This is a genomic window from Paenibacillus sp. NPDC058898, from assembly GCF_049316025.1.
Classification (GTDB): Bacteria; Bacillota; Bacilli; order Paenibacillales; family Paenibacillaceae; genus Paenibacillus_AQ.
In genome coordinates, this window is record NZ_JBMOSM010000007.1 from 1 (window position 1) to 115,343 (window position 115,343).

At 43.8% G+C, this 115,343-nt stretch carries 114 protein-coding genes, 2 pseudogenes and 1 other annotated feature; of the genes and pseudogenes, 28 read left to right on the forward strand and 88 right to left on the reverse strand.

Going from position 1 to position 115,343, the window contains the following annotated elements:
- Nucleotides 1-275 precede the first annotated feature (275 nt).
- The 5 genes from ACOZB4_RS19090 to ACOZB4_RS19110 all read right to left on the reverse strand — a co-directional run bounded on the left by ACOZB4_RS19090 (nucleotide 276) and on the right by ACOZB4_RS19110 (nucleotide 6,236).
- Nucleotides 276-806, reverse strand: coding sequence for a ClbS/DfsB family four-helix bundle protein (locus ACOZB4_RS19090; protein ID WP_379405148.1), 531 nt, complete (start codon nucleotides 804-806; stop codon nucleotides 276-278).
- Nucleotides 807-882: 76 nt separating this feature from the next.
- Nucleotides 883-2,343 carry an MFS transporter gene (locus ACOZB4_RS19095; RefSeq protein ID WP_379405146.1) on the reverse strand — a complete coding sequence of 487 codons (1,461 nt, stop codon included), beginning with the start codon at nucleotides 2,341-2,343 and terminating at the stop codon, nucleotides 883-885.
- 270 nt (nucleotides 2,344-2,613) lie between these two features.
- Nucleotides 2,614-3,654: a helix-turn-helix transcriptional regulator gene (locus tag ACOZB4_RS19100; RefSeq protein WP_379405144.1), complete on the reverse strand. Its 1,041-nt coding sequence runs from the start codon at nucleotides 3,652-3,654 to the stop codon at nucleotides 2,614-2,616.
- A gap of 67 nt (nucleotides 3,655-3,721) precedes the next feature.
- The gene (gene thrS / locus ACOZB4_RS19105) at nucleotides 3,722-5,638 is read right to left on the reverse strand and encodes a threonine--tRNA ligase (RefSeq protein ID WP_379405143.1); all 1,917 of its coding nucleotides are present in this window, start codon (nucleotides 5,636-5,638) and stop codon (nucleotides 3,722-3,724) included.
- A 451-nt stretch (nucleotides 5,639-6,089) separates the two neighbouring features.
- Nucleotides 6,090-6,236, reverse strand: coding sequence for a hypothetical protein (locus ACOZB4_RS19110; protein ID WP_179090733.1), 147 nt, complete (start codon nucleotides 6,234-6,236; stop codon nucleotides 6,090-6,092).
- Nucleotides 6,237-6,501: 265 nt separating this feature from the next.
- On the opposite strand from ACOZB4_RS19110, the gene ACOZB4_RS19115 reads away from it, so the two are divergent.
- Nucleotides 6,502-7,194: a YetF domain-containing protein gene (locus tag ACOZB4_RS19115; protein ID WP_379405141.1), complete on the forward strand. Its 693-nt coding sequence runs from the start codon at nucleotides 6,502-6,504 to the stop codon at nucleotides 7,192-7,194.
- Between the two features lie 312 nt (nucleotides 7,195-7,506).
- Here the strand turns inward: ACOZB4_RS19115 and ACOZB4_RS19120 are convergent, their stop codons facing one another.
- Both ACOZB4_RS19120 and ACOZB4_RS19125 read right to left on the reverse strand, forming a co-directional pair.
- On the reverse strand, nucleotides 7,507-8,286 hold the full coding sequence (locus tag ACOZB4_RS19120) for a GNAT family N-acetyltransferase (protein ID WP_379405139.1): 780 nt from the start codon (nucleotides 8,284-8,286) through the stop codon (nucleotides 7,507-7,509).
- Between the two features lie 17 nt (nucleotides 8,287-8,303).
- Complete coding sequence (locus ACOZB4_RS19125; RefSeq protein ID WP_379405137.1) at nucleotides 8,304-9,476, reverse strand: GNAT family N-acetyltransferase; 1,173 nt, start codon at nucleotides 9,474-9,476, stop codon at nucleotides 8,304-8,306.
- Between the two features lie 306 nt (nucleotides 9,477-9,782).
- Here ACOZB4_RS19125 and ACOZB4_RS19130 point away from each other — a divergent pair, with 306 nt between their 5' ends.
- A complete protein-coding gene (locus tag ACOZB4_RS19130; RefSeq protein WP_379405135.1) occupies nucleotides 9,783-10,322 on the forward strand; it encodes an NADPH-dependent FMN reductase in 540 nt (179 codons plus the stop codon).
- Nucleotides 10,323-10,463: 141 nt separating this feature from the next.
- Here ACOZB4_RS19130 and ACOZB4_RS19135 read toward each other — a convergent pair whose 3' ends face one another.
- Nucleotides 10,464-11,153: an ArsR/SmtB family transcription factor gene (locus tag ACOZB4_RS19135; protein ID WP_379405133.1), complete on the reverse strand. Its 690-nt coding sequence runs from the start codon at nucleotides 11,151-11,153 to the stop codon at nucleotides 10,464-10,466.
- A gap of 100 nt (nucleotides 11,154-11,253) precedes the next feature.
- Between ACOZB4_RS19135 and ACOZB4_RS19140 the strand changes: the two genes are divergently transcribed.
- On the forward strand, nucleotides 11,254-11,874 hold the full coding sequence (locus ACOZB4_RS19140; RefSeq protein ID WP_379405132.1) for a flavin reductase family protein: 621 nt from the start codon (nucleotides 11,254-11,256) through the stop codon (nucleotides 11,872-11,874).
- A 255-nt stretch (nucleotides 11,875-12,129) separates the two neighbouring features.
- Here ACOZB4_RS19140 and ACOZB4_RS19145 read toward each other — a convergent pair whose 3' ends face one another.
- From ACOZB4_RS19145 to ACOZB4_RS19155, 3 genes are all read right to left on the reverse strand, one after another.
- Entirely contained in the window at nucleotides 12,130-13,329 is a 1,200-nt protein-coding gene (locus ACOZB4_RS19145; protein WP_379405130.1) for a DUF4179 domain-containing protein, read from the reverse strand.
- The gene (locus tag ACOZB4_RS19150; RefSeq protein WP_339293284.1) at nucleotides 13,295-13,888 is read right to left on the reverse strand and encodes an RNA polymerase sigma factor; all 594 of its coding nucleotides are present in this window, start codon (nucleotides 13,886-13,888) and stop codon (nucleotides 13,295-13,297) included. Before ACOZB4_RS19150 ends, ACOZB4_RS19145 begins: the two co-directional genes overlap by 35 nt.
- A gap of 158 nt (nucleotides 13,889-14,046) precedes the next feature.
- The gene (locus ACOZB4_RS19155; protein WP_379405127.1) at nucleotides 14,047-14,916 is read right to left on the reverse strand and encodes a LysR family transcriptional regulator; all 870 of its coding nucleotides are present in this window, start codon (nucleotides 14,914-14,916) and stop codon (nucleotides 14,047-14,049) included.
- Between the two features lie 127 nt (nucleotides 14,917-15,043).
- On the opposite strand from ACOZB4_RS19155, the gene ACOZB4_RS19160 reads away from it, so the two are divergent.
- On the forward strand, nucleotides 15,044-15,967 hold the full coding sequence (locus ACOZB4_RS19160; protein WP_379405125.1) for a DMT family transporter: 924 nt from the start codon (nucleotides 15,044-15,046) through the stop codon (nucleotides 15,965-15,967).
- Nucleotides 15,968-16,231: 264 nt separating this feature from the next.
- Entirely contained in the window at nucleotides 16,232-17,056 is an 825-nt protein-coding gene (locus tag ACOZB4_RS19165; protein ID WP_379405123.1) for a TerC family protein, read from the forward strand.
- Nucleotides 17,057-17,168: 112 nt separating this feature from the next.
- Here ACOZB4_RS19165 and ACOZB4_RS19170 read toward each other — a convergent pair whose 3' ends face one another.
- From ACOZB4_RS19170 to ACOZB4_RS19185, 4 genes are all read right to left on the reverse strand, one after another.
- Nucleotides 17,169-18,905 (reverse strand): ABC transporter ATP-binding protein, encoded by a 1,737-nt coding sequence (locus ACOZB4_RS19170; RefSeq protein WP_379405121.1) that lies wholly within the window; start codon nucleotides 18,903-18,905, stop codon nucleotides 17,169-17,171.
- A gap of 238 nt (nucleotides 18,906-19,143) precedes the next feature.
- The gene (locus ACOZB4_RS19175; RefSeq protein ID WP_379405119.1) at nucleotides 19,144-20,055 is read right to left on the reverse strand and encodes an NAD(P)/FAD-dependent oxidoreductase; all 912 of its coding nucleotides are present in this window, start codon (nucleotides 20,053-20,055) and stop codon (nucleotides 19,144-19,146) included.
- Between the two features lie 185 nt (nucleotides 20,056-20,240).
- The gene (locus tag ACOZB4_RS19180; protein ID WP_379405117.1) at nucleotides 20,241-21,224 is read right to left on the reverse strand and encodes a phosphotransferase family protein; all 984 of its coding nucleotides are present in this window, start codon (nucleotides 21,222-21,224) and stop codon (nucleotides 20,241-20,243) included.
- A gap of 327 nt (nucleotides 21,225-21,551) precedes the next feature.
- Nucleotides 21,552-22,061, reverse strand: coding sequence for an AraC family transcriptional regulator (locus ACOZB4_RS19185; RefSeq protein WP_379405115.1), 510 nt, complete (start codon nucleotides 22,059-22,061; stop codon nucleotides 21,552-21,554).
- Nucleotides 22,062-22,297: 236 nt separating this feature from the next.
- Between ACOZB4_RS19185 and ACOZB4_RS19190 the strand changes: the two genes are divergently transcribed.
- Nucleotides 22,298-23,554: a cytochrome P450 gene (locus ACOZB4_RS19190; RefSeq protein ID WP_379405113.1), complete on the forward strand. Its 1,257-nt coding sequence runs from the start codon at nucleotides 22,298-22,300 to the stop codon at nucleotides 23,552-23,554.
- A gap of 102 nt (nucleotides 23,555-23,656) precedes the next feature.
- On the opposite strand, the gene ACOZB4_RS19195 is transcribed toward ACOZB4_RS19190, so the two are convergent.
- The gene (locus tag ACOZB4_RS19195; protein WP_379405111.1) at nucleotides 23,657-24,067 is read right to left on the reverse strand and encodes a hypothetical protein; all 411 of its coding nucleotides are present in this window, start codon (nucleotides 24,065-24,067) and stop codon (nucleotides 23,657-23,659) included.
- 14 nt (nucleotides 24,068-24,081) lie between these two features.
- The gene (locus tag ACOZB4_RS19200; RefSeq protein ID WP_379405109.1) at nucleotides 24,082-24,672 is read right to left on the reverse strand and encodes a TetR/AcrR family transcriptional regulator; all 591 of its coding nucleotides are present in this window, start codon (nucleotides 24,670-24,672) and stop codon (nucleotides 24,082-24,084) included.
- A 252-nt stretch (nucleotides 24,673-24,924) separates the two neighbouring features.
- On the opposite strand from ACOZB4_RS19200, the gene ACOZB4_RS19205 reads away from it, so the two are divergent.
- Nucleotides 24,925-25,842 carry an aldo/keto reductase gene (locus tag ACOZB4_RS19205; protein WP_076326090.1) on the forward strand — a complete coding sequence of 306 codons (918 nt, stop codon included), beginning with the start codon at nucleotides 24,925-24,927 and terminating at the stop codon, nucleotides 25,840-25,842.
- Nucleotides 25,843-25,891: 49 nt separating this feature from the next.
- Here the strand turns inward: ACOZB4_RS19205 and ACOZB4_RS19210 are convergent, their stop codons facing one another.
- Nucleotides 25,892-27,223, reverse strand: a complete 1,332-nt coding sequence (locus ACOZB4_RS19210) for an MFS transporter (protein ID WP_379405106.1) — start codon at nucleotides 27,221-27,223, stop codon at nucleotides 25,892-25,894.
- 146 nt (nucleotides 27,224-27,369) lie between these two features.
- Entirely contained in the window at nucleotides 27,370-29,019 is a 1,650-nt protein-coding gene (locus ACOZB4_RS19215; protein ID WP_379405104.1) for an FAD-binding dehydrogenase, read from the reverse strand.
- Nucleotides 29,020-29,456: 437 nt separating this feature from the next.
- On the opposite strand from ACOZB4_RS19215, the gene ACOZB4_RS19220 reads away from it, so the two are divergent.
- Both ACOZB4_RS19220 and ACOZB4_RS19225 read left to right on the forward strand, forming a co-directional pair.
- Nucleotides 29,457-30,128: an ANTAR domain-containing response regulator gene (locus ACOZB4_RS19220; protein WP_379405102.1), complete on the forward strand. Its 672-nt coding sequence runs from the start codon at nucleotides 29,457-29,459 to the stop codon at nucleotides 30,126-30,128.
- On the forward strand, nucleotides 30,125-31,195 hold the full coding sequence (locus ACOZB4_RS19225) for an anthranilate phosphoribosyltransferase (protein ID WP_379405100.1): 1,071 nt from the start codon (nucleotides 30,125-30,127) through the stop codon (nucleotides 31,193-31,195). The genes ACOZB4_RS19220 and ACOZB4_RS19225 overlap by 4 nt, the downstream gene beginning before the upstream one ends.
- A gap of 52 nt (nucleotides 31,196-31,247) precedes the next feature.
- Here the strand turns inward: ACOZB4_RS19225 and ACOZB4_RS19230 are convergent, their stop codons facing one another.
- From ACOZB4_RS19230 to ACOZB4_RS19245, 4 genes are all read right to left on the reverse strand, one after another.
- Nucleotides 31,248-31,367 (reverse strand): YjcZ family sporulation protein, encoded by a 120-nt coding sequence (locus ACOZB4_RS19230; protein WP_256720830.1) that lies wholly within the window; start codon nucleotides 31,365-31,367, stop codon nucleotides 31,248-31,250.
- Nucleotides 31,368-31,499: 132 nt separating this feature from the next.
- Nucleotides 31,500-32,291: a hypothetical protein gene (locus tag ACOZB4_RS19235; protein WP_379405097.1), complete on the reverse strand. Its 792-nt coding sequence runs from the start codon at nucleotides 32,289-32,291 to the stop codon at nucleotides 31,500-31,502.
- Between the two features lie 117 nt (nucleotides 32,292-32,408).
- On the reverse strand, nucleotides 32,409-33,374 hold the full coding sequence (locus tag ACOZB4_RS19240; RefSeq protein ID WP_379405095.1) for a hypothetical protein: 966 nt from the start codon (nucleotides 33,372-33,374) through the stop codon (nucleotides 32,409-32,411).
- Nucleotides 33,335-33,895 (reverse strand): RNA polymerase sigma factor, encoded by a 561-nt coding sequence (locus ACOZB4_RS19245; RefSeq protein ID WP_379405093.1) that lies wholly within the window; start codon nucleotides 33,893-33,895, stop codon nucleotides 33,335-33,337. Before ACOZB4_RS19245 ends, ACOZB4_RS19240 begins: the two co-directional genes overlap by 40 nt.
- Nucleotides 33,896-34,252: 357 nt before the next feature.
- On the opposite strand from ACOZB4_RS19245, the gene ACOZB4_RS19250 reads away from it, so the two are divergent.
- The gene (locus tag ACOZB4_RS19250; protein ID WP_379405091.1) at nucleotides 34,253-34,690 is read left to right on the forward strand and encodes an SgcJ/EcaC family oxidoreductase; all 438 of its coding nucleotides are present in this window, start codon (nucleotides 34,253-34,255) and stop codon (nucleotides 34,688-34,690) included.
- A 186-nt stretch (nucleotides 34,691-34,876) separates the two neighbouring features.
- Here ACOZB4_RS19250 and ACOZB4_RS19255 read toward each other — a convergent pair whose 3' ends face one another.
- Both ACOZB4_RS19255 and ACOZB4_RS19260 read right to left on the reverse strand, forming a co-directional pair.
- A complete protein-coding gene (locus ACOZB4_RS19255) occupies nucleotides 34,877-35,413 on the reverse strand; it encodes a GNAT family N-acetyltransferase (RefSeq protein ID WP_379405089.1) in 537 nt (178 codons plus the stop codon).
- Between the two features lie 274 nt (nucleotides 35,414-35,687).
- On the reverse strand, nucleotides 35,688-36,281 hold the full coding sequence (locus tag ACOZB4_RS19260; RefSeq protein WP_379405087.1) for a DJ-1/PfpI family protein: 594 nt from the start codon (nucleotides 36,279-36,281) through the stop codon (nucleotides 35,688-35,690).
- A gap of 270 nt (nucleotides 36,282-36,551) precedes the next feature.
- On the opposite strand from ACOZB4_RS19260, the gene ACOZB4_RS19265 reads away from it, so the two are divergent.
- Complete coding sequence (locus tag ACOZB4_RS19265) at nucleotides 36,552-37,064, forward strand: DUF3231 family protein (protein ID WP_379405085.1); 513 nt, start codon at nucleotides 36,552-36,554, stop codon at nucleotides 37,062-37,064.
- Nucleotides 37,065-37,406: 342 nt separating this feature from the next.
- Here the strand turns inward: ACOZB4_RS19265 and ACOZB4_RS19270 are convergent, their stop codons facing one another.
- Complete coding sequence (locus tag ACOZB4_RS19270) at nucleotides 37,407-38,375, reverse strand: DMT family transporter (protein WP_379405083.1); 969 nt, start codon at nucleotides 38,373-38,375, stop codon at nucleotides 37,407-37,409.
- A 122-nt stretch (nucleotides 38,376-38,497) separates the two neighbouring features.
- Here ACOZB4_RS19270 and ACOZB4_RS19275 point away from each other — a divergent pair, with 122 nt between their 5' ends.
- On the forward strand, nucleotides 38,498-38,929 hold the full coding sequence (locus ACOZB4_RS19275) for a GntR family transcriptional regulator (RefSeq protein WP_379405081.1): 432 nt from the start codon (nucleotides 38,498-38,500) through the stop codon (nucleotides 38,927-38,929).
- A gap of 46 nt (nucleotides 38,930-38,975) precedes the next feature.
- Nucleotides 38,976-39,833 (forward strand): PLP-dependent aminotransferase family protein, encoded by an 858-nt coding sequence (locus ACOZB4_RS19280; RefSeq protein ID WP_422759630.1) that lies wholly within the window; start codon nucleotides 38,976-38,978, stop codon nucleotides 39,831-39,833.
- Nucleotides 39,834-39,947: 114 nt separating this feature from the next.
- On the opposite strand, the gene ACOZB4_RS19285 is transcribed toward ACOZB4_RS19280, so the two are convergent.
- From ACOZB4_RS19285 to ACOZB4_RS19350, 14 genes are all read right to left on the reverse strand, one after another.
- Nucleotides 39,948-40,595 (reverse strand): FMN-dependent NADH-azoreductase, encoded by a 648-nt coding sequence (locus tag ACOZB4_RS19285; protein ID WP_379405079.1) that lies wholly within the window; start codon nucleotides 40,593-40,595, stop codon nucleotides 39,948-39,950.
- A 246-nt stretch (nucleotides 40,596-40,841) separates the two neighbouring features.
- Entirely contained in the window at nucleotides 40,842-41,969 is a 1,128-nt protein-coding gene (gene hisC, locus ACOZB4_RS19290) for a histidinol-phosphate transaminase (RefSeq protein WP_379405077.1), read from the reverse strand.
- 215 nt (nucleotides 41,970-42,184) lie between these two features.
- A complete protein-coding gene (locus ACOZB4_RS19295) occupies nucleotides 42,185-43,771 on the reverse strand; it encodes an alkaline phosphatase family protein (RefSeq protein ID WP_379405075.1) in 1,587 nt (528 codons plus the stop codon).
- A 138-nt stretch (nucleotides 43,772-43,909) separates the two neighbouring features.
- Nucleotides 43,910-45,133, reverse strand: coding sequence for an MFS transporter (locus ACOZB4_RS19300; protein WP_379405073.1), 1,224 nt, complete (start codon nucleotides 45,131-45,133; stop codon nucleotides 43,910-43,912).
- 26 nt (nucleotides 45,134-45,159) lie between these two features.
- Nucleotides 45,160-45,573 carry a hypothetical protein gene (locus ACOZB4_RS19305; protein ID WP_379405071.1) on the reverse strand — a complete coding sequence of 138 codons (414 nt, stop codon included), beginning with the start codon at nucleotides 45,571-45,573 and terminating at the stop codon, nucleotides 45,160-45,162.
- 110 nt (nucleotides 45,574-45,683) lie between these two features.
- A complete protein-coding gene (locus ACOZB4_RS19310; RefSeq protein WP_379405069.1) occupies nucleotides 45,684-48,191 on the reverse strand; it encodes a WG repeat-containing protein in 2,508 nt (835 codons plus the stop codon).
- A gap of 176 nt (nucleotides 48,192-48,367) precedes the next feature.
- A complete protein-coding gene (locus ACOZB4_RS19315) occupies nucleotides 48,368-48,829 on the reverse strand; it encodes a DUF2269 family protein (RefSeq protein WP_379405067.1) in 462 nt (153 codons plus the stop codon).
- Entirely contained in the window at nucleotides 48,826-49,452 is a 627-nt protein-coding gene (locus ACOZB4_RS19320; protein ID WP_379405065.1) for a TetR/AcrR family transcriptional regulator, read from the reverse strand. The genes ACOZB4_RS19315 and ACOZB4_RS19320 overlap by 4 nt, the downstream gene beginning before the upstream one ends.
- Nucleotides 49,453-49,478: 26 nt before the next feature.
- Nucleotides 49,479-49,931, reverse strand: a complete 453-nt coding sequence (locus ACOZB4_RS19325; protein WP_379405063.1) for a DoxX family protein — start codon at nucleotides 49,929-49,931, stop codon at nucleotides 49,479-49,481.
- Between the two features lie 185 nt (nucleotides 49,932-50,116).
- On the reverse strand, nucleotides 50,117-51,364 hold the full coding sequence (locus tag ACOZB4_RS19330; RefSeq protein ID WP_379405061.1) for an MDR family MFS transporter: 1,248 nt from the start codon (nucleotides 51,362-51,364) through the stop codon (nucleotides 50,117-50,119).
- 342 nt (nucleotides 51,365-51,706) lie between these two features.
- Nucleotides 51,707-52,111 (reverse strand): NUDIX hydrolase, encoded by a 405-nt coding sequence (locus ACOZB4_RS19335; RefSeq protein ID WP_098743647.1) that lies wholly within the window; start codon nucleotides 52,109-52,111, stop codon nucleotides 51,707-51,709.
- A complete protein-coding gene (locus ACOZB4_RS19340) occupies nucleotides 52,108-52,602 on the reverse strand; it encodes a DMT family transporter (RefSeq protein WP_379405059.1) in 495 nt (164 codons plus the stop codon). Before ACOZB4_RS19340 ends, ACOZB4_RS19335 begins: the two co-directional genes overlap by 4 nt.
- Nucleotides 52,603-52,641: 39 nt before the next feature.
- On the reverse strand, nucleotides 52,642-53,343 hold the full coding sequence (locus ACOZB4_RS19345; RefSeq protein ID WP_098743642.1) for a Crp/Fnr family transcriptional regulator: 702 nt from the start codon (nucleotides 53,341-53,343) through the stop codon (nucleotides 52,642-52,644).
- 51 nt (nucleotides 53,344-53,394) lie between these two features.
- Nucleotides 53,395-53,820 carry a DMT family transporter gene (locus tag ACOZB4_RS19350; RefSeq protein ID WP_071224242.1) on the reverse strand — a complete coding sequence of 142 codons (426 nt, stop codon included), beginning with the start codon at nucleotides 53,818-53,820 and terminating at the stop codon, nucleotides 53,395-53,397.
- 355 nt (nucleotides 53,821-54,175) lie between these two features.
- On the opposite strand from ACOZB4_RS19350, the gene ACOZB4_RS19355 reads away from it, so the two are divergent.
- Entirely contained in the window at nucleotides 54,176-55,039 is an 864-nt protein-coding gene (locus ACOZB4_RS19355; RefSeq protein ID WP_379405056.1) for a pentapeptide repeat-containing protein, read from the forward strand.
- 140 nt (nucleotides 55,040-55,179) lie between these two features.
- Here the strand turns inward: ACOZB4_RS19355 and ACOZB4_RS19360 are convergent, their stop codons facing one another.
- From ACOZB4_RS19360 to ACOZB4_RS19375, 4 genes are all read right to left on the reverse strand, one after another.
- A complete protein-coding gene (locus ACOZB4_RS19360; protein ID WP_379405054.1) occupies nucleotides 55,180-56,868 on the reverse strand; it encodes a glutamine--tRNA ligase/YqeY domain fusion protein in 1,689 nt (562 codons plus the stop codon).
- A 78-nt stretch (nucleotides 56,869-56,946) separates the two neighbouring features.
- Nucleotides 56,947-57,205, reverse strand: a binding site (T-box leader).
- Between the two features lie 87 nt (nucleotides 57,206-57,292).
- The gene (infC, locus tag ACOZB4_RS19365; protein WP_379405052.1) at nucleotides 57,293-57,781 is read right to left on the reverse strand and encodes a translation initiation factor IF-3; all 489 of its coding nucleotides are present in this window, start codon (nucleotides 57,779-57,781) and stop codon (nucleotides 57,293-57,295) included.
- Between the two features lie 41 nt (nucleotides 57,782-57,822).
- Entirely contained in the window at nucleotides 57,823-58,587 is a 765-nt protein-coding gene (locus ACOZB4_RS19370; protein ID WP_379405050.1) for a metallophosphoesterase family protein, read from the reverse strand.
- Between the two features lie 236 nt (nucleotides 58,588-58,823).
- Nucleotides 58,824-59,267: a GNAT family N-acetyltransferase gene (locus ACOZB4_RS19375; RefSeq protein ID WP_379405048.1), complete on the reverse strand. Its 444-nt coding sequence runs from the start codon at nucleotides 59,265-59,267 to the stop codon at nucleotides 58,824-58,826.
- A gap of 282 nt (nucleotides 59,268-59,549) precedes the next feature.
- On the opposite strand from ACOZB4_RS19375, the gene ACOZB4_RS19380 reads away from it, so the two are divergent.
- Nucleotides 59,550-61,496 (forward strand): GTP-binding protein, encoded by a 1,947-nt coding sequence (locus ACOZB4_RS19380; RefSeq protein ID WP_379405046.1) that lies wholly within the window; start codon nucleotides 59,550-59,552, stop codon nucleotides 61,494-61,496.
- Nucleotides 61,497-61,721: 225 nt separating this feature from the next.
- Entirely contained in the window at nucleotides 61,722-62,591 is an 870-nt protein-coding gene (locus ACOZB4_RS19385; RefSeq protein WP_379405044.1) for a cation diffusion facilitator family transporter, read from the forward strand.
- Nucleotides 62,592-62,679: 88 nt separating this feature from the next.
- Here the strand turns inward: ACOZB4_RS19385 and ACOZB4_RS19390 are convergent, their stop codons facing one another.
- Together ACOZB4_RS19390 and ACOZB4_RS19395 are read right to left on the reverse strand one after the other, a co-directional pair.
- Nucleotides 62,680-63,447, reverse strand: coding sequence for an inositol monophosphatase family protein (locus tag ACOZB4_RS19390; RefSeq protein ID WP_379405611.1), 768 nt, complete (start codon nucleotides 63,445-63,447; stop codon nucleotides 62,680-62,682).
- A gap of 184 nt (nucleotides 63,448-63,631) precedes the next feature.
- On the reverse strand, nucleotides 63,632-64,486 hold the full coding sequence (locus ACOZB4_RS19395) for an MBL fold metallo-hydrolase (RefSeq protein ID WP_379405042.1): 855 nt from the start codon (nucleotides 64,484-64,486) through the stop codon (nucleotides 63,632-63,634).
- A gap of 447 nt (nucleotides 64,487-64,933) precedes the next feature.
- Between ACOZB4_RS19395 and ACOZB4_RS19400 the strand changes: the two genes are divergently transcribed.
- Genes ACOZB4_RS19400 through ACOZB4_RS19420 form a run of 5 tightly spaced genes read left to right on the forward strand, consistent with a single transcriptional unit; the run spans nucleotide 64,934 to nucleotide 69,395 of the window.
- The gene (locus ACOZB4_RS19400) at nucleotides 64,934-66,361 is read left to right on the forward strand and encodes a PQQ-dependent sugar dehydrogenase (protein WP_379405040.1); all 1,428 of its coding nucleotides are present in this window, start codon (nucleotides 64,934-64,936) and stop codon (nucleotides 66,359-66,361) included.
- Nucleotides 66,362-66,390: 29 nt separating this feature from the next.
- On the forward strand, nucleotides 66,391-67,197 hold the full coding sequence (locus ACOZB4_RS19405; protein ID WP_422759603.1) for an ATP-binding cassette domain-containing protein: 807 nt from the start codon (nucleotides 66,391-66,393) through the stop codon (nucleotides 67,195-67,197).
- On the forward strand, nucleotides 67,197-68,054 hold the full coding sequence (locus ACOZB4_RS19410) for an ATP-binding cassette domain-containing protein (RefSeq protein ID WP_379405036.1): 858 nt from the start codon (nucleotides 67,197-67,199) through the stop codon (nucleotides 68,052-68,054). Before ACOZB4_RS19405 ends, ACOZB4_RS19410 begins: the two co-directional genes overlap by 1 nt.
- Before the next feature lies 1 nt (nucleotide 68,055).
- Complete coding sequence (locus ACOZB4_RS19415; protein WP_379405034.1) at nucleotides 68,056-68,820, forward strand: energy-coupling factor transporter transmembrane component T family protein; 765 nt, start codon at nucleotides 68,056-68,058, stop codon at nucleotides 68,818-68,820.
- Nucleotides 68,821-68,825: 5 nt separating this feature from the next.
- Complete coding sequence (locus ACOZB4_RS19420) at nucleotides 68,826-69,395, forward strand: hypothetical protein (protein WP_379405032.1); 570 nt, start codon at nucleotides 68,826-68,828, stop codon at nucleotides 69,393-69,395.
- An 84-nt stretch (nucleotides 69,396-69,479) separates the two neighbouring features.
- Here ACOZB4_RS19420 and ACOZB4_RS19425 read toward each other — a convergent pair whose 3' ends face one another.
- From ACOZB4_RS19425 to ACOZB4_RS19450, 6 genes are all read right to left on the reverse strand, one after another.
- Entirely contained in the window at nucleotides 69,480-70,361 is an 882-nt protein-coding gene (locus ACOZB4_RS19425) for a GNAT family N-acetyltransferase (RefSeq protein WP_379405030.1), read from the reverse strand.
- Between the two features lie 144 nt (nucleotides 70,362-70,505).
- Entirely contained in the window at nucleotides 70,506-71,258 is a 753-nt protein-coding gene (locus ACOZB4_RS19430) for a hypothetical protein (RefSeq protein ID WP_379405028.1), read from the reverse strand.
- Between the two features lie 1,195 nt (nucleotides 71,259-72,453).
- Nucleotides 72,454-72,888 (reverse strand): GNAT family N-acetyltransferase, encoded by a 435-nt coding sequence (locus ACOZB4_RS19435; RefSeq protein ID WP_379405026.1) that lies wholly within the window; start codon nucleotides 72,886-72,888, stop codon nucleotides 72,454-72,456.
- Nucleotides 72,889-72,995: 107 nt separating this feature from the next.
- Nucleotides 72,996-73,181 carry a hypothetical protein gene (locus ACOZB4_RS19440; protein ID WP_379405024.1) on the reverse strand — a complete coding sequence of 62 codons (186 nt, stop codon included), beginning with the start codon at nucleotides 73,179-73,181 and terminating at the stop codon, nucleotides 72,996-72,998.
- Nucleotides 73,182-73,863: 682 nt separating this feature from the next.
- Entirely contained in the window at nucleotides 73,864-74,193 is a 330-nt protein-coding gene (locus tag ACOZB4_RS19445) for a hypothetical protein (protein ID WP_379405022.1), read from the reverse strand.
- A gap of 33 nt (nucleotides 74,194-74,226) precedes the next feature.
- Nucleotides 74,227-74,412, reverse strand: coding sequence for an aspartyl-phosphate phosphatase Spo0E family protein (locus ACOZB4_RS19450; protein WP_379405020.1), 186 nt, complete (start codon nucleotides 74,410-74,412; stop codon nucleotides 74,227-74,229).
- A 162-nt stretch (nucleotides 74,413-74,574) separates the two neighbouring features.
- On the opposite strand from ACOZB4_RS19450, the gene ACOZB4_RS19455 reads away from it, so the two are divergent.
- The gene (locus ACOZB4_RS19455) at nucleotides 74,575-74,826 is read left to right on the forward strand and encodes a helix-turn-helix domain-containing protein (RefSeq protein WP_098743596.1); all 252 of its coding nucleotides are present in this window, start codon (nucleotides 74,575-74,577) and stop codon (nucleotides 74,824-74,826) included.
- Between the two features lie 260 nt (nucleotides 74,827-75,086).
- Here ACOZB4_RS19455 and ACOZB4_RS19460 read toward each other — a convergent pair whose 3' ends face one another.
- The 7 genes from ACOZB4_RS19460 to ACOZB4_RS19490 all read right to left on the reverse strand — a co-directional run bounded on the left by ACOZB4_RS19460 (nucleotide 75,087) and on the right by ACOZB4_RS19490 (nucleotide 82,938).
- A complete protein-coding gene (locus tag ACOZB4_RS19460) occupies nucleotides 75,087-75,428 on the reverse strand; it encodes a hypothetical protein (protein ID WP_379405018.1) in 342 nt (113 codons plus the stop codon).
- Nucleotides 75,425-75,574: a hypothetical protein gene (locus ACOZB4_RS19465; RefSeq protein ID WP_422759604.1), complete on the reverse strand. Its 150-nt coding sequence runs from the start codon at nucleotides 75,572-75,574 to the stop codon at nucleotides 75,425-75,427. Before ACOZB4_RS19465 ends, ACOZB4_RS19460 begins: the two co-directional genes overlap by 4 nt.
- A gap of 976 nt (nucleotides 75,575-76,550) precedes the next feature.
- A complete protein-coding gene (locus ACOZB4_RS19470; protein ID WP_379405017.1) occupies nucleotides 76,551-78,101 on the reverse strand; it encodes a hydantoinase/oxoprolinase N-terminal domain-containing protein in 1,551 nt (516 codons plus the stop codon).
- Nucleotides 78,094-79,197, reverse strand: a complete 1,104-nt coding sequence (locus ACOZB4_RS19475) for a DUF917 domain-containing protein (RefSeq protein WP_379405015.1) — start codon at nucleotides 79,195-79,197, stop codon at nucleotides 78,094-78,096. The genes ACOZB4_RS19470 and ACOZB4_RS19475 overlap by 8 nt, the downstream gene beginning before the upstream one ends.
- Nucleotides 79,198-79,200: 3 nt before the next feature.
- A complete protein-coding gene (locus ACOZB4_RS19480) occupies nucleotides 79,201-80,463 on the reverse strand; it encodes a cytosine permease (protein WP_379405012.1) in 1,263 nt (420 codons plus the stop codon).
- 130 nt (nucleotides 80,464-80,593) lie between these two features.
- Nucleotides 80,594-82,126 (reverse strand): PucR family transcriptional regulator, encoded by a 1,533-nt coding sequence (locus tag ACOZB4_RS19485; protein ID WP_379405010.1) that lies wholly within the window; start codon nucleotides 82,124-82,126, stop codon nucleotides 80,594-80,596.
- Nucleotides 82,127-82,644: 518 nt separating this feature from the next.
- Nucleotides 82,645-82,938, reverse strand: a complete 294-nt coding sequence (locus tag ACOZB4_RS19490; protein ID WP_379405008.1) for a helix-hairpin-helix domain-containing protein — start codon at nucleotides 82,936-82,938, stop codon at nucleotides 82,645-82,647.
- A 467-nt stretch (nucleotides 82,939-83,405) separates the two neighbouring features.
- Here ACOZB4_RS19490 and ACOZB4_RS19495 point away from each other — a divergent pair, with 467 nt between their 5' ends.
- Together ACOZB4_RS19495 and ACOZB4_RS19500 are read left to right on the forward strand one after the other, a co-directional pair.
- Complete coding sequence (locus ACOZB4_RS19495; protein ID WP_379405006.1) at nucleotides 83,406-84,248, forward strand: sialate O-acetylesterase; 843 nt, start codon at nucleotides 83,406-83,408, stop codon at nucleotides 84,246-84,248.
- A complete protein-coding gene (locus ACOZB4_RS19500) occupies nucleotides 84,245-84,784 on the forward strand; it encodes a PadR family transcriptional regulator (RefSeq protein ID WP_379405004.1) in 540 nt (179 codons plus the stop codon). Before ACOZB4_RS19495 ends, ACOZB4_RS19500 begins: the two co-directional genes overlap by 4 nt.
- A gap of 385 nt (nucleotides 84,785-85,169) precedes the next feature.
- Here ACOZB4_RS19500 and ACOZB4_RS19505 read toward each other — a convergent pair whose 3' ends face one another.
- The 12 genes from ACOZB4_RS19505 to ACOZB4_RS19560 all read right to left on the reverse strand — a co-directional run bounded on the left by ACOZB4_RS19505 (nucleotide 85,170) and on the right by ACOZB4_RS19560 (nucleotide 96,202).
- The gene (locus ACOZB4_RS19505) at nucleotides 85,170-85,622 is read right to left on the reverse strand and encodes a VOC family protein (protein ID WP_213644862.1); all 453 of its coding nucleotides are present in this window, start codon (nucleotides 85,620-85,622) and stop codon (nucleotides 85,170-85,172) included.
- 416 nt (nucleotides 85,623-86,038) lie between these two features.
- Nucleotides 86,039-86,299, reverse strand: coding sequence for a CPCC family cysteine-rich protein (locus ACOZB4_RS19510; protein WP_379405002.1), 261 nt, complete (start codon nucleotides 86,297-86,299; stop codon nucleotides 86,039-86,041).
- Between the two features lie 246 nt (nucleotides 86,300-86,545).
- Nucleotides 86,546-87,004 carry a GyrI-like domain-containing protein gene (locus ACOZB4_RS19515; RefSeq protein WP_379405000.1) on the reverse strand — a complete coding sequence of 153 codons (459 nt, stop codon included), beginning with the start codon at nucleotides 87,002-87,004 and terminating at the stop codon, nucleotides 86,546-86,548.
- A 236-nt stretch (nucleotides 87,005-87,240) separates the two neighbouring features.
- Entirely contained in the window at nucleotides 87,241-88,128 is an 888-nt protein-coding gene (locus ACOZB4_RS19520) for a toll/interleukin-1 receptor domain-containing protein (RefSeq protein ID WP_379404998.1), read from the reverse strand.
- Nucleotides 88,129-88,334: 206 nt separating this feature from the next.
- On the reverse strand, nucleotides 88,335-88,907 hold the full coding sequence (locus ACOZB4_RS19525) for a class I SAM-dependent methyltransferase (protein ID WP_379404996.1): 573 nt from the start codon (nucleotides 88,905-88,907) through the stop codon (nucleotides 88,335-88,337).
- A 521-nt stretch (nucleotides 88,908-89,428) separates the two neighbouring features.
- Nucleotides 89,429-89,938, reverse strand: a complete 510-nt coding sequence (locus ACOZB4_RS19530) for an AAA family ATPase (RefSeq protein ID WP_379404994.1) — start codon at nucleotides 89,936-89,938, stop codon at nucleotides 89,429-89,431.
- Nucleotides 89,939-90,191: 253 nt separating this feature from the next.
- The gene (locus ACOZB4_RS19535) at nucleotides 90,192-90,755 is read right to left on the reverse strand and encodes a CHAP domain-containing protein (RefSeq protein WP_379404992.1); all 564 of its coding nucleotides are present in this window, start codon (nucleotides 90,753-90,755) and stop codon (nucleotides 90,192-90,194) included.
- Between the two features lie 483 nt (nucleotides 90,756-91,238).
- Nucleotides 91,239-91,403, reverse strand: a complete 165-nt coding sequence (locus ACOZB4_RS19540; protein ID WP_379404990.1) for a hypothetical protein — start codon at nucleotides 91,401-91,403, stop codon at nucleotides 91,239-91,241.
- Nucleotides 91,404-91,502: 99 nt separating this feature from the next.
- Nucleotides 91,503-92,339: a carbohydrate ABC transporter permease gene (locus ACOZB4_RS19545; protein WP_076326400.1), complete on the reverse strand. Its 837-nt coding sequence runs from the start codon at nucleotides 92,337-92,339 to the stop codon at nucleotides 91,503-91,505.
- A 17-nt stretch (nucleotides 92,340-92,356) separates the two neighbouring features.
- A complete protein-coding gene (locus ACOZB4_RS19550) occupies nucleotides 92,357-93,295 on the reverse strand; it encodes a carbohydrate ABC transporter permease (RefSeq protein ID WP_379404987.1) in 939 nt (312 codons plus the stop codon).
- A 73-nt stretch (nucleotides 93,296-93,368) separates the two neighbouring features.
- On the reverse strand, nucleotides 93,369-94,670 hold the full coding sequence (locus tag ACOZB4_RS19555; protein ID WP_379404985.1) for an ABC transporter substrate-binding protein: 1,302 nt from the start codon (nucleotides 94,668-94,670) through the stop codon (nucleotides 93,369-93,371).
- Nucleotides 94,671-95,077: 407 nt separating this feature from the next.
- Nucleotides 95,078-96,202, reverse strand: coding sequence for a GntR family transcriptional regulator (locus ACOZB4_RS19560; RefSeq protein WP_076326636.1), 1,125 nt, complete (start codon nucleotides 96,200-96,202; stop codon nucleotides 95,078-95,080).
- A 103-nt stretch (nucleotides 96,203-96,305) separates the two neighbouring features.
- Between ACOZB4_RS19560 and ACOZB4_RS19565 the strand changes: the two are divergent.
- Nucleotides 96,306-96,443, forward strand: a pseudogene (locus ACOZB4_RS19565) (transposase); the annotation flags it as partial.
- A 204-nt stretch (nucleotides 96,444-96,647) separates the two neighbouring features.
- Here ACOZB4_RS19565 and ACOZB4_RS19570 read toward each other — a convergent pair.
- From ACOZB4_RS19570 to ACOZB4_RS19580, 3 genes are all read right to left on the reverse strand, one after another.
- A complete protein-coding gene (locus tag ACOZB4_RS19570) occupies nucleotides 96,648-97,142 on the reverse strand; it encodes a GNAT family N-acetyltransferase (protein WP_379404982.1) in 495 nt (164 codons plus the stop codon).
- Between the two features lie 273 nt (nucleotides 97,143-97,415).
- Nucleotides 97,416-97,886 (reverse strand): NUDIX hydrolase, encoded by a 471-nt coding sequence (locus ACOZB4_RS19575; protein ID WP_379404980.1) that lies wholly within the window; start codon nucleotides 97,884-97,886, stop codon nucleotides 97,416-97,418.
- Between the two features lie 165 nt (nucleotides 97,887-98,051).
- Entirely contained in the window at nucleotides 98,052-98,648 is a 597-nt protein-coding gene (locus ACOZB4_RS19580) for a hypothetical protein (RefSeq protein ID WP_379404978.1), read from the reverse strand.
- A gap of 368 nt (nucleotides 98,649-99,016) precedes the next feature.
- Between ACOZB4_RS19580 and ACOZB4_RS19585 the strand changes: the two genes are divergently transcribed.
- Nucleotides 99,017-99,370 carry an IS110 family transposase gene (locus ACOZB4_RS19585; RefSeq protein ID WP_379404976.1) on the forward strand — a complete coding sequence of 118 codons (354 nt, stop codon included), beginning with the start codon at nucleotides 99,017-99,019 and terminating at the stop codon, nucleotides 99,368-99,370.
- A gap of 505 nt (nucleotides 99,371-99,875) precedes the next feature.
- Nucleotides 99,876-100,223 carry a transposase gene (locus tag ACOZB4_RS19590; RefSeq protein WP_379404974.1) on the forward strand — a complete coding sequence of 116 codons (348 nt, stop codon included), beginning with the start codon at nucleotides 99,876-99,878 and terminating at the stop codon, nucleotides 100,221-100,223.
- A 322-nt stretch (nucleotides 100,224-100,545) separates the two neighbouring features.
- Here the strand turns inward: ACOZB4_RS19590 and ACOZB4_RS19595 are convergent, their stop codons facing one another.
- The 3 genes from ACOZB4_RS19595 to ACOZB4_RS19605 form a co-directional block, all read right to left on the reverse strand.
- A complete protein-coding gene (locus tag ACOZB4_RS19595) occupies nucleotides 100,546-101,472 on the reverse strand; it encodes a hypothetical protein (RefSeq protein ID WP_379404972.1) in 927 nt (308 codons plus the stop codon).
- Nucleotides 101,473-101,762: 290 nt separating this feature from the next.
- A complete protein-coding gene (locus tag ACOZB4_RS19600) occupies nucleotides 101,763-102,455 on the reverse strand; it encodes a hypothetical protein (protein WP_379404970.1) in 693 nt (230 codons plus the stop codon).
- A gap of 170 nt (nucleotides 102,456-102,625) precedes the next feature.
- On the reverse strand, nucleotides 102,626-102,847 hold the full coding sequence (locus tag ACOZB4_RS19605) for a helix-turn-helix domain-containing protein (RefSeq protein ID WP_014282638.1): 222 nt from the start codon (nucleotides 102,845-102,847) through the stop codon (nucleotides 102,626-102,628).
- 153 nt (nucleotides 102,848-103,000) lie between these two features.
- On the opposite strand from ACOZB4_RS19605, the gene ACOZB4_RS19610 reads away from it, so the two are divergent.
- Entirely contained in the window at nucleotides 103,001-103,288 is a 288-nt protein-coding gene (locus tag ACOZB4_RS19610) for a hypothetical protein (protein ID WP_379404968.1), read from the forward strand.
- A 195-nt stretch (nucleotides 103,289-103,483) separates the two neighbouring features.
- Here the strand turns inward: ACOZB4_RS19610 and ACOZB4_RS19615 are convergent, their stop codons facing one another.
- The 11 genes and pseudogenes from ACOZB4_RS19615 to ACOZB4_RS19665 all read right to left on the reverse strand — a co-directional run.
- Nucleotides 103,484-104,398 carry a hypothetical protein gene (locus ACOZB4_RS19615; RefSeq protein ID WP_379404966.1) on the reverse strand — a complete coding sequence of 305 codons (915 nt, stop codon included), beginning with the start codon at nucleotides 104,396-104,398 and terminating at the stop codon, nucleotides 103,484-103,486.
- 189 nt (nucleotides 104,399-104,587) lie between these two features.
- Nucleotides 104,588-105,481, reverse strand: a complete 894-nt coding sequence (locus ACOZB4_RS19620) for a GIY-YIG nuclease family protein (RefSeq protein ID WP_379404964.1) — start codon at nucleotides 105,479-105,481, stop codon at nucleotides 104,588-104,590.
- A gap of 182 nt (nucleotides 105,482-105,663) precedes the next feature.
- Nucleotides 105,664-106,392: an FRG domain-containing protein gene (locus ACOZB4_RS19625; RefSeq protein ID WP_379404962.1), complete on the reverse strand. Its 729-nt coding sequence runs from the start codon at nucleotides 106,390-106,392 to the stop codon at nucleotides 105,664-105,666.
- Between the two features lie 251 nt (nucleotides 106,393-106,643).
- Nucleotides 106,644-107,072 carry a GNAT family N-acetyltransferase gene (locus tag ACOZB4_RS19630; protein WP_379404960.1) on the reverse strand — a complete coding sequence of 143 codons (429 nt, stop codon included), beginning with the start codon at nucleotides 107,070-107,072 and terminating at the stop codon, nucleotides 106,644-106,646.
- 215 nt (nucleotides 107,073-107,287) lie between these two features.
- Nucleotides 107,288-107,983 (reverse strand): hypothetical protein, encoded by a 696-nt coding sequence (locus ACOZB4_RS19635; RefSeq protein WP_379404958.1) that lies wholly within the window; start codon nucleotides 107,981-107,983, stop codon nucleotides 107,288-107,290.
- Between the two features lie 308 nt (nucleotides 107,984-108,291).
- The gene (locus tag ACOZB4_RS19640; RefSeq protein ID WP_379404956.1) at nucleotides 108,292-109,311 is read right to left on the reverse strand and encodes a hypothetical protein; all 1,020 of its coding nucleotides are present in this window, start codon (nucleotides 109,309-109,311) and stop codon (nucleotides 108,292-108,294) included.
- A gap of 290 nt (nucleotides 109,312-109,601) precedes the next feature.
- Nucleotides 109,602-110,474, reverse strand: a complete 873-nt coding sequence (locus tag ACOZB4_RS19645) for a GNAT family N-acetyltransferase (protein ID WP_379404954.1) — start codon at nucleotides 110,472-110,474, stop codon at nucleotides 109,602-109,604.
- 310 nt (nucleotides 110,475-110,784) lie between these two features.
- Entirely contained in the window at nucleotides 110,785-112,566 is a 1,782-nt protein-coding gene (locus ACOZB4_RS19650; protein WP_379404952.1) for a hypothetical protein, read from the reverse strand.
- A gap of 267 nt (nucleotides 112,567-112,833) precedes the next feature.
- Nucleotides 112,834-113,604 (reverse strand): hypothetical protein, encoded by a 771-nt coding sequence (locus ACOZB4_RS19655; protein WP_379404950.1) that lies wholly within the window; start codon nucleotides 113,602-113,604, stop codon nucleotides 112,834-112,836.
- A 261-nt stretch (nucleotides 113,605-113,865) separates the two neighbouring features.
- Nucleotides 113,866-114,297, reverse strand: a complete 432-nt coding sequence (locus tag ACOZB4_RS19660) for a hypothetical protein (RefSeq protein WP_379404948.1) — start codon at nucleotides 114,295-114,297, stop codon at nucleotides 113,866-113,868.
- Nucleotides 114,298-114,747: 450 nt separating this feature from the next.
- A pseudogene (locus ACOZB4_RS19665) lies at nucleotides 114,748-114,831 on the reverse strand (integrase); the annotation flags it as partial.
- Nucleotides 114,832-115,343 lie beyond the last annotated feature (512 nt).

Genomic DNA, 115,343 nt, shown 5'->3' on the forward strand with positions numbered 1-115,343 from the left:
GCCGTGCAGATTGCTTACTTTTTTAGACGCAGAGAAACCGTTCTTTGGTAAAATGGAGGTGCTACCCAAACCATTTACGAAAGGAACGGTTTCTTTTGTACATTCAATAAACCATGGACCAACTCGATCTGATCAAACAGAAACTATAGCGGTGTGGGAATAACATCCTGAGCACCGCCATAGCTTTATTTGACACACTTTCTGTTTATGAGAGCCGTACATCAAGCAACTAGATCTAAATGGGACGACCTCTCATGTCTGCCGAGCGATATAGTCTAACCGTCGTACTTCTTCCACTTTCTGATTTTGGTTCTGAAGCTTTTGAACGGTGCGACGGAATTGATATGCAGCCATTTCCACATCGGCCAGTTGGCACTGGTTACCGTCCACTTGCGAACACCCGAATGAAATAACTCTTCCTCACTCAGTTGGTTGATCCATTCACACCATTCTTCTATCCTCTGCTTCAACAACGAACGTAATTCTTCCAAAGAATGTGCACCATACGTATGATAGAATTGCTGATACAACGCCCCCAATTGATTCCATTTATAGTCAGGGGTTGGCGTCGTAACTTCTTTACCCGCAAGTTCATCCTTCTCCCAGCTCATCACCAGCGTTAGCCATCCGAGCTGATAGGCGATCATCTCTTGGGGTGTTCTGTCCACTTCGCCTATACGCAGATTCCTTTTATCCTCTGGAACATCATCAAATTCTTGGTCAAAAAGCTTGTACGTTTTTTGAATTTCAGTGATTAAAGCTTCTTTGCTCTGGTACGTTTGCAACGGTACCCTCTCCTTCATCATCTACATGCTCCACCCACTTAACAGGGGCATCCAAATTATACCATGCCCTGAGGCCATGTATGGTGATGAAAATCATCTAGGTTCTCTCAACCCGGTAGCGCTTTAAACCTAAGCAAATAGAAGCCATGAAAGCTAATAATCCACTAGCTCCAGCAGTGATCGAGAAGGCTCTTACATAATCCGCCAGGCTTGCATCTGAGAGGGACAGCCCAAGCGAGTGAGTGAACAAAATGCTTATAAATGCAACGCCAAATACATTAGCCAGATACATCATGGTGGTGAACAAACCCGAGCCTGTTCCTGCTGATGCCGCTGGTACACTGCTAAGAATCATATTCGCAAGCGGCGTTGTCGCCATACCCAGACCTATTCCATACAACGATAGAATAAGGATATTATGGATATGAAACAAATGATTGGGATCCATATTCAGTGATACTACAAGCAGGAGTATGCTAATGCCCATAATTAGCGCGCCTGACCTTAATACAGTGTTCCCCCATCGATTGACCATCCGGGATGACAGCAACGAGGTAACAAACAATCCCAAACCCAGGGGCAGAAAGACCAAGCTTGTTGTCTTCAGATTGAAATGCAATCCTGTTTGCAGAAAGTAATTCAATATGAAGAAAAATGAGAACATGCTGAGGTAAATCATCATCTCCGTGAAGACTCCCCGACGAAAAGAACGTATTCGAAAAATGGAAAGATCCATGAGCGGCGGTGTATCCTGCTCCTTTCCCTTCCGTTTCTGCAAAACAATAAAGGCAAGGAGAATCAGAATCGATAACAGTACGCATCCCCATGTCCATGATGGCCATCCCTGTTTTTGCCCCACCGTGAGTGGATAAATCAGCAAGAATAACCCGAACATGAGCAGCAATGTCCCAATCCAATCAATGCTTTGCTTTCCGGGTCCTCGGGACTCAGGGACGATCGGCAGGCCTGTAATCACAAGGAGGCCAAAAGGCACATTAAACCAAAATACCAATCGCCAGCCAAGCCCAAACCAGTTCCAATCCACCAAAACTCCGCCAAGGATTAAACCAAGCGTGAATCCTGTCCCGATCACCGCTCCGTAGATTGCAAAAACCAACCCTTTTTCGCTCGGAGGAAAGGTTCGCTGGATTATGGATAGGACCTGTGGTTGAATCATCGCCGCCGATAACCCCTGGATGACGCGCACGTTAATGAGTAGAAGTGGACTTGAAACGAATCCCCCGAAAACACTCATCACCGTAAAACCCAAAACCCCAATGCGCAGCATTCGTTTTCTGCCATACATGTCACCCAGCCTTCCGCCCAAGATCAAGGCCACAGCAAGACCTAATGAATACCCTGAGAAAATAAGCTGTGCCTCGGCAAAACTGGCGTGCAGGCTGTCTTGCATATTAGGAAGTGCAACCTGCATCATATAATTGTTCAGAGAGATCAGAAGAGTCGGAAGCAGGATCAGAATAAGAGCGACCCAGCGGCGTGGATCAGCTGGCTGGACTACCTGTTGTGCTGTCATATCCGTTATAGCGATTTTATTCATGAGTTTCCCTCTCTTCCATTTTCATGAGCTGCGTCCGCATTTTAAAGCAAATGCCACCCTCCCATTGAGCGGATTCGCATAAAGATCACTATCGATTTCATAGACTTGGCGTATCAATTCAACCAATTGATAATCATTATCATCGATGATGGCCTTTTGATCTACCTGCCAAGGTATTTTCTTTCCTTGTAGAGGGAGTCAGGATCTACAAAAAAAGGACTCCAAACATGACAAACATGTTTAGAATCCTTTTTCTTCTTCGTATTTATTTTAAGGGCTTGACGTACGGCTGTGACCTATAGCTTTCAGATATTCTCCCGGATTACAGCCATAATACTTGCGGAAGGTAGTCGCGAAATTGCTGGCATTGCTGTAGCCGACAGATACGGCCGTTTCTCCGACATTATAGCCTTCCGTTTCCATGTACCAGATGGCCTTCTCCATTCTTTGCTTGCGCACAAGTTCGAAAATCGTGATGCCGAATCGTTCGCGGAACCCCTTTTTCAATTTGAATTCATTCAGTCCAACTTTTCTTGCTAACTGTTGAATCGATAGCGGCTGTTCAAAATGATGGATGACTAATTGTCTGGCTTGCTCCAACTTGGACAGATCGTCACGGCTTAGAAAACGGTTGCCGCCCACCGTCTCATGTCCTTCAACCTCCGCAAACAATGCGATGAGCTCCATCGCCTTGCTCTCCATGTACAACCGTTTCATCGTACCGTTATAACTGCAGTTCATCATATCCGATACGCATTTATGGATAGCAGGCGTGTTCGGATATTCGTTGATTTGCCCTTTATGCCGATGCAGCCATGATTCCATCCTGTGTTTCTCGGTGATGTCTCCAGCATAATGAAGCAGCTCTTGGGGGGACAAACGAATCTCAAGCATATGCTGCCTAATGCCAGCCTTCTTCTCTTCATATACCAGCTCATCCTCAAAAAAGAGAACGTTGCCTGTCATCTTCTCCGTGAAGCTTTCCCTTCCATTCCACTCACAATAAATTTCGCCGTTCAAACAGTAGCTTAACTCAAACAGCTGGCATGCTTCCTGAATGTGAAGCTTCATATCTTGTGTGAAGGTAATATCCGTCACTACGATCTCCATGCCTGAACGAATCCGTGTCCTCCTGATGCTTCCCTGTCCCACCGCTGGTGGTACGGAGATATGCTCCTGCCATTCGCTAAACTGGGAAGATCCCTGAACGAGATCTGTGAACTGATCAAAAAGGCTATGAACCTCGGCATTCACGATATTTAAAGTCAATGGTGACACCTTCTTATCCCTGTAATCTTGCGTTAGCTGCATTGTACGCCCCAAGCCTCTTGAAGACAACCTATTGTCATTCAACAGAAATTAGAAACAGGGTTTGATCTTAGGATTCATATCCTCTGGACTCGATCTCTTTCCGAAGCCTTGCGATCACATCATCTAGGGCACTCTCACCAAGTTCGCCCTCGCCCCGTTTACGGACCGATACGTGATCGGAGTTCATTTCCTTCTCGCCAAGAACCAGCGTGTAAGGCGTTTTCAACAGACCCGCTTCACGGATTTTATAACCCAGCTTTTCATTTCTTACATCGACATTCACCCGAATTCCAGCATTCTCCAGACGTTTCTTCACCTTTAACGAGTAATCGATATAGTGATCTGACACCGGAATGATCATAACCTGTACGGGAGAGAGCCACATCGGGAAAGCCCCACCGTAATGCTCTGTAAGAATCCCGATAAATCGCTCGATGGATCCAAATACCGCCCGGTGAATAACAACCGGCCGATGCTTCTGGTTATCCTCTCCGATATACGAAAGATCGAATTTTTCAGGGAATTGAAAATCCAGTTGGATGGTACCGCATTGCCAGCTTCGCTTTAAGGAATCCAAGATATGAAAATCGATTTTTGGTCCATAAAACGCGCCATCCCCTTCATTAATTCGGTACGGCAGCCCTAGTTGATCCAACACCTGCTGGAGCGATGACTCCGCCTGCTCCCACAATTCTTCAGAGCCCATAGAATCTTCAGGTCTTGTCGATAACTCGATTGTATAATCAAAGCCAAAAATTTGATAAACCTGGCTGATAAAATTAATAACCTGCTTGATTTCTTCCTGGATCTGATCTGGTCTTACAAAAATATGCGCATCATCCTGACAAAACGTGCGCACCCGCATCATGCCGTTAAGCGCGCCTGAGAATTCATGGCGGTGCACCTGACCAAATTCGGAAATACGAATGGGCAGCTCTCTGTAGGAGTGCAGCGAATTTTTGTAGACTAACATATGCCCTGGACAGTTCATCGGCTTCAGCGCATACTCCGTCTCGTCCACTTGTGTGAAATACATATTGTCTTTGTAATGATCCCAATGACCGGACATTTCCCACAGCCGCTTGTTCATCATCAGCGGCGTGCGCACTTCATCATAATCGCTATGGAATTGAAGTTCTCTTGCAAATTGCTCCAGCTCATTGCGGATGATCATCCCGTTTGGCAAAAAGAAAGGCATGCCGGGCGCTTCCTCTGAGAACATAAAGAGCCCGAGCTCTTTTCCCAGCTTCCGATGATCCCGTTTCTTGGCCTCTTCCAGCAGCAATAGATGCTCCTCGAGCTGCGACTTCTTTGGAAACGCCGTTCCGTATATTCGTTGCAGCATTTTATTGTCCGAGTTCCCTCGCCAATAAGCACCCGCCACACTCATTAATTTGAATGCCTTGATTCTGCCCGTTGAAGGAAGATGCGGCCCCCTGCACAAATCAATGAATTCCCCCTGCTCATACACCGAAATGACCTCGTCCGCCGGCAATTCACGGATCAGCTCCATCTTGTATGGGTCATCTTTGAAAATACGTTCGGCCTCCTGACGACCAACCTCCCTGCGAATAATCGGCAGGTCTTCCTGAACGATCTTCTGCATTTCTCGCTCAATGGCAATCAAATCATCGGTTGTAATCGAATGCCCCAGATCCATATCGTAATAAAAACCATCCTCAATGACCGGTCCTACCCCAAAATGGACGGACTTCCTGCCATAGATCCGTTTAACGGCCTGGGTCATCAGATGAGCCGCGCTGTGCCGATACACGTATAGTCCATCCTCTGAATCCAGCGTTATAATACTTACTTCCGCATCTTGACACAGCTCATAATCCAAATCCACGAGTTTCCCATTCACTTTGGCTGCAACAGCCTGTTTCTTTAGACCTGAATGAATGGATTCCGCGATGCGGCTCATCGTCGTTTGTGCGGGATACTCCTTTTGGCTTCCGTCCGGCAGCGTTACTACATTTGACATTGTTATCCCTCCATCAAATTTTGTTTGAACGCAAAAAAGCACTCGATCCCTAAGGGACGAGTGCGTTCAGCTCGTGGTTCCACCCTAATTTGATCGAAAGTTGCATTCGCTCATACGGCCAGCGTGCTCTTTTCGATCCTCATTCAGACATCCGATAACGGGGATGACTCGGTGTTTTCTAGTTCCATATCTCGATAGTCAAATGACCGATCAGGGTTCAAAAACACAGCTACAAAGGGGTAATTCAAGAAGCAAGCACGGAGGAAGCTTTCACCAATCGCTTCCCTCTCTGGGCAGGTCGTTTCAAGAATCATGTCTTTGATGGTTGCTGATAGTAAAGTACTATAAGTCAGTTTTTTCTAATTGTCAAACAGAATCTGACTGACAGATCCATGTAATATGGATAACTTTCAGTCTCTCAATACATCCCATGTCAGCATCTCTACCATGATCACTTTTCTTCATTGTTCATAGATATTTTAATCAGATATCCAACACCTAAACCGACCAGAACTCCTGGAAACGCACTTCCCAGCGCTAAACCAATACCCGCCCCGATGATGACGCAAGCGTAAATAATGACATCTCCCTTATTCATTCCGTCCATCTCCCTCTGTATGTATTTATGACATAGATCGTAATTTTCTATCACAAAATACATCTTACAAGATGACGTCGCGTCACTTTCAAGGGGTTAACGTAAAAAGTAAGGTTTTAAGGCGATCGCGGATGGAGTATCGTAATTTGGTTTCCGGGTCTGACCACCACCCTCGAAGTAAACGGTTAAATCTCCCTTGTTTCTGCTTGAAGCCAACACGTTTAATATCTTAGCATATTATATTGCCATTCAAGGAGGCTGACCCATGGACATGTATATGGATTTAGGGGTTAAACTGGTCATCAGCTTTTTTGGGTTATGGATAATCACTTTTGTTACGGGGAGAAAAACCATCAGCCAGCTTACACCGCTAGATTTCTTGTCTTCCTTAATTCTGAGTGAAATTGTCGGGGCAAGCCTCTACGATGATAAGGTAACCATATATCATTTGTTATTCGCTCTTGCGCTCTGGACGACGATGTCTTACCTCTTCGAGAAGGCAACCACCCGCTTTGTTAAGTTCGGATATTTAACGGAAGGCCGGGCGGTCCTTCTGATCGACAACGGAAAGCTCAACCAAAAATTGCTGAACAAATACGATATGGAATATAAACAACTGTTATCCATACTGAGACGACAAAGCATTTTCTCGTTAACTGAAGTCAAATACGCCATTCTGGAAACGGACGGATCGCTGTCCGTCATGCGCAAACCCGAGTACGAGCCGCCTACGGCCCAGGATATGGGCATGAAAGCCAAGGCGGACACCTTTACGGTAACGGTCATCGACAAGGGAAAGCTGCTCGAGGAATCGATGCTGGGCAGACCCATTGATCATAGCGAGATCAAATCGAAAGCCCGGGAACAAGGTTATGACTCCTTGGAGGAGATCGCTTACGCGGAATATGGAGATGACGGGAGGCTTTATGTTTATTCTAAAAGGGAGGTTCTGGAATGATCTTATATAGGTTATCCCACTTTGATTTTGCATGAGGCCTTCCTGTCTCTTCTCCAGATTTTCTGATTCCGTTTCGCCCCTTAGGCTACCCGCAAGCACACGGTGCGTCGTTTCAAAAAACAGGTTGTAACGCCCCCTTGAATCGGTAGTGGGAAAACAGTTTTGTTTCGGGTCGGTTCCGCTAGAAGCCCCTCGTTATACCGGATATCGACCATTTAAAGCAACTACAAAATAAGGCCAACCAGCTGTTTCTGGTTGACCTAATCATACGAAAGAAGCCTGATTGGTCAGGCTTCTTTTCCTTGCTTCTAACTACAAAGCGAATTCAACGATGTACTGTTTGCACACCGTAACATATCCCAGGGACTGATATAACCGGATCGCGTTTACGTTCTTCTCCAGCACATTCAGATACACATGGGGAGTGATTGCACGCCCCTTACGGGTCAATTCAGCGCATACCTTTTTGCCGTACCCCTGTCTTCTCCACGCAGCATCCGTGCCAATATTCCCAAGCTCAACATAATCATCGCTATAGATATGGAATCCGCCGACAGCGATGAGCTCCTGATCCTGAACAACCCCATAGAAGGGGTTTTGAAGCTCTTCCTTTGCAAAAGCTATCGTATTGAATTCCACCATTTTCGACTCGATCATATCATAGTATGAAGGGTCTAAACGAAACACCTCGTCATCTCCTGACGGCATATCTTCAAGGTGCCGATGCTTCATGAGTAGGATGCCTGCGGAAGGTTTCATCACATCAGTCTCAAGATTAAGAACCTCCCATTCATCCTCACTCACGATAAAGCTCCCTAGTTCCCCATCGGGTAATTCCAGATCTCGTTTCATTCGGGACAGCACGGACTGAAATCGAAATGATGTCTGAAGAGGATACACCGAAAAGGCATAGAAAGGCAACCCTTTCAGAAAAGCCGTAACACCCAGCAGCTCTCCATGTTCTGAGAACTGCCCATAATGAACGGTCTGATTCTTCCGACACGTAAGGTAGGAATAATATAAGAAATGCTGTTCCCTGTTGATCGTATCCAAGAGGCTCCCCAGCTCTTCAGGCAAAAGTCTGCGAATCACCAAGTCTTCTCCCTTTCTCAAAAGAAATCCATGAGGTAGGTTTGACCGACGGGAATCATCGACTCCAATTGTGTTACAGCCTTGGGATTTCCGGATAGCCGGTGAATGGCATGCAGCTCCCGTGGTCTTTTGTATCCCGCAAACAGCGCCGACAACGTCTGAATATCGGTCGACAAATCAGCCTGCTCCCCATGATCGGACGGAAGCTCCGACAGCTCCGCTTTCCCCTCTTGATTAACCGACAGACTCCATCGGCCTGCATTCCAAGGCGCAGCGGAATCTTCCACCTCGATAGTCATCACGGCTTCCCGATGCTCTTCAAAAGTGTACTGCTCCACAAAGGATTTCAAATCGACGATGCGGGCCATGAAGTATGGGACCACTTCCTGGGTAACGCGTGGATCCGGCAGCATAAATGGCAGCTGATCATCTCCACGCACCATCGTCATCGTAACCTGCTCAATCCTGGAATCATGGTTTCCAAAAAAGGTCCAGAGTGCGCTTCGGGCTTCTTCATTCAGGTATACAAATTCGTCGCACACGAGATCTTTGTCTTTGAGCTCATATAACGCGTAGCCCGTCGGTTTGCCCTCAGCTGAATAATAAACAACGCTGTGACTGTCCCCCTGCAGCACGAATCTTGTCCACCAAGTGTCATCCCGCACAAGCGTACCGTTATAACGGCTGGCATAGGCTTGATACATGCCGTCCAGTGTTGGAATATCGGTTACGCCTCTTACAATGCGGCCAGGCACTTCCACCTTACGTGGGAATTTAGATACCGGAATGATGTACTTTTTAAATTCCGCGTAAAGTTCCCAGCCAAATTTACGATAGAACGGGATCGAAAACGGATGCAGGAAGGAAAGGGTCTGGCCTTTGCCCTTCATCTCTTGCAATGCATGCTTGAGCAAGGTGGATACATGCCCCTGTCTGCGGTTCTCGGGCCAGGTTGCCACACCGGCAATACCGCCCATATCGAAAAGGTTTCCATGCATATAAACTTGCAGCGGGATGATGGTCAGTTTCGCTTGCAGCTCTTCTCCGTCAAAAATCCCCCAGAAGCGTTCAGGTTCAAAATGCTTTTGATTGGACTCTCGCTGCTCCGGTGTCAGTGTATATTGAAAGGCATATTCGGATAATTTTGTGCTGATCTCAAACTCGTCGGACCTTAATTGTCTAAGTTCCATACTTGCTTCACCTCACCAATCTTTATATGTACTTTTGCTGTTGAATTACCATTTTTCTTGACACAGAAATTTTGTTCCAGGGCATTAAGATCAGTATAACATTGCTGCTGCCTCTAGGGATACAAAATACCGTCAGAGTCAGGCACAGATCCAACCGTACTTTGGATACAAAAAAACTCAATATACCCCACAAACTTTTTGTAAGCTACTTGACAAAGTTAACCCCCTGAGATTATGATTAGCTCATGCAAAATAACAAACACATCGAGATAAAAATAAATTCAAAATAATCAGGAGGTAACAACAATGTCCAAATTGAATATCGGTATCATTTTAGGCAGCACACGTCAAGGCCGTTTGAGCCCACAAGTAGGTGAATGGGTTAAGCGTATCGCCGATGAGCGCGGAGATGCAAACTACGAAATCGTTGACATCGCTGATTACAAGCTTCCGCTTTTGGGCGAGGCTGATGCTACAGAGCAAGCAACCGCTTGGAACAATAAGCTGAATACTCTTGACGGCTTTGTATTCATCGTACAAGAATACAACCACAGTATTTCTGCCTCTTTGAAAAATGCACTCGATTTTGCTCGTGAGCCATGGAACAATAAAGCTGCAGGTATCGTAAGTTATGGTTCTGTTGGCGGCGCTCGTGCTGCCGAACATCTGCGTGGAATTCTGGGTGAATTGTCCGTAGCGGATGTCCGTGTACACCCAGCACTTTCGTTATTCACTGATTTCGAGAATGGCTCTGTGTTCAAACCAGCTGATCTTCATCTCGTCAACCTGAATGGCATGCTTGACCAAGTGCTTGCATGGAGCGGAGCATTGAAAACACTGCGCTAATCTCTAATTCAAGGACTGTCCCCTTCATCTTCCGATGAGGTGAGGGCAGTCCTTTTTATTTTTTTGCATCCATATTTCTGCATCCATAAATGTATCTGCATCGTCGATCTGCACCATTAGTCCTATACCTAAACCCCGTTCCTACTCCATATCAATATGGAATGTTTCTTTTAACCCCTCTTTGCCTTCAGGCGTAATTTGTATGGCTCTTGTTCTTGGAACGCGTTGTATCCAATGTAACTCGAGTAATCTTTCGAGCAGGGCATGGCCCAATGCTCCGGCCAGGTGATGGCGTCTTTCACTCCAATCCAGGCATCGATGTGTGAAAGAGCGGCGTTGGCGCTTAACACGACTCAGATCAATCTGAAATTCCTTGAAGAAGTTCTCCCCTTTTTCTGTAACCATATATTGATCTTCCACTTCGGATATGACCCCGGCGCTGAGCAGCGAATTCGTCAATTGGATTCCCAAATTCCCCGCAAGATGATCGTAGCAAGTCCTGGCCTGACGTATGGCTTCAGTCTCCGAGGCTTGGTTTAATGATCTTATTTCGACAGGAGGCGTTATGGATAGAAGTGTCTCCATGACCTGGGCAACCTCTTGATCCTGTATTCCGTAATAACGATGTCTTCCCTGTTGTTCGACGGTGACCAGATTCGCCGCTACCATTTTCGATAAATGGAAGCTGGCCGTTTGCGGTTTGATTTTTGCCATGTACGCCAGCTCGCTTGCCGGGTGATAGCGCCCATCCAATAAGACGGTTAATATGGCCGCTCTCGATGCCTCACTAACGAGTGATGCTACCAAGGCTGCATTTGGATTCGCATACATCTACATCCCTCCTCATGTAATCCACATTTCGATGAGCATCGAATCTTTTCTATTTTACAATGATTTTGGATAGAACAGATCATTTGGGAGGAATCTTTTTATGAAGGAAATTACTGGCATGATCGGCACGGACATCATTAAACCGAAAATTCTTTACTATGGAACTCCGGTTATTTTACTCAATACGCTAAATGAAGATGATACCGTAAATATTAGTCCCATATCCTCTTCATGGGCGCTCGGGGAATACATTATTTTAGGAATCGGACTCGGGGGTAAAGCGATTGAGAACTTGGAAAGGCATCCTGAATGTGTCATCAACATTCCCGACCCTTCCATATGGGAAAATGTTGAGCAGTTAGCCCCTCATACCGGAAAATATCCAGTTCCTGATGATAAGGCAAAGAACGGTTTTACATATGAAAAAGATAAATATGCGGTATGTGGGTTAACGCCTGCGGATTCTGTCACCGTAAAGCCAACTCGCATTATGGAGTGTCCCATTCAAATCGAGGCTACCGTGAAAAACATTCGGATTCCCGACTATTCTTCCATGTTTGCCATGGTCGAAACACAGGCGATCCATGTACACGCCCATAACAATATCATCTTGAATGAACATCACATTGATCCCGCCAAATGGAGTCCGCTAATCTATAATTTTCGGCATTATTATGGCCTTGGCAATCCGTTAGGCAAAACATTTCGGGCCGAAACTTAAGCCAGCGTGATGATGAATGAAGGGGCCGTCCCAAAAGTAGATTTAGTTGCTTGACGTACGACTCTCATAAACAGAAAGTGTGTCAGATAAAGGTAAGCAATCTGCACGGCGTAGCGGAGAGGACGAATCGATTCCGGACAAGCGACAGCGATGAGAGGAACGATTCGTACATGGAGCGTCTTCTAACAGCAAGAAGGGGGCCTCCCGCAAGATCTAAGATCTTTTGGGACACCCCCCTTATACTTACACTCGTTGTTATGGTTGAACCGGAATGGTCATTTCCAGATCCTTCAGATATGTTTTATCCCCGTGGCTGTCCTTCCCTTGACCGACAACGCTCCAATCCTTGTTATTTACGGTCAGGGTAAACGGCTTAATCGTTATGGATTTCGGAGTTCCGTTTACAGGACTGAACAATTGATCGATATGATATTCAGTCTCGGGCTTGCTGTTAAAGTAATCAAACTTTCGAGGATTCAGCACATTCCCTTGATCATCCACAAGTTCGTAATATACCATGCTGGCGCTATAATCGCCTGTTTGCTCTGCAGAAGCCGGCACCTCGCCTTTACTATCCAGAACCAGGCGGGTCGATACCGGTGAAATATCCAATTGCTTGACAGTATAACTGAATTGTCCATCCGATTTCGTAGCCTGCTCCGGCTTCACGACAACCGATTTATTAGTGACGTTCACAGGGACCTTGAATTCAAAGGTTTCATTCACTTGAGTTACGTTGGCCTGAATGGTCAGCTCGAATTGATCAGGCAAATTCAAACCCTTGGTAAGCTCAACGATATAGGCATTGTCCAGTTGAGGATAGTCTCCGAAGTTGCCCTCACCCATCGCCACTTCTTGTCCGTCTACCAGAATTCGCGGCATTTCGATATAGCCTTTTTCCTGATCTTCCTTAGCAACTGTCCTCGACTTAACATACTCGCTATCGGGATTACTGATGAATTTAGCATCTTCGCTAAAATACGGAGAAGCTGTACTCGGTAAATCCACTCCCTCGCGCTCCAGTATAAAGGACAACCGGGTTCCATCATATAGAAGGTCAGCTACCTTCAACGTCACGCCATCGTGAGTTACGCTCAAATTAGGTTCGGATAGAATCCCTTGCTCTATAGCGGCTTTAACTGCATCTTCGCTGGTTCCTTCGAATAACACGCCGAGCACTGGGATTTGCTTCAAGGTTGCTGCCATGACCGGCGATACAAATCCTGACCCGATTACGCTTCCTCCCAGCACAGCTGCTGCGGATGCAACGAGTATTGTTCTTTTTAAAACATTCGGTCTTCGTTTGGATGATGTTCTTGTCCTTGTCATTTCACGTTCTCCAATCCTGTTCATAATTTGATAGCTCATGCTATTCTTCGGTAAAGTCGATTCACGAATCATTTCTTCTAGTGCATTCATTTCAGCGAATTCCGTTTGTTTCGGCGATTGTCCCACGTGCCACCTCTCCTTTTTGGCTTATTCGGTCCATCAGTTTATGTCGTAACCGTTCATACTTCTTTCGTATCGTTGCTGATTTGATTCCCATAATGTCGCTGATTTCCTCAAAGGTATACTGTTCAACCGCCTTCAGCAGCAGTATGTGTCGTTCTTCTGCTGTCAGGTAGGCTAACAACTCGTACACAACCGGCTCGTGCTGAGATATTTGCATAACCGGCTGCTGTTCCTTGCAATGCTCGATCAGGTTAAGAAAGCGGCTCTGCTTCTTTTTAATATTGATCAAATGATGATAGGCCATTTTATACAACCAGGCGGAGAAAGACACTTGTCTCTTGTACTGATGAAGATGTTCATAGGCACGAATAAAAATCTCTTGTACCGCATCTTCGGTCTCCGCATGATTTTTAAGAATATAGTAGCAGTACGTGTACATCTGCCGCTCAAACTGGATGATGATCGCTTGGTATGCTTGTTTGTCTCCTGCTTTGACTTGTTCTACAACCGCTTCAATGGCTTCTCTCTTTCCTTCCGCTTCCCCGGGGATGGTTGGCTGCAAGCGAGCTCACCTCCTTCTTTGTTTACCTATATAACAATCCCAACAAGCGATTTTGTGACACGAATTGTTTTATGTAGTGAAATAACATGAACGAAGCTCTTGCCTTGTAATAGAGCCTAGATGCTGGGTATGAGTTTCATTTAGCGTCCGTTTAGCAGCTACAGCTTGGGATAACTCTTAACATAATTCAAGAATCGCTTCGTAGCTGGAGATATTTCCCGCATGGAGTTTACGGCAATGCCGAGCGATCTGAAGCTCTTCTCCTTCAATTCAATCAACCGTATATTTCGCTGCTGCCCTCGCAGCACAAGTTCAGGAAGAATGCTAATGCCAAGGCCTTTCTCCACCATGGCCATAATGGCATAATCGTCACCAAGTGTATATTTGATATCCGGCTTGATCCGGGCCTTCTCCAGCAGCCGGTTCACATCATAATCGGAACCTTGGCTGGGCATAATAAACGGTTCATTCTCAATCTGGGATAATGTAATAGAGTCCTCCGAACTGAGCGGATGTTCCATTGGCAGCAATACAAGCATTGGGTCTTGGTGCAGGAGAATCGCATCGAATATATCCGAAGTTGGAAGTGACAGGAAGCCGCAATCAATCTTGCCCTCCGCGATCCAATCCTCAATTTCCCGGTAATCTCCTTCAACCAATCGAATGTCGATATGGGGATAATCCCGCTGGAAATCCTGAATAATCCCCGGTAGCCAGTGAACACCGACACTCGTAAAGGTACCGATATGAATGGTACCCAGCTCGATACCATGAATGGAAGCCACCTGCTGCTCCAAATGTTCGTTCCACTTCAGGATTTCACGTATCGTCTTCAGAATCTCCTCGCCATTGGTCGTCAGCTTCGCTCCTGAACGATTCCGTATCAGCAATGAGAAACCAAATTCATCTTCCAGGCTGTTGATCATGTGACTGACACCGGACTGTGTAAATCCCATAACTTCGGCGGCTTTGGTTAAGCTGCCGAGCTCGACGACCTTCAATAATACTTTGAATTTATTTATACTCATGGGAAATCCTCCTGATCATTTCATACATGAATTTTACTCATATTTATTATTAGAAACATTCGTTTTACTTGTTTATTGTACGTGAGTATACTGATTTTGTTCAATCACTAGAAGGAGGAAAAAGAACTTGAAACCGCTGAAGGCCGATCTTATGATTTTGTTCATCACCATTTGTTGGGGCTCGTCCTATCTTTTTATGAAAGTGGGACTGGATTCGCTAGGAGAGTTTAATTTGATAGCCCTACGCTTCGGATTGGCCTTTATACTCGCAGGAGTGATTTTCTTCCCCCGCTTGCGCCAGGTTAACGTAAAGACGATTCGGTATGCCATGCTCCTAGGCTTTATATTATTTATCATGTTCACCGCGCTTACCTTCGGTCTGAAGACCACGACAACATCCAATGCCGGATTTCTGGTCAGTTTAACGGTGGTGTTTGTCCCTTTATTACATACGTTTCTATTTAAGAAAAAAATAGAGAACAAAGTGATTGTCAGTATTTTGCTAGCCTTAACCGGCATTGCGCTGTTGACCATCCAGCTTCCTTTTACATTTAAGATCGGTGATCTGTTCTGCATAGCGGCGGCATTATGTTATGCGCTTCATATTAATATGGTAAGCACTGTCTCGCAGAAGGTCGATACGCTAAGCCTCGGCATCCTGCAGCTTGGGTTCACGGGATTGTATGCGTACATCTCGTCTCTACTCTTTGAAACTCCAGTATGGCCAAGCACGACCCACTCATGGATTGCCGTCCTTGTTCTTAGCGTTGTATGCACCGCGGTCGGGTTCATCTTCCAGACGATCGCCCAAAAATATACCACGGCTACCCGGACGGGACTTGTGTTCTCCCTGGAACCTGTATTCGCGGCACTGGTCGGATTCTGGTTTGCTCACGAGATCATGAATTCCAATCAATATTGGGGTGCTGTCCTTGTGTTCCTTAGCGTGGTTTTATCAAGCGTTAATGTAAAAGCGAGGAGACGCTCTACCATTAAGAATAGACCATTCCGATGGAGTCGTATTCTGCTGAATTCAAGTAAAAAAGCTTGACTTATGCCCCAAAAATTTATATCTTTATATCACGGCTTAACTGATGACGAGATCAGTTATGCAGGAACGTGATTAAAGGGGAGTAGCTGACACAACAAAGTCGTCATTACGGGAAAGTTCCCCGGCTTTGTTGGCAACGATACGTTGTTTGCGAGACCTTTACCACACTCTGTGGTGAAGGTCTCTTTTGGATTATAAAGGGCCTTCACCTGCCGGTGGAGGTCTTTTTGTGCCTTCAATACTACAAAACTAGGAGGAACTGGTATGGAGCTTTTGTTGGAGTATGGATGGGTACTGTTGGTGCTCATCGCACTGGAAGGGTTGCTTGCAGCAGATAATGCGCTGGTCCTTGCCATTATGGTAAAACATTTACCCGAGGAACAGCGTAAAAAGGCTTTATTTTACGGGTTGCTCGGAGCGTTTGTCTTCCGCATCGGATCACTGTTCTTAATCTCGTTCCTGGTGGACGTATGGCAGGTACAAGCCATTGGCGCACTTTATCTTCTCTACATTTCGATCAATCACACATTGAAACACGTGATCAAAGGCAAGAAACCGACGGAAGAAGCCAAGCCGAAACCGGACAAACCCAAGAAGCAATCCGGCTTCTGGATGACCGTCTTCAAAGTGGAAGTTGCAGACATCGCATTTGCCGTAGACTCGATACTTGCAGCCGTAGCGCTGGCTGTGGCACTGCCTCCAAGCGGTCTGGCGAACATCGGCGGCTTGGACGGAGGTCAATTTATCGTCATCTTCCTGGGAGGATTCATTGGTCTGATCATCATGCGTTTCGCGGCATCCTACTTCGTGAAGCTGCTGCAGCAGCGCCCCGGACTTGAAGTGGCGGCATTCCTCATTGTCGGTTGGGTTGGGGTCAAACTTGCAGTCATCACCCTTGCGCATCCCGATGTTGCCCTTATCGACCATCACTTCCCGGAGAGCACGATCTGGAAGGCATCCTTCTATATTGTGCTTGTGCTGATTGCCGTTTTCGGATGGTTTAGTTCATCGAAAGAGAAGGTACAAGACGAGGACAATGCAATCAAGGAAGTGGAAGATCAGCAGCCTGGAAAAACACTTCAAGGGTAAATCCTGTTTCGGATGAAACAGGACAACATAATCCATAAATCGATCCAACAATAGGAAAAGGGCGATTTGCTGACCGGTGCATAAACCGATCACAAATCGCCTTTCTTCCTGCTTATATGGTTAATTGCATATTATATAAATTGGCATAAGCGCCTTGACGAGCAATTAATTCATCATGCGTGCCCTGTTCTTCAATTCCGTCCTCGGATAAAACGACGATTCGCTGTGCATTCCGTACCGTTGTCAGGCGGTGAGCGATGACAAGCGTTGTGCGGTTATTACTCAACCGTTCCAGCGAATCCTGGACAGCTCTCTCGCTTTCATTATCCAGAGAACTGGTCGCTTCATCAAAAATGAGGATCGGCGGATTCTTCAGGAACACGCGTGCAATGCTGAGCCGCTGCTTCTGTCCTCCGGATAGCTTGACGCCACGCTGCCCAATATCCGTATCATAACCGTCCGGCAGTGCCATGATGAAATCATGGGCATTCGCTCTTTTTGCAGCTTCGATGATTTCCTCCTCGCTGGCCTCCATATTGCCATACCGGATATTATCGAAGACGGTTCCCGCAAACAAATATACATCCTGCTGGACAATCCCAATATTCCTTCTTAACGAGTGCTGCGTAATATCCCGGATATCGCGTCCATCCAGCATAATGCGTCCTTCACTCACTTCATAAAAACGCGGAATCAACGAACACAATGTCGTCTTGCCGACGCCGGAAGGACCTACCAATGCCACATACTCGCCGGGCTCGATGTCCAGCGATACATGTTTCAGCACATATTCATAGTTATCTTTGTATTTGAAGCTGACGTTCTGAAATGTGATATTCCCCTGAACCTGCGTGATCGAAGCAGCATCAACGGAATCTTCAATATCCGGCTCTACCTCCAAAATCTCCATGAACCGGTCGAATCCCGTGATCCCCTCCTGATAGAGCCTAGCGAAATTAACCAGCCGCTGGATCGGTTCGATGAGAATGCCGATGCACAAGAAAAAGGTCAGCAAATCCGCCAGTTCCAGCGAGGCATCCACGATGGCGGCTCCGCCAAACACAATGACCGCGATGGTAATGAGTTGGGTAAACCCGACCAACCCTTCGTGAAAGTAGGTTTCACTCTTATACCCTTCCCTTCTGCTGTCAACGAACCGCCCGTTAGCGTAGGCGAATTTCTTCCTCTCCACATGTTCGTTCGTAAACGACTTCACCACGCGGATACCCGATAGAGAATCCTCCACCTGTGCGTTGATATCCCCGATCCGATCCTTGCTTACCCGCAGCGCCACATTCATCTTCTTATTAAAATAAAAAGCAAACACAGCCATGACCGGCAGAAAGAGAAACACGATGAGGGTAAGCTTCACGTCAATATACATTAAGATGATGAATGCGCCGAGGAACTTCAGAACGGAAATGAGGATATCTTCGGGTCCATGGTGGTACAATTCGGTTAGCGATAGAATGTCATTGGTGGTGCGGGTCATGAGCTGCCCGGTTTTGTTCTCATCGTAGAACCCAAAAGACAGCTTCTGAAAATGGTCAAACAGCTCCCGTCTCATGTCACTCTCCATATAAGCCCCCATCATATGTCCTTTGTAAGAAATGAACATATCGCAGAAGGTGTGGATGAGGACCATGGCCAGCATGACGGCACCCACCCCATAGATTTGGTTCAGCGGGTTCGGGGAGTTCCCTTCCAACACGTTAATGGTGATATATCGTATACAGAGCGGAAGCATGAGTGTAATGGCCGAGACCACAAAAGCGCATGCCAAGTCTGCAAATAATAACCCCAGATACGGTTTATAATAAGACAAAAATTTCTTGGTTCGAGAATTCAAATCGATCTCCTCCATAATGTCGGAGGGTTAAATGTTCATATCCCTCCAGACTTGATTCATGATGTAGTCCATCGTTTTTCTCATTCCAAACACCCTTCCTTTTACTTGATAACTCCATCATACCCAAAAACAGTACCACCCCGGAGTGTAAGAATCATTTATAATCAAATAATCCCCTAATGGCATAAAAAAAGACAGGCATAGATAAAACCAAGCCTGCCTGTCGTTTATTCAAGTTTTAACGATTCCAACGTTCGTTAAGCAGTTCTCCGTTGATGGCTACCGCAGCCAAGGCCCCCATCGAAGCGGCGGCAATGGCTTGATACATTTCGGTGGCTGCATCACCGGCACTGTAGACGCCTGGCACGCTCGTTTTTCCGAAGGCATTAATGACCACGCTTCCGGCTTCATTGATATCACAGCCGATGGCGGCCGGCAATTCAGAGCCGGAGACCAGCTTCGGCGCAAAAAAGATGCCCGTGCAAGGAATGCTCTCTCCATCCTCCAGCACGACTTGCTGTACCATCCCTTCATTCGACTCAATGCGATGAATTGGGGAGCTGAATACGGGGATGTTATGCTCCTTCAATTCTTGGCGCTGTTCATCTGTCAGTTCATCCGGTCCATTGGTACAGATTGTATAACGATCACTCCAACCTGCAATGACTTTGGCCATATGCGCTGCAGCCTCACCCTTGGCAATCACGACAAGCGGCTGATCCCGCAGTTCCCATCCATCGCAATATGGGCAGACGAAGGCGCTTTTCCCATATACGTCTGCCAATCCGTTAATATCCAAGGGGCTATCTTTCTTTCCGACGGCAAAGAGCAGCTTTTTACTGCGGTATACCGTCCCCTGTCCTGTCGTAATTTGAAAATCACCATCGACACCTGCGACCGAAGCGGCGGTATCCTCTACAAAACTAACAGAAGGATAAACGCTAATCTGTTCCCTTGCGATCCTGCGAAATTCCGATGGGCTAATGCCATCTCGGGTAAGAAAACCATGAGTCTCGCGGGTAACCCGATTTCGTGGCTTCCCTTCATCCATCAGCACCACATGTTTTCTAGCTCTCCCCAATACCAACGCAGCATTCAAGCCTGCCGGCCCCCCGCCAATAATAATGACATCATGCATTTGTTCACTCATTTATACCAACACCTTTCCGGATCTTTAATATCTATAATAATAGTACAAGAAGAGATTCCTTCTTGTTTTTCTTCGTGCTCAAAGTAGACTGCCACCAAGATTCATTATTACAGACTTACAATGTCTATTATAGATAAACAGAGTCTATAATGCAAATCTTATTTTGATTTACGAATCAAAAAAACTCAGCCCTTCGTAACCTGAACGGTTCCCGCAATTAATCGCTGAAGATCATGCATTCGATTGGGCGTAGCCAAGCTGGAATGGGTTAACATATCGCACAAGGCAACAAGATCCTCAAGCTTGGACAGGATTTTCCAATGATCATACAGAACCGCACCTTCCTCACGATATGCACGAACAAAGTTCTTTTCAAATACAGATCCATCGGGTTCGTATCGAAGCATATTGGCTATATCTACGTATCGGTTCCATGAAAAAGCGTCCTCCCAATCAAGCACTGCCGAGACCTCACAACCTTCAGGACCATGCCGCATTAATATATTTAAGCCATTATAGTCTGAGTGAACAAGCTTAGGCGTATCTTCAATCTCCGACAATAAATGACTGTACGTTTGACTGAAGGACCATACCGATTGAGCTAGCTCTTCCCCGAGCCATTGGCCGCATAGATCCTGAAAGAGGCTTTGTTCAATAAATGCGAGAAACCGTTCCCCGTCCATCCTCATCGGATCCTGGACTTCCATGTCCCCATTGAAGAAACCGGATTCCGTAAATGTGTGTTTATGGATGTTGGCGAGAGTGCGTCCGGCGGAGGCAGCAGCGGCAACGAGATCCTGCTCGCTTCCGCCCTGCATCACGTCACGAAGAAGACCGCCTTCCTTCCACTCCATTATCGCCCATGGCTTATCGAATACGCCGCAGCTCATATCCGCATAGATATAATCGGCAACAGGAACGGTTTGGCGTACTCTTCGAATGATAGCAAGCTCTTTTTCGGCAATCTCCCGACCTTTCCTGAACAAGCGCAGCACATAAGTCTCTACACTGCCTTCCAGACGAATTTTGTAGTTGGTATTGCTAAGTCCGGTACCGATCCGTTCAGCGGTTGCTACTTTTTTACCGGGGAATACGGGTGAAATGATGTCATTAATTTGTGTGATGTCTAGTTGCATCGGCGGCACTGCGCGTTCCCATCCTTCTTTCATCTCGATGCCCTCCTATTATAAAAATTTTAAAGTGGACATGCAACAAGTCCGGAATCGATTCGTCCTCTCCGCTACGCCGTGCGGATTGCTTACTTTTAGACGCAAGAAACCGTTCTTTGGTAAAATGGAGGTGCTACCCAAACCATTTACGAAAGGAACGGTTTCTTTTGTACATTCAATATACCTTGGACCAACTCTATCTGCCAATGGATTTGGAGGAAGATATCCTTAGGCACCATCTGGTTTCTGTTTAGGAGAGCCGTACGTCAAGAAACTAAGTCTACTTTTGGGACGGCCCCATTAATCATACAACGCGAATCGTACGTCTCATTTCACGTAAACACCGTAGTCCAATATGACATTCCCCTGTTCATCCGGCGTCATGAATCGGATATCGTGATAGCGTTCGAAGAACCACGGATTGTCGTCCAAGATCCAGCCTCGTTCGGCGATTTTAGCCATACATGCGTTATGGGGTTCCATACCGAAAAGCTCACCATTATCCCTATTGCCGTGCAACCAACAGATCCCCACATCGCCTTCCGCCAGGTCCGCATAATCAAACCCTACCGGCACTTCCGTGTGCTCCGGGAACAGCATCCCGATCCAATATTCAAACTGATTCCCGCTCATTCGCATGATACCGTAAGAAGAACCCTCAGATTCCGGCAGTGCGCCAAGCTTCCCGATCTCTTCGAACCAGCCATTGGCGGACCATTCATCCCATCGGTCCGCGAAGCTTCCGGCCGCATTCCGATGCTCATCGGAATACCGTTTGCCGATCAAGCGCGCTGACGGGATATGTTCTTTATATACCTTGGTTACTTCTGCTGTCACGATCCTCACCCTCCTGCTCATTTTTAGTTATGTACATTCTAATTGATTTCTCTCGCAAGCATGAGAATCCTGCAAAGGATGGACCATAAGCCCGCATATTTCTAAAATAGATGGCCAGTCTTTAGACATGGGAGTAGAAGCTTGGTTTGTTCAAATCGGATGAGAACGGGTATTTAAGATATTGTGTTGGAAGCACGTAATCATTTCTAATCTTGAATATCCAGGAGGCGACCGTTATGGAAAATATCAAACCGATTCCCAAGGAAGATGGGCTGGATCACAGCTTGAATGTGCTGCGCGAAGGCTACTTGTTCATTACCAACAGAACCATCGGCTTTCAATCTGATCTTTTCGAGACGCGTCTATTGGGCGAACGTGCCATCTGCATGCGCGGAGAAGAAGCGGCCAGGCTATTTTATGACCAGGAGAAGTTTGTTCGAGGTGGTGCAGCACCGAAACGCGTGCTGAAAACCCTGTTCGGTGAGGACGGTGTACAGACGCTGGATGGCGAAGAGCATCATCATCGCAAAGCGATGTTCATGTCCTTGATGTCCAGGGAGGCTCTTCATAGCATGAGAGAAATCACTCGCAAACATTGGGAGCTTGCTGTAAGACGATGGGAATCTGAGGATAAAGTCGAAATTTATAAAGAAGCTCAAGAAATTCTGTGCCGAGTGGCCTGCGAATGGGCGGCTGTGCCACTTCCCGAAGCGGAAGTGAAAGAGAAAACGGGCTTGCTTGCTGACATGATTGAGGCTACAGCAGCCTTGGGTATCAAGCATAGGAAGGGAAGATATGCCCGTGCCAAAGCGGAAAAATGGATACAGTACCTCGTAGATGACGTGCGCAGTGGAGCAATAGATCCGCAACAGGGCAGCACCCTGCATACGATGTCCTGGCACCGCGATCTTAGGGGCGAGCTCCTGGACAAGGAAACCGCAGCGGTAGAAATCCTTAACATTCTTCGTCCCATCGTAGCGGTTGCCATTTATGTGTGCTTTACTGCTTTAGCTGTCATTCAGCAGCCCGAAGAGCGTGAGAAATTGATGACGTCCGACGAGAAGCTGCTCAAGAATTTTGTTCAAGAAGTGCGGCGGTTCTACCCCTTCTTCCCCTTTGCGCCTGCGCGTGCACGGAAGGATTTTACCTGGAACGGATATGCATTCGATAAAGGTGTGCTCACAATCCTCGATTTATACGGAACGAACCATCATCCGGATCTATGGGATCAGCCGGAGCTGTTCAAGCCGGATCGTTTCGACGATTGGAACGGGAGCCCCTTTAATTTCATCCCCCAAGGAGGCGGAGACCATCATATGGGACACCGCTGTGCCGGGGAGTGGATTACGCTCGAGATCATGAAGGAGAGCCTCGACTTTCTAGCGAACAAGATGAGTTATGAAGTGCCTGTACAGGACGTAAGCTTCAGCTTTCATAATATGCCGTCTCTTCCTCACAGCCGTATCGTCATCCGGAATGTCAAAGCGCTGTAATAAAACTCCAAAGTTATGCGGTAGTCAGGGGTACATCATACGCACTTACTTACGCATCCCAACTACCGCTGACTTTTTTCTTGAGGCGTGAATGGTTATTGTTTAACTGACCTTATCCTCTTCGCTCAATCCGCTGGCTTGAAACGCTTGTTCTTTCCCATCATAGCGAGCCAGAGAATGCACCTTACGGTCCTTTACGCGCAATACCGTAAATACGATCGATTCACCCTTGATATGGCCATCCTCATAAAGCCAAGTCCCATGCTGCTCCAGTACGATCCATTCATCCTTGGCGTAACGGTTTATCGTAGCCAGCTGCAGATTCGCTCGTTCCAGCCACTCCTCCAAGTCCGCATTATTCATTAACCCAGCGCCTTGTGGACCTGCAATCTCAATTTGGGTCGCGGTTAAGCCAATCAGTCCTTCCAGATCTTTATGGTTGGATCGATCTACCCATTGTTCCGCTGTTTCAATCGTCATCAACGTTTGGTTATGTGCCGGATTACATTCCATTCCAATATCACTCCTTATGCTCGAATGCTGTTCAAATAATGAAGCGTTGTATACTTCACAAAATCTGCATGTGTCATACGATCTTCCCTGACCATAATGGAGTACACGAGGGGATCCAGTAATTGCATAAGCTGCAAGGCAGAGAAATGCGTTGGCAAATCTTCGGTGAACACCCGCTCCCTCTTCCCTCGCTCAATGATTCGCTCAAAACAGGCGATCACTTCATCCTGAATACTTTGGAGCTCTTTTGCCTTTGCATCCGCAAAGATGGCACCCATATCCGGAAAACTTGTCAGCACGAAGGTGAAAAACGAGCTGGATAATCCTTCGCCTATGACCCGTTCCATCTGTCGAACCGGATGAAAATCCTCGCCAACCACCGATTCCACGATCTCCCGGAATTCCATCATTTTAGGTTTGATGAGCTCAAACACAAGCTCTTCTTTGGATTTATAATGCAGATACAATGTACCCTTCGCTATTTCTAACTCGTCTGCGATGTCGCTCATTTTCATGGCATGATAACCGCTGTCCATAATTAGCCGCTCAGCTGTATGAAGGATTAGTTCTTGCCTCGCCTCAAATTTCTTTTCGCGTTTATTCAACTTATTCACCACGTCCTTCATTAAAAATGACCCGAAAGTCATTTTTGACTCATGAGTCATTTTATTGCATGCGGACTCTCTTGTCAAATTTAAGCTTGTACACCTCACCACCTGCATGTCACAATAAACTAGAGACTGTCAGCATGGACCTATTCATCTACGTAGTTTCGCTTACAAGTTCTCTGCTGCCCCCTGCAACTACAGCGAGGTGGTCGCACAATCAACCTATTTTTGAATTGGAGGACCGTAATCATGAAAACGATGAAGCTTGGAACTAGTTCACTAGAAGTACCTGTTGTAGCCGTGGGTTGCATGCGTATAAATTCGCTGGAAAAAGCGGAAGCCGAGCGTTTTGTGTTATCCGCACTGGAGGAAGGCGCTAACTTCTTCGACCATGCCGACATCTATGGCGGCGGAGCTTGCGAGGAAATTTTTGCGGATGCTATACATATGAATGCAGAAGTCCGCGAGAAGATCATTCTGCAATCCAAATGCGGGATTCGTCCAGGCATGTTCGATTTCTCCAAAGAGCATATCTTGAATTCCGTCGATGGTATCCTGAAAAGACTCAAAACCGAGTATCTCGACGTACTCCTTCTTCACCGTCCGGATGCGTTAGTTGAGCCTGAAGAGGTGGCTGAAGCATTCGATCAACTCGAAAGCTCCGGTAAAGTGCGTCATTTCGGGGTATCCAACCAGAATCCGATGCAAATCCAGCTTCTGAAAAAAGCAGTGAAGCAGCCGCTCGTAGCCAACCAACTGCAGCTTAGCATCACGAACACCACCATGATTCAAAGCGGAATCAACGTCAATATGGAAAATGATGCCGCAGTTAACCGTGATGGCAGCGTACTGGATTTCTGCCGACTTCACGACATTACGATTCAGCCTTGGTCGCCTTTCCAATACGGGTTCTTTGAAGGCGTGTTCCTTGGAAGCGACAAGTTCCCTGAACTTAATCAGAAGATCGATGAGATTGCGGAAAAATACAACGTAACCAACACCACGATTGCCATTGCATGGCTTCTTCGTCACCCTGCACACATGCAGCCGATTATCGGGACGATGAATATCAGTCGGTTGCAAGACTGCATTAAAGCCGGCGATGTAACGCTCACCCGCGAAGAATGGTATGCCATTTACCGTGCGGCAGGCAATATCCTTCCTTAATGGCCATTACTAAACAGCCTCCTATCGACTACGATAGGAGGCTGTTTCATTATAATGCCGCGTTGTTTGAGGATGACGAAGGTTTGCGCTTGTTCACCGAGCTTAGACAAACTGGTATCATCACCAGTGACAGCAAACCTCCCGCAATCGAGAGTGTACCGTAACTGGTATGGGTAACCACCATACCGGATAAAGCGCCGCCCGATGCTCCCGCTAAAGCAATCAAGACATCCACCGTTCCCTGCGTTCTGGCGCGGGCGGAAGGATGGGTAGCATCTATGATGAGCGCCGTTCCGCTGATGAAGCCAAGGTTCCAACCCAGCCCCAGCAGAGCCAGCGCCGTTATGATCAGCGCCATGGATTCGGCAGGAGCCACAGCCGCTAGAATCCCGGAGCTCAGAAGCACGGCTCCGGAAGCGATTGACATGCTGATGCGGCCGATTTTGTCCACGAGGAAACCTGTGATTAACGAAGGCAGGTACATTGCTCCGATATGAATGCCTATCACCAAACCGACCGCACTCAGATCATGGCCGTGACGTTTCATATGGACGGGCGTCATGGTCATGATTGAGACCATGACCACCTGAGTCAATATCATCACGCAGGCTCCAACCATGATTCCCCGTTTGTTTCGTTCTGATCCGTTTACCGTTCCGGCCGAAGAATCACCGGAAATTTTAATGTTAGCTTCCTCAATCGCTTGGGCAATCGCATAGGGATCCGGACGCAGCAATAGTAGCAGTATCAGGCCTGCCAGAATAAAAGCCACGGCCGCCAACATAAACGGTCCTGCCAATCCAGGAATCCCGAAGGATTCCGCAACGTTCCCCATAACCCCCACCAGATTCGGACCTGCAACGGCACCGAAGGTGGTGGAAACCATCGCCATGCTGACCGCTCCTGCCCGCTGTGAAGGTTTAGCCAAATCCGTGCCTGCATAACGAGCTTGCATATTCGTTGCGGTACCTGCACCGTATATCAACAACGAAGCGAACAGCAGATAAATATTTTGATAAACGGCAGCCAATATGACTCCGATCGCGGCAATACCGCCCGCCAGGAATCCGGCAGCCAAACCCGGCCCTCTTCCATATCGCTGGGTAAGCCGGCCAATATACCAGGCCCCCAGTGCGGAACCGACCGTTATAAGAGCAACCGGGATTCCTGCATAGCCGTCCGTCTTGAGCATATCCTGTGCCAAAAGCGCACCGACCGTCAATCCTGCGGCCAGACCAGCCCCACCGAATATTTGCGAGAGGATCACAACGATGAGGGTCTTCTTATACAGCTTGTTTTGCAAGTCGGGCGAATCTATGTAAGATTGAATATGAGACAGCCGCTTTGTGTTGGTTTCAGTAATATCCTGTTCATGGGACATGGACATTCTCCTTTCATGTGCTACCAAACAGAATACCATAGACTATCTTACAGTAAGAAGAAATTTTCATTTCGCTTCCTCATACAGGATTTGCTAACTAAACGGCAATCTGCCGTACGTTGACCCAAAACACGGACAGCCTATCATCAGAGCTTCACAATGCTCCGGCCTGCCTGTCTCCCCGTGAACAGGCAGGCTCCCAGAAATGTTCCTTCCAATGCACGGTATCCATGAACGCCTCCCCCTCCGAATCCCGCTGCTTCTCCAGCCGCGTAGAGTCCGGGAACCGGCTCGCCGTTTGCATTCAGTACCCGCCCGGATAGATCCGTCTGCAGCCCGCCCAACGTTTTTCGGCTAAGAATATGTAAGCGTACCGCGATCAAAGGACCATGGGCCGGATCAAGAAATTTATGCGGTTTGGCTACGCGTATCAGCCGATCGCCGATGTAATTCCTTGCTCCCCGAAGCGCCGTAATCTGCAGATCCTTGGTGAATGCATGATCCATCTCGCGGTCTCTTGCGGCCAACTGACGCTCAATGTCCACCCGCTTGATCAGATCGCTGCCTGTCAGTTTATTCATACCGTCCACAAGCTCGGGCAGGGAATCGGCAACAACAAAATCCTCCCCATGATCCAGGAATGCTTGCACCGGCCCCGGGATACCCGAACCTGCTCTGCCTAACACTTTGCGGATGCTCTTTCCGGTCAAATCCGGGTTTTGCTCTGATCCGGACAAGGCGAATTCCTTCTCTATCACTTTTCTGGTGAGAATGAACCAGGAATAATCAAAGCCTGTATCCTGAATGGCTTTCAGGGTTCCCAGCGTATCGAAGCCCGGGAAATTCGGGGCAGAGAGCCTTTGCCCTTTGGCATCAAGCCAAACAGAAGAAGGACCCGGCAGTATCCGGATGCCGTGCTGTGACCAGACCGGGCTCCAATTCTTAATCCCTTCCGTGTAGTGCCACATTCGGTCTCTATTGACGACCCGGCCGCCTGCTTGCTCCGTAATTCCCAGCATCCGTCCATCCACATGTGAGGGAACGCCAGAGAGCATCGATTGGGGAGGCTTCCCGAGCCGAGACGGCCAATGCTGTCGGATCAGCTCATGGTTGGCGCCGATTCCTCCGCTGGAGACAACGACGGCCTCTGCAAAAAATTCATAGTCACAGACCACTTCCCGCGTGCTTGCTTCGCCACGACAAGCAGAACTCGAAGCAAGGACTGAACCCCTTACGCCTGTCACGGCACCATCCCGCGTAATAAGTTCATCCACTTGGTGACGGGAGCGATAATCAACCATTCCTGAACGTATGGCGTCTCTGACCCTGGACTCGAATGGTTGTACGACTCCAGGACCTGTGCCCCACACAATATGAAAGCGTGGCACGGAATTGCCATGACCCTCCGCGAGATATCCGCCGCGTTCGGCCCAGCCTACAACCGGAAAGAACCGAACCCCTAACGAATGAAGCCATGCCCGCTTCTCGCCGGCCGCAAAATCGACATAGGCCTCTGCCCATTTCCGCCCCCATCGATCCTCGTCATCCTCCCGATCGAAACCAGCGGCTCCCAGCCAGTCCTGCCACGCCAGTTCACGGGAATCCTTGATGCCCAGTCTTCGCTGTTCCGGCGAATCAACAAGGAATAACCCGCCAAAAGACCACCATGCCTGCCCGCCCAGCGAGCTTTCCGGCTCCTGATCGAGCAGCAGCACCCGCTTGCCGGCCTCGGCCATCTCCGCGGTTGCCACCAGACCGGATAAGCCTGCTCCCACCACGATTACGTCATATTTCATGTGTGCCACCCCCATTTTTTCAGATATAAACATGTAAAACTTTCAACACTCTCGCAATATCATGACTGGTTGTGTAAACATGATATTCTCCGATGTGTAAGCGTTTCCCTTTTACTGCGAATTGGAATCGTGGAACCTCATGCCGCATTCATATAGTGTATGCCTTCCCTGTGCCACAAACATGTTTAACACCAAAATAAAAGTGAACCCCGAGTGGATAAGGGTTCACTTTTTTGTCAGCGTATCTGTACTTCGTTCCAATGTACTAAACGATGCTCATGCTTCGTCATCCATCGTCCTCACACCTGCATAAGCTTTATCCTGTTCGTTCCTCCGCCTCCGCAGCCAGTTTGAGGAGCTGATCCCTCACTCGCACAACTTCACCGATGATCAGAAGCGCCGGATTCTTCACGTTCATAAGAAGGGCAATCTTGTGGATGGTTCCGAGCGTCCCCGTTATGGTTCGCTCCTCAGCCCGTGTTCCCTGTTCAACATTGCTGGTTATCCACCATCCGGTCCCTGCTTCAGAGCGAAGTGACACAGATGCCAGGGCGCTTCTTCCGGAGTTTATCCTTCGTTCATATGGCTACAAGGTCCAACTTGCCCGCAGTGAGAAGCAAGCGCTGGCCGGAATCATGGAAGCAGACGGAACGATTCTCCACCTCCCGGTTGCCGCAATCAAATCGTGGTCCAGCGCCCTCGATCAGCAAAAACGCGTTCCGGTTCTGTGGTGGTGCAGCGATCATGCCGCTTCACAATCTCTCGAAGCATGTGAGGATGATGTTACAGTTGATGGACTTTTATTTCCCACTATGAAAGAGCATGAGCTGCATTGGACGCTGCATTTTAGTTCCAAGCATTTTTACGAACGAGAGCAGTGGCATAATGAAAGAACGCAGCTCCTTGCCCGTATTGAAGAGCGAAAATGGATTGATATGGCCAAAGGCATTCTATGCAAGATGAAAAATATTTCGGAATCCGAAGCATACGATGTCCTGCGCAGACAGGCGATGAATGAAAGAAAAAGAATGGTGGATGTCGCAACTTTGATCGTTAAGTTGTATCAATTGCTGCAGGAGACCGGTTCAGGAGGTGCAAAAAAATCATGATCCACTTATTAAAAGAAGTCGGCCGCGGCAAACGAGGCGCGCGTGACCTGACTTACGAGGAAGCGCTGCAGGCTGCAGAATCGATTCTCGGATTGCAGGCAACCCCTGCACAGATCGGTGCCTTTTTCATTGCGGAACGCATCAAAATGGAAAGTGTGGAAGAATTGGAGGCATTCGCGAAGGTTGGCCGTAAATATGCGGACCGTTCGTTTGTACATGAGGGTGTAGACTGCGCAGGACCTTATGATGGCAGAAAGTCCTCCTTTTTCTCTACGTTAGCCACCTCGTTTGTGCTGGCTGCTGCTGATCTGCCTGTCACTCTGCACGGGACTGCATCACTGCCCCCGAAATGGGGGATCACTTTGTCGGATATACTCGCGGCCAAGGGAATAACCGGACCGTTACTGGCAAAGGAATCATCCATCCGCGCTGCCCGTCAATCGGGCGTATTATATGTACATGCTGAAGACTGGTGTCCCCCGCTTAAGCATCTTCGCCCGATCCGGGAGGAGCTGGGTATGCGCACCGTGCTTAACACGGCCGAAAAGTTTGTGGATTACTCCCATTCCCCTTTCCTAACTTTCGGTGTATACCATAATACGGTCTTTGACCGTTTAAGCCGACTGATCATGAAACGCGGTTATCGGAAAGCGATCATCATTCAGGGCAGTGAAGGCTCGGATGAACTGTTCATTCACCGACCCACGCGGACTTACCGAGTTGAAAACGGTGAAGGCAGCCTCCAGATCATCGATCCGGAAGCGTACGGACTCGATACGCCCGTTCCGGACATAAGCTGGACCCCCTCCGAACAAGCTAACGTTACCGAGCAGGTTCTGCAGGGTAAGGGGGACATCTCTTTTATCTACCAGGTACTGCTGAATGGAGCTGTTCGCTTACACTTGGCGGATAAGGTCAGATCCGTCGAGGAAGGGATCTATACTTGCAAGGCTCTGCTGGACTCGGGTAAACCGTGGGAGTTATATGACAAGTGGTTGTCCTTGCTTTTAAAACCCATCCCGAATGTTGGTGGAACCTTCCCATTCGTCAGACATGTTTCGCATTGAACAGAAGAAACCCGCACCGGGCAAGCGGTGCGGGTTTCTTTTTCGTTACCTATTATACCCCAAATCCAAATCCGAAAGCAGAAAGGATGATGACCAGGAGAATAAAGAGAACCAGTACTGCTCCAACAGATGATCCGTATCCTCCGCCACCGTATCCAGCAACTTCACCCATTGTTCCAACCTCCTTTACTTTTCCGAACACAACATCCTATGCTCGTCATATCAAGGAGCGTAGACTCTAGAGGAAAAAATAAAAACAGACAGGAAATGGGTCAACATGAATCCGGATTCTTAAGGCGAAATCTTATTTTGCAATCATTTTCTTGGCATAGTTCAGTACATCCGATTTGGCGCTCTCCGCCCAAATGCTGTACCGAATCTGCTGCTCTTCATCCACCCACTCCAAGTGATCCCTTCCCTTGGAGTCGGCTGTGTAGACACATTCCACTCCGTTAATAACAATATTTTCCTTTTTCTCGTTCGGTTTCTCATATGGCACAGGCGTTCCGCCCAGCGGCAGTTCAGGAACAATATAACTCGCTATGACTTTAAGATTTACTTTTCCTTTATCAAAATTCAGGATCGCCACGGATGCTTCATTCGCCTTCATTATGTCGGAGTAAACGAATTTCTCGCCGTTTGCGGCCTTCTCCTTCAATTCCTGGTCCAGCTTCTCGTACAAGTCTGACGTTCTTTCAGGACTCTTTAAGTACAAAATCGCGTTCTGTAATGAATAACTCTTCGGCAAGCCAGCAGGAATGGTTAGCGTTGGAGCGTTCATGGCCTTCGCCTTTGCCACATAGTCCGCATACTTGGTATAGGCAAAACCTTTAGACGTAAAATAGATTTCATCTAGCCGGTTATATTCCTGGTCCGCAACATAATAGGCAACCATCTGTCCTGCCTTAAGTTTGTCACTCAACTCGTTGATACGATCATCAAACGAATCGGATGTATTCTCCGGTATGGCAGAAGAAACCGCTGCTGTCTTCTGTGGAACAGATGTACTTGCATTACTTGCTGCGTAAACATTCGCGGAACCGACCACCATCGTTGCTGCGAGAAATAATGCGACTTTCATTTTGTTTTTCATCATGATAAAATGTGTGCTCCTTTCGGCGGTAAGGCCTTTAAAGTTATTTTTTAAATACATCTCGTATAACACCTTGCTGACAACAAAAGGGACATTTCGTAAAAAATAATGAAAAAACGTTTATTCCGAAATAAGACCGGCTGCAATCTTCGCAAACTCATCCTTGGATAGCGGATCCTTTGGATCATCCGTAATTATATACAGTACCTCTTCACTGTCGCTTAGCCAAGTCAATCTGCGAGTTTCATTTGTCGGATTGGCGGACAATATCATCTCTTTCCCGTTCACCGTCAGTTTTACGGCTTGGTTTGTGGGCACCCCAGCTTTTGAGCCCTTCTCTCGTGCAAAGGCTACAATCTTGATCCGATTTTCGCCTTTACGATATTCCATTCCTGTAGAGGCAATATCGGACCAAGGAACAATCTTATAGAACAGTCCCTGTTCTTCATCCGACTTCTCAGCCTGCGCTTTGAGTTCATCCGCAAGAATTTTATACTCCGGCGTATTCCATACGGGCGTGTTCCTTATTTGAATCTGTCCAAAATCAAATCGATACCCATCCGGTACATAATCAGGTTCTTGAAGCACAGGAGCACCCTTCTCCTCGATTTCTTTTGCGAGTTCCTGATAATTTGAATGCTTAGTCAACATATAAAAATAATTCAATGGCTGCTCTTTGACCAGTGGTGTCATATGCAGGTCCTTGATATAATATACAGCCTGTTCTCCCGGCTTTAACTTCTTTCTCAACTCTTCTTCCGACTCTTTTACACGTTTGGCATTATATTCCGAATCGGAGTATTTCCATGGCTTCATGGTAGACAGAATGACTTCGCCTTCCTTGTTCTTGATCTGAATAAAGTATTGGCTTGCGTAAACGCTAATTGACGAAAGAATCAAAACCGCAGTGAGTGTCGCTGCAATAAAGGTTTTTTTACGATTCCCGTAATATCTCCCCTGTTTACTCTGGTGGATTTGCCTCACCTTCCGCATGATGGCGGGGGTCACGTCCACCTCTTCTTCCACGGAGTGCAATTCCATGCCTCTCAGAATTCGATCTTGCTCCGGCTGTCCCGAATCTCGCATAACTCCGCCCCCTCCTTCTCCTGGATCAGCTTGATGACTTTCAGTTTCATACGAGCATACTTTTTCTTCACTGCACTGAGATTCTTATCCAGAATCTGCGCGATCTCCGAGAACGGTTTATCTTCGAACACCCGCAGTACGAGCAGATTCCGCTCCTCCACCGAGAGCTTGGTCATAGCATATTCCAGCGGTTCGCTGAACCACCGGCGCTCCAGTGTCTGTTCCACGCTATCCGCATACCCTGTCGATCTGATGAGTCGGTTCACCCGCATGCGAACTTGTCTCTTGCGAAGCAGATTAAGACAATGATGATAGGCAATCTTGTATAACCATGATGAGAACGAAACCTTCGCTTCATAGGTATGAAGCTTGGTGAACGCTTTGATGAAGATATCCTGGACGGCATCCTGCGCGTCCTGCTTGCAGCCGAGCATCCGGCAGCAATATATGTAGATCTGTTTTTTGTACGTTTCAACGATAGGCTCGAAACAATCCACCTCACCGGCCTTAACGCGCCTCACGCACTCCTCTATCGAATCCAATTCGAAGACGCACCTCCGCGTAAATCTTATTTACGTTTGTATAACACCTCTTCTGCCAAAAAAGGGACACCCGTACAGAAAATAAAAAAACAACTCATACCACAAGTATGAATTGTTTTGATGCAATGTCGATCTTTTTCTGTTATCAGTCACGAGATCTTCGAGCGTCTTGATTATCCCACATCTCGCTTATATACCTGAGGGCATATACTATTGCCATAAAATATATTTTTAATTATATATCTTATCATCTAAGATGAAATCACAGAAATCAATGGATAAGGATGAAGAGGTCTCGGTCCATAATGCAGTACAAATAAAAGGAGGCTATACGCAATGTCCAACTACCAGGAGAATCACAAGGTACTAGAAGAGCAGGAAGGTCGCATCATTAGACAAACGATTTCCGATATGGAATCTGCATTTAATCAACATGACGCCGATGCCTTGGATCGTCACTTTACCCATGACTCCACTTGGGTCAATGTTATGGGGGAGATGCTCTCAGGCTGGGAGCAAATAAATAACGCACATAAAGTTGTTTTAACGGGGCCGCTTCTTCATTCATACGCAAAGTATTTCGTTGAGAAGCTTGTATTCTTACGCCAGGATGTGGCCATCGCGCATATACGACAGTATCCATCTACATCAAAGGGGGAACTCATCGAAGACGGACAAGGAAGCCTGGCAATCTATGTGATGGTCAAGGACCAAGACACATGGCTCCTTGCTGCGGGTCAGAATACTTTAATCCATTCGCACCGTAATGGATGATCCCAATAAGATTGAGTCTATCATCCAAGCAGCTTAAACATTATTTCCCATGTTAAAACCCGGGTTCCCGATCATAGGATCGGGGACCTGGGCATCATCTATTTTTAAATATCGGCTTATACAGCCAAACTGTTCCCTAGCTCGTGAAAACAGCATTCACCAACTTATGAGCTCTTTACTAATTTTCTATGCCATTGATGAGTCAAACTGAAAGATCAACTTCTCATTGTCGTCCCTCATAGCAACAAATTCATGCACGCGACAGTTCGAAACCTTGTTGTTCAGCATCTTTCTCCAGAATGCCTGAGCCCGCTTATTACGATCCGTGACATTCGTCTGGATTTCCCAGCTGCCGGCATGCTTGTCGAACACTTGTGATGCAGCATTCTCTGCAACATGTATTCCACGGAAGGGTTTCATAACAAAAAACTCATTCATGTAAAATTCACTGCCATATGTATATGGCGGGGTTGCTACCAGAGCAAATCCTGCCGGGATGCCATCCACTCGAATCAGGTAAGGAAACAAAATCGAGGGCTTCTCCCACCATATATCAAATACTTGGATCTGGTCATTCAAGGTTCTTGTGTCATCATCCTCATAGACGCCATATCGATTCGGCTTCCATCCCCATATCCCTGATAAATCATGCAAATATAGCGGATATATATTATTAATGATAAATTTGGTGGAAGTATCGGTTAACTCCACGGTAACTTTCATAGGTTCTCCTCCGTCCTAGACACCGACCTCATAAAGATGTTGGATATGTAACCCTACCGCTTGTTTAGATAGAAGCGAGTAAGTGACAGGAAATAATCTCAACCCAAATCCCTCCTTGTACTCAAGGGTATCATCCTCGACAAACTCTTACATATAGGCTGTATGATTATAACTGTTTTTTATATAAACCGCGGTACGTCGGAATCACAAAAAAAAGCAATAAGCTCTGTCTTCTTTCAGACAGGCTTACTGCTTAAAATCATTTAGTCTTCAATCATGATTTGCTTGTAAATCCCATAAGCTCTTTCACATGCAGAGTATTTTCCAAAGATGTCAGCTTTTCCAGCAAAGTGAAAGCCACATCAAAAGCCGTTGCCGGGTTACATGAAGTGATCAGGTTCCCATCAACAACGATCTGTTCTTCCATGACATGGGCACCGAATTCCCGCAGCTGCGATTTTCTGATACTGGTTGGGTGATCATAAGTCGTGGCTTTTCGTCCCTCCAGCACGCCGGCTTTGCCAAGCGTAAGGGCTGCAACGCAAATTGTAGCTATCCACTTGCCTTGCGCATGAAATTCCTGAATGATCCTGGAGAACCTGGAGTCATATGCATCGTTATAAAAACCCGCTTCCTCGAACCCGCCAGGAATCGCCAGAGCATCGTAATCCTCCACCTTAACCAAGTCCAGCGTGACCTCAGGAATGACGGTAAAGTTCCATGTGCATTTCAACCGGTCATGCAGTCCCGCAGTCACAACCTGAGTGGTCCCGTCACCCTCCAGCTTGTTCCACCCCAGTACATCGGTAAATACACTCGCTTCCACAGCTTCAAATCCATCCGCCAACAGCAAAAGCACTTTCTTCATAAGCCAACCTCCCCCGTCCTTGTCACACTATATGATCTTAAGAGATATCCCGATCTATCGGATTGTGTTCTATCTTATCTATACTTCTCTCTAAATTCAACTGAAAAACAAATAAAAAACAAAAAGAAGCAGCCCGATGACTGCCTCTTTTTATTCAATAACCAACCTGCATAATTGAATGAATGTATTCTGCTTACTTCGAAAGAATCAAATAACAATCTCCTGTCCATAATAACTCTGTTTGAATAAATATTAAAGGAGCGAATAAGATTGGGAATTTTAAGCGGCAATCCTAAAAACGAACCCATGCATTATGGGGAAATATTTAGCGTATGGACAGCATCCACGTTGGCAAAAGGCATGGTGTCCTGCTACGAGGCTTATTTGAATCATGCAGGCGATAAAGACCTCAAAAAAATCCTCCATGATCTGTTGGATCAAGCTAAGCTTGAGATTAAAGAATGTGATGAATTGCTTACCGACAACGGAATCGCCCCTGCACCGGCACTTCCCGAAAGACCTTCCGTCAAACTGGAGGATATTCCGGCGGGCGCAAGGTTCACGGATCCGGAAATTGCGGTCAAAATCGCTGCTGATACATCGCTCGGACTGGTAGCATGCAGTCAAATCATGGGACAATCCATCCGAGAAGATATTGGAGCGTTATTCGCTAAATATCATCTCACCATGACTGCGCTAGGTGTACGTATCCTTCAGATGAACAAGGAAAAAGGCTGGCTCATTCCGCCGCCGCTGCAAATCAAGAGACCTGAAGGAGAATAGTATAATTAAGCAAAAAAACACTCTGATCTGATGAGGCCCAGGGTGTTTTTGCTGTTCTGTTCTATTCATCTCGTTTGTGTCTTTTATATATTAAAATTCTATCGCTTCAAAATTTTCGTTTTCGATCTGTCTATTACCATACGATCCCCTCCTGAATAGAATGTAAGTTCTTCTGTCTTGATATTCTTACTCGTTAGCGCCGTGAATACAGCCCGCAACAAGCGATCGCTTAGCCGCTCAGACAGTTGGCATCTTAATCTGCTCAGACGCTAACCCTTTTCTATGTACAACAAAAAAGAAGCCAGCTTGGATGCTGCTTCTTTTTTGTTTCTAACTCATTCTTTAATTGATTCCATGTTCCGACGAGTGCTGTTGGGGGAGCGGGTTAATGGCTGCCTGATGCCAGCCGATGAGAAACATGCCTAGAATAACTAGGATGCCGCCGCACCATTGCTCCCATCCTGCGGATTCTTTTAATACGAGGACCGATAACAACAAAGCCGTAAAAGGCATCATACCAGAAAAAGCGGCAGCTGTGGATACATGGCAGCGCTTGATACCGGCATACCACAGCATGAAGGCCAAGGCCGTTACGATCGGTCCGTACCAAACAAGCGCAAGCCATTCCTGCAACTCTAATGCTGCCAGTGAAGCCAGCGAATTCTCGAACCATGCGGGTATCAGGCATAACATCAAGGCGATCATCGAGACCAGCGTCGTCTGGACCATAGGATGAATGGCTTTGTTTTGTGAAGCCGTGCGCTGCATCGAACCGATGCGGGACAGCAGGTTAAAGCCGGATTCACTACATGCCGCGCAGAGCACAAGCAGGTTACCGTACAGATGTTGTACCTCGAATGCATGGCCCGGCGTGAGTATTCCTTGTATGATCATAATGCCCGCCACCGTGCTAAGAATGCCTGCCAGCTTCATGCCGTTCACCGATTCCTTCAGGAACCCAAATGCCAGCATGACAGTAAAGGCGGGTGTTGCGCCTGTTAGAATTCCCGCTTCTGCCGTGCTGGTATGAAGAAGGCCCTGCAGCAGCAGCATCCGAAACAGAAACATCCCGAGTAACGCCTGAAAGAACAGAAGCCTCCACTCCCGAAATGTTAATTGTCGAACCGTCCTCACCAGCTCCTTCCTACATAGAGGAAGCATACCTAGCAAAGCCAATAACAAGCTGGCCGCTGTGATCGTAAACGTCCCTAATTTCCCGTTCAAAAACCATGCCGTGATGACCGAAGTCCCTGCAAGCGTGAACGCCCCGCATAAATAAAGCATCCCTTTCCATCGTTCCAATAAGATCACATCCTCCAGATATCACAGATCGATAGCGACTGAATCTATGCTACAATCATAGGGAAAAGACTGGTATGGTTACAGATCCAGTTAAACGTGAAATTATGCAGACCAGTTGGAGGACGAGCCTCATGTGGGGAATCACACTGCACCGAAGCAGTGAAATATCGCTTAAACGGCAAATTTATTTAGCTATAAGGGAAAGGATTGTTCAAGGAATCTTGCAGCCAGGAGAAGCCATGCCCTCATCCCGTCAATTAGCAATAGAACTCAATGTATCTCGTAACACGGTCAATGAAGCGTTTGACATGTTGAACGTCGAAGGCTACGTCGTGAGCCGACAAGGGGCTCCGACACGAGTTGCGAAAGGCATTGTGCTGGATAACCTGGCTGAGGTAGATCCGCCGCCGTGGAAAAAAGCTCCTCCTGATTTTGCAGTGGATTTCCGGACAGGACAACCTGAACTCCGGCTATTCCCACGGTACGTATGGCAGCAAATTTCAATAAAAACACTCAGCGATATGAGCCCCACTTTGCTAGGTTATACAGGTCCTCAAGGTTGATGCTCAAGATATATTCATAACGGCAGGTGCCACACATGCACTGAGTATCCTTGCGGACTTACTCTATCATGAAAATCAGGATATATGGTTTGAAGATCCCTGCAACATCGAGATGCTGCAGACGTTTATAAACAAAGGGTATCGAATTCATCATGTCCCCGTGGATGAGCACGGGATTCAGACCGAGCACTTGAACGACAAGCCTGGATGTCCTGTGTACGTGACACCCTCTCACCAATTTCCGCTTGGAGGGATTCTGCCGGCGGATCGTCGTGCTGCGCTCATCCGCTACGCCAGGAAAAACGGCAGCTATATCATCGAGGACGATTATGATAGCGAGTACCGATACAGCGGGGATTCGGTCGCACCTTTATATGCCATGGATCCCGATAGGGTCATTTATGTTGGCACCTTCAGCAAAGTGCTGTTCCCGGCCCTCCGGATCGGGTACGCGATTGTACCCCGTAAGCTTCAACAGCGCTGGGGGCATCTGCGTACCCATACCGATGTGCAGAATCCCCCTTTTGAGCAAGCTGCCTTAGCCGAGTTTTTACACACCCGGAAATTTGACAGGCATATCGGGAAAATGCGCAAGATCTACGGCGAACGGAGACAGGTCCTGTTATCTTCGCTGCATGAGTTTTTCGGAGATACTTGGCGTTCCTGGGGAGATGCAGCCGGCCTGCATCTGACTATTGAATTTCCCGGGGCGATCTTTGACGAGGCTTTCAGGCAGAAAACCCGGCAAGACCGGATACGCATCACGCCGCTGGACTACCATTGTATTCAAAAAAGAACCCATGCAAACAAGTTATTGTTTGGCTACGGTCACCTGGAACCTGCTGAAATCCGCAGTGGAATCTCACTGCTGCAGGCTTATTTGAAGAATCAAGGGTACCTATAACAACCTCAAGATTCCTTCAAACTTCCATCCAAACAGTGAAGGCTGCCATCAGGCCAGCCTTTTAATGCTTAAGTCACTGTTCTGTTCTCCATGCATCCATTCCTAATTTAATGTTTATCGTTGGCTTCGTGCTTGCCAGCGTTTCGCAGCTTCTTCCGCTTCCTGAAAGGCCTGTGCGAGGATATCATCTCGATCCAGGATCGCATTTCCCTGTGCCCGGATGATCTGATAATCGATGATCCCCATAAAATTAAACATAGACTTAAGGTATTTATGCGAGTATTCCACCTCGGCATACCAGTCATGATTCGTGTAAATGGCATCACTGGCCTGAATGACCAGCAAACTGCGGCCATCGGTTAGCAAACCTTCCGATCCATTCTCCGTATATTGAAATGTCTCGCGTGCAATCAGGATGTTGTCGATATAATCTTTAAGCTTGGAAGGAATGTTGAAATTGTGCATCGGCATGACGATAACATACTTCCGTGCTGCCTTAAACTGCTGCAGGATGGCGGACATGCGGTCCGTTATCTGTTGCTCCTCTTCGTTAAGCGGCTCCTCTCTTCCCTGTTTGCTCCATAGCTCTAGAACCATATGATCGATGGCAGGAATAGAATCACGGTATAAATCAATTTGTTCTATAGCTCCTGCTGGATTCCATTTCATGTACGCCTCCAAAAAATGCTGAAGCACCCGCAAGCTGACAGATGTTGCTGACTCCACCTTCGGATGTGCGTTGATAATGAGCATGTTCTCCATCTGATATCTCTCCTTTTTCATCTATTTCATAATGTAGACAAACAAGGCGATCCAATTGTGACATCAACTTATGATTTTATGCATAAATCGAAGGCCGCGATGGAAATAATATCTAATAGTTAGTTAAAATCCATCAAAAAAAGGACCACATCTGCGGTCCTTATCGTATTTTAGCATACCTGCTCTTGCTGCGTGCTTTTGCCGGATGCCAGTTTCACTTTTTAACACTTTATACTTACCATAAGGTTACGTGGTATGCACTAAGATTTCACCTAAAGCATCAAGGAATCCTTGATTTTCTTCCGCCGTCCCTACGGAAATCCGAATATGCCTAGGCAGTCCCCAACCTTTGGCGGACCTGACGATAATCCCCCACTCCAGCAGCTTGTGGTATATAATGTCTGCATGTTCTCCAAGCTCCGCCAGAATGAAATTGCTCATGCTCTCGTAGTAAGGAATCGCTAACCGACTCAGTCCCTCATAGATTTGCTGTCTGCCTTGTTCATTCATCCGGCATGATGCCTGGACGTGCTCCCCATCTCCAAGTGCAGCCAATGCCGCCGCTTGTGCCAGCGCATTGACATTAAAGGGCTCCTTAACCTGAAGCAATGTGCGGATGATGCTTTCCGAAGCAGCGCCATAGCCGACGCGAATACCCGCAAGACCGTAGATTTTGGAGAAGGTGTTCAGGGTGATGACCGGATATCCCAGCTTGATGAAATCGATCCCGTCCGAGTAATCAGGGGCTGTCGCGTAATGACGATATGCTGTATCGATTACAACCAGCACGCGAGTTGGAAGACGGTCCAGAAGATTTTTCATTTCAAGTTCGGGAATGTAGGTGCCTGTTGGATTATTGGGAGTACATAGATATACGATTTTGGTTCGTTCCGTAACCACGGACAATATATCCTCCGCAGAGAAGGCATATTGCTCACGCAGCGGTACCCTTATGACCGTACCAGACATAAGAAAAGCACCAAACTCATATTCGCTGAATGTCGGATCAGGAACGATAACCTCGTCACCAGGCTCCAGGTACGCCCGAGAAATCAGCATGATCAGCTCATCGCCGCCGTTTGTCACAATGAATTGATTCGCTGCCAACCCCAAGTGCTCGCCAAGCGCTTGTGTAAGACCTGATGAACGCTCGTCGGGATAACGGTGTAAATCAGGCAGCTGTTCCTGAATGGCTTGCAATGCTTTAGGCGAGGGACCGAGTGAATTTTCATTGGAAGCTAATTTGATGACGCGATCCAAGCCGTATTCCTGCTGCACTTCCCAGATTGGCTTACCTGCCGTGTAAGGCTTCAACCGTCCTAATGCCTGCCGCGGTGTTATTTGCAGCTCTTTATCTTCCCCTGCTTGATTCAATATGTTCTCCCTCCGTTGCCATGTATTTATGTGTATTTATCTTCTACACTTCACCATCGAGAAGCCGAAGTTACATCATATTATAACGGTAAAGTTCAAATAAATCGCTACGAAAAAGGCACCCTTTTCCATAAAATCGAAAAAGTGTGCCTAATATCTTGCAAATTTCACAACAATGGCATAGTCATGGAACATGACTGAATCGCCTTTGCAAATTATTTTGTCTTCTGAACGTGATTCGTCAACAGATCAAGTAAATAGGCTTTTAGATCAACCATTCGTAGATTTGCAGGCTTTTCGTTAGTTCCCGCAATGATAAGTGGCACAAGCGACTCCATTTGGCGAATCGAGCCGTGGCCCCCGCCCCCCGCATGCGTCGGAGAGCTCCGGTCCGCCAATTCGTATCCCGGTTTAGCCGTCACGACCAAAAATTCTCCTTTATGAGAATTCAGCGAACCGGACAACCTCTCCAGCACATCGGGATACTGTCCGTAATCCAAGGTTCGATGATCGGCATTCAATTTAAGATCCAGCACCTCGGCATCCTGCTTCACGGTCCACGTTTGTTTATAGCGATCGATCAGGTTACCTTTCGCCTTATATCGGAGTTCCTTCGAAGTGGATCCTTGAAGAGCATGAATCCATCCGTTTTCTTTCCAAGCAACAAAATCGATGCGGTCATCCTTGCTCAGGATATCCGCTAAGCTTCGCAGAGAACGACTAGGCTTGAAATTATATACATAAGCCATCGTTTCATTGACTGCGAGGGCGACCTCGGTTTCCGCTTTCACCTCTTCACCCGGCTTTAGAACAGAGATGCCTTTCAGCATAGCGGGCATATCAATCTCCGAACGTTGTTCCGCTGGAAGAAGCTGTGTCATGCCGCTGTCACCAGCGATGACAAAAATCGCTTCGTTGAACGCTTTTTCCGGCGATCCGAAGGCATTTAATACGGCCCGGAGCTGCTGATCCACTTTTTTGACGCCTTCGAGCTCTGACGGACCTTTTTTATGAAGCTTCTGGTCCAGGTCCGGTAAATAAACATACAAAAAATCCGGCAGCTTGTTGGCTCGAATCAGATAATTCACGGCTTCGATTGCATACTTATTGTTCAGCCCCATCCGATCTGTGAGATCGTCAGGCAGATTCTTGGTATCTTTAGGGCCTTCCAGGGGATTCGACAAGGCTCCCAGAGTTAAAAAATCCGGACCTTTGACTTTTATGTGTTTCGGCAGGGAAGTCGGACCTTGAATCCAATCCGGGATCGTCAGCGTATGCTCGGTCGGTCCCCGATATATCAAGCCGTTAATCGACCCTGATTTCAAGCCAATGCGGGCTAATTCTTCGTAAATCGTAGGTGAATCCGGATTTAAATGTTTCCCGTTCAAATGGATTAATGCATCAGTCAGAACCGGATTGATGCCTTGCTTGAGGATTTCCATCGGCCCTGTTCCGTAGTTGATCATCTTCTTATCGTCGGAAGAATACCATAGGAGACCTGGTACACCATGCCCATTCGGATATTTTCCCGTCAACATCGTGCTGTCAATCGTGACAGACATTGTAGGAAAAGAGCTGACCAGATCCTTGTAATATTGTCCATGTTCGATCAAATATTGAAAGGTGGGCAGCTGTTTTTGAGAAATGCCCTTATCAATCGCCTGTGCCATTAAGGAGTCGACCATCAGGAATATGACTTTCTTATGTGTAGGACCTTGTTCGGATTTAACCCGCAGCAAATCCTGTTCGCCAGGTTTTTGATGTCGGCATCCCATTACCATGATCAGTACAAGGGACAGCATTACGAGGATCATCCTGTTTATTCGCATTTTCACATTCACCACCTTAGTACATTTTGTCGCTAAAGTGGAAACGTCATTCGAGGGATATTTTGCATATTACGATGATCCATTTATGTTCAAATATGATGTTCGCCGGTTCTAATCAAGCCTCGCTTTCCTGCTATGATAAAGGATCCGGTTCACTTTCTCGGAGCTGAGCAGCATGATCAGGGCAAACAACAGAATGACGACGGGGAATAAACCTATCGATATTTGAGCCGCAACGATACCAAACAGTGGGGGTAAGATCGTGGTGCCGGTATAGGCAACAGCCATCTGATAACCCATGATTCTGGATGATTGAGCTTTGCCGAAGCGGGCTGGCGTTTCATGCAGCAAACAAGGGAATATGGGTGCAAGCCCGAGTCCGATAACAATGAGTCCGATGAGAGAAAGATAGGAATGCAGCGGCAGCAACAACAGGACTGCACCGATAATAGCCGTCACTTGTCCAGCACGGATGAGCGTCCGATTGTTCAGCCTCAGCGTTACGAATCCTGTAATGAATCGGCCGAATGTGATGCCTCCATAATACATAGACACCCATACTGCTGCTGTTTCCGGGGACAGATCTCGGGTTCCTACAAGAAAGCTCGCTCCCCATAAACCGACGGTCGCTTCCACTCCGCAATAGAACAAAAACGCCAACAGGGTTATCTTTACCCCTCTAATTTGGAGCGGTTTTCCGTGCTTCTGGACAATGGCTTCATCGCTGTTCGTTGATTCATTTCCCGTTTGTTCTTCAATCATGCCTTCGGGCTGCCGATGCTGACTTGCCACGATCCTCCAGAGTGGGAGCGTGAGCAGCAGGATGAAGACCAGAACGAACTGCAGCATGGATACGGTATAATATCCGTCTCTCCATGCACCGTTAGTACCCATGGAATAGGACATGATAATCGGTCCTAATGTTGCGCCTACGCCCCAGAAGCAGTGCAGCCAGCTCATATGGTGGGCCTTATAATGGTTTGCCACATAATGGTTCAGCCCCGTATCGACGGCCCCTGCGCCTAAACCCAGCGGAATCGCCAGCAGAATAAGCCAGAACAGCGATGGTGCATACGCAAAACCGAGCAGCGCACTCGCTGTCAACAAACAGCTGACAAGCGTAACCATACCCGTCCCGAAGCGTTCGATCACGCTCCCGCTAATCAAGCTGGATACAATCGTACCTCCGGTTACGACCATGGATAGCAATCCTGCGGATTCGAAGGCAGCACCGATATCCGGCTGCATGGCCGGCCAGGCGACCCCGAGCAAGGAATCCGGAAGCCCTAAACTGATAAAGGCCAAATAAATAATAAGAAGAAAAAATGTTACCACAAATAAGGGTCCTTTCTACGTCGTGATCATTCAGGCAATGGAATTATATAGGAAGTGATCTCCTCAATTTTGGCAGCTTTAGCGCTGCTGCTGAACCGGTATACGTTACAAAATGCCAAGCGCTTCCGGTCATCGAATACAAGGATTCCTTCCGCTGCACCGGTGCTGCCATGCGTTATCAGATGATGAATATGCAGTTCGGCTGTCTTGCCATACTTCACCTGACATAACGATTCAATCACTTGATCCTTCCCATGGACGATTCTTTCCCCAACGTAATTCATCTGAATCCCATCCGTGAAATTCTCATTCATAAATTGTGCGTCCATGCCAGCCAAAGCGATGTGGAGTTTCTTCAGCAACTCCTTCTTCGGTGCGTTCCCGCAATCCTCCTCGCATGTGATAAGAAAATCTTCTTTGCCTGCAACACCATCTGCCATAACCAAACCTCCTTCCAGTTGCCGTATGTAAGGGGAGTTTTCATCTATTCTAAACCTTGTTCGGTCATATGGAAAGATTCGGCACGGCTTCAATTCTATAAGATGAAAGGTTAGGAATGAAACGCCCTCCAGAACTCACCCTCGGTATCGATGATGTCCTTGATCTGTGCAAAAGGAATCGTGAACGTCGGAAATCCCGCTGCATAAGGGGCGATCTCATACGGTGCATACACTAGATGAAGGGCGTCCTCGGTTACATAGAAGGGTTGGTTTGCTGCAATTCCCTTATAACTATCCGGGAATACGTACGAATACTGCGGATCCTTTTGAATCTGCTCGCCAACGATGCGGCTGAGCTCCTTCACATAATCGCTGCCCGGCTTAAACAAGTCCTTCAATTCATACATCCTGCCGTTCTCCAGATTGATAATGGCATATACCTTCGTTGGCATGCCGTGTGCGGCACCAGAGGGATAGTTATAACCGTTCAACTCCAGTTCAAGCAGTTTCTGCTTGTAGAAAATGACGTCAAAATCGCCTGTATACGTATAATCAAGCTGTTGATTCGGAGGAATGAATTTCACCTGTGACATTTCTTTAAGCTTCGTATTCAGCGTGTGCTGAGCTGCTTGATCCCTCATTCCATCGATCTGTGGATAATAGACTAAGTAGTCCGGATTGGGTTTGTACTTTTCTTCCATTACCTTACTAGGAGGATGCAGCGGGATCACCGTGTTCTGCTTCCATATGACATGACCCGACCGTTCCAGGTAAGACAGACGCTGATCAACCAGGGCCTTAATCAACCCTCCTGCTTCCAGCGTAAGCGCACCGCTGCCGTTCACTTGGGGATACCCCGGCGCCGGTCTGCCGGTTCGATCAATAAAATACGTCTGTTTCGCATCATAAACCGAGGCCAATCCATGCTTGTAATCAGAAACTTCCCGATATACAAAATCAGATAACCTCTTTCCGTCCCAATCTGCAATGGCATACATCGAACCAATATACGGCTGTTCAGGATTAATCGCACGCCCAAGCGCAAACCGGTCTTCATTCAAGTCCCGGATATCGTTATATTCCGGCTGGATTACCCACTCGCCCTGCTTATTAATGACGCCATACTTCGACTTGTAATCTTCTGCCGTGTTAACGATCGCTCTGTCATGATGAAAAGAAAATGCCGAAGTATAGGTCGGCGGAATGACGATGTTCCCCTGCTCATCGATATATCCGTATTTGCCAGTGCTATCCTTCTGAAAGGCCAGCAAGCCATCGCCAGGCGGTCCGACGTAGGCGAACGGATAATTGGCCAATCGGCGTCCATAGAGATCAATGAGCGCGTAAAGATTGTCTTTTATTTTCACAACAGCTTTGCCATTGACAAAATCATTCGCTTCCTCATATTGCGCCGGGATCACCTCTTGGCCCGCGGAATCGAGGTAGCCGTATCGGCTGTTCGCTCCATCTCCACTGCCATTATCAGTTACATAATAAACCGCCCTTCCTTCTCGAAGCCCTGCTATATACGGAAATCCTCGTCGTGTCAGCACTTCCCCTTGTTCGTTAATCATCTTAAAACCTTGATCATCGATCACGGTCGCTCGATGCTCCGAGAACGGGCTGATGGACTGATATATAGGCTTCACTACGAAACGGTCAGACCTGTCAATGAGGCCATACTTACCGTTCACGCCTACGATCGCAAGACCATTGTCCTGAAAATCCTGTGCATCATCATACTTCGGTTGAATGACCATCCTTCCGCTGCGATCAATGTATCCCCACTTCGTTCCGTCCGTCGTCTTCACGGATGCCGGAAATAACCCGACATGTTGCTGCGGCTGTCCTCTGCTTGCAAGCATCTCCTTGATCCGCTTCTCAAGTTCAAGCAGCGTTTCACGCGCCGGGTAAGGTTCGGTGAACGTGAGTGCTTTGCGGACCGACACAAGGGCCGCCTCCGGCATCCCGGCCCGATATTGTGCATCCGCGAGGTAATACCAATAATAAGAATAATCCGGATGTTCTTGCGTCAGGCTCTCGTAGTACCTTACAACGACAGGGAAATAATAGGGGTATACATCCGGTGCAGTCACTAACGCCCCTTGGCTCCATCTGACGACCTCGACTCGATAAGCTTCGCCTGTATCGTGAATCCAAAGCGCGATTTCAGCCTGACCATCCGGACCCGAAGCACCCGGCATATCCGCAATATCGATATAACTGTAATATATATCAGCAGGTGCGATATCTTGAAGGCCCTCTGGCGTCCAAGCGTAGATCGACAATTTTGACCAGATGGAACCGAGCTGCCAACCTACGATTAATTGATTCATACTTGGGTTCAACACAGGGGCCGCCGTCAATGAAGTAACCCCATACCCCTGCCCCAAGACGTTGGCAACGACCTCATGTCCGCCATTGCGGTAAAGCAGCACAAATAAATAAAGCTCATGATTCAATCGGGACACACCGACAATCTCTGGGATGTGATCTCCCGTGATGTCGACTGCGACAACTGCAGGATGTTCTGCATGCCTATCGATTCGTACAAGTTCAGCACCGTGCGGCAGATAGGCCATAGCGATTTGTGCTAGCTGCTGATCATTAACGGACATTTGGGCACCCTCCCTTATTCAGAGCTTTCTCGCCTAATCGTATGCAGACGATGGTTAAATATGCACCTGCGGGCGGGGCGGAGAGCATTTCTTAAGTCCCATGCTTCCATTGGCGGATGACCGCAAAACAAAAAAACGGCCTGATCACGTTAGGCAATCAGATCGTTCTCTTCGCTTCAAAATGGTTTGCTGACCATGAAATACAAAATAACGACCGGCAGCAGCGTGGCTATCGTCCCGCCTACCGCCCAATACGCCGAAGCTCTTTTATAACCTGCTGTAATGACCCCATCCCTAATGGATTGTTTACTATGCCGAATCATCCCTTTTTGCAGCGGAATCAATAAACCAGCCCACAGGATCCCCGTCATACCAAACAGAATCAATGAAGCCATCAGCCAGCTCATTCCGCCCATTCCATATCCGGCTTGAACAGCCATTACAACGCCTGAAATGATGATCAGCAGCAAACCTGGCAGGGTAAATACCATATCGGCTAACATGACATTCATAACCGTGTTATGGATTTCTGCCGGATCCCCTTTCAGATCAGCTCTTACTTTCCAGAATGCCGCCGTAATGATATTGCCGAGGAATAACACACATCCGGCGATGTGCAGAAATAACCACAATGTCATAAGCCATCCTTCCCCTCTTCCCGGTGCCCGGGCCGAAGAATATCGATGATGAAATCCGCATATTCCTTTGTGCCGAATACATGACTATTTACGCCGATTAGTCCCCGCATCCGCAGTCCGAACGACAACAGCTCAAACAGCTCTGCCGTCCGTTCCGCATCGATGGTTTCCGGTATGACCCCCGCTTCCTGGCCTGTAACAATCCATTTCTTCGAAGTCGCTGTAGCTTCTCTATAGAAGCCAGCCACAATGTCGGCGATTTCGGGCTGATCGCTTTTGCCAATAAGGTACATTAAGATCAGGTTGCTCACATCGTCACGGCTTTCCAGTCTCGACATGCTGTTGGTAATGGTATTCATCGGTCCTTCAAACTGTTTAATGTCCCCTTGCTTGTTCACTTCACTCATGAACTGCTCGTTCTGCTCGGCAAGCTTAGCTCGTAATACTTGCACAAACAGCTCATCCTTACTTGAAACATAATGAAATATGGCCCCTTTGGACAAGCCCGAACGCTTCATGATGTCATTAAGGGTGGTTTGGCTGCAGCCTTGCTCCCTTATCAATTCTTCCGTGGCTTCAAGCAGTATTCGCTTGGTTTGCTCTCGCCTTTCTTCCTGCTTCATCTAATAACTCCTCCTTGATAAGTTGGTTACCCCTGAGGCGGAAGCCAGCCCGCCATGAGAACTGCGGCCAGGAAAACGATTTGCAGAACCGTTCTCAGCCCGATTGGAGTGACCGGCTTGCCGCCAAGTGACAAATGGCGATTCGCTGCGTATACATTGGCAGGAAACATGGCTATCAGCATCAGTGCGAGACCTGTAGATGCCAAGGCTGTGGTAGCCGGAATCAGGATGAAAATAGCGCCCGCAATCTCCAGCAGCCCGGTGAAGGTAACCATGAACGGGGCATTCGGTATTCCCGGGGGGATCATGGCGATTAGATCGGGTCGTCGTTTTCCCCAGTGGGCAGAAGCCGTTACCAAAAACATGACCGCAACCGCAAACCTGAGCGAAATGACCCAGTCATTTACATACTCCCAGCCTGTGAAGCCCAGCGTCCGAAACAAAAGTAGCGAAACCATCATCGCGACAAATGGGATCATCAACCTCACCAACCTTCCGAATTTCATAACCTCATTATATATACCGACCATCGGTTTGTAAATTGAGAACTCCAAATTTATTCCTTTAGAGACTTCAGGCACATTCAGTATCTTATTAAAAAAGAGAGCAAGCGTGCGGCTGTGTTACAACCTGGCTTGCCCTCTACTCTCATAACATAGGTCAGCTATGCTGCGCTTTTTTCTTCTACATACATTCGAAATAGCAGGATATACAGCGCCACGCTGATTAATGCCGATAGCAAGATGATACTGAATATACCCATAGGCGGCAGCCAAGTGGACAGAAATACCGTCATCGGAGCCAGAAATCTTCCGATCGTAAACTGTAAGCTGTCAGCTCCCATATACTGTCCTCTTGCATGCTCTGGAGCATAACGGCTAATAAAGCTTTGCGTCACTGGGGAACGAGCCATTTCGCCGAAAGTAAAAATAATGGTTACAAAGAATAAGAACCAGATGTTCGTATTCAGTCCGAGTGCAAAAGTACCTACTCCGGATAACAAGGAAGATAGTATGAATACATCACGCTCCTTCCAATTCCGAAACCACTTGGTGACTGGCAGAATAAAGAGAACAAACAAGAGACCGTTGAGCCCCAGCACCCACCCTAATATCTCTGTGCTCGATAGCATAAGCGAATGTCCGTTCCAGGAGAACAGCGCCTGGGATGGTACATAATCGATCACATATACCGCCAAATACAGATCCAGCTGCATGATCGCCACAAGGGCAAAAATCCCCGCCAGTATGTACACCAGAAACACTTTATCTCGAAAAATGATGCCATATCCATTCCACTGTTCCTTGAATACCTGAAGAATCGACCCCGTTGCCTTTACACTTTGGGCAGGCCCCGGTAGGGTTTCATGAACGATGAAGTAAATCGCGATGAAATAGATCAGCAATACGAAGGAACATGACCACAGAAGCTCTTGCCGATACTGAAAAAAGAAAATGGCTCCAAGTGCCGGACCAAGCACGGCACCCAAGTTGTTCGCTGTCGTAAACGTTGCAAATACTTGCCTCCTTTCTTGAACCGGAACCAGATCGGCTACCATCGCGGAGCTGGCAGGTCTATAGATGGCTCCCCCGAATCCGATGCCGATAAAAGCGGCATAATCGATCCAGTGCGAAGGCGATAACGCGAACATCGCAAACATGACCGTCTGCAGCGACGCGCCAAGCAGCATGATGGGGCGACGTCCCAGCCGATCGGCTAAAGCACCGCCGAGCAAGCTGCCTATAATGCTGAATATCGGAGGAACCGTCATGAGGATTCCCGCGATATGATTGCCTAAAGCCGCTCCGAAATAAACCGTTATGAAGGGGAAGTACATCCAAAACAGCATATTGAACAGCGCTTCACCCAATAATCGAACCTTTAAATTGTTATCCCATAATCGTATTTGCACAAGACTCCCTCTCTCTATGTCGCAGCAGCACAAAAGTTAAAAAACGAACGATATATCACGTCTCCCGGCCGGGTATTACAAACTATAAAACATTTCCCTGGCAAAATATAGACTTATAATGAGCGCTGAGCTATACTAATAATATGAAAGCCGAATATCGCCCGATTCAATTTAGATGACCCACAAAACGAACATTTGTTCTAAATATGAAAGACGCTCCCGTGGGAGCGTCTTTTTTCGGAGCATGGATGTATTGATTTATCCTTCCGTTGGACCAGCATGGATATTGAATACGCTCGTTAGGTTGGCAGCCTGGACGCAGGATACTTTTCCCAATGGGGCTTAGTCAGCCAGCTTCTTCAATTCATGCAAATGATCGAAGATCATCTGGCAAACCTCAGAGACCCGCTCCCGATCCTTATACGTTAACCAAGCCAATTCTTCGATCTCCGAAGCCGGGCTTAGCTCTCCTTCAAACTCCGCTGTGTAACAGGACATCGTTACTCGAACACCCTCCGATTTGCCGTGAGCGCCAGCCCGGAAGCTGCCTGCATTCGCTGCGGTCTCCGGTTTGATCCGAACGGACAGCTCCTCCTTGATTTCCCGCACCAGCGTGTCGATATCGGATTCTCCCGGTTCCCGTTTTCCTCCCGGCAGATAGTACGTATCCTTTCCTTTGGAACGAGCGCCCAATATGCGTCCATCCGCGATATGGATCCAGGCGATCTTGTCAATCTCCGTTATCATATGGATTCCTCCCCTTTCATGTAAACTTCATGCTTAGCCGTCCCTTGTTGTTCCCGTTTCCCGCCTAATTTAAATACCAGTATCCCCCCGACAATCACAAGAACACCGATCAGCTGATTCATGGTAAACGGAACCTTCTCTAACCCTAACCATCCCAAGGAGTCCCACAACAGCGCGAAGCCGAGCTGCGAGGTCATGACAACCGAAATGGCGAATGTGGCACCCAGAAGCCTTGTCGCTTGAACCAGGCAAATCACCACGCCGACCCCAATCAACCCGCTAATCCAGTACCAAGGCTGCATGTTTTGAAGGGTGAACGTCCCCTTGCCTTCTACAGCAAGACTCATGCCGAACGAAGCCACGAAGCCCATGCCTAGCACCAACGTCGTTGTAGACCAGGAGCCTGTTTTCTCATTAACTCTATTATTGAAAATGTTCTGCAAACTAACCAATGAACCTGCGATTAGTGCCAATACCAATCCTGCTAACATGCTCCTTCTCCTTCCTTCATGTTTCATCATCACCGTGTGTTATTCTTCGTAAATATTGCCTCCGGCTACACGCGTTAACGCATCCCGATCTTTAATCAGAATGTACCCTTTGTGACGCTCGATCAGTCCTTCCTGACTGAATTTCAGAATCACCCGATTTAAATGCCGATAGCTGGTTCCAAGTAAATTCGCGATATCGGTCAGGTTGAACGCGGCCGGGTTATTGGTAGCGAACGTATCCGACTCCCCCTCCGACACGGACAATAAATAGCTCGCCAGTCGTACCTCCACCGGATGCAGCAAATTGAAACTCAAGAAATTGGATTTAATATAAAATTTCCGCGTAATGATCCGCAGTAAAAATTGAAGCAGCGGCGGATGCTCCTGTCCATATTTGCGAAGCCAGCGATAATGCACGCCGATCATATAGACAGGCGATACGGCCTGTACCGTATTGATCAACGGATTGCCTTGAATGTATTCAATATCTCCGATCACCTCAAGCGGTGTTTTGAAAGATAGCACAAGCGCTTTACCTTCCGCAGAGGTCGTGAAGATTTTAATCTTCCCTTGAACCAGGATGTACAGCATCTCGGCCGGCTCGCCTTGCGTGCAGACGATATCGCCCTGATCATAGTGATATAACACCAGATAAGGCATTAAATCATCGTGAAATACGGACTGGATCTGGTTGCTCAGCAAAAAATGCTGCATGAGCTCCGCATTATGAATTTCCTTCACGTCCCTCTCTCCTTTCCCGAACACTCCATCTCAAGAACCGCTTGGTTCCAATCATAATTTGATAATAACAACACCGGCGATCATCATCCCGATCCCGATGAATTGAGGCAAGCTCATTCTCTTTTTCACCACGCCGAACCATCCGTTGCTATCAATCAGGAACGTTAAGAATAACTGGGCGATCAATAACGCGGATATCGTTAATGTGACACCGATGTTCTGAATCGCTGTCACCTCACTGAATATAATGGGTGCCCCCAAGGCTCCACCGATCAGATACAGCGGCTTTACTTGTCCAAATCCTTGCCTGCTTCCGTCGCGGACGAACAGAAGAATAATGAGTGCCATAATAAATCCGGTCAACTGCGTAACCGTAGCAGCTTGCCAGGTGCCCATATCCTGACTAATTCGGGCATTGGCCACTCCTTGCAGCGTAATACAGGCACCGCCAATGAATGCAAATAAGATTCCTCTCACGATACATACTCCTTCTTCTATAGGTCTGTATACTATTAAAAGTGAATTCCCCAAACTCAGGAAAGGACATATGTCCTAAAATGAAGAGAATTCCAAATCAAGCGATGACCAAAGACACGAATATCATTATATACTATCGGTTGGCTTGGCATGTAACATACAAAAAGCTGCCGGAATTTCCTTGGCAGCTTAAGGTGCATTATAGCATCTGGGGTTTCTGATGTTATCCCTTCACAAGGTATAAAACCATTTAAACCAAGATTGCATCTATGACTCTATGATCATTTTGTTTTAAAATATAACTAGATGTCACTTTATTGACGTAACACCGACTGGAAGGAGCTCCTCTAACATTATGCTAGACAAACAAGAACAAGTCCCCGATGAACAGGACGGATTACAATTACAAGCAGATTGCGAACGCTGCTTTGGATTATGCTGTGTCGCTTTACCCTTCGCCGCCTCCACGGATTTTGCCATGGACAAAGACGGCGAAACCCCTTGCCACCATCTGCAATCCGACTTCCGCTGCGGTGTGCACAGCAGCTTGAGGCAGCGAGGTATGAGAGGCTGCACCGTTTACGACTGCTTCGGAGCAGGTCAAATGGTTTCACAGATTACCTATAACGGTCGCGACTGGCGGCAGGCCCCTGAGACTGCAAAAGAAATGTTTGACGTATTCCCGATCATGCGACAGCTTCACGAGCTGTTATGGTATCTGAACGAAGCCCTGACTTTGCAACCGGCTCAAGACATTCATACCGATCTGAGATTGTCGCTGCAAGAGACGAGTCGATTGACTCAGCTTCCTCCCGAATCCCTGTTACAGCTGGATGTGGCAGCTCATCGGGCAGAAGTGAATCAGCTGCTTCTCCGAACCAGTGAACTTGTGCGAGATGATGCGCGCAAGAAGCATAAAGGGCCACCCGTGCGTCAAAAGATCGGGGGGCGCGGTGCTGACCTAATGGGAGCAAAGCTTAAGGGAGCAGACCTGAGATACGCCAATCTGAGAGGCGCTTATCTCATTGCCGCAGACCTCAGAGGGGCCGATCTGCGTGCTGCCGATCTGATCGGTGCCGATTTCAGGGACGCAGACCTTAGGGGGGCCAATCTAGCGACCAGCCTCTTCCTTACTCAATTCCAGGTTAACGCAGCGAGAGGAGACGCCAGCACCCAACTGCCTCCATCCTTATCTCGACCGGGACATTGGACGCGTTAACGCTCAATATGGGTGGAAGAGATGATGATTTACTAAAAACACTAAAAAGCCGGCAGCTAACTTGCTCCCGGCTTTTTGGTATTAGCCAAATGCTTCATACTCAACGACTTTAAGCACTTTGGGGTTATAGCAACTGTATATTATGTTCGGATCGGCTTCTTCCATGAATCCTTCAAAGGAACAATACGGTTAAACACCAGCCTGTGTTCTGTCGTATATTTGGAATCCACGCAGAAATATCCGTGTCTGATGAATTGGTACGTACGGTTCATCGTCGCTTTCAGCATGGAAGGCTCCAGTATGGCGTTTTCGATTCGAATCAACGATTCGGGATTCATCAGATCCTTCCAAACGTTATCCGATTCTGATAACTCGGCTGATTCCTTCAGCAGCTTATCATACAAGTGAAGTTCCGCCGGAATCCCGTGCTTCGCAGACACCCAATGCAGCGTTGCTTTCACCTTCCGCTCATTAAATCCGCTCCCGCTCTTCGTTAGTGGATCATACGTGCAGTGGATCTCCATGATTTCCCCCGTTGCTGGGTCTTTCACGACATGTTCGCATTGGATGAAGTAGGCTCCTTTCAAACGCACTTCCTTGCCAGGGGATAACCGGTGAAATCCGGGAACGGGCTCCTCCATAAAATCCTCTTGTTCGATGTACAACTCTCGTGAAAAAGGAACCTCCCGCTCACCCAATGTTTCGTCACTTTCATGATTCGGTATGACAAGCATCTCGGTGCAATCTTCTGAAAGATTCGTGATGATCACCTTCAGCGGCCTCATGACGGCCATCGCGTTATAACACCGTTCCTTCAAGTCTTGACGGATATAATGATCGAGCATGCCCGAGTCCACCAGGCTGTTGCCGCGAAACACCCCGATTTCTCCCAGGAAACGACGGATACCCTCAGGTGTCACACCTCGCCGCCGTAATCCTTTTAACGTAGGTAGTCTGGGGTCATCCCATCCGTCGACAAAACCTCCCTCCACCAACTCCCTCAGGTATCGTTTGCTCGTAACGTATCCCGAGATATTCAATCTTCCGAATTCCCGCTGCTTCGGAGGCTCCGTCACTTCCAGTTCCGTAAGCACCCACTCGTATAACGGGCGATGATCTTTAAACTCGGCTGAGCATAACGAATGGGTAATTCCTTCGATCCAGTCCTGGATCGGATGGGCAAAATCGTACATCGGATATACACACCACGTTGTTCCCGTACGGTAATGCTCCGCATGAATGATACGATACAGGACTGGATCTCTCAGGTTCATGTTAGGGGAAGACATATCGATTTTGGCTCGGAGTACTTTTTCCGATGGTTGAAATGCCCCTGCGATCATTTGCTCAAATAACGCCAAATTCTCCTCAATGCTGCGCTCCCGAAAAGGGCTATTGATTCCAGCTTCTGTCAGCGTCCCCCGGTATTCCGTCATTTGTTCAGGCGTGAGATCACAGACGTAAGCCTTCCCTTTAGCTATGAGTTTCTTTGCCGCTTCAGCGATTTGATGCGCATAATCCGACCCGAAATAAACGTCCGGCTTAAGTCCGAGCCACTCGATATCCTCCTGAATCGCATGCACGTATTTGATATCTTCCTTCAGTGGATTCGTATCGTCGAATCGAAGATTGAAAGTCCCATGGAACCGGCTGGCGATGGAATGATTGATGTAAATCGCATAGGCGCTGCCGATATGCAGATAACCGTTGGGCTCCGGCGGAAATCGCGTAGCCACTGGCCTGTGGTACACGCTGTTATCTACATCCTCTTTGATCATCTTGGTCAAAAAATCCACCGTTTCTTCTGCCTTGTTTTTGTTCTCGCTCATACCTGACTCCTCCTTACGTTGATTTTTTTTGCCGTAACTCCGTAAAAAACAAAAAAATCCCGTCTCCAAGACATAAGTCTTGGGGACGAGATTGGTTTCGCGGTGCCACCCCTATTTGCCGATATCTCACGATACCAGCCTTATCAGGTACGGCCATCACGCGATCGCTTATACCCTAGCTCTGTAACAGGAGCCCCTGTCGCACCATCCCTTATCCATAAGTTCCGATGCGCCGCTCAGAGACTTGGTTCAATGAATGGCTTCCAACTCCTTTTCAGCTTACCGGAGCTCTCTGTGGGGATTCCTGTTCATCTACTCTTCTCTTCATGGCGTTTACAATTTGATCCATAGTATCATCTAAATATAAAAAAGTAAACCATGGAACCTCACTAAAATGAAACGCCTGAATATGCGTTCCGTCAGCTTAGATCGGCAGCAGCTTCACGGTAGCCTGCTTGCCGCTGACCTGAATGCCCGTCTCCTTCTTGCCTACCTCAGCCAGATCCTGAACGAGTCGCTCAAGCAGCTTGCGGGCGGCTTCGCCCTCCTTGCCTTGAATGCGAATAACGGGCTGGACAGCTTTGCCCGCTTCCAGCAGCTTATGCATTTGCGACAGCTTGGTGTCATAATCATGCTCTTCAATATGTACAGACAAGCGGAATTCCTTTACTTTCACCGGACTTGATGAAGCTGTCTGGCCTTTCTTCTCTTTCACGGCCTCCTGCTTCGCCTGCCCCCGGCTGACGAGCTTGCAGGGCGGGGGACTGCTGAATAGCGAGGTACACACCAAATCGGCTTTGTGACTTTTCGCCAGCGCAAGCGCCTCATCCCTGGAGACGACTCCCAGATCTTCGCCGTTTAGGCCGGTCAGCTCTACTTCGCGAGCTTTTATCTTTTCATTCATAATTAACATGGTGGATAGATCCTCCTATCGAGAGTATGTATTCGTTTATTTTATTGCTCTTCCTCTACGTTCACATCATTGTGCATGAACCGAACAATATGCGTTCGATATTCCTGCTCTTCCGTGATTTCCAGGCAGTTAAGCTGTTTACCGTACACGCACGCTCCATCGATACCGATTTTGTCCCCTTCTTCACAGAACCAAATCCCCTCCGAATCATGCAAGTTCATGGCCGGCGTATGCCCGAACACCACGGTTTTGTTAAGGCCTGTTGGATAATTATAGAACGGATCGCGAATCCAGATGAAATCATGATGAGTCTGCAACTTCCAGTCATCAACACCCGGATTGATTCCTGCATGCACGAATATGTGAGTGTCTGTTTCATAATAGAGAGCCAGCGTATCTAGAAAAGATAGATGATGCTCGAACTTTTTTTTAATATAGGCTTTACCTTCGTTATATCTGGTGCGATCCATTTCACCCTCAAAAAAATCGGCGCAGCAGTAGCTTTCAATCGTATGTCGAGCTCCATTGCGAATCCAGCGTGAGTTCACTTCATCCGTATCAAGCAAAATGGCATCCAGCATCATCTGATCATGATTCCCCCGAAGAGTGATGGCACCTTCATCCCGCAGTTCCATCACTTGCTCAATGACTTCCCTGCTTCTTAATCCGCGATCCACATAATCCCCGAGCAAGATCAGCTTGTCCTTATCAGGATTGTACTGCACGTCAGACAATAACTGATTGAATTCCTCGTAGCAGCCATGAATGTCGCTAATCGCTAATATTCGAATCGTAGTCCCCTCCATTCCGAGCAACTTTGCTATTTAGGTATAATAGCATATTCTCCTTCATATCAACACGCACTTGAATTCGGAGCCACGCCTTGTGAGGAACCAAACTTCCTTTCTCTTGGCAAACCTCCGCTTTTGGAGAAAATACTCGTGTACAGTCCAAATTCATCCGCCTCCGCAAAGAATGGAGCTAAAAAGCCATGCGTTCTGCCATAGGAAATGGTTGAATGCACGGCTTTTCTATTTATAGCCTAATTTATAAAACGATATTTAGCCATCACGTCTCCCCAGGGGGCATACCCGGCTTCTTTAAATCCAATTTCGGAATATAGCCTTTTTGCACGCTCATTCTCGGGTTTGTAACATAGCATAACATCGTCCGTTGTATCCGGCGAGGTCCGAATCTCCTCGAGAACCAAACGAATCGCGGGTTTAGCATAATGCAGTCCCTGAAACTTACCATCGATCATAAACCGGTATATCCAGTAGTTATCATCGTGCGGGTGCAGACCATACATTACAAATCCGATCATCTCTTCATCATGGTAGATCGCACGCGTTTCGAAGCCCTCCATGAATTGAGCTTCCGCTATTGAATATAGATTGGGGGCAATCCACTTCTCCTGTTCAGGTCTCGGTTTAAGACGAATGCAATCCTCCCAATTGTCCTTATCTATGGCATGAAGTGTTATCAAATGCAAGACTCCTTCATATATGGTGTATGCTTTTATCCTAATCCAATGCCGACCATTTTTCACGGTATTAAATATGTAAATTCAAATATGACGCTGCACGTTGTCAAATAGAGAACAAGATAATGAATGACTATAAGCATTTATTACATATTCCGATTATCTCTTAATGGATAAACTAGAAGTAACTTTATTTTTCATGGAGGCGATTCTTTATGCGGCAAATCAACTATAACAACCAACGGAAAGGACAACTAACAATGAAACGAATGAGGGTTATTATATATGAAGAAAATATTGAATATTGGGGTTTTGGCCCATGTTGATGCCGGTAAAACCACACTAACGGAGCAAATCCTGTTTAAATCCGGAATTATTGATCAAGCGGGCTCCGTTGACCAAGGCAATACCATCACGGATTCGCTGGACATTGAACGCAGACGAGGCATCACGATAAAGTCCGCTGCGGTATCGTTCATGCTGGGCGATCTAAAAATCAACTTGATCGATACGCCGGGACATGCCGATTTCATCTCGGAGGTCGAGCATTCACTAAGTGTGCTGGATGGCGTCATTCTGGTTATTTCCGCGGTTGAGGGCGTACAGGCCCAGACGCGGGTGCTCATGCAAACACTGAAAGAACAAGGGATTCCCACCGTTCTATTCATGAACAAGATCGATCGAATGGGCGCGAATTACGAGAAAGTCTCTACCATGATACGTAATCTGCTGGATGAACATATTTGCGAGATGAGCTCTGTAACTCAGGAAGGCAGCGCAGCCGTTCGGGTGGATGTGGCCGATCCCCATAACGCCGGGTGGGTCGAAATGTTGGCACTGACCAATGACGATCTGCTGAACGACTATGCTCAGGATATTCCCATATCTCGCGAACGGTTGCAGGAGGAATTACACAGGCAAACCCAGCAAGGTAAAGTATACCCCCTTTTTGCAGGATCAGCAGCCAAAGGGATCAGCATCGAGCCGCTGCTTCTTGCGCTTGGTGAATGTTTCCCCATTAATGACGCCTCGGAGCTTCAGCATGAATCGTTATCCGGCTTGGTGTTCAAAGTCATCAAACTTCCGAATGGGGAACGTAACGTCTACCTCCGGCTGTTCGCCGGCAGTATCCAGGCACGTGATGAGATTAAGGTGATCACGCAGAACGGAAACACCACCACGTTCAAGGTGAAACACCTACATGCTCTGGATGATGGCAAATCCATTCCGGTGAATCAGATCGATGCCGGTGACATTGCGATTCTCATTACTGATGAACTCAAGGTGGGCGACGTCATCGGTGCTGTATCCGACAGGATGAAGCGGGTCCATTTTCAGAAGCCGCCGATACAAGTCCAAGTGTCAGCCAAGAATCCTGCGGAGGAGCATCAACTTTACACTGCCTTAAGCGATCTTACTGAAGAGGATCCGTTCCTGCAATATATCCAGGATCCAAATACCAAGGAACATATCATCCACGTATTCGGCAAAGTCCAGCAAGAAATTCTGCTGGAAACGATCCAGCAGCAATACGGCATCGAAGCTGTATTTTCAGCTCCGCGGGTCATTTGTATCGAGAAACCTGTTGCGATGGGAGAGGCTGTTGAATATATGGGCGAGTGTCCTTTTTATGCAACGGTTGGCTTACGAGTCGAACCTGGCGAGAGAGGAACTGGACTTCACTATCGACTGGAAGTGGAGCTGGGCTCCCTCCCCTTATCCTTTCAGAAAGCGATTAAAGATACCGTGATTGAGGTGCTGCAAGAGGGACTGTATGGATGGTCCGTGACCGATATTATGGTGACGCTGACGCATACCGGCTACGCAAGTCCGGTATCGACGGCAAAGGATTTTCGCAGTCTGACCCCGCTCGTCCTCATGGCTGCGCTCAACATAGCCGGAACGGAAGTATATGAGCCCATAAACGTGATCCAATTCATTCTGCCGGAAACCAGTTTGAGCAAAGCGTTATCCAGATTGGCGGCACTGGAAGGGACCTATCAGGAACCCACATTCCACAACCATGCCGTCCACATTCATGGTACCATCCCCGTGCGGACGACCGACTTGCTGAAAGCCGAAGTCCATTCTCTAACAAGCGGTGAGGGCATGCTCTCCGTAAAACCAGGAGGCTACGTGAAGGTGCAAGCCACCGTCCCTGTGAATAAACGGAGACAAGTCAACCCGCTAAATCGTGGTGAATATATGCTTCATTTGAACAAGATCATGTAAGAACATATGTATCAATCCATAGCGGTGCCGAGAGATGATCTCGCCCGCTATTTTGATGTGCTTAAAATCCTAGCGTCACTCTATCTTTCTTAGTCTGGTGCAACTCTTTTTGCCCCTTGTCACTTATTAAGTGATAGGAAAAAACGTTGCTCTAGACCCACCCCTGCTCTGCTTGGTAATATAGTCAGGTACTATTTTTTGGGTGTGCGGAAGGAGTCGGCTAGTTTGGAACAACAACGTTATCATGATTTAAAATTGGGTGAAAAAGGTGCCATCATCAGTATCATTGCTTATATCTGTTTATCTGCAATTAAATTATTGATAGGGTATACCGCGAACTCCGAGGCCCTACGGGCGGACGGTTTAAATAATGCTACAGATATCGTGGCGTCCATTGCTGTATTGATCGGACTGCGATTATCGCAAAAACCTGCGGACCGGGATCATCCATACGGTCACTGGAAAGCGGAAACGGTAGCCTCCTTGATCGCCTCCTTTATTATGATGGCCGTCGGGATCCAGGTCTTGTTCGGGGCCGTCTCTTCCATGTTTGAAGGAAACCATGAATCTCCTGATCTTATATCCGCATGGACCGGCATTGTCTGCGCCATTGTGATGTACTTGGTCTACCGATATAACAAGCGCCTGGCCGCCAAAGTAAACAGTCAAGCCGTAATGGCAGCGGCAAAGGACAATCTCTCGGATGCCTGGGTAAGCATCGGTACGGTTGTGGGTATCATCGGCGCTCAATTTCATCTCCCGTGGCTCGATCCGCTTACCGCCGTACTGGTAGGCTTCCTGATATGTAAAACCGCTTGGGATATATTCCGCGATGCCTCTCATCATTTAACCGATGGCTTCGATGAAAACATTGTCAAAGACTACAAAGAAACCGTAAAACAAGTGGTTGGCGTTAAGGGTGTCAAGGACATTCGGGCAAGGAATTATGGCAGCAACACGGTTGTCGACATCGTCATCCTGGTCAGGTCGAATCTGGATATCCGGGTCGCCCATGATATTTCTGAGCAGGTGGAACACGAGCTAAAAGAAACACACGGGGTTTATGACGTACATGTTCATATAGAACCGAGTTAAACCTGCAACATTACCAAGTGATATAACCAACAAAGAAGGTCCGGCTACAATCCTATGGCCGGACCTTTCAAGCGTTTTTAAATAATAGTTAAACTCGTGAACGAAGCAATGAAAGAAGCTCTTCATATATAGCAGGATTAGCGCAAACTATTTCTTCTCCATATAATTCAGGAGGATAACCCGACGGCACCACACCGACATGGCCAGTAATTGCTCCAGCTTCACGAGCGATGAGACCTGCTGCTGCGACATCCCATGAAGCTAAGCTTTCTGTATGTGCGTCTAGTCGTCCGGATGCCACATAACAGATATCTATTGTCGGAGCAGCGAAACGTCGGATGTCTCTACAATGAGTAGTTAAGAGATTAACTCTTGCAAGAGCCGGATGTACTTTTTCTTTATCATGCGGGAAACCAGTACCGATAATCGAGTCTGACAAGGATCCGGATCGAGGAACTTGAAGTTCTTTACCATTACAAAAAGCACCTTTTCCTCGAATTCCTACGTAGGTAACACCCAAATCAGGAGCATACACAACCCCTGCCCAAACCATGCCATCAACTGCAATGGCTGCAGAAACAGCAAAATGAGGAAGGCGATGTGCATAGTTTACCGTTCCGTCCAAAGGATCAATAATCCAATGAGGACCTTCAAAGTTATCCTTAGTCCCATATCCATCGGTGTTTTCTTCGGAAAGAATACCATGTTCCGGGTAAGCACTAGTAATTGCCTCACGAATAATCTGGTCAGAAGCAAAATCTGCAGAAGTTACAAGTTCCCCTGCATTTTTATATGTAACTTCGATAAGAGACTGAGTTTGTAATTTCGTGATTTTTTTCCCGGCTAAGCGAACTATCTTTTCTAGACGCTATCAACGGAATAACTCAATTCAAATATTTAAGTTCGTTATGTTATATTTTGGCATTTCTCGCCTACAATGGAAAAGAAAAAGACCGCCCTGGCTAGGAGAACGGTCTTTTTCCGACCATCTTACGTGATCGACTACTCTTTATGTGGTTAACTATACTTAGTTGTGTTCCTTATTTCTTCTGTGATTTTAATATTTCATCATTAACAAACGCCTTTAAGAAGAAAAGCTCATCTCCTTGAGGGGTTCGATGATTCTCTTTCTCAAAATACTCTATGCATTGATCTAATGATGTTGAATTGGCGGCTCTACTACTTAAGGTAAGATCTTCCCAAAATTGATTCATCTCATCGAGATCACAAATGGATTCATGACCAAGTAAGAAATGACTCGCATCATATTTTTGAATATCTTCGATCATCGGCATTAATTGAGAATTTTTATAATGAAATAATGAATTTGTAGTTGTACCATAAACACTATCACCTAAGAAGATGACTTTTTCATCCGGTATATAAACAACCGTTGAATCATCCGTGTGCGTACTTCTAATTGTTTCAATCATACAAGTTTTGTTACCCAAATCAATATGGAGAGATCCTTTGAAAACGATGTCTGGAGCGTTCAATTTGAATGACTCTCTCTCCGGTATTTCCTTCTGTATAATTTCCTTACATTGTGAAGACATATTATTAGATTCTACATAGGCATTGAGAGAAACATCATCATACGAATAACTTCTCCAAACATTCATTTTTTGATGGGTTAAATCATTAACAATGATCGTTGCATTATATTCATTCATCCCTAAGAAATGATCCCAATGAGCATGCGTTATGACCAAATATTTAATAGGGGGAACATGTAGCTTATTTATTTCATGTAAAAACTCTCTCGCATGTTGAATGGAATTCCCACCATCTACGACAAGGCTATATGTATCTCCGCAAACTAGCCCTAAGGTCGGTCTTTCTTTATCATTTTGGTTAGATAAATAATAGATCGATTCACTTAATTTATTTAACATGTTCAATCTCCTCTTCATTAAGCTTTAATAGTAAAGAGAAAATCTGCATGCTATTTTAAATAAAACATTATAGATTTTCTCATATTATTTTTTTACCAATGGAATCACCTCCCTATTCTATTAATCATCCACATTTATGCGCTTCTTACCTATAAAAAGATTTAGACCGCCCTCTCTACGGTAACGGTTTATTTCGACCACCCACTTAGCGGCCGACTGCTCGTTATGCAGTTATGGTGCTCAGGAGTCGTGTTCACGCGCGGCTAACTTACATATTCTTACTTCAGTATATCTCATTTTATAAACGATGTTATAGATATTCATTGTAAAGTTTTATTTTATTCATATTCGACCTGTTACTCCTTTTCGTTATCCGCTCTCCCGGAATAATAAACGGTTCTAATCATAAGCTTATAAAAGAAAGCCAAAAGAGGAGGGTTAAGTGAATTGACGAAAGTTAAAGTTAGTTTACGGCCCATTGTTAGCAAGCTAAATTTACCCACGGTGTTGAAAACTACGATTCTTCCGGGCGACTCCATCGAAAGATTATTTATTGCAACCCAAGTAGGAGAGATCTTTTACATAGGAAACGGAGTTATAGAGACTTTCTTAGATATTCGCCCACGAATCTTGAAACTAGGTGGTTCTAGCGGCGGATATGACGAACGGGGTTTGCTAGGACTAGCATTTCATCCTCAATTTTATTATAATCGTCTGTTTTATCTCCACTATTCAGTAGCTGGAACCCAAGGTCCAGGAGCTCTTCCAGGTGCTCCTCCTGAATCTTTTAAGCCGAACCCGTGCGATGCTAGCACCTTAAACCTGAAGTGGGAAAATAGAGAACATCAATACGATCATATCGATACAGTCGAAGAATGGATTCTGCAATCGAATGGCCAACCTCAAATAAGGCGGACATTACTTAACCTCAGGAGGCCGTTTTTAAACCATAACGGTGTCAATAGCTTAAACTTTTCCCCTGAAACAGGAAGGCTTGTTTTGACAACCGGTGATGGCGGATCAGGCTATGATCCGTTTAATTTAAGCCAAGACGATATGGAAATCGCAGGTAAAATCATCGAAATTGATGTCGTTAAGAATACGTTTATCGATAATCCGCCCGTAGTTACGCGCTTTAATGAACTGCCCGTACCCATTCAGGAAACGCTTACGGTAATAGCCAAAGGCGTTCGCAATATACCCGGCATTTCATTTCAAAGGTTTTATAATCAGTATATTAAATATGTGGGCAATGTCGGACAGGATCTTGTAGAATCGATTTTTTCGTTCGTTCATTATAAACCGATACCGGTTACTCAGCTTATTCAAGCTTCTTTAATGAAAACGGAGCCTGACCATGAAGGATTTATTAACTTGGGCTGGCGCGGGTGGGAAGGTGCTTTTCCGACTTCAATCATAACCGGCTGCTCGGTAAATCCAGCTTTGAACGAGAAAACCATTGCTTATTACGATGAAGCCGTAAAAACTTCCGCACAGCGTCTTCAGCCTCTGACAAGTTATTTTCATGAAGATTCCCGAACTGATAAGTTTAGAGCAACTGCACTTACAGGAGTACAGCCCTATATGGGAAATGAAATCCCCTCTTTATCAGGAAACGTTGTGTTTACCGATCTCGCTCAAGGGAATGAATCTCAACTTCCCGTTAGAGGAGTCTTAGCTTATACCAAGATGAGAACGGATTGTAAGCTACATGATTTTCATGTTATTGAAACCGATTATCCGTTTGGATCTCGATCCGCATATTATGTTAGTTTGGGAACGAATCTGAATCAAACCAGACTCTATTTAGGGGTTTATGGCTCAATGAAAGTGGCTGATGCTAACCAAGGTACCGTTTTTGAAATTGTTCCATGATTCATAACGAAGTAAAGCCGGAGGGAAAGATGGACAACGTTATATCGTTCAACAACGTATGGTTCCGGTACGATTCGTGCCAGGATTGGACACTTCGAGAAATCAATCTAACCCTTGATGAAGGAGAATGGCTTACGATCGTGGGTGGTAACGGTTCTGGAAAATCAACGTTAGTTCGATTGATTAACGTTCTGCTCCAACCTACATCGGGAGAAGTCACCGTTTACGGAAAGACAACATGTGACCATCGGAACTTATGGAATATTCGCCAAAATGTAGGTATGGTATTCCCCAACGCGGAGAATCAAATTGTTGGCATGACCGTTCAGGAGGATACGGCTTTTGGCTTGTATAATATCGGAGTTTCCCCGGAAGAAGCAGAATCCCGATGCCGATCCGTCTTGCAATTGCTTGGACTCGATGAACTGAAAGATCGTCCTCCGTATTTTCTATCTGGCGGGGAAAAACAAAAGCTCGCGCTTGCCGGAGTTCTGGCCATGGAGCCCAAAGTGATCATTGTTGACGAGTCCACTTCCATGCTCGATTCCCAAAGCGCCCGGCAAATTCATGAGATCCTGTCCGAACTGCATCGTAACGGATTTACGATTATCCAGGTGACCCATGAGGTCGAAGAGATTTTCACTGCCGATCGTCTTGTCGTGATGCAAAAAGGTAAGATCCAGTTTGACGGAACGCCCGAAGAAGCGGCGGAAAATTCATGCGTTTTTATGGACTCCGGCCTTCTCCCTCCGTTTTCTGTTCGAATGCGTGATCTTGCCAAGCAAACAGGGCTGAGTTTACCTACTACGAATGAATTTGAGTTCGGGGATGAGTGATGGATATTGTTTTGGAGAACGTCAATTGCATGCTTGCGGCCAGAACCCCTTTTCATAAAAAAGCCATAGATCGAATCTCGCTTCACGTTCCTGCAGGGCAGTTCGTGGCGATTATGGGGCCGACCGGGAGCGGAAAAACCACATTGGGACAGTTGATTGGAGGCCTGATCCTCCCTCAATCAGGGGTAGTACGGATCGGACCTTACCGAGTCCATAAAAAGTCCGACCGCCTCCGCCTTTGGAAAGCAATCGGATTTTTGTTCCAATTCCCCGAGCACCAAGTCATGGAGGATACGGTTTTCAACCATATCGGAGCCGGACTACATCGAATAGGTCCGAGGCGGGAATGGGTTGCCGAGCAAGTGAAACAAACGATGGAAGCCGTCGGGTTGTCCTTTTCGAAGTTCAAAGACCGGTCACCATTTCAAATCAGCAGCGGTGAATTGCGGCGGATCGCACTAGCAGGAGTATTGGTTACGGAACCGAAAATTCTCATTCTGGACGAACCGACAGCGGGTCTGGATAGCTGGGAACGGAGCAGAGTGTTGTCGTATATCAAGCAAATTCATGATGAGAAAAAAATGACGGTTCTCTACATGACTCATCGGCTTGAAGAAGCCCTCGAATACGCTGATCGGATTCTCGTGTTAGACCATGGTCAATTGTACGTGGATTTCCACCCTTCTAAAATTCGGGATCACTGGCGGCGGCTGGAGCGAATCGGTTTTGTGAAAACGCCCCTGCTCCGTTTTATAGATTCACTCGAAAAACAGTTCGTCCAAAATCTGCTCGAAAGTGTATATAAAGAAGAGCAATTGATGTCATTCATCACAATTCTCTCTAGGGAGGAACTGTGACGTGCAGTGGTTGAAGTTGCTGTCTTTCGGGCCGTCTATGAACACGCGCTCTTTTTTGCAGGACTTGGATCCTCGTTCAAAACTTATCTTTACTGCGACATATTTATCTTTGGTTACCATTTCAAATGATCTAGTCAGCGTGGTTTTCTATGTAATCGTAGGGTTGTTATTGGTTCTCGCCACCCGATTGCCGATAGCTTATCTATGGCACGGCCTGCAGGGTTTGCTCCCCCTGCTGCTCACGCTGTTTTGTTTCCACATGCTGTTAGGCGATCTTAAACATGCAATTCTCCTGCCTTGCAAACTCATTTTTTTTATCACAACGGCTATAGCGCTCAGTGCAACGACTCCCCTGACCAAGCTGGCTGACGGACTAGCGTCCATCCTACGCCCGCTTACTCGCATTCGATTTCCGGTTCAGAATTTCGTATTTATGATCTCGGTGGCCTTTCGGTTTATTCCTCTCTTTATTGATGAAGTCGACTCCATGTTGAAATCGCAAAAAGTGAAACACGCGCGTTATAAAGGTGAAAGCCTTCGAACCACATTACAATCTCTTCTTCAGCTTCTCGTCGCGCTGTTCGTTGCCGTGCTTCGCCGTGCAAACCAACTGGCTCTCGCGATGGACGCTCGCTGTTACTTACCGGGAAATAAAATCCGGGCACGCCGTTTACAGTTTAGTTGGCGCGATTGGTTGACGATCATTTCTGCGCTGGCTCTGCTTCTGATCCATGTGCTGTTGAAAGGAGAAGTTTTTGAACGATGAATCCCATGAATAATTACTGGTTAAAGCCCGTATGTCCAGAAGTTTCAGAGATTAACACCCGTTTTGGAGCGGCCCAATTTGCCACAAGAAAAATGATTACGGTCGCTTTTCTTGCCGCGCTATCCGCCATTTTTCAATCCATGGGAGGGTTATTGCCAGGGATAGGCTACTTGATTAGTCCCCTCGCCACAGCCCCCATTGTGTTAAGTACGATCCTTTCCGTCGGTTCCGGTCTGACCGCCTATTTGCTCACGATGTTGCTTCTCTTTTTTATCCAACCAAGCGAACTGATCGTTTTCCCTTTCACGACAGGCTTATTGGGGCTTGGGGTTGGCGGTTCGCTGATATATTTGAACATACGTTTGCCGGTCGTGATTACCGGGTCGTTGTCTTTGTGGGCGGGAATCCTTTTGTTGCTATACGTTTTTCGATTTCCTGTACTGGGCCCGGCAGTTTCATCTACATTTAGCCTGAGTACGATCACCATCGTTTATGTGTTCTCGCTTTTCTACAGCTGGCTTTGGGTAGAAATAAGCAGGTATTTCATTAAGAAAATAAGTAAAGCGATTACTTGAATAAGGCAATCCATGCTATCAGCGTTTTTTTAAGCTATACTAAATATAAAAGGATGAGTTAACTATATATCCATGATTGAATCATCAGATGTTATACCAATAGAATGTATAATGTGAATGCTGATGAAAGCCTATGGACTTATAAAAGGGATTATCAGAAATAACATATGCTTTCTTAGCACCTAAGGAACAGCTTCTTTTTAAGGCTTCTAAAACCACCACTTTACCAAGTCCTTTATGCCGGTACTCTGGAATCGTACATACTGGTTCAACATAAGCATAATCCGTTTTCTGACTATACCATAAGCCGCAGTATGCAACATATTCCCCATCTTCATTTTCTGCAACAATATGTAAAAATGGATTCATATTCGCTGCTGACAACATTTTTTGTTGCTTATGAATAGTAATTTCATCAACAGGCACATGTCCTTCATGGTCAAATGCCTTCCATAGTAATTTCTGATGTTTATATAAATCATTTTTTACGTTGAGATTTTTCATTGTTATGCCTTCAGGAGTTATGTAATCAAGACTAACATTCTCTAGTTCAAGTTCAAGTACATTTTCAGTCTGATCATTCTTCACAAATTTCTTGCTGTGTAATAAGTCTAGAGTGTGAGTATCCGCATCATTCACCGCAATCCCAAGGCCTTTTTCATTACTAAAAGTAGCAATGGCATATTCCAGTATATCTTTTTCCAATTCTCTATACCCTTGTTTAGTTGCAAAAAATGCTTCGCCGAAATAATGGTCATAAGTTGTTATACCTACTATCTCGTCATTACAATACCACAAGCCAATCTTATCCATGAAGTCACTATTAAAGTCAGGATGAAAAAACATCCATTCCCACCTTGCCCAATTCCAATTTATATGTTTACGGTCATCCTTTGATAATTCAATCAAAAACTCACAAACTTTATCATAATAAGAATTATCGAAGTTTCTAAAAACAATTTTCATTTCAATCCCCCATAAAACAAAAAAATTTACGACCCAATAAAATACTAATACTTTTCAAAGGCCATAAATAAATTATATCGCGCATTTCCAATAGTTAGGCGATAAAGTTCAATTATAACTGAAGTAATCTACTCCGGTAGCCATTCACGAAACGCCCCAGACTTTTGGCGACAAGAACATCAGTGACGACGCAGTGACATCAAGAGTCAAACCTGCCTCAAAATCCTCCAATTTATCAAAAACTTTCTTTAGCCATTCCTCGTCCAACCATAAATTAGGATTGCTCATCTCTCTTTCCGCAGGATGACCTGTGGCAAACGTATCTACGCCGTCCTTACTTCCAAAGTAGAAGTCCACAATCTTTAAAGACTTGTTTTCAGCGGTGATCAGCATTTTACTTCCCATTGCTGAACCTTCAAATTGAAATGCCAATTCGAGATAGCAAAAGTTATCTTCTGTATGTTGTAACTTGGCTTGTTCAAACTCATTTTTCAAACCGTAATTTATAGAATTTCCACTTTGTAAGTCCTGTTTTTGCGTTATCTCCAACATTTTATCTGTAAATTGTCGTAGGTTCTTGTTCGAAATATATTTTTCAAATAATACTTTTTCTTGCTCTGCAACTGCACCGTTAAATAAGTTTACAAATGCCTTCCTAAACTCTATAATCGTTTCGTCATCTGCCTTACTAAGATGTTCACCTTGAATAGAAAAGTCTTGATTTGCAAGTTGGTTTAGTATATCTTTTGTCTTTTTCTCGAGGGATGCCTTACTGGTTTCAGCTGGAACTGATTGAGTTTCTTTGCTTAATGCTTTGTCTTTTATATCATGGGTTTGTTTGCATCCTGTGAGTGCCACTAGCGAAGATATCATAAAAATCAATATTGTCTTTTTCATATCAGAACCTCCTGCATCAAACATAAGTAAACTTTACCCCACATCATTCTTATCAATTGACCCCAAGAACTACCCTGTTATAGCCATGGCGTAAAACATTTACGCATTCCTGACGTCCTAACGGCTTAAGGCACGAAGTGCCGGGTCGTCAGACTTAGCCGGTTGGATGTGAAGCCTGTTCCACTTCTCAGATAATCCTCTTGGCGACCAAGGAGAGAAAGCGACACAGCAGGAATGTTTTGTTATATGATTTAGCGTCTTCTTTGTAATCCCCTGAAGTCTCGTTATCTTAAACCAATTAATTATAACCTAAATTACACTTCTGTCAGTTATACACTCTTTTGATATCTTTATTAAACCAATGGACATAACCGCAACGGTGACAAGTTAATATATTCGCTGACCGATTGGCAAAATCGAGGTTTAGGAAACTTAAAAAAGCAGTATTTAACTGTGCATATCCGTGTTCGAATTTATCATAATTACAATGGACACAGGAGATACTTATCCCATTTGCTTGATATAGACCTGGTCCCATAGATTCTTTTATTTTCTTTGTAAATATCTTAAAGAACCTTTTCGCTCCATTTGACATAACTCTAATCCTCCCTGATCTATCTTTATGTTTAATATTCTTCGATATAGGAATTACCGAGTTTATAATAGTTGTTGAACTATCCTCCCGTTGCTGAATAAATTAAGCTTCCAATGATGGTTTATAGAAAAAATTATGATGTCCACTGATTTCACCTAACGTTCTTGTGTTCACGACATCCAACTACCTTTAGCCCGAAGGGCGGCCAAGATCCGGTTAGGGAGTTGGATGTGTCCGGCTGAGTTCTCCCTCAACACTCCTACTTCAGCCGGAACAAGGCGGCTCGTACGAAAAACGTGAGCTTGTTGTTATCTGAAGTTATACTCTCCTTTGAATGACTAAAATAAATTCTTTCATTTTTCTTACAAAAAAAAATTGCATCGTACCAGGAATTTGTCCGGTGATTCTGCTCCCTCGAAATGCCCTCTCCCGGACCCCAAGGGCCGCTTTACTGCCCCCAGCGTTGAATGCGATTTTACCTGAAGTCGTCGCTTCTTCGATTATACTCTCAAATCATAATATCGTTATTAACTTCTCTGAGAGGCCTCTTAAACAAGTTCTCTTCTTCAGAATGCGATCCTCTAAACTTCGTATTAAAAGTCAAAGACCTTTGTCAAAGCAATATGAATCTTTGTCATAACCATTATGTTCATAAAAGGCATGGGCATCTGTGCGTTTGAATCCACTACATAAGATTATGGTTGAAATTCCTTTCCTTTTGGAGTAATCCTCCACATATTTAAGCAGTTTTGTTCCTATTCCTTTATTCTGGAGTTCTTTTGGCACAGCAAGACCCTGGATGTGTAAGTAACCAATTTCATCTCCAAATGATAACGCCTGTACCGATGTAATAAAACCAACAACTTTATTTTCAAATAATGCTACAAATGTTTTATAGTTCCCATCTTTATTCATTCTCTCTAGCGTTACGGAAAAATTATCAAGATTAACCTTGCGATTTCCTAACACATTAATCCATAATGTTACTACCTCAGCATAATCATTTACTTCAATTTCACGTATTATAACTTCCATATTCACACCGCCCAATATATTTAATTACAAAGGATTCGAACTATTTTTATCCCAACGATTTCAGGTAACGTTCTTAGTTGACTCATCTTTGAGCAAGCTTCCTAATTTCAATGATCTTCTAAATAAGAATTTGTTAGTAAGCCAATTATTTGAACTACTTCAGCTTCTGCTACTTTTTTAGGTCCTTGCATAAAATATCCCTTCATCCCTACTACTAATGTTCTTCTATGTCGAGCTCTAGAAATAGAACCCACATCCTTACTGTTCCACTTGAGTTTACTTGTTTGTTTCATCCATAATAAGGTTACCATATTCATCCTCAAATTCCGGGTGTAACACTCTTAAATCTATTGAATTTTTCATAAAATCCGATTCTATAGCAAAATCACTTCTGTATCCTTGAGTAGGAAGATTTCGTCTGCCACCTTCTTCAGGTGTATAAAAACAATACTGTACAAGAAAATCTGGAGGATGTTTTCATATTGTTTCATAAGGAACCCACATAAGTATATCTTCCTTTCTTTTTTTATCATGCTTTTGCTTTAGGCAATTGCGTATAACGCGCGAATCCGAGAGGCTTAAAGGAGCGCCAGCGACTGGTTCCGACGGACTTATCCTCACAAGGTTGTGAGTTGAATTCACTTCTCTTGTCCCCCGAAGTGTAGATACGATGGACCTTTTGAGTAAAGCACCCTATTCTTTATTCCATTTTGTCTTGTTTATTTCTTCTTTTATTTCAAAGCTTATTTCAAATCTATTTCGTACACATTGGTAAGGCTGCTACGTAATATAATGCATCATATCAATTTGTTACCCATTGGAAAAATCCAATGGCGGTGACCAGATCACCCAGGTAGTGTATGAGTGATTCAAGTCGGTGAGTAGAGATAAGAAATGAAGTAAGGGACAAAATAAGGAAGAACATAAAATAGCCGAAGCGTGTAATACTGAAACTTCGGCTTATTTTAGTTCAATTCAAGGTTGTTTCGCTTTATGGACATTCGGCTTTTCGCTTTCTCCATCTGATCTCATCGAATGACTCAGCAAGGATACAGTGAGTTGAATGCCATCCCGTAGCCCTTGCATGTACAGCAGCTCATTCTGTATCCCTTTGCTTATGATGTGATGATTCTCCCACTCTGCATATTCAGGCATCCGCTTCACGTCCTTGTCTGCAAACAACGTTTCAAACGCCTCGTCTGCTTCCCTACATACCTGACTTAATTCAGGATCATGTTCGATTCGTGCAGACACTTCATCCAGTCTGCTTTGAATCGCTTGTTGAAACCACGGTGGAAATTCCATTGTTTCGCCTCCCCTACCTCACATTTACAGTACTCATCGTGCAACCCGATTACGTCTCGCTTTCATGTCTTCATATCGGGCTACCAGTTCATCGACCCTTCGGCTCTGTGCCAGAACCTCAGGGTTATCGGATAACGGAATCGACTTCTTTACTGACTCTTCTCCAAGCTTATTCAGCTTTCGCCGTTCCTCCTCCAATAAGTTGTGCAACCGGCTCATCCATCCACACCTCCGATGGGTCTAAAATTCATCTTCTCTTGTTAATGCTAGAAGGAGCAGACTTTTTAATGCGATTATCGGTTTATTTTATTTTAATTCGATATTCGCATTAAAACAACCGTAATTTCTCTTACAATTTGGATAAAATGAGGGGTGTTACTGATGAAGCATAGACAAGAACCACCTGGGAACAAAAATATTATCGGTTCCCGAGTGATAGCTATCCGGAAAAGTAGAGGGATCAAGCAAAGAGAATTCCTTGCCAGATTGCAAACATTAGGGCTAGATATCAGTCAGACCAGTCTCTCACGTCTGGAGGGTCAAGATCGTCTCGTTCAAGACTATGAAGTCGTGATGATCGCCAAAGCTTTGGAAATCTCTGTGGGATATTTACTTGGGGAAGAAACTGAGTAAAGAAAGTAAGGTTGCACTGCAGTACCATCATTCCGTACGCGATCTAGCATTTCCCTCATATCTATAGGCACCATAAAATTAATAATATATCTATTCGTCAACGACAGGATCCTGGTAATTTACTGGTTACTTCTTCTATGACTGTCGGAGCAGTTACAAAAGCCAAAAAGAGGCAGCACGATAATTACTCCCTCCTTACAAGCAGACGACCTAGATACTTTGTGATGAGATGTTAGCGACTTCTATGATTACCACCAATATTATTTCGGATTTAATTCGTTTGACTTGTCGTGTTTTACTAATTCGCTTTTTGAAAAGAACTTAATTATCTTTCCATTTTCAATTGCATATTCAATTTCTTTTCTTGTGCTGCTACCAATGTAACCACCAACATCGATAACAAATATTTCATCTGACATGTCAATTTTACGAAAATGAATTTCTTCAAACAATTCTGCTTGTTCCTTGGTAATCTCGATTCCTTCGCTTTGCTCAAAAAAAGCTAAACTAAAAACAATATTCCCTTTAAGGGTTAAGTATCTATTGGCTTGTTCAAATTCTTTTTTTAATTTTGTCGATCCACATAGTGTTATTACCTTCATTTGTACTCACCTCTTTTACTTTTTGTCCACTGATTCTGCTCCTCTGCCAATCGCTTGTCTTTCAATATGTTATTACGTCTTAACACGCCTGTAATACGCTTTTCTATTCTAGTTTTGTCGTCTTTATATGCTTCAATATTCTTCAATCCATTTTCTGTTCACTTCTTTTTCCATTAGAATCGAGCCACCCAAGATTCAACTGTATTTCCTATTTGTACCATCCTCGCAGAATTGTCTGCCTGAGGTCATCTTCCCCCGAAAATCCGTAGGCAGACCAAGGACTGTCAGCGACGCCGTGTAGATATGGTGTTATCTGCTCCCTCCCACAATTCATCAAAAACAGCTGATCGTTAAGAGTGGTTACAGTATGTCCACAATTACTTTCGTGTGAGGTAGATAACTCACACGAAAGTAATTGTTAGATCCTCAAAAGAATCAAGCGGTACTAGAGAATAATAGAATTCTCCATCAATATAAGCATAGTATGGGTAACCCCATGACTTACCTGACATTTCAACAGTGACATTGTTAGTTAAATGACCTGTCACTTCGGCATAGTTACTTGTAAGCACAGCAGGTAGGTCTAACCAAGTCGGAACTGCAACATAGAAACAAAAGATAGGTATGCCAATAAATAGAGCAAACATGAAAACATAAGATAATCCAACCCCGAAAACATGCTTCACCTTCCCGAAAAACGTCCGTTTTATAGCCTTTTTGATACTTTTTTTTCGTAGATTTATTTTTCGAGTTTTCTAAGTTCTCCATACAATTTTGTAGAGGAAAATCCACAAAATAAAACTTCCGAGTAAGGTGAATAACAATAAACTTAGCCAGTACACGACCACTTCATTTCCATCCCTTCTAAGGTTAAGCTAAACCATCAGTAGCCGCTTTCTGAACTGACTATGTTGCTCATTTCTGAAGTATCTACCCTTTATTGGATTACCGTCTCATTTAGGGTTCTTACGGTTAACTTAATACACATTTATCATAACTATATTAGCTTCCCAGTTAATATTGTTCAATTAAAAGTGAAATCTCTTTTCCGCTAATCACATTCCACCTCGCCGATAATAAAAAAAGCCCCACACAAGCTTGAACTCGTGTGAAGCCTCTTATTTACTTCATATTCCCTACGACTTTTACTCTCAGTCTTGTCGCATTTCCCGGATGATAAGCCAGAGGAGTTTCTTCCACTTCCACCAACTCAACCGTCGCCGGATCAGCGCCAGCCAGCACCGCCTGCTTCACGGCTTTTTCTTGCGCATCTCTTAATGAATCCTCACGGGGCTCTGTAGAATAGATGTAAATTTGCTCATATTGTCCGCTGATTTGGGCAATACACGCGCCAATGGCGTTAGCCACGCCCCCGTTCTCAGGCTTGATCATATGGGATACTCCGCGAATGGTGTCCGGGATCACGACACTGCCGCCGCCTACCAAAACAAGCTCAACGTCTCCCGACGATGTCTTCATTTTATCAATGGCCTGCTCAATGATGGTTGCAATTTCAGCTTGCACATTTTTAGCGAAGTCTTCATCCAGATGCGCTACCAAGCTCTTATCTCCGACATCCGCGAGACCCAGCCGAACGGCAATGTCTGTTGTAGTCAGCGTATGCCCGCCAAAGACCAGCGCTTCCTGTCCAATCTTGTATCCTACGCTGTCGGGGCCAACCGTAATTTTGCCGTTCTCCGAGCGCACAATGCTTCCGCCGCCCAGCCCAACGGAGATAATATCCGGCATGCGGAAATTCGTTCGAATATCGCCAACCTCGACCGCAACCGAGGATTCTCTCGGGAAGCCGTCCTGCAAAACCCCGATGTCCGATGTCGTCCCGCCCACGTCGAGAACCATCGTATCTTTGATCTTCGCCAAATAAGAGGCACCGCGTATGCTGTTCGTTGGCCCGCATGCAATGGTTAGAATCGGAAATTGTTTAGCGAAATCTATCGACATTAAGGTACCGTCATTCTGGCATAAAAACACCGCTGCGTCTGTGATGCCTTCTTCTTCTAACGCCTGCACAAATCCTTGGGTCGTCGTTTCAATAACCTTACACAAGGCTGCATTGAGTATGGTCGCATTTTCCCGTTCGATTAAACCGACAGAACCGATCAGGGAAGAGCAGGAAACAGGGAATCCCGCTCCATACACTTGATGGATGAGATCGCGAACCTGGAGCTCCTGATCATTTTTAATGGATGAAAACACCCCTATGACTGCGATGGACTCGACACTGCTCCGCCATTCCTCTAAAAGGGCTGTAATTTCAGCTTCATCGACTTCTCCAAGCACTTGGCCGTCATATTCATATCCGCCATGAACGAGAGCATATTTACCCGACAGCTTCTGAACCATATCCTCAGGCCAAGACGTGTACGGAGCAACGGAAGCCGTTGCCGGGTAACCCAGACGAATGACGCCGACTTGGGCCAGCTTTTTGCGCTCAACAATGGCATTCGTGCACTGTGTTGTACCTAACATAGCATGCGTTATTTGGGTTTTATCAATTTTCGATTCCTGCAGTAAATTCCGGAGCGAGGTTTCAATACCCGCTTTAATATCCAGACTTGTTGGTGATTTCACCGCATGAATCAAATGATAATTCTCATCCAAAATGATGGCATCCGTATTGGTGCCGCCTACATCGATCCCGATTCTATACATTCTCAACCACCGCCTTTTTCACCAAATCCTCAATAGGAACATAATCGTAATCATACCCGAAGTATCTTGGTCCTGCCGTCTGGATCCCTTTTTCCGTTCTCCACTTTTCATGTGCAGGCAGTCCGACCACCCGTACGCGCTTCCCATATTTCAGGCTCTCCGTGGTCACTGGCAACAAGGTTTCGTAATCGACCAGACAGATTAAATCCGGGGTGATCGCAGCGACTTGACCGTTCTTTTCCGCAACCAGGTTTTCATTTTGAAAATGAACTTTCATCTCTCCGCCTTTAAACGCCTCGATTCCTTCGAGATGCATTCGTCCAAGATTAAATCCGCCTTTGGTTTCCCGGATGACATCCACGATTTTACCTTGGAAAAGTTCATAGCCGGACACAAGGTTCAGCAGTTCTTGAAGCTTATCGCCCGCGTCCCGATTCTTCGATGTAATGATTTCTCCAATCTGTTCGGAGAGGGTCACAATATGATGAACGCCGCTTTGCTTTATTTGAGCACCCGTTGCCGGGTACAGGCTTACCAGAGCACTTGCGCCCATTTCAACCGTGGCCACTCTGGCGAGCCGTTCCGTCCATTTATTATCAATGGTCTCAAAGATGCCGATGTTCCCTTTTTCATCCGAAATCGCCATTGGTGTCGCCGGAATGCCGTCCAGGTTAAACGTCACCATTTGAAGCTCCGGGAACGCTCGCCCCATACCGTCACAGTCGATCAGAGGCAAGCCCAGCTGCGCCGCAACGACGATGGGAATCATGGAATTGACGCCTCCTGCTTCCATCGGAAACGTGCCGGCGATCTGATCTTTTCCCAAGTAATTCGCTAATTTTTGGAACACCTTAACAAACTCGTCCCCTTTAGGGAATTTCTCCACTAATACGGAAGGCGCCCCCATCATCGCGGCCGGAATGAAAAAGTCCTCATCCTTAATCTCATCGACTGAGCATAGTTTTACAGGTCCAAACTTCTCAATGGCCGAGAGAGCCATCAATTTTCCGATGTAAGGGTCTCCCCCTCCGCCGGTTCCCAGAAATGCTGCGCCGACTGCGATGTTTTCAACAGCTGCTTTATCTAAATATCTCATTCATTATTCCTCCAATATAACTGTCTTCTGAGCCGATAAACGATAGCCTGCATAATACACGACAAAAGAAATGACAATCCCGATCAACGGCTGATTTGGTACCTGCGGCAAGCTTGGGAACAAGGATAACACAACAGGGGTACTAGCAATAACCGCGCTCAATAGCCAGGAAACGACGCCCAGTGTATTCACGCCTTCGACCTCATGCCAGCGGCTCTTATCCCCTTTGCCAAGCGCCCAGTAAGATGCGATCATCACGCCTGCAACCGGCGGAATCATGGCCGACAGGATGGACATGATCGGAGTAAAATAGTTCAGTATACCGACGACGGCCAATACGGTCCCAATGGTTCCCGCGATGCCGACGGCCCATTTCTCTTTTTCCTTCGATACGTTGAACACATTAATGAGAGCAAAACCGCCTGAAATAGCGTTCACGAGGTTCGTCTTCCACGTAGCCAGGATCAAAACCACGCCGCCAACAAACGGAGTCGTGATGCTCAAAAAGGTTGCTGTAATATCGCTGGCTTGGTAAGCAATCGTCAGGACAGCTCCTGCACCGATCATCAGCAAGCCTGCCGGAACAATTCCGAATAGAGCGGCTTTCAGGACATCGGACCGTTTTTTTGAAAACTGCGAATAATCTCCCGCGATGACTGCACCCAAGGCAAATGAACCCAGCGTTATCGCCAGCCCATCCGTAAAGGTCATAGCTCCCTCAGGCTTATAATTCTGAATGATCTGCAGGGAGTCACCGGTCAATGCTTCGATAAGACCAAATATGCTGATTCCCACCAATAAAGGAACGGCAATATAGCTGATGACGCGCAGCACTTTAACGCCATAGATCGCCGAGACCACCATCACAAGACCGCAGATAAGAGAAGCCAGCGGAACCGGGACACTCATTCCACCTACGGCTAACAAATTGGCCAAGGCCGCACCGCACACATTCGCCTGAATTCCGAACCATCCAAGGCACGCAATGGCGAGGATGATCGAAAGAATCGCCCGAGACCCTTTTTTGCCAAACACCTGACCTGCAACCTGAACCGTCGGCCTTCCTAAATCCGTGCTTTGAATACCCTGCAAAATCATGAGCAGCACAATAATGGAATAACCTGCTAACGTGACAAGCAATGCCTTCGATAGTCCCATGCCTGCAATAAGCGCATTCCCTACCAACAAACTCGGGATGCTGATTACCGCGCCAGCCCAGATGATCCCGAGACTGAACCAGGATTGATGCTCTTTAACGGCTTTCATATGATCCCCCCAATCCTGTTCGTTCGAATATTGTTTTCTTATTGTAAAAGATGAAGTAGGTCAGCGTCTTTTTCAGAAAACAAAAAAAAATCCGATGTTTTTGTCTTATTGGACAAAACATCGGAACTTTTTAGTTATGGATGAGACGGTAGACCATGCAGGCGGTATAAACATCGTACGATTCCGAATTGATGGTCACATCATATCCTATGAGCTCGCAAATTTTTTTAATGCGATATTTCACCGTATTTTTGTGGACGAACAACAGCTTGCTGCAGTCATCCATATTCCCCTTCGCATCCAGAAGAAAAGTCATCAGGGTTTTCAATGCGTCTGCGTCGTCCATAATTGGCTCCATGACGGACAAGCATTCTTCAGTGATCTCTTCCCCTTGTTTGCTGAGGTCTATGGCCCGTTTCATGGAACGGACTTCAGCTGCGGTGTATAGTTTGCGGTTATGATAGATGCGGTGAACCTCTTTTGAGACTCCGTTTACGAGCTGGTACATTCGGCGTACGTCCTGTGTGTTCCGCATTCTCGGAGAATATACGATGCTTGATATGTCAGCCATGAGACTCGTGGTTTCGATATATTCCGCTGCGATTTCAAACTCATTGTATTTATATGAACAATTCCCTAGCAACACGACAACGCAGTGATCGATCGTTTGAATGACCGCGGTTTTATAATATTGCGAGAGATGCGCTTTTAAGTCTTCCCTTATCCTTCTTTCGTCCGACAAATCCCGAATGTAAACGAGCCACATCATTTGGATGGCGGAAACGTCAATATAGAGCAAACTGGCCAATCTGCGCATTTTTTCGCTTTCATCATTCACGATGGCTTTAACCAAAGCGTATTCGCTGACCTCGTTATGCTTATCTCCCCACAAATTGATGGCCACCTGCACCACCTCGCTGATTTGGTCCATCGTCTTCGGAGGCAGCTTCGTATTCTCTTTAATGAGAAACAGGTAGAGGATCTCCCCGTTTTTTTGATGAACACGTTTGTATTCAACAAAGCAGGACGAATCCAGCTCTTCTCCTTCTCCCATTCTGCCGTTCAAAATGGAAGGCGCCATGGACCGGATTAGATTCGCAACATCGAGCGATGAATTGCGCGGCCACATGACACGATTGATGATATCCAGGTTGCTGTTTGTCAGAACGATGTTCGCTTTCATCCGGTCCGACAGCAGTTTAAGGGTAATTTCTACGCTCCGCAAATGTTCCGGCAGCAGCGAGACCTTTTCCAGTGATTCATTCACGAAATGCTCATTCACATTCTGATTGCTTACGATTGCCTCCATGACTTCATAAATGACTTCATTATACCTAAGCGAGTAATCGTTTCTCGGCATGCAAATGATAATAAAATTCAGAGATTCGGCCAGCTCGAGCACTTCATCGGCTATATCTGGCATGATAATGCCAACATAGTACAAAATCAATCCCACTTCACCAAGGTCATGCAAATATTGAACCGTTTTGCATTGCTGCTCCACGCTGTCCTTAATGGAATAAAAAGAGCTAATGACCAGCTCTTCGGCATACCACTCTTCTTGAACAGTTTGAATAATTTGCGAGAAGAAATTGACATCCGCCACCTCTAAAACAGATAAAGAGGACACGGTCTGATGAAGCCTGCTTGTTCCAGTGATCACCTGAGCTCCTCTAAATGAAGGCAGCTGCAGTAAATCTTTAACGGTTACCCCAATTCAACCACCACTTTTTTGTTCGATTCAAGCTGCTCGCATAACGAAGCAGCCTAAGATAGGCTTCATTAATATTAGTATAACCCTCATTATGATAAGCAACCAAGTATGTTCCTTTGCCAACTATGAAATTTTTTTGCATACTCAGCCTGGCCCATTAAGATGCTGAGTCAAAAATCGACTCGTACAAATATTCATCCCCTGTTAAGGATTTCTTATAACGCACCCGCATTTACGACGCGACCCGGGCTTAGATAGCATTTATCTTAGGCCGGGTCGCGTAGCGTCTGAATCATAACCTTCATTAAACTAAGTCTCCATATATCTTCTTAGTCGAATTTATATAACCAACTATATAAAATGAACTAAAGTTTAACCTTGCTTCTCCTTGATTCCATCTGGAATAAAGCGAAGTGCTTTCCTTTCTTTAGTTCAATTTATATATCAGCGTTTTTTCACAGGGAGTCTTAGCACCGTTGGCCGCGATGCGGAAATCTAGCACCATTTTTATCTCTTAATTCATCCAAAGAATAATAACCTAACATTAATAAATCCTTTGCAAATTTTGGTCCGATCGAAGGTACACTTTGAAATTCCGATAATGCCTTAATTTCCTTCGCTCTATATTCTGGAACTTTCAGAATAGAACACAATTCGTTAAGTGTTATATTATGAATCTCGCTAATGAGTATTTTATTTCTCCTCAGCTCTTTTCTCTCAGAGATAGTCAAATCAAGCTTTGGAATCTTGTTCTTTTTCATTCTCTCACCCCTTTTAAAAATGGGAGCCCAATCTTTATTTAAATGTATATGATCTCTGATAACGATTCCGTATTCTCGACGTCCCACAGACTTAAGCAACCGTAGCGAGCGGCCGCGATGCGGTTAGGTGGTACGGATGTATCCGGCTGACTCAACTTCTCAGCTATAAAAATTCAACTTCGAATCCTCTTCATTCTTCTGCCGGACCGAGGGCCGAATGGCCTGATGCGTGAATGTAGCGTTAGGTGAAGTAACCGGCATCTACGAGTAGCATTCACTAATTCCCCCAATTATCATGAAAAGATACTTCCCATTTATTCAGATCTTCGAACACTTTCTTCGTTGGATGATTCAATGATCTAAATCAACTATTTCTTTTGTTGCTTTATTGACTATAGTCTAATCAGACTATATAATATTCTTAGTCTAATTAGACCATAATAATGATGTAATGGAGTGAAGACTAAATGATTCAGTCATTTTTAATGTTGGGTCAGTCGAATATGGCGGGCCGTGGATTTTTGCATGATGTTGATCCTATCTATAATGAAAAAATAAAAATGCTGCGCAATGGACAGTGGCAGATGATGACTGAGCCGATTAATTACGACCGTCCGGTTTCCGGTGTAGGCCTAGCGGCGTCTTTTGCCGACACCTGGTCGAAAGCCAATCCCGATGAAGAAATTGGTTTGATTCCTTGTGCGGAAGGTGGCAGTTCCTTGGATGACTGGCATCCGGAAGGCGTCCTTTTTCAGCATGCTTTGTCCGAAGCCCGCTTCGCCCTGCGGTCCAGTCAAATCTGCGGAATCCTTTGGCACCAGGGTGAGAGCGACAGTCATCGTTCGCTGCATGAAACTTATTACGAGAAATTAACCCTTATCATCGAGACTCTAAGAAACGAATTGAATCTTGATGAGGTGCCGTTGATCATTGGCGGACTTGGTGATTTCCTTGGGAAGACCGGTTTCGGACAGCATGCGACAGAATATCAACAGGTCAATGAGCAATTACAGCACTTCGCCAATAAACAGAAAAATTGTTATTTTGTAACAGCAGCAGGTTTGACAGCGAATCCTGATGGCATTCATTTAGACGCGGTTTCGCAACGCAAATTCGGCTACCGCTATTTCCATGCTTTTTTGAAAAAGTGTCATGTCCTGGAACCCATCCCGGGGGAGGAGCAATCACTAAAAGTGAAGCGCGACTATTCGAAAACAGAACAGATTTATCTTCATAGCATGGATTTGGCTTCGGGTAAAATCACGTACGCGGAATTCGAGGCGCAGATGGTGAAGGTGATGCAGCCTTGATCCCCTTACTCATCCTTGGCTTGCTCATCCAAAACCCCGGCGCTCACGGCTACGAACTATTGGCCTTAATGGAAAAACGCCATTACAAATACATTGTAAACTTCACGAAAGGCTCGTTTTATTACAATCTGCAGCAACTTGAAGAAAAAGGTTGGATTGAACAGATTCAGCAGGATCCTTCAGCCAGTGGGCGCGAAATTCGGAACTTTAAAATCACCGAATCGGGAATGGCTGAATTCGAAAAATTAATGGTCAAATACGGCACCAAATCGGAATATGTGAACCTGCAATTTTATGGGGCGCTACTCTTTGCCGATGAATACGACAAAAACAAATTGTTGGAACTGATCCAATCGCAAATCGACCAGACTAAAACCCGAATCGCTTTCCTTGATGAATACCTGTCCAGCACACAAGAACTTCCCGGCACAATTAATTACTACCGCCGAATGAACGAAAATTCCCGTTCCCATCACCTGGTTAACTTAGAGTGGTTTGAACAATTGAAAGCAGAAATAGAGGGACCTGTTGCATAATAAAAAAGAAAGCTAATCACTTTCTTTTTATTAAGCAACGAATTCTGCCTTGTAAACTCGTCGGGAAGGAGATTTCAATTAAAAAAGCCACTCTTCATAGATATTCTGTTTATTATTTTGATTACAAGATGTGCAAACGAAGGGCGGCCGCGATGCAGTTAGATGGTGCGGATGTGTCCGGCTGAATATGCCTCCGTACTACTGAAATGCCTCTTCGAAACTACTTCTAACTTCAGCCGGACTGAGGGGCGAATACCCCGAAGTGTGAATAAAGTGTTATATGAGGCACCTGACTTCTTCGAGTTACTTTCACACTGTCTTCTGTTTCTACTTTCACTCTATTACTTTATATTCCAGTAAATGCCTTTTATAAACCGTCACCTACTTATTTGTTACCGAGTTGTTCCGCCAAACCGATTAGAAGTCCTTCGATTCCTCGAATGTAACAGAGCCGATACGAGTCCTCGTACTGAACCACTTCGCCAACGAGCTGCGCACCATACTTAGTGAGTCTGGATACCATTTCGTCAATGTCTTGAACTGTAAACATAACGCGTAGATAACCAAGGGAGTTAACAGGAGCAGTCCGGTGATCTGATATAGTAGGCGGGGTGAGAAATCTCGAAAGTTCAAGTCGGCTGTGCCCATCTGGGGTAACCATCATAGCAATCTCTACGCACTGAGAACCTAGTCCGGTTACGCGACCAGCCCATTCACCTTCGACAGTGGCTCGCCCTTCGAGGTTCAAGCCAATCTCCTCGAAGAAAGAGATCGCGTCATCAAGGGATTCTACAACGATGCCGACATTGTCCATTCTTAGTAATTTGTTTTTTATCATAGTTTTATCTCCTCGTGTACAAACTTACTATCTGATCATCTTCAATATTTTTCAAGGAATAATTATTTAATTCTAAAACAAATGCTTTGTAACAATTGTTGACAACAATAAGTAGTCATAGTATTGGAAAATGTGAAATTGGGTTCTCGGGTATGTCGTATAACGTCTTTGTATTCAAGAACTCTCACTAGCTTAAAGGGCGAATGCGACGGGTCCGACGGACTTAATTTCGCAGGGTTGTTCACTGAATCTGCTTCTCTGTCGACCACTTCTCGCGAACCAAGGGGAAAGCCTGCAGCGTATATACGTTGTTATATGTAGGTGCTGACTTCGCAGGTTTACATTTCAAGTTTTTATCTCGATTACCTCATACCTTCTTCTTTCTTCATTTTTTCTTATAAGATCTTAAAATGAATTTAGATTTCCCTTGGTCCTTCATATATATCATCTTTATTAGGTTTTCTTACGAATTGGATGCATCTCTCTTCGCATGCTCCAAATTCAAGAAAATTCGATTGTCCCTGTCTTAATGAAACCACGTTGGCTCCACCTGCAAAATCAGGATCGTCAAAATGTACTCCATCATCTTCCCAAAAACAAATCTCACAGATGTCAAACGTCCCTGGCGGTTCATTAAGTGTCTTGTAGCCACAACATGGGCAAGTATATTTAGTCATTTAATCTCGTCCTTTCGAGAACTTCAGCACTTTCATATAACGTTACTGTGTTCACGACGTCCAACTCCCTTAAGCCCGGAGGGCGGCTGTGATGCGGTTAGGGAGTTGGATGTGTCCGGCAGTATCTGCTTCCCTGCTATTGTCAACTACTTCTCTGAATCCGCTTCGAACTCCTGCCGGACCCAGGGCCGAATGGCCCGAAGGATGAAAACTTTGTTAGCTGAAGTAACTTCCTCGCTGAGAAACTTACATATTTCTTTCTACTATTGGTATATAAATATCCGCGCTATTGAATTGTTGTTCTTCTCCAAATTTAAATACTTCTAATGCCAATGATCTTACATTGTTTTCAAGACCATTTTCTTTTAAGTATTCCTGGCTTATTGCATATGGATCTTGATCTGATGATCTTACCTTGATGTATCTTTGACTAGGTACTTGAAATCCAATCATTCCAATAGGAGTCTCAGCGATCTCTTCCACTTCCATGCAGTAAATGTAAGTAAACAATATGTCGTTTGCAAAATGAGGGCAAACGTACTCTTGATCATTAATAATTCCTTTAATTTCATTTCTTCTTTCAAGAAATAGTTTGTTTGCTTCTTCCATTCTTTCTGAATCAAATCTTCCAAATACATTTGTCACCGGAACTCCAATAAAATACTTCGCTTTTAATGTAACGATTTCAATTTGATTAGTCTTCATATCATCTCTCCCATATTTAATTTAATTAATCTCTCGCAGTTATTTCAGCTAACGTTCCCGTATTCACGACGTCCAGCCGACTTAAGCGACCAACGAGAGCGGCCGCGATGCGGTTAGTCGGTGCGGATGTGTCCGCTGATTGCACTTCTTCGCTAATCGCTTCTTGCGGACCGAGGAGCCGAAAGGCTCCACTGCGTGAATATAATGTTAACCGAAGTTTCGACCTCTTGAATCTACTAGAGTTTATCTCCTTTATACCAATTGAATTTTCTTATCATCTCTATCGCAGCTTCATGTATTTCATTTCCTCTTGAAAACCTATGTGTAGAATGTTCAGACTTCTTATTTGAAGTTCCATGTTCTCGTTTAAAACTCTCCATCTGTCTCCATACAAACTCGTCACATGCATCAACAGAATTCCCAAGATAAAATTCAAAATCGCTAGCTCTCAAATGATTTGGATTATATGCATCCTGTAATGTAGCCATATAGGCATTATTATCTCCAACTAATTTAATGGACATTGACTTCTTTCCAGTTTCCGTCACAGTATGTAGAGTAATTGAATATTCATTAGCTGTTCCACCAACCCAAGTTGACCAGTTATAATCAATTGCTCTATCAACCAGCGTAGTGACCAGATCTTCAAATTCTTTAATTTTATATTTCTTCCAATCAACTATTCTAGACTTTGTAAACTTCCTCCAATTATCTTGAGTAATTGCTTCTGTCTCTTCTATACCAAATATACTTGCTAATTCTCCGAATCCCTGTTCATAATTTGTTCTAAAATCAGCAAACTTTCTATCTGATAAAAAAAGCGGTATGTCACAGTCTCTATAATAGATAGGTATTACAAATACTTTCATTAGTTGCATTTGTTTTACCCATGCGGCTCCTAATTCGCTTTTCACCCATTCTGAGCCTAACGCTTCAGGCGACAACACTATTCCAAGATATTCGTTTTCACGAATACCTTCTTCAATTCGCCATGTAATTGATTCACCTATTTTTATCTCCCACTTGTCAAACCAGACATTGATACCAATTCGTTTTAAGTCCCTAGCTAATTTTTCGACAAATGGTTTATCTAAACTAGTATGACTCAGAAAAATACTAGACAAAGTTATCCTTCTCCTTATAATAAATTTCGGCTAACGTTCTTGTATTCACGAAATGACCCAGCCTTAGATAGCTCCTATCTTAGGTCGGCTCATGTGTCGTCCGAGTTATCTTCCATGATTATACATCGGACGACCAAGGGGTGTAATCCCCACAGCGTGAATATTATGTTAGATGATGCCTCTGCCTTCTTCGAGATACTATCCAATTATTTCTTTTTTGCATCTATAATTAACGATACAAATCCCAAATTTCCGTTCTGGTTTCGATGGTCAAATCTCTTAGACCTATAGATAAATCCATTCTCTGGATTCCAGTCTTTAAAATAAAACTCCCCATCTTCATCACAATATTCTAATAACTCTACTTCAAAGCCTGCTTCCTCAAACATATTAGTTATAGTCTTATAATTATGTACTATCTTATGACTTGCTGCCGGGTGATCTAGTGGTCCTGGCCCACCAATCTTGACTATGTTCTGATACTCTTCATTTGGAAAATATCCATCAGGAACTGCACAACGAATATAACCTCCCATATTCAAATACTTGTAACAAATCTTTGCAGCTTGAACTCCTTCTTCGTAAGTCAAATGCTCCCAAACGTGCTCAGATAGTATTGCTTCAATTCTGCGATCTTTGAAACTTTGTTCCCAATCTTCTAATCTTAGTAAATCCAGTTCATCCTCTTGTGTTTGTATCCATCCTTCATAGTTCTGCGATGAAGCACCTATAATGATTTTAATTGGTTTTGTTAATGCTAAATGAGAAATATTTATCATAGATTCTTACCCTCTCTACTTAGAATTACTTAAAATAAATATTGCAGAGATTTCATCTAACGTTTTGGTATCTACGAACCCGAGAGGCTTAAGGGAGCGCATGCGACCGGGTCCGACGGACTTAGCCTAGCAGGGTTGTCCACTGAATCTGCTTCTCTGTCGACTACTTCTCGCGAGCCAAGGGCAAAGCGCCAGCGTAAATACGATGTTAGATGATGTCTTCGCCATCTCTGAAAAACTCACTTGTCGTTTATAATATTTTTAAAACACTGTACAGGACCTTCCCATCCTTCATTTAAGTATTCTTCCGTGTATCTGCCATCTGTATATTCATTTATTACATTATTCCAAAATTGATTTGCTGGGTGATTTTCCCTTAGCCAGTTGCCACTTGCGGCAGTTAGGCGGTAGGATGTATCTGCCTGATTTGCCTCCCCGAAATGCCTCAGGCAGACCAAAGGTCGGCTTGCCGATCCGCAGCGTCGAATGCAATGTTAGATGATGTCGTCGCCTACTTGGAATTACTCGGAAAAGCTCTTAAAATAGTTGTTTACTTCCTTCGGCTTTCTAAAAATAACAATATCCTTACCTCCTTTGTAATTCTCTAATATTTTAATTATTTTCATCCGTTGATTCTTCCTGAAATTCCATACGGACTTAATAAATTCATAATTAATACTTTCCGGACAATCCTTCCCCATGTATTCTTTGGTTTTACCATGATTTAAAATTCTCCTTTTTATTACCCTATAAAGACATAGATATCGTGAATAATCAAAAAAGTAAACAGTATCCACAAAAGATATTCGATAATCTATTGTCCTTGAATAGTTCCCATCCATGATATAGGTTTCTTGAAGTAATAAATCCCTAAGGATTTCATCAAACTCCTGATTACTACAACTGATCCATCCTGGTTTCCAGTAAAATGAATCCAAATGAATTACAGGTACGTCTGATGCTTTGCTAAGTCTTGATGAAAAAGTTGACTTACCAGATCCGGGACATCCAATTACTAGGACTTTTTTCATTCTTCCTCCACTGAGTAGCTTTCAATAAAAATATTGCGACGATTTCCTCTAACGTTCTGGTATTCAAGAACCCGAGAGCCTTAAGTGAGCGTAGCGAACGGGTCGAAGACTTACGCTCGCAGAGGTTGATCGCCTGATTCCGCTTCCTGGCTTCTTATCTTCTGGCGATGCCAGGGTCGAAGGCAAGGCCCACAGCGTGAATATGATGTTATGTGATGTTATCACCTTCTAGGAATAAGCTTCCAAATCCTAATTAATACGTATCAGCGATTCTAATAAACCCATTAATTTGGTCTCGTGTCCTTTGAAAAACTCCTGATTTATTATAGTAATTACCTTCTGCTGTTATTATTTTATCCTGTTCTATTTTTACTACGACTCCGATATGATCATTTAGGCCATTCCCTAAAATGTTATCAAATATTATAAGATCCCCTTGATCTGGGGTAAACGATTGATCACTTATATGATAATAGAAACCGTATAATTGTCCCCACTCTAGCCAAGCTTCAACCCACGCAAAATTACGAGATACTGGCTCATGATATCTTACAGGTAGCTTTACTCCTGATTCGATACAACAATGATATACAAATGCTGCACACCAATCGAAGCCTATACTTGGGTTCTCTCTTGGAAAATATTTAAGAATTGGTTCCAAATCTGGACCATATTTATTTTCATTCCCTATCAACGGTCTTGAAGCTAACTCTTTGGCTACATTTGCTAGAAGCTCTCTTCTACTCACCGTTTCTTCCTCCTTGGTTTCAACATTAGCGATAATTTCATATAACTTCTTTTCTACGAATTCACCCATTTCCTTCGTAGGAGCAAATATACGAATTCGCTTAATGATCCCATATATATTATTAGACGAAGAGAGGGCTAATCCTCCATCTCCGACAGGTTGCTTCTTATGGTCGGTCCAGAGGGCTTTGAATACGTTGGGAGCTGTTTAAGGCCGACATGTGTGTAAATCTCGGTTGTCTTCAGGCTAGAGTGGCCGAGGAGCTCCTGAATCTCCTTATTATTGTTTGTAATTCTTCCTCTTGGCTTCATTAAATAATACTTAATAATGCAAGTGTCAGATTGGAATTCTCCTTGAGTTTAAGTCACATTATTGAAAACCTATTTTTCGTAATTAGTTTACAATTGTATCAAATCCACAAACTATCGTTCCATCTGCCTGCGAGCCTCATTATTATGCAGAATGCATTGGTACGCAAAAAGGCAGCTTCTGCTTGACACATCGCTGCCTTTTGCTTATTAACTTTTTTCCAACGGACCTATCAATCGTTATCTACATAAAAATTGCGGTCGCCGATTTGGATATACTGCGAATTCGGCTTTCCACCTTTTCCCGGATGGACGAAGAATACGAACCGCTCATTTTGCCGTCCGCAAATTTGAGCGTAATCGTATTTCCGGAAATGCTGTATGTTCCCACGCCGCTTACGCCCCACATCCTTACGTTTAATCAAATTCAGCATCCCATCTCTGCCTTGGTCCGTCCTAACTTCCCTGGGGTTCCGCATCGCTGGAGCTTAATTCATACAAATGATGTTCAACCTTTTATACCGCTAAATGTAATGCCGCTAATAAACGTCTTTTGTAGAAAAAAGAACAAAACAATAATAGGTAATGTCATCAAGGTGGATACGGCCATTAATAGACCCCATTCGGATCCCTTTTGACTCTGAAATTGCTGCAATCCAAGCGAAACCGTGTAAGATGGTTCATTGGTTAAATAGAGCAAGGGGCCCATGAAATCAGTCCAGCTCCCCATAAATTGAAACAATGCCACGGCTAAAACGGCGGATTTGGCTAATGGAAACATGATCTGTAAATATATGCGGAACTCACTAGCGCCGTCTAAGCGGGCCGCTTCGCGTAGGGCATCAGGCAGTCCCATGAAAAACTGCCTCAATAGAAAAATGTAAATTGGCACTCCAAAAAATTGGGGTACAATCAGTGGAAGAGATGTTCCTACCCAACCTAATTTAGTAAACAACAGGAATAGAGGAATCATCGTCACCTGTCCGGGAATCATCATAACAGCGAGGGTAACAAAGAAAAGTATGCCTCTCCCACGGTACTCTAACTTGGCAAAACTATATGCAACCAAGGGACAGGATATGATCACACCAAGCGTACTAACGATTGTTATAATCGCCGTGTTTTTCAGATATGTCCAGAAAGGGATATACTCAACGGCACGGGAATAATTACTCCACAGAATTGGATGCGGAATCCACTCTGGTGGGAATGTAAAGACTTGTGTGAGTGGTTTAAGAGAAGTCGAAAGCAGCCAAATGAACGGAATAATGAAAAATGCAGACGCAACAATTAGACATAAATAGGCTAACGCACGATTGATTCTTTTGATAGCGATAGGATTCATCCCTTACTTCCTCCTCCTTATTTCCCTTGATAATGAACCCAGCGTTTAGACGTAATAAAAATAATTCCGGTTAATACCATAACTATAACAAATAAGATCCAGGCCATTGCGGAGGCATAACCCATTTTGAAATACCTGAATCCGTTCTCATATAAATACATGACGTAAAAAGTCATGGAATTTGCAGGAGTTCCTTGCCCTTTGGTCAACGTATAGGGAAGAGTGAACTGTTGGAATGCACCGATCATTCCCATGACAAGGTTGTAGAAAATAACGGGAGTGAGCAAAGGCAGAGTTACCTTTCTCGTTTTCTGAAACCAGTTAGCTCCATCGATTTGCGCCGCTTCATAGTACTCATCAGGGATGTCTCCTAATCCAGCAAGGTAGATGACGACGGCTTGCCCAATACCCCAAAGCGACATCAAGATGAGTGAAGGCTTGGACCAAGCTTCACCACCAAGCCAAGGAGGCCCATCGATACCGAAATGCGCTAACATCCCATTTACCAATCCGAAGTTTGGATGTAACAGCCACATCCACAGAACAGCCAAAGCCACTTGTGGCACAAGTGTAGGTAGGAAAAAGATCGTTCTGAATACAGCCATCCCTTTGACCTTCATATTCAACATCATAGCAAGTGCCACACCGAAAAATATACTTAATGGAACAAAAAATACGGTGAAATAAATCGTGTTGTATATAGATTTCCAAAATAAAGGATCATGGAAAAGATCTCTATAATTATTCATTCCGACAAATTCACCAGGCTGCAGAATGCTGTAAGTCGTGAAGCTGAAGTAGATGGACATTAGCATCGGAATTGCATAAAAGCATAGCAGCCCTATAGCCCAAGGTGAAGCAAACAGCCACCCAATCACGTTAGTTCTGCGGAGTGCTCGTTGTTTCCTTGCCGATGGAATTGCGTTTACTTGAACTGATTCGGCCAGTTTCGCCATGTGCATTCTCCTTCCAATTGTCATTCATTAATAGGCAAGGAGAGAGAGGTTCGCTCCCTGCCTACCGAGCACCCTATTTGTCGTATTTTTCTAAAGCCTTATTAACAGTCTCTGTTACTCTATCCAGGTTCTCTTTCGGAGTACCGTTACCGCGGGTAGCCTTTTCCGTTGCGGAAGCTAACTCATTCCACAGCAGTTGTCCTTCAGGAATAACTGGGCGGTTATGTGAATTGGGTAAAATATTGATAAATTCTTTCATAATCGGATCGTCCTTGTAACCGTATTTGACGTTAACCGAATCGATAATCGAAATTTGAGAGTCAGCGTTTAATAACGTTTGCCCCTCTTCTTTCCCTAAGAATTCGAGGAATTTCCAAGCAGCAGCGACGTTCTTGGCGCCTTTAGGGATAATAGCGGACCCTCCTCCCGACCATGTCGTAAAATTAGTACCTGTTGGGGTCGGTATTGGTGCAACACCGTAATTTAAATCCGGCTTAAATTTTTCGATACCCTTCACCGTGAAGTTTCCACTTATCTTCATGCTGATTTGACCGGAAATGAACGGATCCATTTCCTCCGAACCAGCTGCGCTTGTGAATCCGGCAATATCCTCGACATTGTATTTTTTGCCGAAGTCGGTCATCCATTGCAGCGCTTCAACAACTTTAGGATCATTTGCGGTAATTTTGCCGGTGGCAGCGTCCTGGAATTCTCCTCCAAATGCCCATCCCCAAGTATACAGCCAGCCTTGCGAATACCATGGGATGAACCCGATCCGTTTGAAACGTTTACCTTCCTTGATGGTCAACTTTTCGGCGGCCGCTTCAAGCTCGGCGATCGTTTGTGGTGGTTTGTTGGGATCCAGCCCTACTTCTTTGAAATGATCCTTATTGTAAAATAGCAGGCGAGAGTCCGTATCCATCGGCATTGCATAAAGCTTTCCTTGATAACTGGACTCCTCCCAAGCAAATGGGTAATACATTTCCTTGGTAATTCCGGATTCTGCTGCCATCGAGGATAAGTCAGTCAGAGAACCTTGCGCAGCCCAAGTACCGACCTTAAACCGGTCGAAAAGTGCAACGTCAGGAGGATTGCCGCCTGCGACTGCAGTTAGCAGCTTCTGATCGGATCCCTCGCTGGATTCCGTATAAACCAATTTCATTTTGATGGTAGGGTTTTTCTCCTCAAATGCCTTCACGACTTTATTCATATTATCTAAATCAATCGAGGTAAGACCATGCCACATCGTAACCGTTGTAATCCCCTCTCCCGCCTGATCGCTTGAGCCTCCCTTCGTTGAGCAAGCGGTTACAATTAATAACATAGCCAGAAAGTAAACAAGAATTGGAAATGCGAATTTTTTGGATCTCCTCATTCAAAGTCCCCCTTAGTTAAATTAATTAGTTCACCTTGAATTCCTATAAAACTCACTTCATTTTTCTGATTCACATTTACATGTACATAATAGAAACATAGTCAAATTTAGATATATGTAAGCGTTAACATGATTGGTGATATGAACTATTAAAACAGAAAATGAGGAACGAAGTGAATTTGTTATAAGGAATCTACTGGTTATACTAAGTATGTTAATATGACATCACGTGATGTGTCAATTGCAATATTACGACATAAAAATTCATAATGCATGGCTATAATTAGATATAAATCGACTTTTCGAGGTTTATTGATAACTTAAAAAAGTGCCGAAAAGCCCCCGGGGACTTCTCGGCACATTGAACAAGCGATATCCTTGCTTTTGTTGAACTGCTTTCTATTATCCTATCCGTTATTTTTCACGATCATACGATGTTCAATGATGTTCAGCTCGGGAACTGCTGTTCCATGCAACTGAGAGATTAGCATATCCACGGCTAATTCACCCATCTGCTTCTCATCCTGCTCAATATGAGTGAAGATGGGTTGACCCAGGTGATCGTTCAGGGAGTCGAAACAAACAATCTCGAATTCCTCCAGAGATTTCCCCATCGAGTTGATGACCTGAGCCAGCATGGTAGCTATTAGAAATTCCGACGCGACAAACGCCTTTACATCAGGGTGTTGTTTTAAAAAATGCTTTACTGTTTCTTTATCACTTTCAATCGCTGTTCCGTTTATGTTCATGGGAAGGGTGCCCTTCAAGTTCGTCAATAAATAATCTTTGTTCAAGTTCATTCCTTCTTGGGTGAAGGCAAACGTATATCCGAGCAGCCTTTCCTCCAATGTTGAAGTGTTCTCTTCCGGCGGAGATAAAAAGGCAATTTTTTTATGACCTTTGTTAATCAGATGGCGCGTAAGATCCATGGCTGCTTTCTTATTGTCTGTGTAAACCGAACAAACCGGAATTCCTTTTAGATATCTATCGACCAGCACAATTGGAAACCGATCCAATACAAGACGAAGCAGCTCCGAATTATAGTGTTGACCATGAATGGGGGTCACGATTAATCCTTTGATTCCTAAACGAATAAATAAGTCGATCGCGCGTTTTTCCTCATCCCGATCCCCACAAGTTCGCTTGATAATGAGTTGATAATTGTGCTCAGCACTCCGTTTTTCCATCGATCTAAGAAGTTGTAGGCCGAACTCGTCAGAAAAATTCGGTATAATAAACCCGATCAACCGCTTATCATCCTCAGAAACCAAGGTCGTTCTTACCTCTGAATAGTGCTTCGGTTCTTGTCCTCCAATTATACCATCGGCCACATAAGAGCCTTTTCCTTGTATTCGTTTGATAACCCCAGAATCCGCCAATTTCTCCAGAGCCTTTTTGGATGTAATACGACTGACGCCAAATTTTTCAGCCAACTCTTTTTCAGAAGAGACTCGATCTCCTTCTTTTAATCGGCCTTCTTTAATCTCTTGTACAATATAGATATATATCTGCTCGTATAAATGCAATTCCACAAAACCACCCTGACATCATAATATTAATATACTAAGTATATTACACGAGAATTAATTCGCAAACTTAATCATCGATAATATCATCTTTCATGAGAAATAACGTGGAAATAACACTGTCTTAATCAAACGGAAAAGATCTCGTTATCATGGGGACTTAACCATCTCCCTTATGGAGATGGTGATCAACGGGGTCTCCACTCGCAACGTTACTCAGATTACCGACGAACTCTGTGGCATGGAACTATTTATTTGACATCGGCATTTCGCCTAACGTTCTTGTATTTATGAACCCTCACCGACTTAAGCGACCAACGGGAGCGGCCGCGGTGCAGTGTTGTCGCCTTAATCCTCCCTCAGTCCCAGCTCCTGGCAACCAAGGGCGGCATAGCCGCCCAACAGCGCGAATGGGTTGTTATGCGATAACAGTGCCATCTTCAAATAATCATCAGGTTCTTTCAATGCTATATACAGCCTGCTCTGCTCCAAATCTCATTAGTCTGTTCTCAAGTTTCATGCCAACCTTCTCTAGCAACTTACACGAAGAAGCATTGGCGGTTTGAGTTTCAGACACTAACTTAGGTAGATCTATTTCCGTGAATGAATAATCAATCATTCTTCTAACAACTTCTGTAGCATATCCATTACCCCAATGTAGAGGAAGGAATTCATAAGATAACTCGATGTTCTTTCCGTCATGATAACGGTCTAACGAAACAAAACCAATAAATTGATCGTCCTTGATTAATCGTACACACCAAAAATAAACTCCTGGCATCTTTGATTTACTCAATACCTCTTCAAACTTCTTCTTAAGTAGTAACTCATCGTCTGTTGTTCCTCCTAAGTATCTTCTTACCAGAGGATCTTTGTAAATTTGTATCACATCATCGAGATCTCCCGAAGCCAATTTTATTAGTTTACATCTTTGAGTAACTATCATAAAGTCCTCCGATTTTCATTTATATTAGGTTTTTACTGATTTCACATAACGTTCAGGCATTTCACGAACCCTCACTGGTTTAAGCTGCTGGCCGATTCCCACAGGATCAGGCCGCCGGGTCGAAGACTTTACCTGTGCTGGGTTTTCCCCTGAGCTTACTCCTATGTTTCGCCTCGGGAGACCGAGGAAGGCTGCAACGGCCCGATACGTGAATGTGGAGTTATACGACGGTCTCTCTTCATTGAACAGCTTACATAGTTGTTCTTTTTGATTTTATATAGTTCTAATGTGCTCAACATTGCTAATTCTCTCTGAATGATTCGCAAGCAATAGGTCCAATAATCCATCCGGTACTAGTTTTTCCTGTTCATTATTCTCGAATTCATTAATTGATTTCCAAACTGCTTTATATGGATTTATACCTTCTATGCCTTCGATAACTTCTCTTTTGTATAAGTCATTATCAACAAGATCGGCTTCATAAATGAAATCTACTTCATGACCTATCTGATCCAAGTATGTAAATAGGTTTTCGATGACAAACTTTAGCTTGGGTTCTTGTATTTCGGCATTTAATTCTTCTTTTACTTCTCGAATTATCGTCTCTTTACTATTCTCACCATACTCAACCGTTCCACCAACCGGCCGATAAAAAGTCTTGTTTACGGCTTTATCATATGTTTCTTCAACTAATATTTGATCGCCTCTTCGAAATAGACACAATGAAACGGTCCTAATGATCATTCAATGATTCCTTTCTATGTTTTTCTATTTATTTTAGAGACTGTCGTATAACGTTCCCGTATTCACGACGTCCGACCAAGTCGGATGTGTCCGGCTCCTGCCGGACCCAGGGCGTATGCCCGCAGCGTGAATATTATGTTATGCGAAGTTCTTATCTTCATTGAACTACTTACTAGTTTCTTCACTCTCAGCTTTTGCAATAATTGCTTCTGATTTATAATCTTTTGTTCTTCTCATGTGCTTTTTATAAGATGAAAATGATGAGTAAACAAAATAAAAATAAAATACCGGAAATCCTATACCTAGGTACATTAACAAGTCACCCAACAATATTCCTGGAGGAAAAAAGGGTATTTCTTTATTGATGCTAGCATTACTATTTGTGTAAATACCTAATAAAAATATTATTAAAGGTATCGGAGAGAGGGATTTAAATATATCTAATTTAGTTTTGCTTATTTCTGAAAAAGCTGCTGCCTCTACGGCATACGCTTCTAAGGTAGCATAAGCAAACTTTTCTTTTTTAATTTCTCTAATAGTTTTTCTATCTTCTAAGTACTCTTTAATATCTAAATAATCCTTGTAACACATACCAATTAATAAAAGTATGTACATCAGCCAAAATTGAGTTGAAAAGATGAATTCAAATAAATTTGGAAAAAAGAATTTTCCTAAACGGGCTACCACCATCATTAAAAATATTTTAAGCATAAAAGAAATACTTGCTTTGAATAAATAAGCTCTGACTGCATAGGAGTTCATAATCTCATCCTTTTATAAGAATTTCGCATAACGTTCTTGTATTCACGAACCCCGAAAGGGTAGTCTGCTGAAATCCCTCTCTGAAATCCTTCCCGCAGACCAAGGCTCCAAAGGAGCCGCTGCTTGAATATTATGTTGGTATATTAAGCACATCCCAATTCATCGGGGGGAGCTTTTTCTTTTATACTTAAAAGATTAGCACTGGGTTAAGAACGAATACGGTGTTGGGACTTAGATCTCGGCGTATAAAGTGTTTCAGCCCTTGCAATGTTCATACCCCGATTTAGCTGGTTGGGCTTCGAGCCCGTATCACCGTGCCAACCTGTGGAGAGCATCTGCTTTGGGTCCTAGTGTTCTAAGGAGGTCATATGAATCAACCTGTTCTAAGTATCGATATTGCGAAAGGGAAGAGTGTTGCCGCTGCTTTCTCATCTTATGGTAGTCTAGTAAAAAAGCCTTTTTCATTCTCTCATTCTCCGGATGATATTTCAGCTCTTCTTCCTTTGCTTGAGCAACTTGAAGAATCTACAACTCAGCGCCCAGCTATTGTCATGGAGGCTACTGGCAACTATTCGAAACCAATTGCTTCATTCTTTTTTTCTAAAGGTTATCCCGTCGTCATGCTGAATCCCTTAACGACTCACGAGCTTAAGAAGCGCTCTACTCGTAAGGTTAAGACGATCCCATTGATGCGATTCGAATTGCTAATGCATTCTATTTAGGCGAAGGTACTCCGCTATTTCAAACCGACGAAGACGTAAATGAACTTCGGTTTCTTTGCCGACAGTATTCCATTTGGATGGCTAGCCTTGGCGAGATTCAGCTTCAATTTCGAACCATCTTGGACTTAGCTTTCCCTGGCTATGACAAAGCGTTTCAAAACATTTTCAACCCGTCATCCCTTCAATTACTTGCCAGATTCCCTTCGCCTTCAGCTCTTCTTGCCGCCGATAAAGAGGAAGTATTGAGGATCCTTATCCATAACCGTAGGGGGCGCATATGGAATGAGAATAAGTACGCGCAGCTAATGGAGATTGCTCGCAACAGCCTGCCTGATCCGTACGGATCTCAGGCGCACCAATTTGCTATGCAGAATTATATGAATCTATTAAAGTCTTACCAGGATGGAATTTCAACCCTCGAACAGCAAATGGAAACCTTGGCTCTAAGATCTCATGCTACCACTTATTACGCTCGATTCCTGGAGTAGGACCGATTACTGCAGCAATGATTCACGCTGAAATTGGGGACATAAAAAGGTTCCCTTCCGTGAAACAGTTGACCGCTTTTGCTGGGCTGGATTCATCTGTTTACGAGTCAGGAACCTTTAAAGCAAATCAGAATCGCATTTCAAAACGGGGATCTGCTTATCTCCGTACGGCGCTCTACCAAGCAACAGTAGGTGGAATTTCCAAGCAAGTTCACGGTCCACGAAATCCAATTCTATCGCGATATTACCAGCAAAAACGCCTTGAAGGCAAACCCGCTAAAGTTGCAATTGTAGCTGCTTCCAACAAACTTTTGCGCATAATTTACGGAATTTTGAGTAGCGACGCGCCTTTTCAGGATAACTAACGAACATTGTTAGGTATATTTTACCATTAACCTACTTCTAGGAGTAGGCTTATTTGAGTCTGCATTTATTGGAGTTGTGAAATCTTAACTTTACTAACTCTTGACTTTGATTAGCTGGTTTATACGACGGAGTCACTTCTTGAATCTGCCTTCACTATAGTCATCAGAAGCATACTCAATTAAATCAGTTCATTTGTTAAATGTATCGCAAAACTTGAATTAGATTTCCAGCTTTATTGTTTCTATATTCTGTTATCCTTAATAGCTTATTAATTGAATTCCCTTTCATATATGTGAGATTTACAATTTCAATTGAAATCATTCATTCTTCCATAATAGTAATTTTCTTATTTCTATGATCGACTTCGATTCTGCATTGAGCATCCATATTTAAAATATGACCTTGCGAATCTTTAATAATAGATAAATATTTCCCCCAACGAAATCTCACTATTTCTTGTACTTTTCCATTTGGTAAATTTATGGTTTTTCTCTCAATCAATGATTTCTCAGGAAAATTTATTTGATATTCTTCGAGTGGGTAAGGAAATTTAGAATCCCTTACTGATCCACTGTAATCAACTTCATAATACGCTGTAGCGCCATCTTCAAAAATATATTCTACATAGGCCAATTCATTCGTCAGCATGTAGTTAATTGATGCTCCACTTTCAATTTGTATTTTATATTTTTTCCCGAATTCGAAAGATTCAGAATTTAAGCCTGTTACTATGTTTGGTTCGACTTTCTTTTCTTTTGTAGAAGCTTGATTATCTATAACCAACCCGGTAATAAGTTCTTCTAAAAAAGATAATTTTTCTTTAAGTTCTTTATGATTTTTTTCCGAGTCAGTTATGTGTTTTTTTTCGCTCAATACCTTATCTAGCTTCCAGCTCTTCTTTATTTCCAATTGCAACATATCAATAAATTTTCTAACTCCTACAAGAATTTCTGCTTTGTCAATTCCTATTCCATTTAAAACAAAATCTTCTTCTCGAAGCTCCTTAGATCCGTAGAAAATACTTTGAATCAACAGTTCCCAGTTTTTTTCGACAGACAAAAAACTGCTCTCTTTAGTCCCATAGTCTTCAACGTATTTATTAAAAAAGTCAGCCGATACAGTGTTAATAGCAGTTATAAATAGTTGAATTACTTCTTCATCTTCTTGTTTAAAATATTTTTTTATTAACTTCTCCAAAGAATTATAAGCTCCATTTCCTAAAACACCAGTTAATATTCCTTCGATCATGTTATCTTCTCCATTTGTATTGACGAATCAAAGCACTTGTCTGTCCAAATCCAACTTACGAACCCAAGATCAAACACTTAGATCGCCTTATTATTATTTTTTAGACTCTGTCGTATAACGACATTCTTGACGTTCAAACGGCTTAAGGTGCTTAGCACCGGGTCGTCAGACTTAGCCGTTTGGATGTGTCGCCTGTTCCACTTCTCAGAAAATCCCCTTGGCGACCAAGGAGCGAAAGCGACGAAGCAGGAATGTTCTGTTATACGAAAGACTGTTCTACATTGAAATATCTAAGTTCTTATTGCATTATAGACAATTACTCCTAGGCTACTAATAAAAGCTTCTTTTTTAAAGTCATCAGCTGTACTAATCCAAGTTAATCCTTTCATACCAACAAACCCAAATGATTTTAATCTTTCAATAGATGCTAAAAGCATATATCTATCAACTGAATGAACAGCTATATTCTCAATTTCATCCGTCTCTTTAGTGGACAAATATTCAAGAACATCTATATCAATAGATTGCATTGAATCTAAGCATTCTGAGAAATAGCAAAACGTTTCCCAATCGTATCTTTCTTGTATATGACCTATAAATAGCTTAGCAAACAAAACAGATCTTTGTTCAGTCCTTAATTTATCAACTATTAATATAATTTGTTCTGTAACCTTGTAATTAAACTTATGATCAGTAGTAAGCTTATGTTTAAATTCCAAAAAATTATCTGTTGAATTTCTCGAATGAAATTCTCTCAAAAAGCAAAGTACTTTCTTGGTGAAATGAAGTTGTTTTATAGAGATTCCTAACCTTCCCAAGGATACTATGCTCTTTACTATTGGTATTTCATTGGCAATATTATCACTTATTATTGAATCCAGTGCTATCTCACTGTAATCAATAGTTAAATCCAAGCTAGTATTTATCAATTCTTTAGAAAATACTTCATTTAATGATGCACCTTGTAATTCATTTTCAGTCATTTTGTATTCTCCTTTCACAGTCTTTCGTATAACGTTTCCATGAAACCCGCTAGAGGTTGTCTACTGAAATGCCTCCTCGAAATCCTTCCAGCAGACCAAGGCTCAGGAGGAAGCCGCTGCTTGAATATTATGTTATACGACGTAATCGCTTCTCAAATCTAACTTCACTATTAGTTTTCTTTGGGTACATACTCAATTAAATCTGATAATTTGCAGTTAAATGTATCGCATAGCTTGAATAAAGTTTCCAACTTTGTTGTTTCTATATTCGTTTCTCTATATAACTTGTTGATTGAGTTCCGACTTAAGCCCGATCTCACCATCAATTCTGTTATATCATCTATTCGATGTTCTGCCATGAGTTCTCGTATATTGCACTTGATTACGTTCATCTTTTCCCCTCCATAGTTCTATCTTATCTTCCACATTAGTAATCATCAACGAAAAGCGAAGTTTTAACTCTATAAAGTCAAATATTCACCTTGTAATTAACTTTATAGGGTTATACAATAACTCTATAGAGTTAATTGAAGGAGGAATATTATATGATTAATACATTAGAATCATTAACAGAACCGCTTATAAGAATACGTCTAGAATTACTCTATACTAAGCTTCTGGAATGTCATACGGAATACAATCGGCTTTCTGCGGAGACAGATCAATACTTAAAAACACTTCGTGATGCTTTGCCCGATCAACTTCAACATACGGTTTTTCTTTACGAAGACGCTCAAATTACTCTTCAATCCATCCTAGAAAGAAGTATCTACATACAAGGTTTCAAAGATGCTCTACAACTATTTAGTGAACTGCAAAATTCTAGTATTTAGAGGGCCATATGACCCTCTTTTCTATTGTTTTTGATTTTGTCGTATAACGTTCTTGTATTCACGAAACGCCTCAGCCTTAGATAGCTCTTATCTTAGGCTGGGGCGTTTGTTGTCTGATCATCTTCCATTATTACACATCTGACAACCAAGAGACGGTAGTCTCACACCGTGAATACGGGGTTATGCGGAGTACAACTACTTCTTGAATTTACCTTCGTAAATATTACCTGTTATTTCTACGTTAGCTGAATTAAGAATTCGGCTTGGAAAATCATTATTTGCATTAATTACCCATGGCCATAATGGGTTTGTTTGATCTTTCGTTGATCTTTCATCAAAAAAGAATTTAATAACATCTTCTGAGACATTACATAAATCAAAAATGTTTTTGTTAAAATATTTCTTGTAAAAATTAGTATGGTTTACTGATTTCTGGTGTATAATTTCATTTCTATATTCTTCAAATTGATTATATCCAGTCCACAATTGTAGTTGCTTTATAGGTTTTGTTTCATAAATCGAGACTAGAATTTCACTAAGTTTTACTTTTAACGATAACCACCTCTCTATGGCTTCTTTATCATAGATTTCATTAATTCCCTTGGAGTTTTTTTCACTGTATAGATAATCATCAGGTATGCTGAGATTAACAAATGCCTCCAATGCAGTATAACCAAATACTATACTTGTTTGTATCAATTCAATATAATCAAAAATCACTTGAGATTTATGTGTTAGATTATCTATTCGGTCATTTCTTTCATCAATAGCAAAATGATTTACCTTGTCTGGATTGATCTTTTCATTATAAATTGATTTAGCTTGCATTAATGACTTGTTCGATACTGAAAGCAAAAGTCCAACGCTATTAGGAGAAAAATACTCAAGTGTATTTTTTCTTCCGTTTATTTTTGTATTAAACTGAATCGAGTCGATTTCCTGAAAAACTGCTGATCCTGATTCTTCATAGCTTCCAAGAGGATCACTTTGAAAATAAATTGGCTTGTTAGTTCTTATATCAATTAATTTATAATCCTCTTTTTTAACACAAACAATTAAATAATCTTTTTCTTTTTTTCTTTCAGTAGTCATTTGCTTTTGTTTTTTCATTGTTTCCCCTCTTCATTTAGTTGTATTTCGCATAACGTTTCTGTATTCATGACGTCTGACGAAGTCGGATGTGTCTGCTGAAATCCCTCTCCGAAATGCATCTCGCAGACCAAGGCTCCAAGGGAGCCGCTGCTTGAATATTATGTTAGATGATGCCCTCGCATCTCTGAAAAAGCAAAATGATAAGTCTTATAGTCTATTTTCATATTCGTCTAAGCTTAACCCACTTTTTAGTTTCCATTCTTTTCTCCCATTCATTGAACTATTTCTCACAATAGCCGCTGCTGCAGATGGAGATTTAAAGTCAACGTCCCTACATAATTTAAAATAGCTTTCACTCTCTGAATGCTCAAAAAATCCATCCTCTTCGAGTTGATTTCTTAGTTTCGCATAATTATGACTGGCAAAGCTATTGACATGATCTTTTCGAATGTATGAACCTGCTAACAGTCTATATGTTCCTTCTATAATCATAAGCTTTGCTTCTTTAGCCATCTCACCTTTAGCTCCAGGAACATTCAAATAAAAAGTGTCGCTTTCTTGCCTGCTATTGTTATTAATATTTTGATTGGTTGTCTGAGTCTTAGTAAAATCAATAATACCTAAATTGTTAAGTACAAAGATAATATTCTCATTAAAATCACTCATGTCATCGCATTCAGAAATAGGCAGCTTTGAACCTGGTGGTGTGTTTCCATTAGTTGTCTCAATAGTAGTCTTATTTTTAACTGCAATATCGTAAAGTTCTCTTTCAAGATATCTGACGTGAGACTTTGTTAAATTAGTATCTTTACTAATAAATATTACAAAATCGCTCCACCAATCCTTTTTCTTAAACTGCTCAGATATTCGTCCATTTACTTCGTCAGCCTCTCCAACATATATCTTCTTTTGATAAGAATCCTCTACTTCAGAAATCAATATATAGATACCAGGAGAAGACAACTCTTCGATACTTTGAAGCATCTGAACATGTTTTCTTTGTCCAATATATGCTTTACCTGTCCAATTACTAAGCTCAGCTGTTTTCAAATTCTTATATTTATCACCCATAATATACAGCTTGATGGATTTTCCTCTCATCTACTAACCTCCATAGCTTTCAAACATGTTTTATATCTTCTTTAATATATAGAGGATTTCATCTAACGTTTATGTATTCATGACGTCCGACAAAGTCGGATGTGTCTGCTGAAATGCCTCTTCGAAATGCAACCAGCGTAAGGAGCCGCTACTTGAATATTATGTTAGATGAAGTTCTTGCCTCACTTTAAATCTGTTCTGATATTTATATACTTCGCCAAGCCTTCTAAATCAGGATAAATTGAAAAAGGATGCATGCCTGCTAAATCCAAAAATGAACTTACATCTTCTTTAAGCTTCACATCAATATTTATTCTTTTCAAAATCCCTTCTGTTATCAAATCACCGTTAAATTCATTGTCTAATGAATCAAGTGTATTGCCTTGAATTGTAAAAACACCTTGCTGTGCAACAATTCTTTGGTTGTTTCTAAGAGGATGTAATGCAACAGAATTATCCTTAAAACCATTTGTAGAACTACTAACTATCAAATCCTCATAACTTCTATCATTTGTTCTGTAAAAAACATGTTTTTCTAGAGTTTTAAAATTCAATTCTATCGGATTTAACATCCAGATCGTTAAGGGACTATTATTTGTCCAATTATTTGCTGCAAAAAACAGAGCAGTAGCAAAAGACTCAGTCCAGTCTAATAATCTAGTTTTAACACCGTGATGCTGCATAATATAAACTAAATTCCAATCACTTTCCTTATGATGTATATGACCCAAATTCTTAAAAAGATTATATCTAGTTCTTTCATTGGCTCTAAATTGATTTAAGTTTTTGAACTTTTGTCTGAATAATGACGATTTCAGTTCCCAAGTAGGGTCACTTTGGCCTCTAAACCAGGTGTTCTTATTATTTTTTTTAAAATCTCTTACTTCTTGAATAATGCTTTCCCATGTCATTGTTATGTGGTGTCCTCTCTCTATTTTATCATTGCGAGAATTTCATCTAACGTTCTTGTATTCACGAACCCGAGAACCTTAAGGGGCACTAGCCCCGGCAGCGCTTGCGCTGTTAGGTTCGCAGGATTGTCTGGCTGAAACACTCCCTCGAAATCCCTCGGTCCAGACCAAGGAGCCGTTAGGATCCATAGCGTGAATCCGTTGTTAGATGATTCTAGCCTCTTCTTAGATACTGCTAGCAAGTTATTTCTTTAGAGATATTTCTTGAAACCCTTACTTACTGAACCGTCATATCCTTCTCTTTCGAAAAATCGGTGGGCTTCTTGACGTGTTGAGTTACTTAATAACATGATTCTGTGGCAATTAATTGATTTGCAGTATTCATCAATATGTTTAAAAAGTTTCTGTCCAATATTATTATTTCGATGATTTTCATGTACTATGACGTTCTCAGCAATTGCATATGCTCTTTCTCCATGCAAGGCCTGCAAACATATATTTAGAGTTATTGTACCTAAGATTTCACCATCATTATCATAAACAAAAAGAAAATTATTAGGGTCATGTCTGATTTTCTCTATTTGTTCTTCAAGTACATTCATTTTCTTGCTATTTGGAACTAGCATTTTATAAAGCTCGAACAATTGTTTTTTATCTTTAGTTTCTGCTTCTCGAATCAATAGTCATTCACTCCCTTTTTGATTTAGGCTGATTTCATCTAACGTTCCTGTATTCACGAACCCTCACTGGCTTAAGCGCGAATGCGCGGGTCCGACGGACTTAGCCAGTGCAGGGTTGTCTGCTGATTCCGCTTCCCTGAAAAACCTCTTGCAGACCAGGGCCGTAAGGCCCGCAGCGTGAATACGATGTTATACGACGATTCTCTTTCCTTGAGTTACTCAGAGAAATACTTTAATGACATCAATGCTTCCTCTGTTAATTCAATCTTATTTTCATTAATAAAAGCTTCTATTGATTTCTTTGTAGCTTTCCTAGTTTTGTCAGTTATCTTGTCTAAAAAATCAGCCCATTCATAAAAGTCACTCTTATTAATCCTTAATGTTTCGGAGTGGAGAAATTTCTTTGTTACCTCTATCTCATCTAGATGTTGTTTATAGTACTTAGTAGTATACATTCCTCCATGGTGAACCAATAGATTGCGATCGTTAAGTAATTTATCAAATTTCTTAGATTCATAGCTTGAAAATGGTGAAATAATAAGAAGATCTTGATATAGAGAATTAATCGTTTTCGCGGTTCCAAAGTCCAACACTTCTGAAATTATAAAACCGATCTTGTCTTTTATTTCAAAATCAAAGAATAATATATCATTTAAAGCTATATTTATTTCTTTTCTTTTCTTTAGAAATCTTTCAAGTAATCTTGGACAAATATTTATTGCAGCAGCAAAATTGTTCTTACAAAATGACTCAAAATAAGCAACAAGAGCAATAATTGAAACTATTGCTGAAGCATTTGATGTATACAGTTCATCCTTACTATTATCTACTATTATTCTTAATTGATTAATGTCCATGTCATATATGGCACCAGAAGGAACGTGTCCTGCAAAATGTTTTAAATCAATCATCCTGATTCAACTCCACATTGTATTCAGATTCAACTTCACATTGTATTCAGATTCATTGAGAATTGTCGTATAACGTTGTTGTATTCATGAACCCGAAAGGCTTAAAGGAGCAGAGCGACTGGGTGGCTTTGCCACTTAGCCTTGCAGGGTTGTCTGCCTGACTCTACTTCCCCGAAATCCCTCTGCAGACCAAGGGGCGTCAGCCCCGCAGCGTGAATACGGTGTTAAGCGGAGTTCTCGACTTCTCTGATATACTCACTTTCTTTTGCTTTTACTTCTTCGATTAAATCTTGTGCTTTCAATGCAGTTTAAAAACCCTTAATAGGCTTATTTTTATATATTGTATGTGATATTAAGTTATATTTTATTTTATCAATTATACTTTCTAGAGGTTCTTCAATATTAATGTAGAACTTATTCTTTGGAAACTTTATCTCATAAAGTAAATCATATAAAACATAGCACTTGTACTTTTTCAGTAAAGAAAAAGTTACAGGAAGTTTTTTGCTTTTATTAAACCATTCAGTTTTAGTTTCTTGATCAATTCTTTTGATCTTACTAATCATCTGAATTGTATTTTTTTGAATGGTCATAATTCTATCGCTATCTTGAAAGTCTAATTTATAAGGTTCTATGATAGGATCATATATTCCCATCAGATTTATTTCGGGGTAATTTTTAAACTTCAAAGTATATTTTTGTTGGCGATTATATTGTTTCCTGTCTTCTTGTATTTTGTTTAATTCTATATTCTCTAACTCCTTTTTAATAAATTCATTCCAACTATCCCTTATTTGTGAATAAGTCGAATAATTTTCATATTTTTTTTGATTTTTACTATATGTAGTTACATAACCAATCATTTTGGGTGCATTAAACATCAAGGCACTTATAGTCCTGTGAGTAGCACCAGAAAAATAAATGTCATCATCTTTATAATAAATAAATTTAGGAAGCCCGTCCCTTAGTCTATATTCTATGCTCTTATCAACGTAAAAACTGTATTGATATGTTATTCCATTAGCAATTAAACTCTCTAGATTCTCTTTAATTCGATTGTAGTTTAATGAATTCTTTGTAGATATTTCACCTGTTACTGAGAAAAACAAGTTAAAAACAGTTCTCCCAGCAGTTGGCCAACCAGTATTAATACCAGCAATTTTTTTTGTATCTACCAATGAAACAATTTCTGCTTTCTCATCCTTATCATAAAAATATTCATAGGGGGATGTACTTCTCAGTTTTCTCCCTTTTACTTCCTCTATATGCTGTTCACTCACGCCATGATTTATTAATTCATAAATCCATTTATTAATCGTTTCACCCATGCGTTTTGGCTCCATATCTATAAAAAGTAGTAATTTATCATGTTTTAAAATCTTATCTTGTTTAATCTCGAGAATTTCGCTTAACGTTTGCGCATTACCGACGTCCAATCAGCTTAAGGACCGTAGGTCCGGGTGGCTCTGCCACTTAGCTGGTTGGATGTGTCACCTGAATTAACTTCTTTGATACTTCCTTCCTGGTGACCAAGGGAGCGTAGCGACCGCTGTGGTAATGTAATGTTAGAGGATGTTAATGCCTTCTTCGAAATTTCTAGAGTCTTACTGAATCTCAATTAATATATTTCTCCTTCATTTAAAGTATTAATATTTGATATAAAGGTATGTTCCGCGAAACAAGCCAATTCCTCAAAATGATTCCTTTCATAGAGTCTTTTAGCACTTAAATTAGACTTCGTAATACGTAAACAAACTTTTTGTACATTCTTCTTTTCAATCATGTGTTTAATACAATGCGCTAAGATTATACTTCCATATCCACGATTCTGATATCCTGGGGAGACAACTAAATCCCGAATATAGTTCTTATCTATTATATATGCTCCTATCAATTGGTTCCCTAACCAAAACGAACGGAATTCATTATCTCGTACTTTTTCCTGAAGACCTGCTTGGAATACTTTTGAATTGGTATAGTACCAATCTGTTTGCCAACCATTTTCTTTGTTTAATTGAAAATAACCTTTGTCAAATAATTCAACTAAATGATCCAACATGCTGTCTTCAAATTGTTTTTCAATCAATTCTGATTGCGATATTACTGGTGCTTCTTGTCTATTATAAAATAGATGATATCCCTCCATATCCGCTTTAAACCCAAGGCTTTGTACGAATTCTATAGCCCCGACATTTTTTCCATACACATTGAAGCATAGTTCTTTTTCATTCACTTCATTAATGAATGGCTTCATATCTGCCATTATTAGACCTTTACATTTTTCTTTATTGGGTTCATTTAAAAATGAAAAATAAGCTATATTACAATCATTATTCTCGACTATACAAAACACACCATGTTCATCAATCGATTTATTGTAATAGAACACCTTCACCATGTTATTATTAAATGCTTCGTCCACATAGTTCCTTCCTTGTGGAGAAATTTTTTCTATTAAGTTAAGAATATCTCCTCTTATTTCTGTATCCATACTACAACCCCTTTTATAAGAATTTAAGATGTTAACCATGATCTGCATTAATTTCCTCTAACGTTCCTGTATCTACGAACCCGAGAGGCTTAAGGAGCGAACGCGACCGGGTCCGACGGACTTAGCCTCGCAGGGTTGTGAGCTGAGTTTGCTCCTCTGCTCACGTCATCATGCGAACCAGGGGCCAAACGGCCCGCAGCGTAGATACGATGTTATGTGATGCCTGTGCCAACATGAGTAACTCACAAATTGTGTTAATTACCTGATGATTTTAATCAATTATAAGTACCTTTGTATTGATATATATATTTTAATTAACATTTTGAAATAATGTGAATATAGGAAGACTAGAATAAAAACTTCTTTTTTCATCATCAAAGCGTTCAAAACACTTAGTTGCTTCGAATCGATTTTCTAAGAGAACATCTATGCAGAATTGAAGCTCTATATTATCGTTCAGTATTGCTTCTCTCTTAATAAGAAATAATACCTCCTTTACTTCATCAGGAAGAATTCTATTTTTCCGCTTTAATATTTGATATTTGTTGATTTCAATTACCATTTTATTCTCTGTGTTCAGAGATGGATCAAATTTGCTATATATATATTCAGCTACCTCTAGGAGTCGAATATCACCGGAACGGTCGAAAGCGTTTATACATAATAAACAAAAGTCGTTACTTTTCTGGAAACATACTTCATTTATAAAAGGGTTGAACTGATCAAATGATTCACAAATTAGTGCATGATTTACGTTAATCCCACGACTTAGAGAATCAACAACTAACATGGTATAAATACTATGTGGTATAGGCGGTATATCACTATCTTCGGAAAAGTTAAGTAAACAATGCAATTTAAGCATATCCGCCGAAAAAGCGTTTATGAGCTTCTTTTCGCCATCAGGGTTATAAAATAAGACAACAACATGATTTGAAACATTGAAGTTGATAAGTGAACCTTTCTCAGGAGAACTCAATGATATCCCATCAATTTGGTCATGCAGTATTGATCTTATTAAAAACTCAAATGTAGGATATAATTCAGGTTGATCAACAAATTGAGTATCCTCAGGAATACCTAGATTTCGAAAAACTAGCTGTAATTCTTTCAAAAAACTTTGATGAGTATACACTTCTTGCAATACCTCTTCAATTTTGGTAGCATCTTGTTTTAGTCCAAAGGTACTACCATCAAATTTTACGGTTTTACCTGAAAGAATATATATAACAAAAGGTATAGTTGATAGCTGAGTAGCAAGTGATCTAAAGCCCAAGAACTTTAGGGTAAACATATTAGCTTCCTGATCAATAGAGAATTGAAACAACTCTTCTACAACAAATGTTGTGACACGTTCTTTAACAGTAACGGTACAGTTCAAACAAAACTTCTCGTCATCTTCACCAATAAAATGGATAATTTTGTTAGTGGTAAGATCGGTGATTCTACCAACAGATAAAGGAAACATTGAACCATTTGCGATACCATACATATGAAAATCATGATCAAAAATAGATGAGTGAGAAGAATGAGGATCATAGGTTAAACTTCTAAAAGAATACTTAGTAAATGCATCTTCAGCAATTGGTTTGTTCTCTACATAATACTTAGGTTGGTATTGCTGTTCGTTTAAAAATCTCCTGCAGACTGTATATAGTGATGACTCTTCCAAAGGTCTTAATTCAATTGAGCGACTTTTTTGATTTCCATATAATTGCAGAATATTCAAAAGTTCAAGGGTTAATAGTGGTTTATAAAATAGCTTGGTATTTCCTTGCTCATCAATTTCTCCAAGTAAGAGTAGTGCTCCATCTCTTTTATAAAAGTTTTTTATATCGCCCATATCAAGTGAAAAACTAATGTTCCCATCACTAAATTTTTTCACACTTTTACTTTTAACTTGTATTGGAACACTGCCGAGATAAGAACTTTTCTTTTCGGAATCGTCAAATAAAACAGTTATGTCTCCATCAAATGAAATAGCCTTGTCACCAATCGGAATATTTGGTATAAGATATGATCCTGGTTTAATTGCAATAGAATTGATTGCAAATACTGCATTCATTTCGAGCTTAGAATTTGACATCTTCATAATAATCCTCCACATTTTTACTTATCGCTTTTCTCAATACTTAAGAATTTCAACCTTAGTTTCTAAGTCTTTTGATTTTTATACAGGTTTCACATAACGTTCCCGCATTCACGAACCCTCACCGACTTAAGGGGCGCCAGCCCCGGCCGCGATGCGGTTAGTCGGTGCAGGGTTGTCGCCTGAATTCTCTTCACCGAAATCCCTACTTGGCGACCAAGGAGCCGCTAGGCTCCGCAGCGTGAATGCATTGTTATCGGATGACTCGGTCTACTGTGAAGAACTATCAAAGTCCTGAAATACATGTTTAAAATGTGATTTTAAGTAAATTTCCAATTTATCTTCAGATAAAAACTGCAATGGATTACTATCTGTTACATAAACAACATAAGGCGGTGGAGTGAAGACATGTTTTGAAAGAATACTCAAAAGATAGTATGTAATTTCAAACGCTTTTTCCGCATCTTCTCTTGAAATATTAGAATGTATAAATGAAAACCCACTGAGTTTAAAGTTGCTATTATTATCATGTTCGATATTCCTTACTGTTCCACCCCAGGAATTTTCTTCGATATTATCAACTTCTAATTCAAAAGTAGACTCTGTTATTTTAGTATGAACTAAGTAATTCCTAAAATTAATAAATTCAACAAATAGTCTAAACACTTTAGAGTTTTCGACAAAATGGAAGTCCGATAGTATCGGAGGAAGGAGTAAAAATTTATCTTTAATAGACAGTCGTCTCCAGTTACTTTTTATATATTCCACATGAGTAGACGGAATATTATTCCTTACTTCTCTTTTATTGTTGTCTGAGCAAATAAAAATATCATAATAAAGTCTATTAATAGTTGATTCTAAAGATAAAAATGAAGCTATACAAACCATTATTGCATCTTGTCTGTCAAACATAGTACTTACTTGATTAGAATGCTTCCCCATGGTTTGAAGTGTTCTAAATGCAAATGAAAAATATGATGATGTTGGATCTTCAGGGGTTTTTAATGATGTAACTTCTCCAACTTTCAAATTCCTTTTCATTGTTCTGCTCCTTTATTGGTTGTGCCGAGATTTCCGATAACGTTATTGTATTCACGACGCCCCACCACCTTAAGCGACCAATGGGAGCTGCCGCGATGCGGTTAGGTGGTGCGGGTGTGTCCGGCTGATCATACTTCCTTGTAACTGGATTGCATCTTCGAAATCACTTCGGACTTCGGCCGGACCGAGGGGCGAATGCCCCGTAGCGTGAATATTGTGTTATAGGATGTCGGCGCCTTCTTCGATTTATCTATCAAATGACTAGTTTGATTTTGAAAACTCCTCACAAATGTTGGGTTCATGGTCATAGTCGTTTGTATGACAATAATTTGTTCGTGATTTATCTTTATCTATTACAAAATCAATAAAATGCTCTCTCAAAGAGGTGTCCTTATAAAGTCCAGTTTTTCCAAAATGAATGATTACTCTAATGTCCTCCACTGATTCTGGCAATGCATTAATAATCCTATTCACTTCGGTAATATTGATATCCTCATTATTCTTATATACATTAACTTGAATTCCTCCAAGATACAGAGTGTTAAAGTTGCTTAACTTATAATCAAATTCAAATGGTTTTATTTCTTCAGCAAATTGTGTTCGTAATTCAGTTATATATTTATCCTTATGATGTCTAGCATAATATTTTTTATATGAATCATGTATATTAGATACCAATTCAATTGCAGGCATGGATAAAATAGCTGCTATAAAGATTAATCCTAGTACGTGAGGTACAAATTGATATGATTTATAGAGTTTTTTCCCAACAAGTACATAGATTATTATGACAATTATAGCGAGAAATATTGCTGTAAAAGCAACTGGTTTATTATCTTCGCTTAGAAGCCCGTCACCAAAATTAAAAGCAAAAACGAGAAAAGCGTAAAAACAACCAAACCCTACTGGTAAGGCAAAGATAACATAGATAATCTTAAGAAATCTCTGACTTTTTATTGTGGTTCTCCTCCTGTTTTATTTTATTGTCTTTGCGCTGATTTCCTATAACGTCTTATCTACGAACTTCGCGAATACTTCCATATTACGTGTATTCCCGTACTTCGTAAACACTCCCTTCATCAGGGTATCTACGAACTCCCTCTCCGTAATACCCCGATTTCAATAATCCAGCCGGCTCTTAATCTATCTGGCGTCCTTCATAGACACATGAGTATAACGCACTGTTGTTCGACTGCTTTGGTGCCCGAGTAACTCTTGTATATACCTTGGATCCGTACCTCCTTACAGTAAAGGCTTTGTAAAGGAATGTCACAACACGTGAATACTCACCTTTTTCGCTACATTGGACAGGTTTTTCGCATGTTAAAACACCTTCTACACAGAAGGCTCTGTCAAGTGCCCTTCGTGCGATTGGCCCGAGAAAATCCATTCCTCGGGTTTATACACTCTCATTTCTGCAAAAAAAGACCCGCAGATCACATTTGTGACACCTGCAGGTCTCCGGTCTCCAGCCTTTTATTCATATCTCTTTCACTGTAGCCGTATATCTCTAAACATTTATCATTTGATATTACGAATATTGAGACAGATTTCTCGTAAAAATAGAACTTTTCGCATTCGACTTTCAAAAAAATATAATTCCTTTTATCATTTCAACTGTTCAAGAGCGTACTCCATTGTAATCGTAATATTATCTGGCATGTCATGAAAAGAAACCATTGTACTTCCTGTAAAGCATGAGGCTCCTTATTGAATTCTATTTTTTGAGTTGAGTTGTG

Coding starts and splice junctions, on each gene's coding strand:
- ACOZB4_RS19625 (WP_379404962.1), bottom strand. CDS start 106,392: ATGACATGGGAAAGCATTATTCAAGAAGTAAGAGATTTTAAAAAAAAT.
- ACOZB4_RS19405 (WP_422759603.1), top strand. CDS start 66,391: ATGGACAACGTTATATCGTTCAACAACGTATGGTTCCGGTACGATTCG.
- ACOZB4_RS19570 (WP_379404982.1), bottom strand. CDS start 97,142: ATGATAGTTACTCAAAGATGTAAACTAATAAAATTGGCTTCGGGAGAT.
- infC (WP_379405052.1), bottom strand. CDS start 57,781: ATGTTAATTATGAATGAAAAGATAAAAGCTCGCGAAGTAGAGCTGACC.
- ACOZB4_RS19530 (WP_379404994.1), bottom strand. CDS start 89,938: ATGAAAAAAGTCCTAGTAATTGGATGTCCCGGATCTGGTAAGTCAACT.
- ACOZB4_RS19410 (WP_379405036.1), top strand. CDS start 67,197: ATGGATATTGTTTTGGAGAACGTCAATTGCATGCTTGCGGCCAGAACC.
- ACOZB4_RS19180 (WP_379405117.1), bottom strand. CDS start 21,224: ATGAAAGAAGGATGGGAACGCGCAGTGCCGCCGATGCAACTAGACATC.
- ACOZB4_RS19305 (WP_379405071.1), bottom strand. CDS start 45,573: ATGGCAGATGGTGTTGCAGGCAAAGAAGATTTTCTTATCACATGCGAG.
- ACOZB4_RS19430 (WP_379405028.1), bottom strand. CDS start 71,258: ATGAAAAAGACAATATTGATTTTTATGATATCTTCGCTAGTGGCACTC.
- ACOZB4_RS19425 (WP_379405030.1), bottom strand. CDS start 70,361: ATGAAAATTGTTTTTAGAAACTTCGATAATTCTTATTATGATAAAGTT.
- ACOZB4_RS19320 (WP_379405065.1), bottom strand. CDS start 49,452: ATGAAGCAGGAAGAAAGGCGAGAGCAAACCAAGCGAATACTGCTTGAA.
- ACOZB4_RS19510 (WP_379405002.1), bottom strand. CDS start 86,299: ATGACTAAATATACTTGCCCATGTTGTGGCTACAAGACACTTAATGAA.
- ACOZB4_RS19610 (WP_379404968.1), top strand. CDS start 103,001: ATGATTAATACATTAGAATCATTAACAGAACCGCTTATAAGAATACGT.
- ACOZB4_RS19490 (WP_379405008.1), bottom strand. CDS start 82,938: ATGAAAAAGAACAAGATTCCAAAGCTTGATTTGACTATCTCTGAGAGA.
- ACOZB4_RS19255 (WP_379405089.1), bottom strand. CDS start 35,413: ATGAAAGTTACCGTGGAGTTAACCGATACTTCCACCAAATTTATCATT.
- ACOZB4_RS19100 (WP_379405144.1), bottom strand. CDS start 3,654: ATGCAGCTAACGCAAGATTACAGGGATAAGAAGGTGTCACCATTGACT.
- ACOZB4_RS19505 (WP_213644862.1), bottom strand. CDS start 85,622: ATGATAAAAAACAAATTACTAAGAATGGACAATGTCGGCATCGTTGTA.
- ACOZB4_RS19130 (WP_379405135.1), top strand. CDS start 9,783: ATGTCCAAATTGAATATCGGTATCATTTTAGGCAGCACACGTCAAGGC.
- ACOZB4_RS19495 (WP_379405006.1), top strand. CDS start 83,406: ATGATTCAGTCATTTTTAATGTTGGGTCAGTCGAATATGGCGGGCCGT.
- ACOZB4_RS19620 (WP_379404964.1), bottom strand. CDS start 105,481: ATGAGAGGAAAATCCATCAAGCTGTATATTATGGGTGATAAATATAAG.
- ACOZB4_RS19600 (WP_379404970.1), bottom strand. CDS start 102,455: ATGACTGAAAATGAATTACAAGGTGCATCATTAAATGAAGTATTTTCT.
- ACOZB4_RS19595 (WP_379404972.1), bottom strand. CDS start 101,472: ATGATCGAAGGAATATTAACTGGTGTTTTAGGAAATGGAGCTTATAAT.
- ACOZB4_RS19205 (WP_076326090.1), top strand. CDS start 24,925: ATGAAAACGATGAAGCTTGGAACTAGTTCACTAGAAGTACCTGTTGTA.
- ACOZB4_RS19515 (WP_379405000.1), bottom strand. CDS start 87,004: ATGAAGACTAATCAAATTGAAATCGTTACATTAAAAGCGAAGTATTTT.
- ACOZB4_RS19590 (WP_379404974.1), top strand. CDS start 99,876: ATGATTCACGCTGAAATTGGGGACATAAAAAGGTTCCCTTCCGTGAAA.
- ACOZB4_RS19155 (WP_379405127.1), bottom strand. CDS start 14,916: ATGAGTATAAATAAATTCAAAGTATTATTGAAGGTCGTCGAGCTCGGC.
- ACOZB4_RS19295 (WP_379405075.1), bottom strand. CDS start 43,771: ATGCTGTCCCTTGTACTGATCATGGTAATGGGATGCCGACATCAAAAA.
- ACOZB4_RS19190 (WP_379405113.1), top strand. CDS start 22,298: ATGGAAAATATCAAACCGATTCCCAAGGAAGATGGGCTGGATCACAGC.
- ACOZB4_RS19605 (WP_014282638.1), bottom strand. CDS start 102,847: ATGAACGTAATCAAGTGCAATATACGAGAACTCATGGCAGAACATCGA.
- ACOZB4_RS19250 (WP_379405091.1), top strand. CDS start 34,253: ATGTCCAACTACCAGGAGAATCACAAGGTACTAGAAGAGCAGGAAGGT.
- ACOZB4_RS19325 (WP_379405063.1), bottom strand. CDS start 49,931: ATGATCCCATTTGTCGCGATGATGGTTTCGCTACTTTTGTTTCGGACG.
- ACOZB4_RS19230 (WP_256720830.1), bottom strand. CDS start 31,367: ATGGGTGAAGTTGCTGGATACGGTGGCGGAGGATACGGATCATCTGTT.
- ACOZB4_RS19445 (WP_379405022.1), bottom strand. CDS start 74,193: ATGGAATTTCCACCGTGGTTTCAACAAGCGATTCAAAGCAGACTGGAT.
- ACOZB4_RS19525 (WP_379404996.1), bottom strand. CDS start 88,907: ATGATAAATATTTCTCATTTAGCATTAACAAAACCAATTAAAATCATT.
- ACOZB4_RS19235 (WP_379405097.1), bottom strand. CDS start 32,291: ATGATGAAAAACAAAATGAAAGTCGCATTATTTCTCGCAGCAACGATG.
- ACOZB4_RS19340 (WP_379405059.1), bottom strand. CDS start 52,602: ATGTTAGCAGGATTGGTATTGGCACTAATCGCAGGTTCATTGGTTAGT.
- ACOZB4_RS19110 (WP_179090733.1), bottom strand. CDS start 6,236: ATGAATAAGGGAGATGTCATTATTTACGCTTGCGTCATCATCGGGGCG.
- ACOZB4_RS19475 (WP_379405015.1), bottom strand. CDS start 79,197: ATGAGATATTTAGATAAAGCAGCTGTTGAAAACATCGCAGTCGGCGCA.
- ACOZB4_RS19195 (WP_379405111.1), bottom strand. CDS start 24,067: ATGGAATGTAATCCGGCACATAACCAAACGTTGATGACGATTGAAACA.
- ACOZB4_RS19575 (WP_379404980.1), bottom strand. CDS start 97,886: ATGATCATTAGGACCGTTTCATTGTGTCTATTTCGAAGAGGCGATCAA.
- ACOZB4_RS19370 (WP_379405050.1), bottom strand. CDS start 58,587: ATGGAGGGGACTACGATTCGAATATTAGCGATTAGCGACATTCATGGC.
- ACOZB4_RS19125 (WP_379405137.1), bottom strand. CDS start 9,476: ATGGAACTTAGACAATTAAGGTCCGACGAGTTTGAGATCAGCACAAAA.
- ACOZB4_RS19360 (WP_379405054.1), bottom strand. CDS start 56,868: ATGAGCGAGAACAAAAACAAGGCAGAAGAAACGGTGGATTTTTTGACC.
- ACOZB4_RS19135 (WP_379405133.1), bottom strand. CDS start 11,153: ATGTATGCGAATCCAAATGCAGCCTTGGTAGCATCACTCGTTAGTGAG.
- ACOZB4_RS19090 (WP_379405148.1), bottom strand. CDS start 806: ATGATGAAGGAGAGGGTACCGTTGCAAACGTACCAGAGCAAAGAAGCT.
- ACOZB4_RS19555 (WP_379404985.1), bottom strand. CDS start 94,670: ATGAGGAGATCCAAAAAATTCGCATTTCCAATTCTTGTTTACTTTCTG.
- ACOZB4_RS19545 (WP_076326400.1), bottom strand. CDS start 92,339: ATGAATCCTATCGCTATCAAAAGAATCAATCGTGCGTTAGCCTATTTA.
- ACOZB4_RS19660 (WP_379404948.1), bottom strand. CDS start 114,297: ATGCCTGCAATTGAATTGGTATCTAATATACATGATTCATATAAAAAA.
- ACOZB4_RS19220 (WP_379405102.1), top strand. CDS start 29,457: ATGGTTCCGAGCGTCCCCGTTATGGTTCGCTCCTCAGCCCGTGTTCCC.
- ACOZB4_RS19175 (WP_379405119.1), bottom strand. CDS start 20,055: ATGAGTGAACAAATGCATGATGTCATTATTATTGGCGGGGGGCCGGCA.
- ACOZB4_RS19585 (WP_379404976.1), top strand. CDS start 99,017: ATGAATCAACCTGTTCTAAGTATCGATATTGCGAAAGGGAAGAGTGTT.
- ACOZB4_RS19140 (WP_379405132.1), top strand. CDS start 11,254: ATGAAGGAAATTACTGGCATGATCGGCACGGACATCATTAAACCGAAA.
- ACOZB4_RS19355 (WP_379405056.1), top strand. CDS start 54,176: ATGCTAGACAAACAAGAACAAGTCCCCGATGAACAGGACGGATTACAA.
- ACOZB4_RS19470 (WP_379405017.1), bottom strand. CDS start 78,101: ATGTATAGAATCGGGATCGATGTAGGCGGCACCAATACGGATGCCATC.
- ACOZB4_RS19285 (WP_379405079.1), bottom strand. CDS start 40,595: ATGGAGAACATGCTCATTATCAACGCACATCCGAAGGTGGAGTCAGCA.
- ACOZB4_RS19210 (WP_379405106.1), bottom strand. CDS start 27,223: ATGTCCCATGAACAGGATATTACTGAAACCAACACAAAGCGGCTGTCT.
- ACOZB4_RS19395 (WP_379405042.1), bottom strand. CDS start 64,486: ATGTTAAATAAATTAAGTGAATCGATCTATTATTTATCTAACCAAAAT.
- ACOZB4_RS19580 (WP_379404978.1), bottom strand. CDS start 98,648: ATGAACTCCTATGCAGTCAGAGCTTATTTATTCAAAGCAAGTATTTCT.
- ACOZB4_RS19215 (WP_379405104.1), bottom strand. CDS start 29,019: ATGAAATATGACGTAATCGTGGTGGGAGCAGGCTTATCCGGTCTGGTG.
- ACOZB4_RS19540 (WP_379404990.1), bottom strand. CDS start 91,403: ATGTGGGGCGTAAGCGGCGTGGGAACATACAGCATTTCCGGAAATACG.
- ACOZB4_RS19260 (WP_379405087.1), bottom strand. CDS start 36,281: ATGAAGAAAGTGCTTTTGCTGTTGGCGGATGGATTTGAAGCTGTGGAA.
- ACOZB4_RS19225 (WP_379405100.1), top strand. CDS start 30,125: ATGATCCACTTATTAAAAGAAGTCGGCCGCGGCAAACGAGGCGCGCGT.
- ACOZB4_RS19655 (WP_379404950.1), bottom strand. CDS start 113,604: ATGAAAAGGAATTTGAAAGTTGGAGAAGTTACATCATTAAAAACCCCT.
- ACOZB4_RS19380 (WP_379405046.1), top strand. CDS start 59,550: ATGAAGAAAATATTGAATATTGGGGTTTTGGCCCATGTTGATGCCGGT.
- ACOZB4_RS19315 (WP_379405067.1), bottom strand. CDS start 48,829: ATGACATTGTGGTTATTTCTGCACATCGCCGGATGTGTGTTATTCCTC.
- ACOZB4_RS19615 (WP_379404966.1), bottom strand. CDS start 104,398: ATGAAAAAACAAAAGCAAATGACTACTGAAAGAAAAAAAGAAAAAGAT.
- ACOZB4_RS19275 (WP_379405081.1), top strand. CDS start 38,498: ATGTGGGGAATCACACTGCACCGAAGCAGTGAAATATCGCTTAAACGG.
- thrS (WP_379405143.1), bottom strand. CDS start 5,638: ATGTCAAATGTAGTAACGCTGCCGGACGGAAGCCAAAAGGAGTATCCC.
- ACOZB4_RS19450 (WP_379405020.1), bottom strand. CDS start 74,412: ATGAGCCGGTTGCACAACTTATTGGAGGAGGAACGGCGAAAGCTGAAT.
- ACOZB4_RS19455 (WP_098743596.1), top strand. CDS start 74,575: ATGAAGCATAGACAAGAACCACCTGGGAACAAAAATATTATCGGTTCC.
- ACOZB4_RS19460 (WP_379405018.1), bottom strand. CDS start 75,428: ATGAAGGTAATAACACTATGTGGATCGACAAAATTAAAAAAAGAATTT.
- ACOZB4_RS19095 (WP_379405146.1), bottom strand. CDS start 2,343: ATGAATAAAATCGCTATAACGGATATGACAGCACAACAGGTAGTCCAG.
- ACOZB4_RS19550 (WP_379404987.1), bottom strand. CDS start 93,295: ATGGCGAAACTGGCCGAATCAGTTCAAGTAAACGCAATTCCATCGGCA.
- ACOZB4_RS19115 (WP_379405141.1), top strand. CDS start 6,502: ATGGACATGTATATGGATTTAGGGGTTAAACTGGTCATCAGCTTTTTT.
- ACOZB4_RS19440 (WP_379405024.1), bottom strand. CDS start 73,181: ATGAAACAAACAAGTAAACTCAAGTGGAACAGTAAGGATGTGGGTTCT.
- ACOZB4_RS19165 (WP_379405123.1), top strand. CDS start 16,232: ATGGAGCTTTTGTTGGAGTATGGATGGGTACTGTTGGTGCTCATCGCA.
- ACOZB4_RS19480 (WP_379405012.1), bottom strand. CDS start 80,463: ATGAAAGCCGTTAAAGAGCATCAATCCTGGTTCAGTCTCGGGATCATC.
- ACOZB4_RS19420 (WP_379405032.1), top strand. CDS start 68,826: ATGAATAATTACTGGTTAAAGCCCGTATGTCCAGAAGTTTCAGAGATT.
- ACOZB4_RS19635 (WP_379404958.1), bottom strand. CDS start 107,983: ATGATTGATTTAAAACATTTTGCAGGACACGTTCCTTCTGGTGCCATA.
- ACOZB4_RS19535 (WP_379404992.1), bottom strand. CDS start 90,755: ATGGGTGAATTCGTAGAAAAGAAGTTATATGAAATTATCGCTAATGTT.
- ACOZB4_RS19650 (WP_379404952.1), bottom strand. CDS start 112,566: ATGAAGATGTCAAATTCTAAGCTCGAAATGAATGCAGTATTTGCAATC.
- ACOZB4_RS19640 (WP_379404956.1), bottom strand. CDS start 109,311: ATGGGTGAAACGATTAATAAATGGATTTATGAATTAATAAATCATGGC.
- ACOZB4_RS19435 (WP_379405026.1), bottom strand. CDS start 72,888: ATGGAAGTTATAATACGTGAAATTGAAGTAAATGATTATGCTGAGGTA.
- ACOZB4_RS19310 (WP_379405069.1), bottom strand. CDS start 48,191: ATGTCCGTTAATGATCAGCAGCTAGCACAAATCGCTATGGCCTATCTG.
- ACOZB4_RS19335 (WP_098743647.1), bottom strand. CDS start 52,111: ATGATAACGGAGATTGACAAGATCGCCTGGATCCATATCGCGGATGGA.
- ACOZB4_RS19645 (WP_379404954.1), bottom strand. CDS start 110,474: ATGGATACAGAAATAAGAGGAGATATTCTTAACTTAATAGAAAAAATT.
- ACOZB4_RS19240 (WP_379405095.1), bottom strand. CDS start 33,374: ATGCGAGATTCGGGACAGCCGGAGCAAGATCGAATTCTGAGAGGCATG.